This is a genomic window from Streptomyces sp. GDS52, from assembly GCF_052246875.1.
GTDB classification, from domain to species: Bacteria; Actinomycetota; Actinomycetes; order Streptomycetales; family Streptomycetaceae; genus Streptomyces; species Streptomyces cathayae.
In genome coordinates, this window is sequence record NZ_CM125966.1 from 5,236,381 (window position 1) to 5,347,644 (window position 111,264).

Annotated in this window: 100 protein-coding genes, 1 other RNA gene and 5 pseudogenes (2 of these 106 cut by a window edge); 50 read left to right on the top strand and 56 right to left on the bottom strand. The window is 71.5% G+C overall.

Annotated elements, in window-relative coordinates; genetic code table 11:
* Positions 1-452, top strand: a pseudogene (locus tag ACTWJ9_RS23865) (DMT family transporter); its annotated part reaches 328 nt to the left of the window's first position; the annotation flags it as partial.
* 115 nt (positions 453-567) lie between these two features.
* Positions 568-971, top strand: an RNA gene (gene rnpB, locus ACTWJ9_RS23870) — RNase P RNA component class A.
* Positions 972-1,191: 220 nt separating this feature from the next.
* On the opposite strand, the gene ACTWJ9_RS23875 is transcribed toward rnpB, so the two are convergent.
* Positions 1,192-2,043, bottom strand: a complete 852-nt coding sequence (locus ACTWJ9_RS23875; protein WP_387036726.1) for a hypothetical protein — start codon at positions 2,041-2,043, stop codon at positions 1,192-1,194.
* Positions 2,044-2,169: 126 nt separating this feature from the next.
* Entirely contained in the window at positions 2,170-3,318 is a 1,149-nt protein-coding gene (locus ACTWJ9_RS23880) for a site-2 protease family protein (protein WP_387036724.1), read from the bottom strand.
* A 214-nt stretch (positions 3,319-3,532) separates the two neighbouring features.
* Between ACTWJ9_RS23880 and ACTWJ9_RS23885 the strand changes: the two genes are divergently transcribed.
* Entirely contained in the window at positions 3,533-3,829 is a 297-nt protein-coding gene (locus tag ACTWJ9_RS23885) for a hypothetical protein (RefSeq protein WP_279336305.1), read from the top strand.
* 1,406 nt (positions 3,830-5,235) lie between these two features.
* Complete coding sequence (locus ACTWJ9_RS23890) at positions 5,236-5,775, top strand: manganese efflux pump MntP (protein ID WP_279336307.1); 540 nt, start codon at positions 5,236-5,238, stop codon at positions 5,773-5,775.
* On the opposite strand, the gene pqqE is transcribed toward ACTWJ9_RS23890, so the two are convergent.
* The 12 genes and pseudogenes from pqqE to ACTWJ9_RS23950 all read right to left on the bottom strand — a co-directional run bounded on the left by pqqE (position 5,735) and on the right by ACTWJ9_RS23950 (position 17,324).
* On the bottom strand, positions 5,735-6,853 hold the full coding sequence (gene pqqE / locus ACTWJ9_RS23895) for a pyrroloquinoline quinone biosynthesis protein PqqE (protein WP_443294760.1): 1,119 nt from the start codon (positions 6,851-6,853) through the stop codon (positions 5,735-5,737). The genes ACTWJ9_RS23890 and pqqE overlap by 41 nt on opposite strands.
* Positions 6,854-6,857: 4 nt before the next feature.
* Positions 6,858-7,103 carry a pyrroloquinoline quinone biosynthesis peptide chaperone PqqD gene (gene pqqD / locus ACTWJ9_RS23900; protein ID WP_279336309.1) on the bottom strand — a complete coding sequence of 82 codons (246 nt, stop codon included), beginning with the start codon at positions 7,101-7,103 and terminating at the stop codon, positions 6,858-6,860.
* 119 nt (positions 7,104-7,222) lie between these two features.
* Positions 7,223-7,930, bottom strand: a complete 708-nt coding sequence (gene pqqC, locus ACTWJ9_RS23905) for a pyrroloquinoline-quinone synthase PqqC (protein ID WP_279336310.1) — start codon at positions 7,928-7,930, stop codon at positions 7,223-7,225.
* Positions 7,931-7,934: 4 nt separating this feature from the next.
* On the bottom strand, positions 7,935-8,822 hold the full coding sequence (gene pqqB / locus ACTWJ9_RS23910) for a pyrroloquinoline quinone biosynthesis protein PqqB (protein WP_279336311.1): 888 nt from the start codon (positions 8,820-8,822) through the stop codon (positions 7,935-7,937).
* Between the two features lie 105 nt (positions 8,823-8,927).
* Positions 8,928-9,026, bottom strand: coding sequence for a pyrroloquinoline quinone precursor peptide PqqA (gene pqqA, locus ACTWJ9_RS23915; RefSeq protein WP_109382866.1), 99 nt, complete (start codon positions 9,024-9,026; stop codon positions 8,928-8,930).
* Between the two features lie 47 nt (positions 9,027-9,073).
* The gene (locus tag ACTWJ9_RS23920; protein ID WP_279336312.1) at positions 9,074-10,774 is read right to left on the bottom strand and encodes a PQQ-dependent dehydrogenase, methanol/ethanol family; all 1,701 of its coding nucleotides are present in this window, start codon (positions 10,772-10,774) and stop codon (positions 9,074-9,076) included.
* A gap of 13 nt (positions 10,775-10,787) precedes the next feature.
* Positions 10,788-11,249, bottom strand: a complete 462-nt coding sequence (locus tag ACTWJ9_RS23925) for an MSMEG_3727 family PQQ-associated protein (RefSeq protein ID WP_279336313.1) — start codon at positions 11,247-11,249, stop codon at positions 10,788-10,790.
* Between the two features lie 450 nt (positions 11,250-11,699).
* The gene (gene katG, locus ACTWJ9_RS23930; RefSeq protein WP_443295921.1) at positions 11,700-13,853 is read right to left on the bottom strand and encodes a catalase/peroxidase HPI; all 2,154 of its coding nucleotides are present in this window, start codon (positions 13,851-13,853) and stop codon (positions 11,700-11,702) included.
* 134 nt (positions 13,854-13,987) lie between these two features.
* On the bottom strand, positions 13,988-15,199 hold the full coding sequence (locus tag ACTWJ9_RS23935; RefSeq protein WP_388701952.1) for a DNA-binding protein: 1,212 nt from the start codon (positions 15,197-15,199) through the stop codon (positions 13,988-13,990).
* 679 nt (positions 15,200-15,878) lie between these two features.
* Positions 15,879-16,274, bottom strand: coding sequence for a DUF2267 domain-containing protein (locus ACTWJ9_RS23940; protein WP_279338080.1), 396 nt, complete (start codon positions 16,272-16,274; stop codon positions 15,879-15,881).
* A 135-nt stretch (positions 16,275-16,409) separates the two neighbouring features.
* A pseudogene (locus tag ACTWJ9_RS23945) lies at positions 16,410-16,628 on the bottom strand (Hsp20/alpha crystallin family protein); the annotation flags it as partial.
* Positions 16,629-16,658: 30 nt separating this feature from the next.
* On the bottom strand, positions 16,659-17,324 hold the full coding sequence (locus ACTWJ9_RS23950; protein WP_388701951.1) for an NADPH-dependent F420 reductase: 666 nt from the start codon (positions 17,322-17,324) through the stop codon (positions 16,659-16,661).
* Between the two features lie 321 nt (positions 17,325-17,645).
* Here ACTWJ9_RS23950 and ACTWJ9_RS23955 point away from each other — a divergent pair, with 321 nt between their 5' ends.
* The gene (locus ACTWJ9_RS23955; protein ID WP_443294761.1) at positions 17,646-19,010 is read left to right on the top strand and encodes a serine/threonine protein kinase; all 1,365 of its coding nucleotides are present in this window, start codon (positions 17,646-17,648) and stop codon (positions 19,008-19,010) included.
* A gap of 96 nt (positions 19,011-19,106) precedes the next feature.
* On the opposite strand, the gene ACTWJ9_RS23960 is transcribed toward ACTWJ9_RS23955, so the two are convergent.
* Together ACTWJ9_RS23960 and ACTWJ9_RS23965 are read right to left on the bottom strand one after the other, a co-directional pair.
* Entirely contained in the window at positions 19,107-19,322 is a 216-nt protein-coding gene (locus ACTWJ9_RS23960) for a DUF397 domain-containing protein (RefSeq protein ID WP_279336317.1), read from the bottom strand.
* Entirely contained in the window at positions 19,319-20,272 is a 954-nt protein-coding gene (locus tag ACTWJ9_RS23965) for a helix-turn-helix domain-containing protein (RefSeq protein ID WP_388701949.1), read from the bottom strand. The genes ACTWJ9_RS23960 and ACTWJ9_RS23965 overlap by 4 nt, the downstream gene beginning before the upstream one ends.
* A gap of 147 nt (positions 20,273-20,419) precedes the next feature.
* Here ACTWJ9_RS23965 and ACTWJ9_RS23970 point away from each other — a divergent pair, with 147 nt between their 5' ends.
* On the top strand, positions 20,420-21,016 hold the full coding sequence (locus tag ACTWJ9_RS23970; protein ID WP_388701947.1) for an ATP-binding protein: 597 nt from the start codon (positions 20,420-20,422) through the stop codon (positions 21,014-21,016).
* A gap of 71 nt (positions 21,017-21,087) precedes the next feature.
* Here ACTWJ9_RS23970 and ACTWJ9_RS23975 read toward each other — a convergent pair whose 3' ends face one another.
* Positions 21,088-21,567, bottom strand: a complete 480-nt coding sequence (locus tag ACTWJ9_RS23975; protein ID WP_388701946.1) for a winged helix-turn-helix transcriptional regulator — start codon at positions 21,565-21,567, stop codon at positions 21,088-21,090.
* Positions 21,568-21,657: 90 nt separating this feature from the next.
* On the opposite strand from ACTWJ9_RS23975, the gene ACTWJ9_RS23980 reads away from it, so the two are divergent.
* Entirely contained in the window at positions 21,658-22,143 is a 486-nt protein-coding gene (locus ACTWJ9_RS23980) for a PaaI family thioesterase (protein WP_279336321.1), read from the top strand.
* A 73-nt stretch (positions 22,144-22,216) separates the two neighbouring features.
* On the opposite strand, the gene ACTWJ9_RS23985 is transcribed toward ACTWJ9_RS23980, so the two are convergent.
* Positions 22,217-22,621 (bottom strand): CU044_2847 family protein, encoded by a 405-nt coding sequence (locus ACTWJ9_RS23985; RefSeq protein WP_387036705.1) that lies wholly within the window; start codon positions 22,619-22,621, stop codon positions 22,217-22,219.
* Positions 22,622-23,049: 428 nt separating this feature from the next.
* Here ACTWJ9_RS23985 and ACTWJ9_RS23990 point away from each other — a divergent pair, with 428 nt between their 5' ends.
* Positions 23,050-24,918 carry an HEXXH motif domain-containing protein gene (locus ACTWJ9_RS23990; protein WP_279336323.1) on the top strand — a complete coding sequence of 623 codons (1,869 nt, stop codon included), beginning with the start codon at positions 23,050-23,052 and terminating at the stop codon, positions 24,916-24,918.
* A gap of 267 nt (positions 24,919-25,185) precedes the next feature.
* On the opposite strand, the gene fxsT is transcribed toward ACTWJ9_RS23990, so the two are convergent.
* The 5 genes from fxsT to ACTWJ9_RS24015 all read right to left on the bottom strand — a co-directional run bounded on the left by fxsT (position 25,186) and on the right by ACTWJ9_RS24015 (position 34,476).
* Positions 25,186-29,613, bottom strand: a complete 4,428-nt coding sequence (gene fxsT, locus ACTWJ9_RS23995; RefSeq protein ID WP_279336324.1) for an FxSxx-COOH system tetratricopeptide repeat protein — start codon at positions 29,611-29,613, stop codon at positions 25,186-25,188.
* On the bottom strand, positions 29,610-30,764 hold the full coding sequence (locus tag ACTWJ9_RS24000; protein WP_279336325.1) for an AAA family ATPase: 1,155 nt from the start codon (positions 30,762-30,764) through the stop codon (positions 29,610-29,612). The genes fxsT and ACTWJ9_RS24000 overlap by 4 nt, the downstream gene beginning before the upstream one ends.
* Before the next feature lie 120 nt (positions 30,765-30,884).
* Positions 30,885-32,393, bottom strand: coding sequence for a VMAP-C domain-containing protein (locus ACTWJ9_RS24005; protein ID WP_279336326.1), 1,509 nt, complete (start codon positions 32,391-32,393; stop codon positions 30,885-30,887).
* 1 nt (position 32,394) lies between these two features.
* Entirely contained in the window at positions 32,395-33,414 is a 1,020-nt protein-coding gene (locus ACTWJ9_RS24010; protein WP_387036697.1) for an effector-associated domain 2-containing protein, read from the bottom strand.
* Positions 33,415-33,696: 282 nt separating this feature from the next.
* Entirely contained in the window at positions 33,697-34,476 is a 780-nt protein-coding gene (locus ACTWJ9_RS24015; RefSeq protein ID WP_279336328.1) for an IclR family transcriptional regulator domain-containing protein, read from the bottom strand.
* A 276-nt stretch (positions 34,477-34,752) separates the two neighbouring features.
* Between ACTWJ9_RS24015 and ACTWJ9_RS24020 the strand changes: the two genes are divergently transcribed.
* From ACTWJ9_RS24020 to ACTWJ9_RS24065, 10 genes are all read left to right on the top strand, one after another.
* Positions 34,753-35,718 carry an ABC transporter substrate-binding protein gene (locus ACTWJ9_RS24020; protein WP_279336329.1) on the top strand — a complete coding sequence of 322 codons (966 nt, stop codon included), beginning with the start codon at positions 34,753-34,755 and terminating at the stop codon, positions 35,716-35,718.
* Between the two features lie 26 nt (positions 35,719-35,744).
* A complete protein-coding gene (locus ACTWJ9_RS24025) occupies positions 35,745-36,566 on the top strand; it encodes an ABC transporter permease (RefSeq protein ID WP_443294762.1) in 822 nt (273 codons plus the stop codon).
* Positions 36,563-37,354, top strand: coding sequence for an ABC transporter permease (locus ACTWJ9_RS24030; protein WP_279336331.1), 792 nt, complete (start codon positions 36,563-36,565; stop codon positions 37,352-37,354). Before ACTWJ9_RS24025 ends, ACTWJ9_RS24030 begins: the two co-directional genes overlap by 4 nt.
* A gap of 38 nt (positions 37,355-37,392) precedes the next feature.
* Positions 37,393-38,241, top strand: coding sequence for an ABC transporter ATP-binding protein (locus ACTWJ9_RS24035; protein WP_443295922.1), 849 nt, complete (start codon positions 37,393-37,395; stop codon positions 38,239-38,241).
* 406 nt (positions 38,242-38,647) lie between these two features.
* Positions 38,648-39,004 carry a hypothetical protein gene (locus tag ACTWJ9_RS24040; protein ID WP_443294763.1) on the top strand — a complete coding sequence of 119 codons (357 nt, stop codon included), beginning with the start codon at positions 38,648-38,650 and terminating at the stop codon, positions 39,002-39,004.
* A 393-nt stretch (positions 39,005-39,397) separates the two neighbouring features.
* Positions 39,398-40,660: an RNA-guided endonuclease InsQ/TnpB family protein gene (locus tag ACTWJ9_RS24045; protein ID WP_443294764.1), complete on the top strand. Its 1,263-nt coding sequence runs from the start codon at positions 39,398-39,400 to the stop codon at positions 40,658-40,660.
* A gap of 141 nt (positions 40,661-40,801) precedes the next feature.
* Complete coding sequence (locus tag ACTWJ9_RS24050) at positions 40,802-40,993, top strand: hypothetical protein (RefSeq protein ID WP_279336334.1); 192 nt, start codon at positions 40,802-40,804, stop codon at positions 40,991-40,993.
* 207 nt (positions 40,994-41,200) lie between these two features.
* Complete coding sequence (locus ACTWJ9_RS24055; protein WP_361448390.1) at positions 41,201-41,578, top strand: VOC family protein; 378 nt, start codon at positions 41,201-41,203, stop codon at positions 41,576-41,578.
* Positions 41,579-42,303: 725 nt separating this feature from the next.
* Positions 42,304-43,152: a helix-turn-helix domain-containing protein gene (locus ACTWJ9_RS24060; protein WP_443294765.1), complete on the top strand. Its 849-nt coding sequence runs from the start codon at positions 42,304-42,306 to the stop codon at positions 43,150-43,152.
* Positions 43,149-43,349, top strand: a complete 201-nt coding sequence (locus tag ACTWJ9_RS24065; RefSeq protein WP_279336337.1) for a DUF397 domain-containing protein — start codon at positions 43,149-43,151, stop codon at positions 43,347-43,349. The genes ACTWJ9_RS24060 and ACTWJ9_RS24065 overlap by 4 nt, the downstream gene beginning before the upstream one ends.
* Positions 43,350-43,425: 76 nt before the next feature.
* On the opposite strand, the gene ACTWJ9_RS24070 is transcribed toward ACTWJ9_RS24065, so the two are convergent.
* Positions 43,426-43,686 carry a hypothetical protein gene (locus tag ACTWJ9_RS24070; protein WP_279336338.1) on the bottom strand — a complete coding sequence of 87 codons (261 nt, stop codon included), beginning with the start codon at positions 43,684-43,686 and terminating at the stop codon, positions 43,426-43,428.
* Positions 43,687-44,227: 541 nt separating this feature from the next.
* On the opposite strand from ACTWJ9_RS24070, the gene ACTWJ9_RS24075 reads away from it, so the two are divergent.
* The gene (locus tag ACTWJ9_RS24075) at positions 44,228-44,974 is read left to right on the top strand and encodes a lytic polysaccharide monooxygenase (RefSeq protein WP_387040468.1); all 747 of its coding nucleotides are present in this window, start codon (positions 44,228-44,230) and stop codon (positions 44,972-44,974) included.
* Positions 44,975-45,068: 94 nt separating this feature from the next.
* On the opposite strand, the gene ACTWJ9_RS24080 is transcribed toward ACTWJ9_RS24075, so the two are convergent.
* From ACTWJ9_RS24080 to ACTWJ9_RS24105, 6 genes are all read right to left on the bottom strand, one after another.
* Positions 45,069-45,488 (bottom strand): MazG-like family protein, encoded by a 420-nt coding sequence (locus tag ACTWJ9_RS24080; protein WP_443294766.1) that lies wholly within the window; start codon positions 45,486-45,488, stop codon positions 45,069-45,071.
* A 76-nt stretch (positions 45,489-45,564) separates the two neighbouring features.
* The gene (locus tag ACTWJ9_RS24085; protein WP_279336341.1) at positions 45,565-46,686 is read right to left on the bottom strand and encodes a PP2C family protein-serine/threonine phosphatase; all 1,122 of its coding nucleotides are present in this window, start codon (positions 46,684-46,686) and stop codon (positions 45,565-45,567) included.
* 292 nt (positions 46,687-46,978) lie between these two features.
* Positions 46,979-48,013 carry an SPFH domain-containing protein gene (locus tag ACTWJ9_RS24090; RefSeq protein ID WP_279336342.1) on the bottom strand — a complete coding sequence of 345 codons (1,035 nt, stop codon included), beginning with the start codon at positions 48,011-48,013 and terminating at the stop codon, positions 46,979-46,981.
* A 4-nt stretch (positions 48,014-48,017) separates the two neighbouring features.
* Positions 48,018-48,449 (bottom strand): NfeD family protein, encoded by a 432-nt coding sequence (locus tag ACTWJ9_RS24095; protein WP_279336343.1) that lies wholly within the window; start codon positions 48,447-48,449, stop codon positions 48,018-48,020.
* Positions 48,450-48,968: 519 nt separating this feature from the next.
* Complete coding sequence (locus tag ACTWJ9_RS24100) at positions 48,969-49,511, bottom strand: DoxX family protein (protein ID WP_279336344.1); 543 nt, start codon at positions 49,509-49,511, stop codon at positions 48,969-48,971.
* A 422-nt stretch (positions 49,512-49,933) separates the two neighbouring features.
* On the bottom strand, positions 49,934-50,935 hold the full coding sequence (locus ACTWJ9_RS24105) for a Gfo/Idh/MocA family protein (protein WP_279336345.1): 1,002 nt from the start codon (positions 50,933-50,935) through the stop codon (positions 49,934-49,936).
* 140 nt (positions 50,936-51,075) lie between these two features.
* On the opposite strand from ACTWJ9_RS24105, the gene ACTWJ9_RS24110 reads away from it, so the two are divergent.
* From ACTWJ9_RS24110 to ACTWJ9_RS24120, 3 genes are read left to right on the top strand one after another with little or no spacing between them, the layout of a single operon-like run.
* The gene (locus ACTWJ9_RS24110) at positions 51,076-52,440 is read left to right on the top strand and encodes a multidrug effflux MFS transporter (protein WP_279336346.1); all 1,365 of its coding nucleotides are present in this window, start codon (positions 51,076-51,078) and stop codon (positions 52,438-52,440) included.
* Positions 52,437-53,570, top strand: a complete 1,134-nt coding sequence (locus ACTWJ9_RS24115) for a serine hydrolase domain-containing protein (RefSeq protein ID WP_443295923.1) — start codon at positions 52,437-52,439, stop codon at positions 53,568-53,570. Before ACTWJ9_RS24110 ends, ACTWJ9_RS24115 begins: the two co-directional genes overlap by 4 nt.
* A 34-nt stretch (positions 53,571-53,604) precedes the next feature.
* A complete protein-coding gene (locus ACTWJ9_RS24120; protein WP_279336347.1) occupies positions 53,605-54,636 on the top strand; it encodes a small ribosomal subunit Rsm22 family protein in 1,032 nt (343 codons plus the stop codon).
* 44 nt (positions 54,637-54,680) lie between these two features.
* Here ACTWJ9_RS24120 and ACTWJ9_RS24125 read toward each other — a convergent pair whose 3' ends face one another.
* A complete protein-coding gene (locus ACTWJ9_RS24125) occupies positions 54,681-54,971 on the bottom strand; it encodes a DUF6243 family protein (RefSeq protein ID WP_279336348.1) in 291 nt (96 codons plus the stop codon).
* A gap of 120 nt (positions 54,972-55,091) precedes the next feature.
* Here ACTWJ9_RS24125 and ACTWJ9_RS24130 point away from each other — a divergent pair, with 120 nt between their 5' ends.
* Both ACTWJ9_RS24130 and ACTWJ9_RS24135 read left to right on the top strand, forming a co-directional pair.
* Positions 55,092-55,727, top strand: coding sequence for a TetR/AcrR family transcriptional regulator (locus tag ACTWJ9_RS24130; protein ID WP_279336349.1), 636 nt, complete (start codon positions 55,092-55,094; stop codon positions 55,725-55,727).
* A gap of 195 nt (positions 55,728-55,922) precedes the next feature.
* A complete protein-coding gene (locus ACTWJ9_RS24135) occupies positions 55,923-56,660 on the top strand; it encodes a bifunctional DNA primase/polymerase (protein WP_279336350.1) in 738 nt (245 codons plus the stop codon).
* Between the two features lie 42 nt (positions 56,661-56,702).
* Here ACTWJ9_RS24135 and ACTWJ9_RS24140 read toward each other — a convergent pair whose 3' ends face one another.
* Positions 56,703-57,710 carry a hypothetical protein gene (locus tag ACTWJ9_RS24140; protein WP_279336351.1) on the bottom strand — a complete coding sequence of 336 codons (1,008 nt, stop codon included), beginning with the start codon at positions 57,708-57,710 and terminating at the stop codon, positions 56,703-56,705.
* Positions 57,676-57,804: pseudogene (locus ACTWJ9_RS24145) on the bottom strand (iron transporter); the annotation flags it as partial. The pseudogene ACTWJ9_RS24145 and the gene ACTWJ9_RS24140, both read right to left, overlap by 35 nt.
* Before the next feature lie 99 nt (positions 57,805-57,903).
* Here ACTWJ9_RS24145 and ACTWJ9_RS24150 point away from each other — a divergent pair.
* Positions 57,904-58,548, top strand: coding sequence for a PhzF family phenazine biosynthesis protein (locus ACTWJ9_RS24150; protein WP_384204271.1), 645 nt, complete (start codon positions 57,904-57,906; stop codon positions 58,546-58,548).
* Positions 58,549-58,556: 8 nt separating this feature from the next.
* Here ACTWJ9_RS24150 and ACTWJ9_RS24155 read toward each other — a convergent pair whose 3' ends face one another.
* Together ACTWJ9_RS24155 and ACTWJ9_RS24160 are read right to left on the bottom strand one after the other, a co-directional pair.
* Positions 58,557-59,981: a sugar porter family MFS transporter gene (locus tag ACTWJ9_RS24155; protein WP_279336353.1), complete on the bottom strand. Its 1,425-nt coding sequence runs from the start codon at positions 59,979-59,981 to the stop codon at positions 58,557-58,559.
* A 365-nt stretch (positions 59,982-60,346) separates the two neighbouring features.
* On the bottom strand, positions 60,347-61,648 hold the full coding sequence (locus ACTWJ9_RS24160) for a DUF1479 domain-containing protein (protein ID WP_443294767.1): 1,302 nt from the start codon (positions 61,646-61,648) through the stop codon (positions 60,347-60,349).
* Between the two features lie 90 nt (positions 61,649-61,738).
* On the opposite strand from ACTWJ9_RS24160, the gene ACTWJ9_RS24165 reads away from it, so the two are divergent.
* The 4 genes from ACTWJ9_RS24165 (at position 61,739) to ACTWJ9_RS24180 (ending at position 64,986) form a co-directional block, all read left to right on the top strand.
* Entirely contained in the window at positions 61,739-62,881 is a 1,143-nt protein-coding gene (locus ACTWJ9_RS24165) for an ROK family transcriptional regulator (protein ID WP_279336355.1), read from the top strand.
* Between the two features lie 102 nt (positions 62,882-62,983).
* A complete protein-coding gene (locus ACTWJ9_RS24170) occupies positions 62,984-63,412 on the top strand; it encodes a hypothetical protein (RefSeq protein WP_387037596.1) in 429 nt (142 codons plus the stop codon).
* Positions 63,409-64,533: an NAD(P)-dependent alcohol dehydrogenase gene (locus ACTWJ9_RS24175; protein WP_443294768.1), complete on the top strand. Its 1,125-nt coding sequence runs from the start codon at positions 63,409-63,411 to the stop codon at positions 64,531-64,533. Before ACTWJ9_RS24170 ends, ACTWJ9_RS24175 begins: the two co-directional genes overlap by 4 nt.
* 93 nt (positions 64,534-64,626) lie before the next feature.
* Positions 64,627-64,986 carry a hypothetical protein gene (locus ACTWJ9_RS24180; RefSeq protein WP_279336358.1) on the top strand — a complete coding sequence of 120 codons (360 nt, stop codon included), beginning with the start codon at positions 64,627-64,629 and terminating at the stop codon, positions 64,984-64,986.
* 34 nt (positions 64,987-65,020) lie between these two features.
* On the opposite strand, the gene ACTWJ9_RS24185 is transcribed toward ACTWJ9_RS24180, so the two are convergent.
* Positions 65,021-66,184: a serine hydrolase domain-containing protein gene (locus tag ACTWJ9_RS24185; RefSeq protein ID WP_279336359.1), complete on the bottom strand. Its 1,164-nt coding sequence runs from the start codon at positions 66,182-66,184 to the stop codon at positions 65,021-65,023.
* A gap of 375 nt (positions 66,185-66,559) precedes the next feature.
* On the opposite strand from ACTWJ9_RS24185, the gene ACTWJ9_RS24190 reads away from it, so the two are divergent.
* Complete coding sequence (locus ACTWJ9_RS24190; protein ID WP_279336360.1) at positions 66,560-66,778, top strand: hypothetical protein; 219 nt, start codon at positions 66,560-66,562, stop codon at positions 66,776-66,778.
* Between the two features lie 121 nt (positions 66,779-66,899).
* Positions 66,900-67,418, top strand: a complete 519-nt coding sequence (locus ACTWJ9_RS24195; RefSeq protein ID WP_443294769.1) for a GNAT family N-acetyltransferase — start codon at positions 66,900-66,902, stop codon at positions 67,416-67,418.
* 59 nt (positions 67,419-67,477) lie between these two features.
* On the opposite strand, the gene ACTWJ9_RS24200 is transcribed toward ACTWJ9_RS24195, so the two are convergent.
* Both ACTWJ9_RS24200 and ACTWJ9_RS24205 read right to left on the bottom strand, forming a co-directional pair.
* Complete coding sequence (locus tag ACTWJ9_RS24200; RefSeq protein WP_387037587.1) at positions 67,478-68,113, bottom strand: HAD family hydrolase; 636 nt, start codon at positions 68,111-68,113, stop codon at positions 67,478-67,480.
* A 113-nt stretch (positions 68,114-68,226) separates the two neighbouring features.
* Positions 68,227-68,979, bottom strand: a complete 753-nt coding sequence (locus tag ACTWJ9_RS24205; protein ID WP_279336363.1) for an SCO4225 family membrane protein — start codon at positions 68,977-68,979, stop codon at positions 68,227-68,229.
* Between the two features lie 154 nt (positions 68,980-69,133).
* Here ACTWJ9_RS24205 and ACTWJ9_RS24210 point away from each other — a divergent pair, with 154 nt between their 5' ends.
* Both ACTWJ9_RS24210 and ACTWJ9_RS24215 read left to right on the top strand, forming a co-directional pair.
* Positions 69,134-69,409, top strand: a complete 276-nt coding sequence (locus ACTWJ9_RS24210) for a hypothetical protein (protein WP_443294770.1) — start codon at positions 69,134-69,136, stop codon at positions 69,407-69,409.
* Between the two features lie 91 nt (positions 69,410-69,500).
* A complete protein-coding gene (locus ACTWJ9_RS24215; RefSeq protein ID WP_279336365.1) occupies positions 69,501-70,064 on the top strand; it encodes a hypothetical protein in 564 nt (187 codons plus the stop codon).
* 27 nt (positions 70,065-70,091) lie between these two features.
* Here ACTWJ9_RS24215 and ACTWJ9_RS24220 read toward each other — a convergent pair.
* From ACTWJ9_RS24220 to ACTWJ9_RS24235, 4 genes and pseudogenes are all read right to left on the bottom strand, one after another.
* Positions 70,092-70,356, bottom strand: a pseudogene (locus ACTWJ9_RS24220) (IS110 family transposase); the annotation flags it as partial.
* 551 nt (positions 70,357-70,907) lie between these two features.
* Positions 70,908-71,825, bottom strand: a complete 918-nt coding sequence (locus tag ACTWJ9_RS24225; RefSeq protein ID WP_279336366.1) for an aminoglycoside phosphotransferase family protein — start codon at positions 71,823-71,825, stop codon at positions 70,908-70,910.
* Between the two features lie 95 nt (positions 71,826-71,920).
* Entirely contained in the window at positions 71,921-72,124 is a 204-nt protein-coding gene (locus ACTWJ9_RS24230; RefSeq protein WP_443294771.1) for a DUF397 domain-containing protein, read from the bottom strand.
* Positions 72,121-73,005 carry a helix-turn-helix domain-containing protein gene (locus ACTWJ9_RS24235; RefSeq protein ID WP_279336368.1) on the bottom strand — a complete coding sequence of 295 codons (885 nt, stop codon included), beginning with the start codon at positions 73,003-73,005 and terminating at the stop codon, positions 72,121-72,123. The genes ACTWJ9_RS24230 and ACTWJ9_RS24235 overlap by 4 nt, the downstream gene beginning before the upstream one ends.
* 188 nt (positions 73,006-73,193) lie before the next feature.
* On the opposite strand from ACTWJ9_RS24235, the gene ACTWJ9_RS24240 reads away from it, so the two are divergent.
* From ACTWJ9_RS24240 to ACTWJ9_RS24250, 3 genes are read left to right on the top strand one after another with little or no spacing between them, the layout of a single operon-like run.
* Positions 73,194-73,817, top strand: a complete 624-nt coding sequence (locus tag ACTWJ9_RS24240) for an ATP-binding protein (protein ID WP_443294772.1) — start codon at positions 73,194-73,196, stop codon at positions 73,815-73,817.
* A gap of 44 nt (positions 73,818-73,861) precedes the next feature.
* Positions 73,862-75,049 (top strand): AAA family ATPase, encoded by a 1,188-nt coding sequence (locus ACTWJ9_RS24245; protein WP_279336370.1) that lies wholly within the window; start codon positions 73,862-73,864, stop codon positions 75,047-75,049.
* Between the two features lie 52 nt (positions 75,050-75,101).
* Positions 75,102-75,626 (top strand): hypothetical protein, encoded by a 525-nt coding sequence (locus ACTWJ9_RS24250; protein WP_341483701.1) that lies wholly within the window; start codon positions 75,102-75,104, stop codon positions 75,624-75,626.
* A gap of 16 nt (positions 75,627-75,642) precedes the next feature.
* Here the strand turns inward: ACTWJ9_RS24250 and ACTWJ9_RS24255 are convergent, their stop codons facing one another.
* Positions 75,643-76,317, bottom strand: coding sequence for a biliverdin-producing heme oxygenase (locus tag ACTWJ9_RS24255; protein ID WP_279336372.1), 675 nt, complete (start codon positions 76,315-76,317; stop codon positions 75,643-75,645).
* 143 nt (positions 76,318-76,460) lie between these two features.
* On the bottom strand, positions 76,461-77,318 hold the full coding sequence (gene map, locus ACTWJ9_RS24260; protein ID WP_279336373.1) for a type I methionyl aminopeptidase: 858 nt from the start codon (positions 77,316-77,318) through the stop codon (positions 76,461-76,463).
* 60 nt (positions 77,319-77,378) lie between these two features.
* Between map and ACTWJ9_RS24265 the strand changes: the two genes are divergently transcribed.
* Complete coding sequence (locus tag ACTWJ9_RS24265) at positions 77,379-77,630, top strand: hypothetical protein (RefSeq protein WP_279336374.1); 252 nt, start codon at positions 77,379-77,381, stop codon at positions 77,628-77,630.
* Positions 77,631-77,657: 27 nt separating this feature from the next.
* Here ACTWJ9_RS24265 and ACTWJ9_RS24270 read toward each other — a convergent pair whose 3' ends face one another.
* On the bottom strand, positions 77,658-78,257 hold the full coding sequence (locus tag ACTWJ9_RS24270) for a hypothetical protein (protein WP_279336375.1): 600 nt from the start codon (positions 78,255-78,257) through the stop codon (positions 77,658-77,660).
* 140 nt (positions 78,258-78,397) lie between these two features.
* Between ACTWJ9_RS24270 and npdG the strand changes: the two genes are divergently transcribed.
* Together npdG and ACTWJ9_RS24280 are read left to right on the top strand one after the other, a co-directional pair.
* Positions 78,398-79,132 (top strand): NADPH-dependent F420 reductase, encoded by a 735-nt coding sequence (npdG, locus tag ACTWJ9_RS24275; protein ID WP_279336376.1) that lies wholly within the window; start codon positions 78,398-78,400, stop codon positions 79,130-79,132.
* A gap of 56 nt (positions 79,133-79,188) precedes the next feature.
* Positions 79,189-79,407: a hypothetical protein gene (locus ACTWJ9_RS24280; RefSeq protein ID WP_387037573.1), complete on the top strand. Its 219-nt coding sequence runs from the start codon at positions 79,189-79,191 to the stop codon at positions 79,405-79,407.
* A gap of 233 nt (positions 79,408-79,640) precedes the next feature.
* Here ACTWJ9_RS24280 and ACTWJ9_RS24285 read toward each other — a convergent pair.
* Positions 79,641-79,763: pseudogene (locus ACTWJ9_RS24285) on the bottom strand (site-2 protease family protein); the annotation flags it as partial.
* A 713-nt stretch (positions 79,764-80,476) separates the two neighbouring features.
* Between ACTWJ9_RS24285 and ACTWJ9_RS24290 the strand changes: the two are divergent.
* On the top strand, positions 80,477-83,773 hold the full coding sequence (locus ACTWJ9_RS24290) for a BTAD domain-containing putative transcriptional regulator (RefSeq protein WP_443294773.1): 3,297 nt from the start codon (positions 80,477-80,479) through the stop codon (positions 83,771-83,773).
* Positions 83,774-84,019: 246 nt separating this feature from the next.
* Here the strand turns inward: ACTWJ9_RS24290 and ACTWJ9_RS24295 are convergent, their stop codons facing one another.
* From ACTWJ9_RS24295 to panB, 3 genes are all read right to left on the bottom strand, one after another.
* Positions 84,020-84,895 (bottom strand): ABC transporter permease, encoded by an 876-nt coding sequence (locus tag ACTWJ9_RS24295; protein WP_279336380.1) that lies wholly within the window; start codon positions 84,893-84,895, stop codon positions 84,020-84,022.
* Positions 84,892-85,926 (bottom strand): ATP-binding cassette domain-containing protein, encoded by a 1,035-nt coding sequence (locus ACTWJ9_RS24300; RefSeq protein WP_388701902.1) that lies wholly within the window; start codon positions 85,924-85,926, stop codon positions 84,892-84,894. Before ACTWJ9_RS24300 ends, ACTWJ9_RS24295 begins: the two co-directional genes overlap by 4 nt.
* Before the next feature lie 228 nt (positions 85,927-86,154).
* A complete protein-coding gene (panB, locus tag ACTWJ9_RS24305; RefSeq protein WP_279336382.1) occupies positions 86,155-87,030 on the bottom strand; it encodes a 3-methyl-2-oxobutanoate hydroxymethyltransferase in 876 nt (291 codons plus the stop codon).
* Positions 87,031-87,275: 245 nt separating this feature from the next.
* Here panB and ACTWJ9_RS24310 point away from each other — a divergent pair, with 245 nt between their 5' ends.
* From ACTWJ9_RS24310 to ACTWJ9_RS24325, 4 genes are all read left to right on the top strand, one after another.
* The gene (locus tag ACTWJ9_RS24310; protein WP_279336383.1) at positions 87,276-88,865 is read left to right on the top strand and encodes an MFS transporter; all 1,590 of its coding nucleotides are present in this window, start codon (positions 87,276-87,278) and stop codon (positions 88,863-88,865) included.
* Positions 88,866-88,966: 101 nt separating this feature from the next.
* Positions 88,967-89,614, top strand: coding sequence for a TetR/AcrR family transcriptional regulator (locus tag ACTWJ9_RS24315; protein WP_279336384.1), 648 nt, complete (start codon positions 88,967-88,969; stop codon positions 89,612-89,614).
* Positions 89,615-90,109: 495 nt separating this feature from the next.
* On the top strand, positions 90,110-91,162 hold the full coding sequence (locus ACTWJ9_RS24320; protein ID WP_279336385.1) for an endonuclease/exonuclease/phosphatase family protein: 1,053 nt from the start codon (positions 90,110-90,112) through the stop codon (positions 91,160-91,162).
* 163 nt (positions 91,163-91,325) lie between these two features.
* A complete protein-coding gene (locus ACTWJ9_RS24325) occupies positions 91,326-92,624 on the top strand; it encodes an MFS transporter (protein ID WP_443294774.1) in 1,299 nt (432 codons plus the stop codon).
* 226 nt (positions 92,625-92,850) lie between these two features.
* Here the strand turns inward: ACTWJ9_RS24325 and ACTWJ9_RS24330 are convergent, their stop codons facing one another.
* Entirely contained in the window at positions 92,851-94,605 is a 1,755-nt protein-coding gene (locus ACTWJ9_RS24330) for an NAD+ synthase (protein WP_443294775.1), read from the bottom strand.
* Positions 94,606-94,744: 139 nt separating this feature from the next.
* On the opposite strand from ACTWJ9_RS24330, the gene ACTWJ9_RS24335 reads away from it, so the two are divergent.
* Complete coding sequence (locus ACTWJ9_RS24335; RefSeq protein ID WP_388701894.1) at positions 94,745-95,188, top strand: RrF2 family transcriptional regulator; 444 nt, start codon at positions 94,745-94,747, stop codon at positions 95,186-95,188.
* Positions 95,189-95,255: 67 nt separating this feature from the next.
* Here the strand turns inward: ACTWJ9_RS24335 and ACTWJ9_RS24340 are convergent, their stop codons facing one another.
* Positions 95,256-96,446: a globin domain-containing protein gene (locus ACTWJ9_RS24340; protein WP_387041102.1), complete on the bottom strand. Its 1,191-nt coding sequence runs from the start codon at positions 96,444-96,446 to the stop codon at positions 95,256-95,258.
* Between the two features lie 366 nt (positions 96,447-96,812).
* On the opposite strand from ACTWJ9_RS24340, the gene ACTWJ9_RS24345 reads away from it, so the two are divergent.
* The gene (locus tag ACTWJ9_RS24345) at positions 96,813-98,174 is read left to right on the top strand and encodes a glutamine synthetase family protein (protein WP_279336390.1); all 1,362 of its coding nucleotides are present in this window, start codon (positions 96,813-96,815) and stop codon (positions 98,172-98,174) included.
* 75 nt (positions 98,175-98,249) lie between these two features.
* Here the strand turns inward: ACTWJ9_RS24345 and ACTWJ9_RS24350 are convergent, their stop codons facing one another.
* On the bottom strand, positions 98,250-98,471 hold the full coding sequence (locus ACTWJ9_RS24350) for an integrase (protein ID WP_387041096.1): 222 nt from the start codon (positions 98,469-98,471) through the stop codon (positions 98,250-98,252).
* Between the two features lie 464 nt (positions 98,472-98,935).
* Here ACTWJ9_RS24350 and ACTWJ9_RS24355 point away from each other — a divergent pair, with 464 nt between their 5' ends.
* Complete coding sequence (locus ACTWJ9_RS24355; RefSeq protein WP_279336391.1) at positions 98,936-99,181, top strand: hypothetical protein; 246 nt, start codon at positions 98,936-98,938, stop codon at positions 99,179-99,181.
* Between the two features lie 737 nt (positions 99,182-99,918).
* On the opposite strand, the gene ACTWJ9_RS24360 is transcribed toward ACTWJ9_RS24355, so the two are convergent.
* Positions 99,919-100,452, bottom strand: coding sequence for a hypothetical protein (locus ACTWJ9_RS24360; protein WP_279336392.1), 534 nt, complete (start codon positions 100,450-100,452; stop codon positions 99,919-99,921).
* A gap of 205 nt (positions 100,453-100,657) precedes the next feature.
* Here ACTWJ9_RS24360 and ACTWJ9_RS24365 point away from each other — a divergent pair, with 205 nt between their 5' ends.
* Entirely contained in the window at positions 100,658-101,026 is a 369-nt protein-coding gene (locus tag ACTWJ9_RS24365; RefSeq protein WP_443294776.1) for a helix-turn-helix domain-containing protein, read from the top strand.
* Positions 101,027-101,166: 140 nt separating this feature from the next.
* On the opposite strand, the gene ACTWJ9_RS24370 is transcribed toward ACTWJ9_RS24365, so the two are convergent.
* Complete coding sequence (locus ACTWJ9_RS24370) at positions 101,167-102,105, bottom strand: TauD/TfdA dioxygenase family protein (RefSeq protein WP_443294777.1); 939 nt, start codon at positions 102,103-102,105, stop codon at positions 101,167-101,169.
* Between the two features lie 731 nt (positions 102,106-102,836).
* Between ACTWJ9_RS24370 and ACTWJ9_RS24375 the strand changes: the two genes are divergently transcribed.
* Positions 102,837-103,568 carry a helix-turn-helix transcriptional regulator gene (locus tag ACTWJ9_RS24375; protein ID WP_279336395.1) on the top strand — a complete coding sequence of 244 codons (732 nt, stop codon included), beginning with the start codon at positions 102,837-102,839 and terminating at the stop codon, positions 103,566-103,568.
* Between the two features lie 8 nt (positions 103,569-103,576).
* On the opposite strand, the gene ACTWJ9_RS24380 is transcribed toward ACTWJ9_RS24375, so the two are convergent.
* Complete coding sequence (locus tag ACTWJ9_RS24380) at positions 103,577-106,171, bottom strand: LuxR C-terminal-related transcriptional regulator (protein WP_443294778.1); 2,595 nt, start codon at positions 106,169-106,171, stop codon at positions 103,577-103,579.
* The gene (locus tag ACTWJ9_RS24385; RefSeq protein WP_443294779.1) at positions 106,168-108,678 is read right to left on the bottom strand and encodes a helix-turn-helix transcriptional regulator; all 2,511 of its coding nucleotides are present in this window, start codon (positions 108,676-108,678) and stop codon (positions 106,168-106,170) included. Before ACTWJ9_RS24385 ends, ACTWJ9_RS24380 begins: the two co-directional genes overlap by 4 nt.
* 425 nt (positions 108,679-109,103) lie before the next feature.
* Between ACTWJ9_RS24385 and ACTWJ9_RS24390 the strand changes: the two genes are divergently transcribed.
* Positions 109,104-111,264, top strand: the 5' portion of a protein-coding gene (locus ACTWJ9_RS24390; protein ID WP_443294781.1) for a LuxR C-terminal-related transcriptional regulator. The gene runs 599 nt beyond the window's last position; 2,161 of the gene's 2,760 nt are visible here — the first part of the coding sequence; its start codon is at positions 109,104-109,106; the stop codon falls past the right edge of the window.

The following is a 111,264-nucleotide window of genomic DNA, read 5'->3' on the forward strand; positions in this document are numbered from 1 at the left end:
CCAGGTTCTTCGGCGACACGGAGCGCCTGGGCGCACGCCGCCTCACCGGCCTGGGGCTCGGCCTGGTGGGCGTCGGCGTCCTCACCGTCCCGCACCTGACCGGCGGCGACGTCCGTTCGCTCGCCGAGGTGCTGGTGACGGTACTGGGCTACGCCATCGCCCCGCTCATCGCCGCCCGCCATCTGAAGCAGGTCCCGTCCCTCCAGCTCACCGCGGTCTGCCTGACCCTGGCGGCAGTCGTCTACGCCCCGGCCGCCGTGCTCACACGGCCGGCCGAGCTGCCCTCCGCCGGGGCACTGACCGCCCTCGCCGGCCTGGGCGCCGTCTGCACGGCGATCGCCTTCGTCGCCTTCCTGGAGCTGATCAAGGAGGCGGGACCGACCCGGGCGACCGTCATCACGTACGTCAACCCGGCGGTCGCGGTGACGGCCGGGGTGCTCCTCCTGGGCGAGTCCCTGACCGCGACGGTCCTGGCCGCCTTCGCCCTGATCCTCACCGGCTCGGTCCTGGCGACGGCCGCGGCACCGAGGCCCCGTTCACGCCCGGTACCATGGTCGGTACGGCAGACGAGCCGGGCGGGCGGCCGCGTGGAGTCCTTTGCGGGGCTTCCCGAGGAACGTCCGGGCTCCACAGGGCAGGGTGGTGGCTAACGGCCACCCGGGGTGACCCGCGGGACAGTGCCACAGAAAGCAGACCGCCCGGCGCTTCGGTGCCGGGTAAGGGTGAAACGGTGGTGTAAGAGACCACCAGCGCCTGAGGTGACTCAGGCGGCTAGGTAAACCCCACCCGGAGCAAGGTCAAAAGGAGCGCCGTGAAAAGCGCTCTGCGCGGACGTTCGAGGGCTGCCCGCCCGAGTCCGCGGGTAGACCGCACGAGGCCGGCGGCAACGCCGGCCCTAGATGGATGGCCGTCACCGGAGGGCCCGCGAGGACCCACCGGAACAGAACCCGGCGTACAGCCCGACTCGTCTGCCGCCCCAGGTCGCTGACCTGCAAGAGCACCCTCGATCCCGGCGATGAAGTGCACATGCGTCATGGTCGGCTGTGCGTACCGCCGAGTGCTTCGAACGTGCCTGGAAGACGGTTGCGCACCGTGCGGCCCTGGACCGGTCGGGCGGCTCTGGTCCCGCCCTTCGGCCGCTTCACCCCGTGGGCGGTGTCGACGGCTCGCGGGGTGCTTCCCGCTCGGCCGTCAGGAGGCGTCGGGGCGGGACTCGTAGTGCAGGGCGTGGAAACGGCCGGCTTCCTCGCGTCCTGCGGGGTCGCCGCCCAGTGCCCGTACCGCCGCGATCGCGTACCGCTGTTCCTGCTCGTCGGTGAAGAGGCGCTGCGGATAGGTGCGGGAGGTGTCGAGGGTGGTGTTCAGACCGTGGGCGGCCAGGGCCTGGACGATCGGCCGGTACGACACGGTCCGCAGCACGAACGCGCTGACCCACACCGGCCTTCGGACGCCGTCCAGCAGTGCCGTGAACGTCCGGGCGGTGACATAACTGCCGCCGCCGGTCAGCGTGATGAGGCCGACCTCGGCGAGCGCGCGGTTCAGCTCGGGGCCGGGCGGGCCCTGTTCGAGGTCGTCGGCGAAGGCGGCGTCCAGGAGCCCCGCCTCCAGCGCGTAGTGCACGGCGGGCGCCGAGACGTCCAGGCCGAAGACCGGCACCGCGTCCGGCCGGCGCCGCTCGGCGTAGAACTCCCTGTCCCGCGCCGCCAGTTCCGCCGTCGACAGCGTCCGGCAGGCGGGGGAGGTGTAGCGCTCGTACATCTCCGCCAGCGTCACCTCGTGGTTGAGCAGCGCGGCGTTGATCCCGTACGAGCAGCACACGTCCAGCACCGCCGGCCCGTGCGGCCGGCCGTCGTCGAGCGCGGTCCGTTCGGCGGCGACCTGGCGGAAGACCGGCTGGGCGTGGTGCGGGATCTCGTACTCCAGCGGGGCCAGCCGCCCGAAGTACGTGCGCGGATCCGGCCGGTCGTAGATGTCGTCGAACCGCGACTTGCCGCCCTCGGAGCCCCCCGAGCCCTCGGTGCCGCCAGAGCCTGACCCGGCCATGCCGTACTCCTCCTCACGGAACACGTCTGTACTTCCATCATGTCCTGCTTCCGACGGCTCAGGACGTCTGCCGCGCACGCGGCTCGCGAGGGCACCCGATCGCTCCGACACGGCAGCCGAACGTTCTCACGGCGGCCCGGGGGACGGCGGGGGCGCCGACGGAAGCCGCGAGTGTCGGCGGAACCGGTCGATGTCGTGCGCGGTGATGATTCCGCTCAGCCGGCCGTCGTCCATCACGAGGATCGGAAGGAGGGCCCCGGCGGTGCCGAGTCGCTCCAGGACGGAGTTCAGCAGCTCGTCCGGTGCGGCGAGCGTGCATCGGGACAGCGGGGTCGCGACGTCGCGTACCCGCAGCGACGCCCGCTTCTCGGACGGCAGGTCGACCAGTCGGCGCAGTTGTACCACGCCGCTGGGGTGGCCCTCGAAGTCGAGCAGCGGCAGCGCTGAGTGCCCCACCTGCGAGGTCACCTCGGAAAGGAAGCGGTCCACGGCCAGCCAGTCGGGGCCGGTGACCACCGGAGTGGTCATCGCCTGCCTGACCCGTACGCCCCGCAGGGCTGTGACCAGCTCGGCCCACCGGCGTTCGGCCGCCGCGGCGCCCGCCACGAACAGGCCGACCACGATCAGCCACAACCCCGCCGGCAGCCCCCGCGCGAACGCCAGCCAGCCCAGGACGGCAAGCGCCATGCCGACGACCTGGCCACCGCGCCCTGCCGCTCGCTGAGCCCGCTCGCGATCCCCCGTGCGCCACCACAGCAGGGCCTGCGTCAGCCGGCCTCCGTCCAGGGGCGCGGCGGGCAGCAGGTTGAAGAGGCCCAGCAACAGGTTCGTGCCACCGAGCCAGCCCAGTACGGCGACCGGGATCCGCCAGCCCAGCGTGGTCGCGACCGCGGCAGCCGCGCCGATACCGACGGCGCCGAGCAGCAGGCTGGCGAGCGGCCCGCTGACGGCGACCAGGAAGGCCGTCCGTGGTGTCGTCGGCTGGTCCATCCGAGTGACCCCGCCCAGCGCCCACAGGGTCATGTCCTGCACGGAGATCCCCGCCCTGCGAGCCGTCAGCGCGTGCGCGGCCTCGTGCACCACCAGACTCGCCAGCAGCAGCACGGCTCCGGCCACTCCGGCGACCGCGTACACCACCGGCGCCAGCCCCGGCGCGTACCCGGGCAGTGTCCGGGCCGCCAGGCCGTACGCGAGGAGCAGCATGAGCAACGGCACGCTCCAGTGCGCCCGCAACGCCAGGCCCCGAACACTCCCGAGCCGGATCGAACCCTTCATCGCCCTCACCGCCGACGACTTCCGCCCCCGACTGCACCACTTTTTCCATCTTCCATGGTCGGTCGTCGGCCCCCGTAACAGGAAATGGTCCGTGCAACCAGGTCTGCGAGCCGGGATCAGTGGCGGCGGCGTCCCAGGCAGGCGGAGATCGCGCCACGGGCCTACGGTGGTCGAAGGGCTCGGCGAGCCGGCAGGGGTTGCGGAGGAGGCTGCGATGGAAGAGCACTTCGTCTGGGTGACGACGCGGCGTATTCGGCCGGGCGCCCTGGAGGACTTCGAGAAGGCGTGGCAGCCGGAACCCGCCCCGCAGGGGCTCCGCCGCGCCTACGCCTACTGGTCCGAGGACGGACAGGAGATCACCGGGGTGTCGTTCTGGGACTCCCAGGAGACCTGCGACGCGTGGCGGTCCTCCGAGGCGGAGGCGCAACGGCGTGCGGCCATGGCCCCGTACGTCGCCGAGGAACGGGAAGGCTTCTACCGCGGCCGCGAACTCGGCATCCCCCAGCGGTAGTACTGTGCCGAGCCGCTCCGGCGGCATGACGCAGCGGGTTTCCGTGCCCCCGACGCGCAGTGCCGTGCGGACCGGTACCTCTGTCGTCTGCGGCAGGCGTCATGACGCGGCAGTGGATCAGGCGGGCCGTCCGCGGGAGACGACGGCGGCCACGGCCGGTCCCGCCCCTCGTGCCGCCACCCCGGCCTGGAGCGAGGAGGGAAGGGAGGGAGTGAACATGGCACGGATCCTCGTGCAGGGCGACGACCTCGTGATGTGCCTGCCGTGGTGGGAAAAGGCCGCCGCGCGCCGCGGAAGCGTGCGCGTGCCGCTGGCGGCCGTACGCCGGGTGACGGTGGAGCCCGCCTGGTGGCGGGCCCTGCGCGGAGTGGTTCTGCGCGGCGTCTGGATTCCCGGCGTGCTGTGCGTCGGCACGCGGTGTCACCCCGGTGGGCAGGACTTCGTGGCCGTACGGCCCGGGAGGCCCGTGGTGTGCGTCGAACTGAGGCCCACGGCTCCCTTCAGCCTCCTGGCCGTCTCGGTGCGGGACGACGCAGAGGGCATGGCGGAACGGCTGCGGCGTTGCACGCCGGACAACGACGCCTCCACCCCTTGGCGGCAGCCCCTTCCGGCCGCCGAGGAGACGGAGAATTCCTGGAGGGCGCTGGCCAGGGAGCCACGCCGACGACGGAGACGGCCGCGGCCGACGTCGACGGTGAGGCGTAGCCACGCCCCGAAGTCCCTTCAGGTGCGCGCCGCGGACCGCCGACCGGTCCATGGGCGGCGAGGGGGTGCGGCGACAGTCTGTTCGTCGAGTTCGTCGAGGGCGGCGTCCCCGCTGGCCTTGAGGTGATTCCGATGCCGACCATCGAAGAGGCGGTGCGGACGGCGTACTCGGTAAGTGTCGAAGAGCTCAAGGCGAAGGATTTCCTGGAACAGGTTCCTCCCCTTCTGTTGCAGTACAGGTTCGATCCGATTACCGGCCGTCCGTTGATTCGTACGCCGGATGGGCCTTTATCGGCACCAGTGCCTCGGCTGATTAATCGCAAGCTCCCGCCTGGAGGATCGCCTCGGCTCAAGTAAGTGGCACTGGTCCCTCGATTCCATTGTCCGGACCGCCGGCTCGTCCGGAGACGGCTCCTGGCTCCGGCGGATTTCCGTCGAGGCGGGAGTGTTTTCGGGAACAGGCCATCATGAGGTGACGAGCCCCGTGCGCTGCAGCGGAGGGGCCGCCGCGAATGCACCCGTCAGGTGCCCCGGCAAGCCTGCAAACCACCGTCGGGTGCGCAGTGCCGAGAAACTGTCGGAAATCGGTTTGCCGGGTTTATTTCGCGGACCGCCTGAGATATCATTTCTCACATGGCGAATGCTAGCCGAGGCAAAGTCGTTCCTGGCGGCGTCGGGCGTCATCGGGCAGTGACTTCGCCATGATCGGGGAAATACTGGTCCTGGGTTTCGTACTCAGTCTCGACAATTTCCGGGTATCGATCGCGCTCGGTACCGTCCCCTTCGGTCTGAAACGCGCGGTGCAGGTCGCGCTGACCTTCGGGCTGTGGGACGCGATCATGCCCCTGGTCGGACTGTTGGTCGGTCGCCGGATCGGGGAGTTCGTCGGGGGCGTCGCCGACCTGGTGGGCGCGGCCGCGCTCGGCGGGTACGGTCTGTACCTCGTCATCTCGGCCCTTCGGAACCCTGAGCCGGACGAGCTGGACCAACCGTGGGCGCTGTTCGGTATCCCGTTGACGCTGAGCCTGGACAACCTGTTCGCCGGGGCGAGCCTGGGGCTCCTCGGGCTCTCGCCGTGGTTCTCGGCCACTGTCTTCGGCGCCATGACGGCGGTGATGTCGCTGGTCGGGCTGCGGCTCGGGCGGGCCGCGGCGCGCCTCATCCGGATCCGCTCGGACCTGCTGAGCGGGATCACCCTGATCATCGCCGCTGTGGCGCTGCCGTTGGTGTTCGGCGGTTAGCCCGGTGTACGCGGGGGACCAGCGGAGGACCGTCGGCCCGCGAGTCGGCGTTGGCGGCCTCGACCGCCCGGGCGACCAGGGCGTGGTCGGGCGACAGGTGGCAGACCGGGTCGGTGCGGGCCGCGTCGCCGGTGAGCAGGAACGCCTGGCAGCGGCACCCGCCGAAGTCCAGCTCCCGCCGGGGGCAGCTCCGGCAGGGCTCCGGCATCCAGTCCGTCCCCCGGAACGCGTTCATCACCGGGGACTCGGCCCAGATCCGCTCCAGCGAGTCCTCCCGCACGCTGGCCCGCGGCAACGGCAGGGAGTGGGCGGCCGGGCAGGGCAGTACGTCGCCGTTCGGCGTCACGGTCAGCTGCCGGGAGGCCCATCCGCCCATGCAGGGCTTCGGGTAGCGGCTGTAGTAGTCGGGAATGACGTAGATGATGTCCATGCGGTCCCGCAACCGCTCGCGGGCGGCCCGCACGACGACCTCGGCCGCCTCGAGCTGGGCCCGGCTCGGCAGCAGCGCGTCACGGTTCCGCCAGGCCCAGCCGTAGTACTGGGTGTTGGCCAGCTCCACCCGGTCGGCGCCCACCTCCTCGGCCAGCTCGAGCACCTCGGCGACGCGGTCGATGTTGAGCCGGTGCAGCACCACGTTCACGGTGAGCGGCCAGCCCAGCTCCTTGACCACGCCCATCGCCTCGATCTTGCGGTGGAAGGACGGGGTCCCGGCGATCCGGTCGGACACGGCCGGATCGTCGGACTGGATGCTGATCTGCACGTGGTCCAGGCCGGCGGTCCGCAGCTGCTCGGCCCTCGGACGCGAGAGCCCGAGGGCGCTGGTGATGAGGTTGGTGTAGAGGCCCAGGCCGTGGGCGTCCGCCACGATCTCCACCAGGTCGCGCCGCAGCAGCGGTTCCCCGCCGGACAGGTGGCACTGCAGAACCCCCAGGTCGCCGGCCTCGGCCAGCACCCGCCGCCACTCGTCGGTGGCCAGCTCGTCCTGGTAGCCGGCCAGGTTCAGCGGGTTGGAGCAGTACGGGCAGGCCAGCGGGCAGCGGTAGGTGAGCTCGGCGAGCAATCCGAACGGGCTATCCAACGGGCTATCCATCGGCGATCTCCAGGTAGCGCCGGGCGATGAGCCGGGTCAGGAACCGCCGCACCTCGTCGTCGGGGACGGTCCGGTAGCGCGCGCCCAGCTCGGCCACGATCTCGGCCACGGTGTGCCGCCCGTCGCACAGCTCGAGGATGTCCGCGCCGCTGCCGTTCAGAACCACCACCGTCTCGGGGAGCTGCAGGGTCTGACGCTGCCTGGTCCGGCAGAAGGTCAGTCGGACGTGGTGTGCCAACCGGGGCCGGTCCGAGCCGGACACCCCGACGCCGGGTCGGGTGCCGGTTCCGGTCCGGGTTGTTCCGGTCCGGGTTGTTCCGGTCCGGGTCGTTCCGGTCCGGGTCGGGTCCATGGCGGTCACTCCGGGTAGGCCTGGTCGATGGCGTCCATCAGGCTCCACAGGACGTCGCACTTGAACGACAGCGCGTCGACGGCGCGCGCCCGGGACTCGGCGGAGAGGCAGTGCGCGGTGACCACCTCGAGGGCGTGCTCGCAGTCGCGGGGGGCCTGCTCCAGGCGGGCGCGGAAGTAGGCGAGGCCCTCGGGGTCGATCCACGGGTACCACCGCTCGAACGCGGCCAGCCGCGCCGCCATCAGGTCGGGTGCGAACAGTTCGGTGAGCGAGGACGCCACCGCCTCCACCCACGGGCGGGTCCGGGTGAAGTTCACGTAGGCGTCGACGGCGAACCGCACCCCGGGCACCAGGTGCCGGTGGCCTTGGACCTCCTCGCGGGTCAGCCCGGCGGCCTCACCGAGGCGCAGCCACGCCTCGATGCCGCCCTCGCCGGCGGCGGTGCCGTCGTGCTCGACGATCCGTCGGATCCAGCGGCGGCGGACCTCGAGGTCGGGGCAGTTGGAGAGGATCGCGGCGTCCTTGCGGGGGATGTTCTCCTGGTAGTAGAAGCGGTTGGCCACCCAGCCCCGGATCTGCCGGCGGCTCAGCCGTCCGGCGTTCATCCGGACGTGGAACGGGTGCTGGTCGTGGTACCGCCGCGAGTGGGCCCGCAACACCTCGACGAAGGCGTCGGCACCGGTTCCCGTGGTTGTCGTGGTTGTCGTCGTCACGGCTCTACACCTGGACCTCGAGGCCGTCCATGGCCACTTCCATGCCGCTGTCCTCCACGGTACGCCGCTCGGGCGCGTCCTCCAGGAGGACCGGATTGGTGTTGTTCATGTGTACGAAGATTGTCCGCCCCACGCCCAGCGACGGGAGCTGCGCCAGGCTGCCGTCCGGGCCGTCGATGGGCAGGTGACCCATCTCCCGGGACGTTTTGCCGGCCAGGCCGAGCCGTACGAGCTCGTCGTCGCTCCAGCACGTCCCGTCGATCAGCAGGCATGCGCAGCCCTTGATCTCCACGCGCAGCGCCGGCGTCAGCGATTGCACCCCTGGCAGGTACACCAGGGTCCCCCCGCTGCGCTCGTCGGTCAGCCGGTAGCCCACGACGCGGCCGTGGTCCACCCCGGCTCCGAACCGATCGCGCTTGGTGGTGGGCACGTCGAACGCCCGGCAGGACAGCCCGTCCGCCAGGGCGAGGTCGGCACCGGGGCTCACCGCCCGCCACTCGACCGGACAGTAGCGCTCGAGCGTGCGCAGAATCCCCGAGCCGACACACAGGGTCTCGCGCACCGCCGGTGTGGCGTACAGCCGCAGGGCGCGGGCCTCGCGCAGCAGAAGCAGGCCCAGCGTGTGGTCCAGCTCGGCGTCGGTGAGCAGCACCGCCTCCAGCGGCGTCGTCCGGTCGTCGTGCGGGTGCAGGCCGGAGAAGGCGTTGATCTGGGTGCGGACGTCGGGCGAGGCGTTGATGAGGAACCACCGGCGGTGGTCGGTGCTGACCGCGACCGAGGACTGGGTGCGCGCGAGGCCGACCCCGGAGCGGACCGCGGCGCACACCGGACAGCCGCAGTTCCACTGCGGGGAGCCACCCCCCGCCGCCGAGCCCAACACCCTCAGCAACACGCCGGCACTCCGTCCATAGAAGATCCGGGTCCGTCGTCGGCCCGGCCGTCCGTTGCCGTCCCGAGTCCTCGGGCGGCGCCGGACCGGGTCCGGCGCCGCCCCGTGTCACTCGTCCTCCAACCGAGCGACGTACATGGTCACCTCGGCCGCGACTCCGATCTCGTCGAACTCGGGGGTTTCCCACACAGCGAGCTGGGACTCCATGGATTCACCTCCTCACTGCCCGAATTGCGGCAGGCTCCGGTCACGCACTACGACGATTCCGGAAGGGCGAAGGCGATCAGGGCGCTTCCGTGCCCCGCGCCGAGCATGCCGGGGAGGAACCCCTCGGCCCATCCGCCCCAACCGACCGGCACGACGACGTACTGCCTGCCGTCGACCATGTAGGTGGTCGGGTTGCTGTGGTGACCGCTCCCGCACTGGAACTGCCACAGCAGCTCCCCGGTGCGGGCGTCGAGCGCGTTGAACTCCCCGGAGGGTTCACCGGCGAACACCAGGTCACCGCCGGTGGCCAGCACCGAGGCGCACATCGGGAGGTCGTTGCGCCAGCGCCACTTCTCCTCGCCCTCTGCGTCGAACGCGCTGACGGACCCTGCCATGTCCTCGATGTCCACCTGAACGCCCGCGCCCCAGTACGGAATGCTCTCCTTGAACTCCCGGCGCCGCCGGGTGGCCGTGGCGCCGGTGTCCTGGACCGGGACGTAGAAGAGCCCGGTCTTCGGGCTGTAGGCCGCGTGGGTCCATTCCTTGGCGCCGGCCGGACCCGGGTAGAAGTGGACCGGATCTCCCTCCTTGTCCGGGTACACCTTGGCCGTCACCTGGCCCTCCCTCGTGATCGCCCCCCAGGTGATGCGGTCCACGAAGGGGGTGATCCGGACCCTCTCGCCGTTCGTGCGGTCAAGGACGAAGAAGTAGCCGTTCTTGTCGAAGTGCCCGAGCAGTTTGCGCCCGTCCTGCTCGAACAGGATGCACTCGGCGATGCTGTCGTAGTCCCACACGTCGTGCGGGGTGCACTGGTAGTGCCAGCGGATCTGACCGCTGTCCACGTCGACGGCGATGACACTGTCGGTGAAGAGGTTGTCGCCCTCGCGGACGGCTCCGTCGAAGTCGGGCGCCGGGTTGCCGGTGCCGACGTACAGCAGGTTCGTCTCCGGGTCGAAGGTGCCGGTGACCCAGCAGTTCGCCCCGCCCCGTGCCCAGGCCTCGCCGTCGGCGGGCCAGGTCTCCGAGCCGGGCTCCCCGGGCTTCGGCACCGTGTAGCAGCGCCACTGGTGCTCGCCGGTCTCGAGGTCGAACGCGTCGAGGTGGCCGCGTACGCCGAACTCGCCGCCGGAACTCCCGACGATGACCATGTTCTTCACGACCAGCGGGGCGACCGTGGCGCTCTCCGCGGCCCGGACGTCTCCGTAGGTCTTTTCCCAGACCCGCTTGCCGGTGGTGGCGTCGAGCGCGAGCACACGAGCATTCGCCGTGACGAAGAAGACCTTCCCCTGGGCCACGGCGACCCCACGGTTCACGTTCCCGCAGCACAGGGAGACGTCGAAGGGGACCGCGTGCTTGTACCGCCAGATCTCCACACCCGTCTTCGCGTCAACGGCCCAGAGCCAGCCGTCCCAGCCGGAGACGAACATGATCCCGTCGACGACGACCGGGGCGGCCTCGAACGAGTAGGTCGACGCGCCCGCGATCAGGCCGGTCGTGCCGGCCTGGAAGACCCATGCCGGGGCGAGGCGCTTGACGTTCTCCGTGTTGATCTGGTCCAGCGGGCTGTACCGCTGCCCGTCGTAGGCGCCGTAGTAGGTGAGCCAGTTCTGGGGTTCCTCGCGGGCATTGAGGATGCGCTCGTAGGTGACGTCGGCCACCACCGGCGGCGCGACGTCCGCCCCCGGGGTCTTGTAGTTCAGGGTTCCCTGGTCGACGGCCTCACCCGCGTCCACGTATGCGACAGTCATTGCCTCCTCCTTCCTACGGCCGCGGCTGTTCGGGACGGTCGAGGCGAGCCTCCGGCGGAGCGTCCCCCAGGACGACGATGGCCCCGGTCAGCCCCCGGCCCTCGTCATTGCCCGTGGGCGAGCTGAACCAGTAGTAGCCCGGCCCGTCGAGGTTGAGGGTGGCCCGTCCTCGCGAATGGTTCACCAACCAGATGAACTTCCGGTCGCCATTGCTCGGCAGGAGCGCGCAGTGCGTGTTCAGGTCGTCATTGACGAGCTCGAGTTCGATATCGCCTCCATGGGGCATGACCAGAATGGAGGGATCCCAGATCAGTTCATCCGGGTTGATGCGAACGGTGGCCTGCATGCGGCCGTCCGATCCCTCAGTGGCCTGCCCGATGTTTCCGGTTGCCAGCACTTGACCCAGCGCTGCTTTGTTCTGTGCGGCCAACCCGATCTTGTCCAGCAGGTCGGCTCGCTCCTGCGCGGTCGTCATCGGGGCTTCACTCTCCTCGTCCCGAATCTCCAGGTCCACTTCGCATAGGCCGCGCTGACGGCGGCACGCCGCGGCCGGTCGTACACCTCCATCCGGAAAAAAGCTCTCCGAATTGATTTCGGAATTTCTTTTCTGCGTCGCCCCATTCCCGGCTGTAATCGGCGGTCAAGGGGTGTGCCACCCCGGATGAATCACGCCGGAAAGGGTGTGGAATCCTTATTCCATAAGTACGTTACGCCGGGCGAATCACACCGACAAGGGTGAGCGCCGTTTCGGTCCGGCTCACGCCGTTCGTCCGCGAACAGCTACCGTTCGTACCGGATGTGCCACCGTTGGGAGGAGCCGGGCCGCACCGCGTCGGGGCCGGTGGCAGCTCCGGTCGATCGTCGCCGATCACCACCGGCTGACCGGTCACGACGCCTCTCCCGGTGTCCGGGCCCCGAGGGAGGGTCAGGCGAGGTCGTACCGGTCGAGGTTCATGACCTTGTTCCACGCGGCGACGAAGTCCCGCACGAACTTCTCCCGTGCGTCGTCGCTCGCGTAGACCTCCGCGACGGCACGCAGTTCGGAGTTCGAGCCGAAGACGAGGTCGACGCGGCTGCCGGTCCACCTGGCCTCGCCGGTGGCGCGGTCGCGCCCCTCGAAGGTCTCCGCGGCCGCGGAGGTCGGCTTCCATTCCGTGCCCGTGTCGAGCAGATTCACGAAGAAGTCGTTGGTGAGCGACCCGGGCGCCGAGGTGAAGACGCCCAGCGGCGACTGCCGGTGGTTGGCGCCCAGTACTCGCAGGCCACCCACGAGGACGGTCATCTCGGGCGCGCTCAGGTTCAGCAGGTTCGCGCGGTCGACCAGCAGGTGCTCCGACGGCAGCCGGCCGCCCTTGCCGCGGTAGTTGCGGAACCCGTCCGCGGTCGGCTCGAGCGGGGCGAAGGACTCCGCATCGGTCCACTCCTGCGTGGCGTCCGTGCGTCCCGGGGTGAAGGGGACCCGGACGTCGTGGCCGGCGGTCCTGGCGGCCTGCTCGACGGCGGCGGCTCCGCCGAGCACGATGAGGTCGGCCAGCGAGATCTTCTTGTCCCCGGCCCGGGAGGCCTGGGAGTCGTTGAAGGACTCCTGGACCCCCTCCAGGGTGCGCAGCACCTGTGCCAGCGTGTCGGGGGCGTTGACCTCCCAGCCCCGCTGCGGCTCGAGGCGGATGCGCGCGCCGTTCGCCCCGCCCCGCTTGTCGCTGACGCGGAACGTCGAGGCCGACGCCCACGCGGTCGAGACGAGCTGGGAGACCGACAGTCCGGAGGCGAGGATCCGGCTCTTGAGCGCGGCGATGTCCGCCGCCCCGACGAGCTCGTGGTCCACGGCGGGGACCGGGTCCTGCCAGCGCAGCGCCTCCCGGGGGACCAGCGGTCCGAGGTAGCGCTGGATCGGGCCCATGTCGAGGTGCGTCAGCTTGAACCAGACCCGGGCGAACGCCTCCGCGAGCTGGTCCGGGTTCTCCAGGAAGCGCCGCGCGATCGGTTCGTAGACCGGGTCCGACCGCAGCGCGAGGTCCGTCGTCAGAATCGTCGGGACGTGTGTCGTCGACGGGTCGTGGGCGTCCGGCACGGTGCCGGCCCCGCCGCCGTCCCTCGGGATCCACTGCCACAGACCGGCGGGGCTCAGTTCCAGGTCCCACTCGTAGCCGAACAGGGTCTCGAAGAAGCTGTTGTCCCATGTCGTCGGGGTGGGTGTCCACGTACCCTCGAGCCCGCTGGAGATGGTGTCCGCGCCCTTCCCGGTGCCGTAGTCGCTCTTCCAGCCCAGGCCCTGCTCCTCGAGGGGGGCGCCCTCGGGTTCGGGGCCGAGGTGGGTGTCCGGGTCGGCCGCGCCGTGGGTCTTGCCGAACGTGTGGCCGCCCGCGATCAGCGCGACGGTCTCCTCGTCGTTCATCCCCATGCGCCGGAACGTCTCGCGGATGTCCCGGGCCGCGGTGAGCGGGTCCGGAACGGTTTTCGGTCCCTCCGGGTTGACGTAGATGAGGCCCATCTGGGCGGCGGCCAGAGGGTTCTCCAGCTTCCGGACGCCGCCGTGGCGTTCGTCGCCGAGCCAGGCGTGCTCGGGACCCCAGTAGACGTCCTCGTCGGGTTCCCAGACGTCCGCCCGGCCGCCGGCGAAGCCGAAGGTCGTGAAGCCCATCGTCTCCAGGGCGCGGTTGCCCGCGAAGATCATCAGGTCGGCCCAGGAAACCTTGCGGCCGTACTTCTTCTTCACCGGCCAGAGCAGCCGGCGTGCCTTCTCGAGGTTGCGATTGTCCGGCCAGCTGTTCAGCGGCGCGAAACGCTGCATGCCGGCGCCCGCGCCACCGCGGCCGTCGTCGATGCGGTACGTCCCGGCGGAATGCCACACCATCCGGATCACGAGCGGCCCGTAGTGGCCGAAGTCGGCCGGCCACCACTCCTGCGAGGTCGTCAGCACCTCGTCGACGTCCCGCGCCAGGGCGTCGAGGTCGAGCGTCCGGAACTCCGCGGCGTAGTCGAAGTCCTCGCCCATGGGGTCGGCCACGGCGGGGTGTTTCCGGAGGATCCTCAGGTCGAGCTGGTTCGGCCACCAGTCGCGGTTGCTCGCGCCCCCGATCGGGCGACCGGGGTGCCCGGCCGGGGCAGGGAGACCGAGGCCGCCCGCGCTCCCCACGTTCCTCTCGCCGCCGACGGCGTCCGGGCTGTCAGACACGGGATTCTCCTTCCGGGACAGAGGGTGTGCCGGGAAACTCAGAGGTCCAGCGCGCGCCGCACGGACGGCGCGTTTCGCCGGGAGACCGGCACCATCTCGTTCGTCCGGCCGTCCATGACCAGAGACAGCTCTCCCTTGGGTCCGCGCTCGATCTCCCGGATGCGGCTGAGGTTGACCACGTACCGGCGGTGCACCCGCAGGAAGCCCACATCCGCCAGCTCACCGTCGAGCTTGTCCAGGCTCGGAGAAGCGGCTCGCAACCGCCCCTGATCGGTGGAGAGCCACACGTCGTTTCCCTGCGATTGGGCGAAGGAGACTTCCGGCAGCCGCAGCAGCACCATCCGGTTGTCGCGCGTCGCGACCAGTCGGCGCGGCTGCATCCGAGGGTGCGCGGACCCCTCCGTTTGGGGGAACTGTGCCCCGTCGGAGGCACCGAACGAGACCAGGTTCCCGATCAGGTGTCCGGACGAGAAGACGGGTCGGATGCTGATCGGTGTCGGCTCGTCGGCGGGGTGGGCGAGAATCTGCGTCGAGCCGACCCAGTCAGGATCGTGGGCTGCCTGCCTGGTGGCATACCGGGCGGCTGCGATCAATTCCGGCAGACCGGCGTTCCATCTCAGCGTGGGATCGACCGCCGGGGTCGATGCCGGGACGCCCAGGAGCATGCTCGCCATGTCGTCGGCTATCACCACCTGGCCCGCGGTGTCCACTGCGGCGAGCGCCGCACCGGAGCGTGCCCTGGCCCGGGTGTAGGCCGCGACCAACTCGGCGCCGTTGTCCCGGGCGCGCCTCTTCAACGGGTACCGGGTCATGGTGACCGCGTTCGCCAGCCAGCTTTCCGCGGACGCGGGAAGCCGGCTGCGCCAGCAGCAGATGCTCAGGACCGCGATCGGTTCCCTGGTCACCACGTCACGCACCGCGATGCCCGCGCAGACCCAGTCGTGGAACGCCTGGCACCAGTGCTCCGCGCCCCTGATCGGTACCGGGCCGTGCGCCTCGAGCGCCGTGCCCATGCCGTTCGTGCCGACCGCACACTCGGACCAGCAGAACCAGGGCGCGAGATGGGACTCGCCGGCTCTGGCGAGCGTGGCCTGGTCACCCCACTCGGCCAGGATCCGGCCAGTGGCATCGGCGACGGTGACCACGCCACCGAGGTTGCCCACTTCATGTGCCACGGAGGCGGCACGAAAGCCCAGCTCGGCGAGGACGACATCGTGCTCGGGCGTACGGTCGAGCGCCGCGACGGCCACCGGAGCCTCTGTGAGGTGAGGATCGACACGGTATCGCTCTCGGCAGCGATGCCAGGAGATCGCCACCAGGGGCCGGACGCCCGGGACCTGATCCTCGCCCCGCACGAACCGTTCCCACGCCGCGAGCACGGTGCCGCTGCCCAGGTTCGCCGGGATGGGCTCGAGTCGATGTACATCCCTCATGGTTCAGAACCGCCCTTGGTCCGTCCCCGACGCCCGACGGCGTGCGCGCGGTCCGCGCCGGTCGCCGTTCGTCGCGGCCGGCCTGCAGCGGGCCGGGCACTGCGTCGCGCGTCTTCCTGCTTCGTCACTCGTTCCAGGTGGTGTCACAGACCTGCACTCCCGCACCCCCCACCCTAGATACCGTCGTCGGGCTGCGCACGTACCGCTCCTGGCCGCATGTGTGAAATGCCGCTTCCTGGCCGGCCCCGGACAGCGCACCCGCGGGCAAGGTGCGAGGCTCGCAGCAGTCGGTCCACCCGGTGGACCGGTACTCGGAGCAGCGCCTGTGCCCAGCCGGACGCGCGAGGTCGCCGCCGGTACCGGCTTCCGGTGAGCCACGTGAGGTGCCAGGCCGGACCGAGAGCCGAGCCCGGAGCCACGTTGAGCTGCGCGTCCTGAGATCGCTCCCTGTCGCTGAGCCGTGCACGGTCACGTCCACGCGTGGGTGGTGCGGTGGTCAGGTCGGCTGGGGGCGGCCGAAGAGCAGGTCGTAGCCCGGCGGCAGCTGGAGCAGGAGGCGGCGGACCAGCTCCTCGCCCGCGACGTCGGCCACCACGCTGAGGACGGCACTGACGTCCCACGTCGCGGTTTTTTCGGTGGCGCCCTCGATCCAGGCCGCGGTCGCCCGGACGAATCGCTCCGGCGAAAGCGGTTCGTGCGCCTGGAGGGGATTGAGCAGAACCAGCGCCAGCGTTTCCGGCAGCCGGGCAGCCAGCTCGGCGCGCACTTCGCCCACCAGATGAGCGCCCAGCAGGCCGAGAACGACGCGGGAGGATCGTTCCGCCTCTTCCTGGGCAGGGTATTCGCCGCGTTCTTGGACCGCAGAGACGAACGCGTCCCAGTGCATGTGCATGACGTCCTCCGAGGGGTGCCGACCGACGGCAGGCGGGGGATGCGGGCGGGAGTCCCCGGCCCGGGTTCCCGCCCGCCTCGTACCGCGGGTCCAGCCGCTGGTCTGTTTGCGCGCATCGCCGCCGCTGATGGCGATCCTGCGGGGCTCGGCCTGCTCGGCGACCGGGATGCGCAGCCGCGGCACACCGGCCTCGTAGGAGGCGTCGACGCGTTCGGTGTCCAGGGTCTCGCCGAGGAAGAGCCGGCGGCTGAAGGACCCGGCGGGCCGCTCCGCGATCACGACCTCGCTGTCCTGGCCGACGCGCGAACGGCGTTCTGCCCTGGAGCCGCTGAGAACAGCCACCACGCGTTGCATCGGGCGGAGACGAAACCGGTGCGCCGGCTGTCACGGAAGGATCGCGATGGCGCTGGACCAGTTCAGGCCGAGCCGTTCCTGGGACGCCATGTGCAGGAACTGGAAGGCTTCCAACTCGCGGGCCCGGCGCAGCGGTCCCACGTCCAGGGGGCGCAGCCCCGCGGAGGAGACCAGGTCCGCGACGGTCTGTTTCGCCGCCTCGTCGTCTCCGGCGATGAAGACGTCCAGCGGCCGGCCGGCCACCTCCCCCGCGGTGAGCGTCCCGGCGAAGGTGGTGTTGAAGGCCTTGACGACCCGGCTTTCCGGCACGGCGGCGGCGATCTGTTCGGCGGCGGAGGTGCCGGGGGGTACGACGAGTGAGTCGAAGGTGCTGAAATCCACCGGGTTGGAGATGTCCACGACGACCTTCCCCGCCAGGGTGCCGGCCCACGCGACGGCGACGTCGCGTCCGGCCGGATAGGGCAGGGCGAGCACCACGATGTCGGCATCGGCCGCGGCCTCGGCGTCGACCGCCGTGGCGTCCGCTCCCGGAGTGGCCTGGCTCAGGGCCGTGGCCAGCTCCTCCGCCTTGGCTTTCCCGCGGTCGTGCAGCCGGACGGAGTGCCCGCCCGCCAATGCCCGGGTACCGATGCCGCGGGCCATGTTCCCGGCGCCGACGATGGTGACGATCATGCGCTGCTCCTCGACGGACGTCACGTGCCTTCCACCCTCGCACCCCCGGACAGCCCCTGCCACCGATCGGGCTCCTTCCGGCTGATGCCGCATGCCGGGACGGTGGCGAGGCGCGACGGCACCCGCGCGGCGGACGCGCGCAGACGTGCCGAGCATCCGCCGGTCTCTGTCACCGGCTCGGTCCGTGGTGCGGAGCGCCTCTCAACGGCTTCTGGAATACGGCGGCTTCGAGCTTACGGCCGCCCGGTCGAGCCGTCCGCGTTCATCCGGTCACAGTCCGTAGACTGGGTGCGCCGGTGTGGCCGGGGAGGACCGTGACGAGAGTGTGGGGATACGAGAGCGCCGATGAAGCCGCTGGACACCAATACGGACCCGCGTGTGGTGGGACCGTTCGAACTGCTCGCCCGGCTCGGCGCGGGTGGCATGGGCGTCGCCTATCTGGCGCGCGAGATCCCGCTGGAGGGACTCTCCGACGAGATGGTCGCGGCCTACCGGCTGGTCGAGCCCGATCACGATCGCGGCCGTGACGAGGCGGCCGACCCGTCGCGGCTCGTCGTGGTCAAGACGATCCAGCCGCACCTGCTGGACCAGCCGCACGCCCGCGAGCGGTTCGCGCGGGAGATCGACGCCATCCGCGCGGTGGCCGGCGACCGGGTTCCGGCGCTGCGCGCGGCGGACCCGGAGGCCGGTGAGCCGTGGTTCGCCATGGACTACGTCGCCGGGCCGTCGCTGCACACCCTGGTGCGGGAGTCCGGCCCCCTCCCCGTCGGGCCGTGCGCGGCGCTCGGTCTGGCCCTGGTGGACGCGTTGGCCGTCATCCACGGGACGAAGCTGCTGCACCGCGACCTCAAGCCGAGCAACGTGGTGCTCGGCCCGGACGGGCCGGTGGTGCTGGACTTCGGCCTGGCGGTGCTGTCCGAGCGCCAGTCCAGCCAGGCGCTCACCCGGACCGGCGACCGCCTGGGCACGCGCCCCTACATGCCCGTCGAGCAACTGCGCGACAGCAAGCACGTCGAGGCAGCCGCCGATGTGTACGCCCTCGGCGCCACCCTCTTCTTCGCGCTGACGGGGCGGGCACCGTACCCCTACATGCCGTTGATGGTGCCCCCGACGTGGGAAGGCGTCGATCCGGCCTTTCTGCCGCTGCTGGGCCGGGTGATCGACGCCGAACCGCTCCGGCGTCCGGATCTCGACGGTGTGCGGGAGGACCTGTCCACCCTGCTCACCGACGCCGGCCTGACCCTCGGACAGGCGGCGGAGCAGCTCCGGGAACGGGTCGTCGTCGCCGACCTGACGCCGAAGCTGCCCCCCGAGGCGCTCAAGGGGCGTGCCGACCCCGTCGTACGGGAGCTGGCGCAGAAGGCGGTCGACGAGGGCGAGGCGCCGGACGCTCCCTGGGCGGAGGAGGACCCGGGCTTCTACGGTCTGGTGAACACGGAGGACATCGCGTGGGTGGTCGAGGGGACGGACGACCCCGGCGACCACACGCCCACGCTCCTGGACGACGGCCGGGGGCGGACACCCACGGCGCCCACCGTGCCCACGGTCCCGCTGCCCGCGTCCGAGCACCGGCCGGGCGCCGGGCCCGCTGCCGCCGGTCCCACCCTTCCGCTTCCGCGGCCCGGGGAGGCCCCGACGGTTCCGGCGGTTCCGGCGGACCCGGCAGGGCCCGCGGGCGCCGTACCGGAGACCGCGATCCACCCGCGGTGAGACCGGGCCGGGGCCGGAAGCCGACCGGGCACCCCGCGCACAGGAGAGCCCTGCCGCCCCGGAGGGGCCGGCAGGGCTCTCACGGCCGTACGTGCTTCAGACGCTCCGCTCCGACAGGACCGACCCGACGAACCCCGTCCACACGTCACCCGTCACCGTGAGGACGGGCCCGGCGGTGGTCTTGGAGTCCCGGACGTGCACCACTGCCGCAGCAGCCGCGACCTCTACGCAATCGCCGCCCTCGGTTCCGCTGTAGCTGCTCTTGAACCAGGCGAGGCCGGAGGCGACGGTCGAGGACTCAGCGTTGTTCATAGCGATCTCAGCACCCCTTCGATGAACTCCATTGACTCTCGCGGACTGAGAGCCTGGGATCGGATAATCCCATAACGTGCGGCGGCCATAACCCCTCGTTCCGGGTCGGTCTGCAGCGAACCGATCCCCTCCGCCTCGGCGTACACGAACTTCTTGCCGTCCCTGCGCGTGACGACGGTGAAGGGCCCGTTGACCCCCGGGTTGTCCCCGCGGTCGATCGGCATGATCTGGATCTCGACGTTGCGCTTCCGGCCGATCAGCAGCAGGTGTTCCAGCTGTCCGCGCAGCACGGATCTGCCGCCGTACGGACGCCGCAGGATCGACTCGTCCAGCACGAAGCTCAATAAGGGGGTGGGACGGCGGTCGAAGATGTCCTGGCGGGCCAGCCGTGCCACCACCCGCTGCTCGATGGTCTCCTCGTCCAGGGGAGGACACCTCACGTTGAGCACTGCCCGCGTGTAGTCCTCGGTCTGGAGCAGGCCCTTGACCACCATCGTGTCGTAGGCGACCAGCTCGACGGCCTCCTTCTCCAGCACCGCCATCCCCTGGAAGAACACCGGATACTGGGCCCGCTCCACCTCCTCCTTCCACAGGCGCAGCAGCCCGTCCGCGTTCAGGATCTCGTCCGCGCGGTCGATGGTCGACGGGGACGGGATCCTGCGGCCCTGCTCGAAGGAGGCGACCGTGGAGGCCGAGTAGCCGAGGCGGTTGCCGAACTCCTGGCGGTCCAGGCCCTCCCGCAGCCGGAGCGTCTTCAGGGTCTGCCCGAAGGCGGTGACCACGCCCTTCGCCGCTCCGTCCTCCGGACGCCGCGGGCTCCCGCCGTTGCCGTCGCCGTTCTCCCACTCATCTCCGAGACTCACGACCGCTGTCGTGGCCGCGGGCCCGGCGCCGTCACCGGGGGCCGCCCTCGTCCCCGTCGTGCCGTCCACGCCCGTGCGTTCCGTCATGGCCCACCGCCTCCTCTGCGAGCACGCCCCGCCCGGGGCACCGTCACGCCGCACACCCCGTACCGGTGGAGGCACCGCGCGTACAGACGGTTCACGTCGGTGCGTCACCACTGGTCACGCTACGCCACCGAAGGCACCGTGATCGGTATGACTGGAAAACCCGTCGACCCCACCGACACGGTCCGCCCGACTCCCCCCACACCCCTCATCCCCACCCCCACGACCGGGGTGACCACCGCTCAGGACGCAGGTACGCACCAGGACCAGGATCAGGACCAGGAACCGGAGCAGGACCCGGCCCCGCTCGTGGACCGCACCTTCGCGATGCGCTTCACCTCCACGCCGCGCGGAGCCCGCCTCGCCCGCCGCCTGACGGCGGTCCGGCTGGACACCTGGGGCATCCCGTACGGCACCGGCGCCCACGACGAGATCGTGCTGATCGTCGCGGAGTTGACCGCCAACGCGGTGGTGCACGGGCATGTCCCCGGCCGGGACTTCCACCTGCGGGTGCACGCCCCGGCCGACGGCCGCACCATTCGCGTCGAGGTCTCCGACGCCCGCGCCGAACGGGCTCCCCGAAGCCCCGCCGGCGACCCGGAGACCACCGGGACGGGGACCGAAGAGGCGTCGGGCGGCCGGGGGTTGCTGCTCGTCTCCCGTCTGGCGGCCCGCTGGGACTGGTGCCCACGACCCGGCGCCCCGGGCAAGACGGTGTGGGCGGAGTACGCGATGGCGGTGCGGTAGGCAGCGCGTTCCCGGTGGGCGGCGAGGACTTCGGCGGGGAGCGGGCTGCGGCAGGACCCGCCGGACAGGCCTCAGCGGGCAGGTGCGGTCGCGGGGTGGGCGGACGGTCCGGGGCGGGTGAGTGCCTCCGGGGGAGTGAGCGCGCCGTGTCCCGCCGGGCAGACGACCACGGCCTCCACCGGCCGGCCGCACTCGCGGTGAGCGACTTCCAGCGGAGGCCCCTCGGGGTCCGCCGTATAACGGTCGCCCCACTGCTTGAGGGCCATCATCGCGGGCCACAGGTCCCAGCCCTTACGGGTGAGCCGGTACTCGTGGCGGGTGCGGCTGCCGGGCTCGCTGTAGGGGACGGTGCGCATGATCCCGGCCGCGACCAGCTTCCGCAGCCGGTCGGTCAGCACGCTCTCGGACAGCCCGACGTGCCGGCGGAAGTCGTCGAAGCGCCGTACGCCGTTCATGGCGTCCCTGACAAGCAGCAGCGACCACTTCTCCCCGACCAGGTCGAGAGTCCGCTGGACCGTGCAGTTCTCGGTGCTCGTCTCAAGCCACGTCATGCAGGAATGATATGCAGGCTTCGGTATTGACACCCAGATGTCGCGCCATCTAACTTCGAAAAAAGCAGTCAGGCGGGGAAGGGTGTTTCCGTGGAAAGATCACGCACGTTCGGCTGGGAGGACCCGGGCATCCTGAACGCGGCCATGGGGCAGGACAGCGGTCTCGCCGTGATGCGCGACTGGCTGGCCGGCCGCCTTCCCGACCCGCCGGTCGCCGCGGCACTCGGGATGACCCTCGAGGAGGTCGAACAGGGTCGCGTGGTGTTCGCCCTCGTCCCGGGCGAGGAGCACTACAACCCGATCGGCAGCGTGCACGGCGGCATCTACGCCACCCTGCTCGACTCGGCGGCGGGCTGCGCGGTGCTGTCGATCCTGCCGAAGGGCACGCGGTACACCTCGCTCGACCTGAACGTGAAGTTCCTGCGCCCGGTCACCGTCGACACGGGCAAGGTCCGGGCCGTCGGCACGGTCCTCAAGAGCGGTCGCCGCACGGCGTTCGCCCAGGTCGAACTCGTCGACTCGGCCGACCGGTTGCTCGCCCACGCCACCAGCAGCTGCATGCTCTTCCCCGCCTGACCGCCGCCGCGCGAGGCGTCCAGGACGAGACGCCCGATCGCGTCCACCGGGAGGCGGGCGGAGCGGCATGCGGCTACGGCAGGAGCGGCTCAGGGGAAGCAGGGGCGCGTCCTGCCCGGCTCGTCTCCTCTCCCCCCTCCCCGCCGGCCTGCTCCGCGTCGGCCCGGTTCTCGTTGCGCCACGTCAGCTGCACCTGGAGATGACCCTGCGCACCGGTGCGGGCCAGTACCGCGCCGACCTCCGCCTCCAGTCGGATGCCGAACTCCACGGTGACCTCGTCGGGGCGCTGGGGCAGGTCGCGCATGCGGCGGACGGTGAGGGCGGCGGCACTGCGGACCTGCTCCAGTGCCGTGGTGAAGGAGCCGGTGGCGCGGGCGACCAGATCGGAGGGGGTGGCGGCGTCCACGACTCCGCCGCCGACCCGTTCGATGTCCGCGACGACGAAGTCCCCGTCACCCAAGTCGAATTGCACCAGCATTCCGTTCGCCTCCCCCTCGGCCGTCCGACCACCGTAGCGATCAGGGTGACGCAACGGGAACGCGGACGCCACACCGCCGGGCTGATCGAAAGATTCCAGCCGCAGTGGCCGCCACAAGCTCTTTCGGCACGGCTGCGGGCCCGCCACTATGGGAAGAGGTGCGTCCGCGCGCGCCGGATCACCAGCAGGAGCCGACAGGGGGAAGCCTGACGTGAGGACTTCTACGACCGACATCGATAGCGGGCTTGTCGATCTCAGCGGTTGTGGTCTTCGGGAAGCAATGGCCCTGTCCGGCGAACCGATAGCCCAGGCACAGGAGACACTGCTCGCGGAGCTCACCCGGGAAGCGGCAGGACAGAATGCCGGCGGCCCGTATCCCAGCCCGTTCTCCACTGCGCGGTGCGACGGCCCCGAGGACTGAGCGCTCGATGTCCGGGACGACATCAAGACCGGCCAAGGGCACGCCACGGCACCGCATTCCGGTGGCCGACCTCGACGCCGTGGCGGCCGGACGCGTGACGGGGAAGACGGCCGCCCGTCTCTTCCGGATCGAGCGCAGCCGGCGCATGCTGATGCTGCGCGGGGTGACCGCGGCACTGGTTGCCGCCGGTGATCCCGGGCCGCTCCCGCCCGCCACGGAGGCGGTCGGACTACTGCTGCGCGCCGAAGCCGCCGATGGCCGGGTCGTCTCGGAGCTCCTCGCCCATCCCGCGGTCGGTGTGTGGGCGGTCGGCCTGCTGAACCGGCTCCGGTCGAAGGAAGCGGCCGACGCGCCGGGGCGGCCACTGTGGCAGGACGCGGGGTATCTGCACGCGCTGGCGGGCGCCGCGGCCGTCCGGGCCGGGGTGAGCGCGGTCGTCCGGGTCCCGGCCCGCAACGGCACGGTGTGTCTGCCCACCCTGGGGCGGGCCGAGTTCCCCGGTCCGCACGTCGAGTACGCCACCGCCGTACTGGACACGAGCACCCCGGGCGGGGGAGAGACGGCCACACTGACGCTCGGTACGCGCGTACTGCGGCTGTCCGAGGAGCCCGGGCGGCCGGGTGAACGCTGGCATCCCGTGCGCCCCCTGGTCTGGAGTCCGGGAGGCAGGGCGCACTCCCCCGTCCTCGACGACTCCGACCCCTACCGGGACTTCCGGGATCCCCACCCCGCGCGGGAACCCCTGACCGCCGCCGAGGAGGACCGGTGGCGTCGGCTTCTCGCCGAGGCCGGCCGGGTGCTGGCCGCACGCCATCCGGACGCCGGCGAACTGCTGTCCTCCTTCCTGCGCACCCTGACGCCCCTCCCGCGGATGCCCCGCTTCCGCACCGCGAGTGCCTCGTACTCGGAGGCCGTCGGCGGTGTCCTCGCCTCCGAGCCGTACGACGCGACCGAACTCGCGGCCACCCTGGTGCACGAGGCCCGGCACTCCGTCCTCAACAGCCTCGCCCACCAGGTCGGACTCTTCCGACGGCCGGACCCGAAGGACCCCGACGAACCACTGCTGTACGCCCCCTGGCGCAGTGACCCCCGGCCCACCTCCGGACTGGTGCACGGTGCGTTCGCGTTCGCCGGAGTCGCCGACTTCTGGCGAGTCGAGCGGCACGCACTGCACGGGCACCGGGCCGACCTCGCACATTTCGAGTTCGCGGTCTGGCGGGACGCCGTGACGCAGGCACTGCGCTCCCTGAGCGCTCCGGAACCCCAGGCGTGCCTGACCGACTGGGGTCGCCGGTTCGTGGCCCGGCTCGCCTCCTGGACCGCCCCGTGGGCGCGGGAGCAGGTGCCGCCCCGGCCGCTCGCGACGGCCCGGGCGGAGGGCGTCGACCTGCGGGTCACCTGGCGGCTGCACCATCTGCGCGCCGACCCGGGCGCGGTGCGCGAGCTGGCGGAACGATGGCGGGCGGGACAGTCACCGCGCGGCATCGACGTTCCCGTGGAGCTGGGGCGGCCGGGAGCGGCCGGTGGGCGCGAGCCGCGCAGTGAGCTGCGCCGCGTGCTCCTCGCCGACGGCGAACCGGCGGGCGGGATCGACGGTGCGGACCGCCCGGCGGACCTGCTCGCCGCCGACCTGAGCCTGGTCGCCGGAGACACGGCGGACGCACTGCGCGGCTATCGAACCGTCCTCGCCGACGATCCCGGCGCGCACGCCGCCTGGGCCGGGCTCACGCTGGCCCTGGCGGCGGCGGACGCCACCGCCGCGACGCCCTGTCTGCTCGGCCGGCCGGAACTGGTCCGCGCGCTCGCGCTGGAACTCCACGGGGACGGCGCTTGCTCCGTGGATCCGGTGAAGCTGTGCACCTGGCTGAGTGAGTGACACCGCCAGGGCCTGTCCGGAGTTGCCCGTCGTCGCCCGAAGGGCGGCCCCGCGTCGTCCGGTGCGGTGCCTCGGCGTGCGGCCGGATCGTCCTCGTACTGGACGTACTCGGATGATGCGGCCGTGCGGCGAGTGGGGGTCCCCCTGCTCGAAGAGCTTGGGGGAGCGTGCCGGGCGGCGCGGGGCAGGCGGGCAACTCCGGACAGGCCCTGGGGGCCCGGTACCGGGGCCGTCCCTCCGTGCGCGGCCCCGGCACCGGATCCGGTGTCAGATCTGCAACGGGTCGATGTCGCAGTTGGCGGTGCGGCTCTCCTCCGCCGCCCGGCACGCCGGGTGGTCCTCGCCGAGGGACGTCCGGTAGCGGGCGAGGGTGTCGGCGTAGAGCTCCTCCGCCTCCTCGCGCCGCCCCAGTTGGCGCAGGCCCAGTGCGAGGTTGAGGGAGGCGGCCAGCACGACCGGGTGGTCGTGCTCGGTGCCGAAGCGGGCCCGCCCCAGCTCCATGCTGCGCCGCGCGAGGTCGACCGACGCCTGGACCTCGCCCAGTTCGTACAGGTCGACGGCGAGGTTCGAGGAGCAGGCGAGCGCGTTGGGGTGATCCTCGCCGAGCGTCTCCACCAGACGGTCCCGGGCCTGCGTGTTGATCGCGCGCGCCGCCTCGACCTGGCCGGACAGCCGCAGACAGATCGCCTGGTTGACGCGCCCGGCGACGGTGTGCGGATGGTCGTGGCCGAACAGCGCCTCGAAACCCTCGTACCCCTGCTGTCCGAGCAGCAGCGCCCGGTCGAGATCGCCACTCTGGCGTACGTCGATGGCGTGCGCCACCAGGGTGGAGACGGTCAGCGGGTACTTGTCGCCGTACCGGGTCTGGAACAGATGGAGGGCACGGCCGGACAGCTCCAGTGCCCGAGGATGGTGGCCGGCCCGCCGCTCGGTCACCGACAGCAGTCGCAGCGCGGCCATGGTGTGCGGGTGGGCCTCGCCGTAGTTGTACCGGTACCGGTCCGCCACGTCGTGGGCCTGGTCGCGGGCGGCCAGGTAGTGCCCGCCCTCCTGCAGGTCGAGGGCGACGGCGGCCATGGTGGACAGGGTGTTCAGGGAGTTCTCGCCGAACTCCTCCACCCTGCGGCGGTAGGTGTCCCGGTCCAGCGTGAGGGCCTCCTGCAACTCGCCGATGAAACGCAGGTTGAGCGCGTGCCGGTGCGCGGCCACGAGTGTGGTCACGTCGTTCGGGCCGAACAGCCGGGTGCAGGTGTCGAAGACGTGCTTGTCGAGCTCCAGGGCCCGGGAGAAGTTGCCGCGCAGGCGCAGATCCCAGGCGAGCATGCTGGTGACCTCGAGGGTGGACTCGTGCTCGGGACCGAGTACCTCGGTCATGCCGGCCAGGGTCCGCTGGTCCAGTTCGTACGCCTCCGAGTAGCGGCCCAGGATGCGCAGCGCGTCGGCGTACGGCTTGGCGGCGGCGAACACGTGCTCGGCGTTCTCACCGTCCTGGGCCCGCCAGGTGTCGTAGGCCAGCTTGGCCAGATCGGCGCAGCCCTGGTGGTCACCCCACGAGAACATGTACTGCACTTCGTTGACGACGAGTTGACGCACCCACGGGTCGGTCGACTCGACGGCTCTGCTGTGCAGTACGTGCGGCAGCAGGTCGCCGTACTGCTGCCACTGGTGCGGGGCCTCGGGCTCGTCGGGGTCGCCCTTGGCGAGCAGCCGGTGCGCACCCTCGCGCATCTGCCGCTTCAGCTGCTCCGACATCTGGTTGATGAGCACGCGCTGCACCAGGCGGTGCAGTTGGACCGTGTTGGTGTTGTGGTTGATGCGGGCCAGCGCGTAGCGGTTGATCTCGCGGATGGCCCGGCCCAGTTTGATCGGGTCGCTGAGCGCCGCACTCAGCTCCGCCGGCACGGGGGCGTCACGCACACCGGTCAGCAGCCGCCGGGAGATCGGCTCCGGAGCGAAGAACGCGCACACCTGGAGGAGTTGGAGGGCGGCCGGGTGATTGCGCCGCAGCCGCTCCAGCGACACGTTCCAGGCGGCCGCCACGGTCAGCGGGTAGTCGGCCGGCGGGTCGCTGTTCATCAGCTCGTTGGCCTGTTGCTCGAACAGACGGAGGTACTCGTCGGCGGGCATACCGGTCTCGGACAGCCATACGGCCGCCTGTTCGATGCCCAGGGGCAGGTCGCCCAGAGTTTCGGCGAGCCGGTCCGCCGTCTCGTCGTCCAGTGTGGGGGCACGCAGCTGCAGCAGTGCCCTGCTCTCCTCGCGGGTGAAGACATCGACCTCCAGCGGACGTGCGGAGGCGGCCCACTGGGCGTTGCGGGAGGTGACAAGAATACGGCCCGGCCCGTTTGTCGGAAAGAATTCGCGCACGGCCTCGGGATTTTCTGCGTTGTCGAAGACGAGAAGCCAGTTCTTGTAGGGCTCGCCGATACGCAGTGCCTCTATCACCGCGGGAACGGCGCTGTTGGCCTCCCCGCTGCCGACGCTCACACCGAGCCGGCCCGCGAGCATCACCAGGAACTGGCGGATCTGCTGTGGCTGCTCGGAGGGAATCCACCAGACGACCTGATACTCGTGGAGGTGGCGGTAAACGTATTCGACCGCCAGTTGGGATTTGCCGACGCCGCCCATTCCCTGGAGCGCCTCGGGCAGCACTGCCGTGGTGCCCTCCTGCAACCTGCGGTGGAGATCCTCGAGAAGCTGGACACGGCCGGTGAAGGCCCGGTTTCGGGGAGGGACGTTCCCCCAGACGGGTGGCGGCTTCTGCAGCCCGTCACTCCTTCGCCCGACTTCGGCGGACTGCAAGCCGGTCACTTCAGCGTTCCTTTCTTCTTCGGAATCCGGTACATCGGCCGCCATGACCAACGGGGTGTTGCCGTCGGAGGTCGCTTCCTCCGACACCTCGGCGAGTGATGGCGAGGAGGGCTCAGCGGCCACGGCGAGGCGGTTGCTGAGCTCGTTCAAGGCCGTCGCATAGGGGCCGGCCATGGCCGCGAATGCAGGAAATACAGAGGAAATCCATGGTGGTAAAGCTTCCACGGGGAAACGGGAAGCGCGACTCGGATCGCGGACGATTCCCCCGAGTTGACCGAAGGTTTGGCCCAAGGGGCCCTGAACCGCGGAGGCGAGGGAATCGAACATGAGGGTCATCGCCCACGCCGTTTCCCCCTTGGTCCCCTCGGACAGCAGTTCCCGGCGCAGTTCGGTGCCGAGCTCCAGCTCGGACCGCACCAGGGCGGGCGCCTCGGTGTCGCCGGGGACCCGCCGCAGGGTGCCGGAGAGGAGCAGCTCGGCGACATGCCAGGTGCGGGCCTCGGGCAGCAGCCGGGCCTGCACCATCCGCAGGACGGCGAGGTTCAGCAGCGGCAGCGCCGCGCACAGCCGGGCGAGGCGGTAGGCGGTGGGGGAGAGCTGAGCCCGCAGCGCGCGGGCCTGGACGGCGGGCGGCGCCAGGCTCCGGGGCCGGTCCGGGCGTGCGGCCGGCCGCGGGACGGCGGCCGTCGGCGACACCCACAGCGCCCGGGTGGCCCATGCGCCGGTCACCTCGCCCGCGGTGAACCGCGCCCACCGGCCCAGCCCTTCGGGCGTCAGCGTCACCACCGGTACGGCGATGCCCCGGCCGGCCGTGCCGGGCTCCGGAGTGAAACCGTCCGCGAAGTCGTCCAGGAAGTCGTCGGGGCCCAGAGAGATGTCGTCGTGCCTGATCGACCAGGTGGCGTTGGGAGCTGCCGGACCCGGCGCGGTGAGCCGGACCCGGTGGGCCTGGGTGCCGGTGCGGGCCCACACATGGTCGGGCAGGACGTGCACGACCGCGGTGGGTACGGCGCGGGCCCAGCGGACGAGTGCGCGGTTCGCGCTGCCGTCGGCCCAACGAGCGGCCTGCAGATCGGTGAGCACCAGCAGCACCTGGCGTCCGTCGCCCGGAGGCGCCGGATCGGCGGAATGCGGGCCGGCGGGCCAGTGGAGCAGGCGTACGTCGCGGAACGCGCCGGAACCGTGCAGCGTCTCCTGCAGACGCTCGGCGGTCGGTGCCCACAACCGCATCGACTCCCCGGAGTCGACCAGCAGCGTCAAGGTCAGCCAGCGTTCCTCGGCGGGGCGCTGCAACGGCAGCCAGACCCCCTGCTCGGCCGCGGTCTCGGCGGTGCGCTCCTCGTCCAGCACCTGCCGGTGGAGTGAGGCGACCCGCCGTTTGAGGGGCAGCACCGACTTCTCGATGGACCGGGAGTCGTCCAGGGCCAGCTTCCTGCCCAGCTCCACCAGCAGACCCTCCAGCCGTTGCGCCGGCTGTCCGGCCGGTCCGGGCCCGGACCGGCGGGAGGTGCCGTACGGCTCCGCGGTCCCGGCGACGGGTGCGGAAGCAGGTGCGGGCGCGGGTGTCGGCGACGGGCCGTGGTCGTCGGGACGGAGGGTGTCCCGGGGGTCGGAGTCCGGTGCACGGGTCGCCTCCGGCGGGCGGACCTCGCCCGCCGGCGCGCGGTCGAAGGCGCCGGCGGCCACCGTCGGTGAGCCGGGCGGGGGTGCCCCGGCGGCCTGGAGGATCAGTCGCTCCCGGTGCATCGCCAGCCAGACGGCGTCCCCGGCTTCGTCCCAGAGAGGTGTCGTACCGTCCGGACCGGAGCGCAGCCCGGAACGCGAAGCGGCACCCGGCCTGACACCGTCATGCGCCCCGCCGCCTCGGAAGGGCGAATGGATCATCCTCCAGTCCCTGCTCCGTCGAGGCGGCGCCACAGCGCGTGCAGCAGCTCGTTCCAGGAGTTCTGGTCGGGGCCGGCCGGAGTGGTGCGGAGGAACTCCGAACTCAGCAACTGGTCCGCGGCGAGTGTGCCGCCGGTGCGGGACCGGGCCAGGAAGTCCCGGATCATGATGCTCCGGGTCTCGTCGCCGTCGGACAGATGGGCCGACAGCACTGCCGCGAGCTGACCGGCGTCCGGTGGGGGCAGTTCGAGATACAGACAGCGCCGTAGGAAGGCCGGCGGCAGGACACGCTCGCCGTTGCTGGTGATCACGACGACGGGGAAGGCCGCACAGCGCACCAGCCCGTGGTGGACGACCGCCGTACCGTCCGGGTCGTCGGTGTGCACCTCGACGTCCGGCGTCCGGGAGCGCATCCGGGCCAGCTCGGGGACCCGGTACTCACCCTCCTCGAACACGCTCAGGAGGTCGCCGACGAGATCCACGTCGGCCTTGTCGATCTCGTCGATCAGCAGCACCCGGGGGGCGGAACGGGGGAGTAACGCGGTTCCCAGCGGCCCGAGTTGGATGTAGTCACCCACATTGCGCAGTGCGTCGGAGTCGGGTTCGGCGGGCGGTTGCCCCATCGCCTCCGGCTCCCCGGCCGGCTCGGACACCGCCTGCACGGCGGGGCCGCGCAGGGCTCCGCGGGCGGCGGCCTCCTGCACCCGGCCGATGGCGTCGTAGGCGTACAGACCCTCTTTGAGGGTGCTCCGGCTGGTGATGTTCCACCGCAGGACCCGGGAGAGCCCCAGCTCACGGCTGATGCAATGGGCGAGGCTGGACTTGCCGATGCCGGGCGGGCCCGTGACGATCAACGGGCGGCGCAGTAACAGGGCCGCGTTGACCAGGTCCCTCTCCCGTGCCGAGGCGGCCCGCGGCACGGTGCCGTCGACCGGTCCCAGCCGACGGGTGAACTCCGCCTCGTCCTGCGGTGGCGGCTCCTCGATCAGTGGCCCACCGGTGAAGCGCCGCCACGGCGGGGGAGACGGCAGGAGACCGATGCCCGGTGTGTCCTCGCGCGGCCGGCCCGTACCCCGGTAGAGGTGCCAGGCATCGGGATCGACGACGGCGTCGTCGGCCGCTGCCGGATCGTGCAGACCCCTGTCGGCCATCGACCGTCCCCCCAAACCTGAGTCGTGCGCGGAGCGGTGCACGTCTGTACAACCGAGCTACTCTCACCCAACGCCTCACGCTCACCGGTGAGTTCGCGTGCGCCCGGAAGCGCGGGGGGTTCAGCCCGCCGATTCCGGAACCTCGGGGAGGCGGCTCGGATCGTCCCACAGCACAGCTATGCGAGAGCGCATGACGCCCTCGTGCCCATCGTCCCGTGTACCGGGAGAGAAGTGCAAGCGCGTCACATGGTCGAGTAGCGCATCCCAGCCGCCCGCATCGGAGAGAGTGTGCACGGCGGCGTACTCCCGGTCGCTGAGCGCCCCCTGGTGCGCCCACAGCAGTACCGGCAGACCCACTTGCAGCCCCAGCATCAGTTCACGACGGCCCGCCTCGTCGTCGGGCGGTGAGCCGAGCGTCATCAGGGAGATGGACGAATCCTGCTTCAACTTCACGTACAGCCTGTGCTGTTCGGAGCCATCTCCCTGTTCACAGCGGTGTACGTTCGCTCCGCCGCCGTTGGTGAGCACCTGCCAGCGCTCGTTCCAGACGCGATGGAGATGCAGGGCATCCATCCGCTCCAGACTTCTTATGACGACCTTGTACTCCATCCCGAAGGGCGCCGCGAAGGCCGAATCCCCTCCCGTCGCACCGAAGGGGGCAGCGCGCGGCCATTCCTCGACGGGTGTGTTCACCATGTCCACCGGAAGGATGAACTCCAGGACGACACCTCCCCGGTGATGGCGCAGCCGTGCCTCCTCCTGGTCGACCAGGGCGGCCACCCGGGCCGGGACCTGGCTCAGCGGCAGCCGCCGGTCGTCGCGCTGACGCGGCTGCCAGGAGTCACCCGTACTGGTCCAGCAGGTGAGCCACACATGCTCGGAGGACTCCTCGCACGGATGCAGCCGGATCACGAGATAGGCCGTGCCGTCCGCCGCCTGCCGCCAACGGCCCGTGCCGCGCCGTACGTCGCTGAGCAGCCGCATGGCCTCCACGCCCTCGCCCGTCGAGGACCGTACCTCCCGGCTGAGCCACTGGCGCAGGGCGTCGCCGAGCTCGGGGCCGACGACGTACCCCACCTCCTGCGCGAAGCGCACGCACCGGGAGACGCCGTCCGACGGCACATTGCAGTTCTCCAGCAACTCGTACGCCTCCCAGGCCGTGCGCACGCCGGAGGGCAGCGGGCCGAAGCCGTCACCGGCGGCGAACGCGAAGATCCGCTCCAGCTCCGGAACGCTCTGCCGGTCCAATCCGCCCAGAAGGGAAGCGAGTTCACGTCGCTGCCTGGAGTCGCCCAGGTGCGGGGCCGGACCGCCGGCCAGTGCGGCCGCCTGCTCCGAGGGCAGGTCGTAGTGAGCCAGGAACCGCACCGCTCCGGTGAGTTCCCGCCAGCCTTCGGGCACGCTGCCGAACACCTTCACCATTTCGACCAGATGGAGCTTCCTCTCGTCGAACTCCGCGACGGACAGGCGCTGTCCGAGGCGTTCCAGGGCGGTCTCGATGCACAGGCGACGCGAGCGCACCGTGTCCAGCACCGGCACCTTCATGAGCGCGTCGACGAGTTGTGTGGCCCGTTCGCCACGGGAGACCTGGTGGCCCGGGGAGGTGATCCACAAGGGGTGCTCCGACATCTCAGGCATCACCGTCCAACCGGTCCGGCCACAGGGCACGTGCCGTGCGGGCGAAGTCCCGCGCGGGGACGGTGTCGCCTTCCAACTGCCTCACCGCACGCGCCAACTCACCCGGCCCGTCCGGAAAGTCGCCACAGCGGCGCACGAGATGGAACAGCTGCAACCGCGGCACGTCGTCACGCGGCACCGTGCCGGAGATCCCGACGGGCAGTACGGACAGCAGGGCACGGGCGCCGGCGGCGGCCGCTCCCGTCGCCATGAGCGCGTCGACGAGGTCCCAGGCGTCCACGGACCCAGGACCGGCCGCACCGGCCGGAGGCGGTGCGAACGGGGTCCCCGCGAGCAGCCCCAGCGGGATCATCCACGCGACGCGCGTAGGGACGGGCCCGCCCCCGTCCAGTACGGAGGCCACCACACCGATCACCTGCCGCTGGTCCTCGTCCCACACTCCCGCACCGCTGAACCCCCGCTCGATGCACGCCCCTCGGCCGCCGTCGCCGTCGAGCTGCAGCCAGCCCGGGTGCGCCCCGCCGGCTGCCACCGTCCTGGCACGCGCCCACACTCCGTCGAGCACGGTGGCGGGATGCCCGTACACGAGGACACTCGCGCCGTCACCGACCGGTCCGCCGCCGACGGGCGCGGGAGCGGCGCCCGCGGGCAGCGCCCCGTCCAGCGTCAGTACGGCCAGATCCCCGGCGGGCGGGTCGCGGAACCAGCCGCCCGGGGCCACCCGGGCGGTCAGGCGGCTTCTGGGAAATGCCGGGAGGTCCACCGGGAACGCGCCCTTCGGGGCCTCGTCCAGCCGACGGCACCTCAGCGCGGCCTCCACGACATGGGCACAGGTCACGGCCAGCCGGTCGGTCAGGAGCACAGCGGCACCGGCGACGGCGGCCCGTGCGGGCCGGGCAAGTTGCCGGGGAACCGTCCCGGTGTCGGGCGGACCGGAGATGCCGCCGCCGGCCGGCCGCGCCTTCGGTGCCTTCCCGTCCTCCGGGGTGTCCGGGGCGGCGAGGACCCGCATCCGCCATGGCGCTCCGCCCGCCCCACGGGCATCCGAGTCCGGACGCCCCGATCCTTCACCAGTCATGTCCACGTGCCCCCTCACGCGTACGCCGGACAGCGTGTCGTGCCGCTGCACTGTCCGGGCCTGTCAGGTTAAGGCGTTCCCCGATGCGTGGGTACCGTACCCACCGCCCTGTGCATTGCCGAGTTCCAGGGGCCCGGGAGCCGGATCCGGCTCCCGGGCCCCTGGAACGTCCGGCGAGGGTGCCCGGCGGTCCGGGCGTCAGCGGTGGACCGGGCGTCAGCGGCGGACCACGTGCAGGTCGGCCTCGATCCGGGCCACGGTCGCCAGGAGGGCGGGCAGCAGGTCGCGGCGTACCGAGTCGACGGAGTTGCGGCTCGCGTGCACGGGGATGTTGACGGCGGCGACGACGGTGCCGTCCCCGTCGCGGACCGGGGCGGCCACGGTGCGCAGACCCACCTCGAGCTCCTGGTCCATGATGGCGTACCCCTGCTTGCGGACCCGCTGGAGCTCGGCGCGCAGCTGCGGCGGGGAGACGATGGTGCGGGGGGTCAGCGGGCGCAGCTCGCACCGGGCGAGGTGCCGGTCGAGCTGCTCGTCCGGGAGGTGGGCGAGCAACACCCGCCCGACCGAGGTGACATGGGCGGGGAACCGGGTGCCGACGGTGATGGTGGCGGTCATGATGCGGGTGGTGGGCACGCGGCTGACGTAGACGATGTCGTCGCCGTCGAGCACGCAGAGGGAGGAGGACTCGCGGACCTCGGCGACCAGTTTCTCGAGGTGGGGCTCGGCGATGTCGGGCAGTGAGGAGCCGGCGAGATACGCGTAGCCGAGTTCCAGGACGCGCGGGGTGAGGCGGAACAGCCTCCCGTCGGTGGTGACGTAGCCGAGGTCGGCGAGGGTGAGCAGAAAACGCCGGGCGGCCGCGCGGGTCAGGTCGCAGATGCGGGCGACGTCGCTGAGGGTCAGTTCGCGACGCTCGCCGTCGAAGGCGCGGATGACGGTGAGTCCGCGCTCCAGGGACTGTACGAAATGGGCTTCCCGTTCCTGATCACCCATCGGCGGCCTCCCCGTTTGTATGCCGAACATCGGTGCGGTGGCAGAACGGTATGGCCGCGACCGGCGGCCGTCAACTGACGGCGGGCGGCGGTTCCGGCGGGTTGTGCCGGGCGATGATCGCCCATTTCAGGGGTGGGTGACGGTTGTTGAAAGTTGCCCTTGTCAAGGGGTTGACCCGCCCTGGGGCGGACCATAGGTTCCCGGCAAGAACTTTCGTTCGGTCCGCGCACATCTGTCTGCGCACACATCGAGAAGTGCATCTTTTGGGGAGGCCTTGTGCGTCGTCTGTCAGCCGGAGTCGCTGCCGTCGCTCTGCTCACGCTCACCGCGACCGCGTGTGGGTCGTCCGATTCCGGGTCCTCCGGCAAGTCGTCCGACGGCACCACCGCCGTGAAGGTCGGCGTGATCCCCATCGTCGACGTGGCCCCGATCTACCTCGGTGAGAAGCAGGGCTTCTACAAGAAGCACGGTCTCGACCTCACGCTGGAGTCCGGCCAGGGCGGTGCCGCGATCGTGCCGGGCGTGGCCAGCGGCCAGTTCCAGTTCGGATTCAGCAACACCACCTCGCTCCTGATCGCCCAGAGCCAGAACGTGCCGGTGCGGGCGGTCGCCAACGGCGTCACCTCGACCGGGAAGGAGAACGCCGACGTCGGCGGCGTCGTCGTCAAGGGCGACAGCCCGATCAAGTCGGCGAAGGACCTGGCCGGCAAGAAGGTCGCGGTCAACACGCTGAAGAACATCGGCGACACCTCCGTACGGGAATCCGTGCGCAAGGACGGCGGCGACCCCGAGAAGGTCCAGTTCGTGGAGCTCGCCTTCGACCAGATGCCCGCCGCGCTGCAGGCCGGACAGGTCGACGCCGCCTGGGTCGTCGAGCCCTCCCTCGCCGTCGTCAAGGGCCAGGGCGGCCGGGTCGTCGCCTCCAACTTCGTCGACGTCTCGCCCGACCTCACCATCGCCCTCTACTTCACTTCCGACAAGCTGGCCCAGCAGGACCCGGAGCTGGTGAAGAAGTTCGCCGACGCCACCCGCGAATCCCTCGCCTACGCCAACAACCACCCCGACGAGGTCCGCGAGATCCTCTCCACCTACACCAAGATCCCCCAGAAGACGCTGGACGCCATGACGCTCCCCAGCTGGCCCGAGGAGCCGAACCGCGCCTCCATCGAGCGGCTGGGCGAACTCGGCCAGAAGGACGGCCTGTTCGAGAAGGCCCCCGACCTGGACAAGCTGCTGCCGTGACACAGGAAGCCATGACACAGGAAGCCGTGACACGGACAGCCGTGAAGACCGGCACCCCGGGCGGCGCCCGCCGCCCGGGACCGGGCAACGCCCTGCTGGGCCTCGCCGGCCTCGGCGGCTTCCTCGCGCTGGTCGAGGCGCTGCCCCGGCTCGGCCTGGTGTCCCCCGACTACCTGCCGCCCACCAGCACGATCGCCGCCGCCCTGGCCAGGGAGGTCTCCGACGTCGCCTTCTGGACGGCGCTCGGCGACACCCTCACCGGCTGGGCGCTCGGACTGCTCATCGCCACCGTCGCGGGCATCGCCGCCGGCGTGCTGATCACCGTGGTGCCGTATCTGCGCGAGGCGACGGCCAGCACCGTCGAATTCCTGCGGCCGATCCCCTCGGTGGCGCTGATCCCCCTCGCCGTCCTGCTCTTCGGCACCGATCTGCGCTCCACCCTGCTGCTGGTCGTCTACGCCGCCTTCTGGCAGGTCCTCGTCCAGGTCCTCTACGGGGTCCAGGACCTGGACCCCGTCGCGGAGGAGACCGCCCGCTCCTACGGTCTGGGCACCTGGGCCCGCATCCGCCACGTGCTGTGGCCGACCGCCCTGCCGTACGTCATGACCGGCGTCCGGCTCGCCGCGGCCGTCGCCCTCGTGCTCGCGATCACCGCCGAACTCATCGTCGGCACACCCGGTCTGGGCTCCCGCATCGCCGTCGCGCAGACCTCCCACGCCGTCCCCGACATGTACGCGCTGGTCGCCGTCACCGGACTGATCGGCGTCCTGATCAACCTGGGCGCACGTGCCGTCGAGCGCCGCTCGCTGGCCTGGCACCAGTCCGTCCGGGGCGAGGTGACCCCATGAAACGCCTGACCCTGCGCACCGCGGCCCTGCGGCTGCTGCTCGCCGCCGGCCTGCCCGTCCTCCTCGCGACCGTCTGGTGGTTCGCCTCCGCCGGCAGCACCGACGTCTACTGGCCGCCGCTGAGCACCATCCTGGAGACCGGGCGCGAGGTGTGGACCGCCGAGCGCATCGCCGCCGACGTGGTGCCCAGCGTCACCCGGCTGCTCCTCGGCTACACCGGCGCGGCCGTCCTCGGCGTGGCACTCGGCATCGTCATCGGCTCCTTCCCGCGCGTACGGGCCACCACCGAACCGGTGCTGGAGTTCCTGCGCGCCGTGCCGCCGCCCGTCCTGGTGCCCGTCATCATGCTCTTCGCCGGGATCGGCGACACCATGAAGATCGTCGTCATCGTCTCCGGATGCGTCTGGCCGGTGCTGCTCAACACCGTCGAGGGCGTACGGGCCATCGACAGCGTGCTGTCCGACACCGCCCGCTCCTACGGCATCGAGGGCCGCGCACGCCTCGGCCACCTGGTTCTGCGCTCCGCCAGCCCGCAGATCTTCGCGGGCCTGCGGCAGGCACTGTCGATCGGCGTCATCCTGATGGTCATCAGCGAGATGTTCGCCGCCAGCAACGGACTCGGCTTCGCCGTCGTCCAGTTCCAGCGCAGCTTCGCCATCCCGGGCATGTGGAGCGGCATCCTGCTGCTCGGACTGCTCGGCGTGCTGCTCGCCCTGGTCTTCCAGACGGTCGAACGCCGGGCCCTGGCCTGGTACCACGGCCTGCGCCGGTCCAGGAGGGCGTCATGAGCAAGGAAAGCGGCGTGAACGCCGGAAAGGGACAGCACATGCTCGACGTAAGAGGCCTGCGGAAGGTCTACGAGGGACACGGCCGGCACGTCGAGGCGGTGCGCGACCTCACCTTCTCCCTCGACGCCGGCGAACTGGTCTGTCTCGTCGGCCCGTCCGGCTGCGGCAAGACGACGCTCCTGAAGTGCATCGCCGGCCTGCTCGAACCCACCTCCGGGGAAGTCCTGCTGCAGGGCGACCGGATCACCGGCCCGCCGCCCGGCATGGCCGTCGTGTTCCAGGAGTACGGCCGCAGCCTCTTCCCGTGGCTGCGGGTGCGCGACAACGTCGAGCTGCCGCTGCGCCAGAAGAAGCACCTGACGAAGGCCCGCCGCAGTGAGCTGGTCGAGCACGCCCTGCACGCCGTCGGTCTCGACGACGCCGCGGGCGCGTACCCCTGGCAGCTCTCCGGCGGCATGCAGCAGCGCGTCGCCATCGCGCGCGCCGTCGCCCACGAGCCCGAAGTGCTGCTGATGGACGAGCCGTTCGCGGCCGTCGACGCCCAGACCCGCGCCGACCTCGAGGACCTGATCCGGCGGCTGTGGCAGGAGCTCGGGGTGACCGTCCTCTTCGTCACCCACGACATCGACGAGGCCGTCTACCTGGGCGAGCGGGTCGTCATCCTGTCCTCGTCCCCGACGGTGGTCCAGGAACAGCTGACGATCGACCTCCCGGCCGAACGCGACCAGCTGCACACCCGGGCCGACCCGCGCTTCACGGAACTCCGGACGCGGGTCTACGAACAGATCCAGGCGGCGAAACGGGCGACGGGCGCCGTGCCGCCCCAGAAGACGGACGAGGCCGTGGCCCCCGCGCCACCCACCCCGGCACCGGACAAGAAGCCCTGACCACCCCTGCCCCCGGCGGCCGGCCCACCGGGCTCCGGCAACACCCCGGAGCCCGGTCCGACGCCACCTCGTCCAGCGGCTCGCCGGCCGGCCCGCGCCCCAAAGGAATCGGACGCCTGCACCAAGTCGGGCGCCTGGGGAGGGCCGACGTACACCGTCGACAGCAAGGGACACGCCATCGCCAAGGGGATCATCTCCGGTGGCGGAGGCGGCGGAAGTGACCACAGTGGTGGGTTCTCCGACCAGTGCTGCCTCTGTTTCACCGACATCGGGTCGGCCAACAGCGCCCTCCCCGGCACCGTGGCGAGGTCCTGACATACGACGCACCCTGCTCCCCCTCGCCACTGCGGCGGTCCTGACCGGCTGCTCGGTCTTCGGCCAGGACGCCTCCTGCACCCAGGCGGGCATGGACTCGGAGGTCTCCGTGGTGTGGCGGCCCGCCGACTTCGGCGGCACGGACGCGGCGGTGGTCCGCGTGTGCGTGGAGGACAGGTGCGAGGAGCAGAGGTCCGGCGACGCGGACCACCCGATCGCAGGGGTGTCGGTCCGGCTTCCGGACGACATCGGCGCCGTCACCGTCCCGGTGCGGCTGAAGGTGACGGCGGCGCGGGACGACCGGGTCGTCGTGGACGACAGCCGCCGCGCACGGCTGACGGGGCAACACCCCAACGGTGCTTCGTGTTCGCCCGAGGCGTGGACGGCGACCTTCCGCGCCGACCCCGCCAAGGGGCTCACCTCACCCGAGGGCCTGTCCCTGCAGTGAGATGACCGAGCCCTGATCCGGGCGAGCCGGTCGGGCCCTCATGCGCCCAAGGCGGGGGACGGCTCCTCCCGATCACCTCGATGGGCAGCGGCGGCGGCACGGCCACCGTCGGCTTCCACGGCGCGGGCAAGGCCGCGCTGGACTCGGTCAGCGAGGCAGTGGCGATGGAGCTCGAGGGGTTCGGCATCAAGGTCACCATCGTGCAGATGGGCGGCTACCGGGTTTCATTCGCAGTGCTCCGGCCTTCAGACCGGGGTGAAGCGAATCGTGTGGCTGCGGCGCGGAGCGTCGCGGTGGTGTTCCGGCGGAGCCGGACCGTGCGGCCACCGAGGGTGAGGCGGGGAACGGATGTTCCCGGCGACATCCGGTGTGGATCGTTCGTACGCTCCTCGCATGCAGCTTCGGTACGCCTTCAGGCTGTACCCGCAGCCCGGTCAGCGCGCCGCGTTGGCGAAGGCGTTCGGGTGCGCCCGCGTCGTATTCAACGACGCGGTCCGCGCCCGCGAAGACGCCCGCAAGGCCGGGCAGCCGTTCCCGAAGGCGGCCGAGCTGTCCCGGAAGCTGATCACCGAGGCCAAGCGGACAGCCGGGCGGTCCTGGCTGGGCGAGGTCTCCGCGGTGGTGCTCCAGCAGTCCCTGCGGGACGCCGAGAGCGCGTACCGCAACTTCTTCGCCTCCCTCAACGGCACCCGCAAGGGCCCCAGGATCGGCCCGCCCCGCTTCAAGTCCCGCAGGGATGTCCGGCAGTCGATCCGGTTCACCGCCAACGCCCGCTGGAAGATCACCGATGGCGGCCGGCTGAACCTGCCGAAGATCGGCGCGGTGAAGGTGAAGTGGTCCCGCACGCTGCCCACCACCCCCACCTCCGTCACCGTCATCAAGGACGCGGCCGGAAGGTACTTCGCCTCCTTCGTCATCGACACCGACCCCGCCGCCGACACGGCCCGGATGCCCGACACCGACCGCACCATCGGCATCGATCTCGGCCTGACCCACTTCGCCGTCCTGTCCGACGGCACAAAGATCGACTCCCCGCGCTTCCTGCGCCGCGCGGAGAAGAAGCTGAAGAAGACCCAGCGGGAACTGTCCCGCAAACAGAAGGGAAGCAAGAACCGCGCCAAGGCCTGCCTGAAGGTCGCCCGCGCCCACGCCGAGGTCACCGACGCGCGCCGCGAGTTCCTCCCCCAAGCTCTCGGCTTCGCTCGAGCAGGGGGGACCCCCATCCAGCTCTCCACCCAGCTGATCGCCGAGAACCAAGGGATCGCCGTGGAGGACCTGTCGGTGGCGGGACTGGCCCGCACCAGGCTGGCCAAGTCGGTGCACGACAGCGGATGGTCCTCGTTCGTGCACATGCTGGAATACAAAGCGCAACGGTACGGCCGGACCCTGGTGAAGATCGGCCGGTTCGAGCCGACCTCCCAGACCTGCTCCACCTGCGGCGTCAAGGACGGACCCAAACCCCTTGATGTCCGGGAGTGGACCTGTACCGCCTGCGGCACGCTCCACGACCGGGACCACAACGCCGCGATCAACGTGAAGACGGCCGCCGGACTGGCGGCATCGGCCTGCGGAGCGCCGGTAAGACCAGAACCCGTTCTGGCACGGCGCGAAGAAACAGGAAGCCATGGAAGCCCGCCCGACGCCCGTGCCGCGTAGCGGCACGGCACCGGGCGAGCAGGCCAGAATCTCCCTCCTTCGGGAGGGAGAGCAAGTCAAGACACCGGCCTGTTCACCACCGGCACCACGATCATTGAATCCCTAGGGCAGTATCAGTCCCTGCGCACCGAGACGGAGGCGATGTGGGGCGACGCCGTCGCCCCGGAGCCGGGCACCGTCGATCCCGTCATCATGGAGCTGGCCGCACTGCCGGACCCGCCCCGACGGCTGATCGTCGGCAGCCGGTCCTTCGACCACGTCCTGGAGATGGACCGGGCCCAAACGGATCTGTACCGGTTCTGGGAGCACCTCAGCCGCATCGCCCCGGGCTGACCGGGGCCGCCGCCACGACATTCTCCCGCCCGTACCCACTGCGTAGTCGCGGGTACGGGCGTGTGCCGAGGCCGCTGTTCGGCCGCGTGGAATTCGAACCCCCATGCAAACAGGTCCTGTTGGCCTGGCCGAGCGTCGCCGGCCAAGTCCCGGGTTGCGCCGACTAATGCGTCGCGGGCGTCCGGTGCCGCGATCTATGGTGCTCGGATGCTGACGTTCACCGATGTCATCCTCGACTGCCCCGACCCCTGGAAGCTGGCCGAGTTCTACGCCGAGCTGCTGAGCTGGGAGATCAACACCGACATCAGCACCGAGGACTGGGTCAACCTGCGCAACGACGGCGTCGAGCTGTCGTTCCAGCGGGTGGAGGACTACCAGCGGCCCAGCTGGCCGGGCCAGGAGCATCCGCAGCAGTTCCACCTCGACTTCGAGGTGGACGAGTTCGAGCCCGAGCACCGCCGGGTGATCGAGCTGGGCGCCACCTTCCAGAAGAGCTTCGTCGGCGAGTCCGGGTACGGCTGGCAGGTCTACACCGACCCGGCCGGACATCCGTTCTGCCTCTGCCGCAACCGTCCCAGGTCCTGACCGCACGCGACGAGGAACCACCCGGCTCCGAACGGAGCCGAGTGGTGAGCAGCAGGTTCGGCGCCCCCGCACCCGGGTCGGTGCTCAGGTACAGCACCGCTACACCTGCGACGTCGCAGGTGTGGTGGTTGGCCGGAGCGTTGTGGACCGGGGCGTGGGACGCGGCTCCGGAGCCGCCCGAGCCGCCGGGGTGTCGTGAGGGGCTCGGTGCGGCAGAGGCAGAACTGATGGCCGGATCGGCGCAGGTGAGGCCTGATGCGGATGGCGTTCCGTCGGACGGTGTGGGAGGCCCTCATGGTCCCGGGACTGCGGGGGCGGAGGCGGGTGCCTTGTGGGAAGCCGTGAGCAGTCGGCGGGTATGTGTCACTCAAGCGCTCGAATGAGCGGCATCGGGACAATAGTGGCCGAAGTGCTCACGGCTTCGGGACGGTGTGCCCCCCCGGGACGTGGGCGCATGCCCGGCATCACACACGTCGAGGCCACCGTCCTGCCGGGCGGTCAACGGATCGACGAGCAGCCGGCCTCCAGGGCCTTCGGTACTCGTTCTGGTGAACCGTGATCGTTCACCGATTCCCTCGCGTTCCGCGTTCCACGGTGGTGCTGGGTGAGGCCGACTGGGGGCGTTGTAGGCGTTCCGGTGGCGTTTGTGGGCGGGGCGGGCCGTGTCCCTCGGTGAGACGGGGGAGTTGGGCGAACCGGCCGGTAGGCGACGGAGGTGAACGGCGATGGGCGAACTGGTGCGGGAGCCGGGGGAGTCGGCGGCCGAGCAGGGGGAGCCGGGGACGGGGATCCTGCGGGTGTTCGGGCGGCAGATGAAGTTGTGCCGGTTGCGGGCGGGGCTGGAACGACCGGAGGTCGGTGCGCGGACGGGATACTCGCCGTCCACCATCGCGGCCTACGAGCAGGGACGGCGGATTCCTCCTCCGAAGTTCATCGACGTGGTGGATGAACTACTGGATGCGGGCGGTCTGTTGAAGGCGATGAAGGAGGAGGTTGCGCGGGCGCAGTATCCAGCGTTCTTCCGGGATGCGGCTAGGTTGGAGGCGGAGGCGGTTGAGCTGTGGGTCTACGGAACCCACGCGGTGCCTGGACTGCTGCAGACCGAGGAATACATGCGGGCTGTGTTCGAGATGTGGCGCCCTCTGCTGGATGAGGAGACCGTCCAGCAGCGCGTTGCTGGACGGCTGGCCCGGCAGGACATCTTCGCCCGCAAGCGTGCTCCGCTCGTGAGCTTCGTCATCGACGAGTCGGTCCTGCGGCGGCCGTTGGGCGGTCGTGCTGTCATGCGCGGGCAGATGGAACAACTGCTGCTCGTCGGTGCCTACCGCAACGTGGAGATCCAGGTCATGCCGTTGGACCGAGAGGACAACGCCGGAGTGGATGGCCCGTTCACCGTGCTGCACCGAGACGGTGATGATCAGGTGGCCTATCTGGAGGCGCAGGGACGGAGCACAATCGTGTCGGAGCGAACGGAGGTCCGTGGCATCGTGTCGCGTTATGGGATCCTCCGAGCGCAAGCTCTCACTCCGCGTGAGTCCTTGGCCTACATCGAGAAGTCGCTGGGGGAACTATGAGTGTCGAAGAGACCGTCCAGCTCGACTGGTTCAAGAGCAGTCACAGCGGCGGAGCCGGTGGTGAGTGCGTGGAGGTGGCCACCTGCCCGCACACCGTGCACGTGCGGGACTCGAAGGACACGCACCGTGCGGGTCTGGCGGTCGGTTCGGTGGCGTGGGCCGTGTTCGTCGGGTTCGCCGCCGACCGGATCGGCTGAGTCGCTGCCTTACCGCTGTGCCCTGTGGCTCCGAGGGGAGTCACAGGGCACAGGCATGTCCGGGGCGGTTCGACGGTCAGGTGCTCAGGGCGGCGACGAGGAAGATCGGGTAGAGCACGCTCAGGGATCCGGTGGCCAGGCCGAGGGCGCACTGGCCCCGGTTGAGCCCGCGGCCCAGGCCGAGGAGCGCGAAGGTGACGGCGAGGCTGCCGAACAGGAGCGGAATCGCGATGCCGACGAAGCCGGCGAACACCGCGGCGAGCAGAGCCGCGCTGCCGAGGACGACCGAGACGGGTCCGTAGAGCGTCGCGGGGCTGTCCGCGGATCCGGTGGACATGTCGGACTCCTCGCCATGGAGTGTCGGCCTGTTCGGCCCACAGGTGGGCGATCCCTGAACTCTCATCATGGCTCTCCCGGGTCTGTTCCCGGGCCCGTACCTCAGGGAGGGGCGCCCCGTGAGAGCAAGTTCACGCGCGGGCGCGATGCCGCCGAGGTGGGGGCCACGGTCGACGGCTCGGGTGGTGGTCGGCGGCCTGCGGTGGCCTCACCTGCCCGTATGTCGTCTCCGCCGTGACTGGGGCGGTGCTCCGAGGCCTGTCGGTCACTTTCTGTCAACTCCCTTTCGGGTAAGTGGACTTGACGGTTCCAGGTTCCTCGCTATGGTCTAGACCTACGAACGCCGGTCTGGACCGGTGTTCGTCCCCGCCCCGGTTCCTTCGTGGGCCGGGGCGAAAGGTGGTGTCCGCCACGGCGGCGCGACCGCGCGCTGCGCCCTCGTCGGCGCAGGTGCGCGTGACATGCGCGGTGCACCTCGGGTGCGGTCGGCGATGTCGTGCTCCGTGGCCGGTTCTCATGTACGCCGAAGAAAGAGTCATTTCATGGACATGAAAAGGCGAGCGTCCCTGGCTGTCGGAGCCCTGGTCGCCCCCCTCCTCGCCGTCAGTCTTCCGGCGGGTACGGCCAGTGCCCACGGATGGGTGACCGACCCCGGCAGCCGCCAGGACCAGTGCGCCAAGGGCGTCGTCGACTGCGGTCAGATCAAGTACGAGCCGCAGAGCGTCGAGGGCCCCAAGGGCCTGCGCAGCTGCAGCGGCGGCAACGCCCAGTTCTCCGACCTCGACGACGACAGCAAGCCCTGGCGCGTCACGTCGGTCGGCGGGTCGCACACCTTCAACTGGCGCATCACGGCACGCCACGCCACCGAGACCTGGCAGTACTTCATCGGTGACCGGAAGATCGCCGAGTTCAACGACCGGGGCGCGCAGCCTCCCGCCGAGGTCAACCACCGCGTCGACTTCGGTGACCTGACGGGCCGCCAGAAGGTCCTGGCCGTCTGGAACGTGGCCGACACCTCCAACGCCTTCTACGCCTGCATCGACGTCAACATCACCGGCGGCGGTAATGGCGGTGGCAACGGTGGCGGCAATGGCGGTGGCAACGGCGGCGGAGGCGGCAACGAGCCCGGCTCCTGCACCGCGCCGACCTGGAACGCCGGTGCCGTCTACAACAACGGCGACACCGTGGTCCACAACGGCCGCACCTACCGCGCCAAGTGGTGGACGACGAACGAGCAGCCCGGCGCGGCCGGTGACTGGGGCGTCTGGGAAGACCTGGGCGCCTGCTAGATCCGCTGAGTGAGACCGGTGCGGCACGCCAGCCCCACGCGGCGCCCGCCGCACCGGTTCTGCGGGTCGTAGGGACCTCGGCCCCGTCGGCTCCCTACGACCCGCCGCGAGATCGATCCTCGGACGGACCCTGGCGGGGAGTTCCGAGGGAGCGTCGCGTGAGCCGGTCCAGGTGGCGGGTGAAGACCTCGCGGGCGTCGGGGGTGAGACCGCGCAGCGCCACCAGGGCCGTGAGCGCCACATCGCACAGCTCCGCCTGGACGTCGTCCCATCCGTGCGTGACGCCCTTGCGCGGGTTCTGGCCGGTGGCGCCGATCACCGCCTCGGCGACCTCGCCGACCTCCTCGGACAGTTTCAGGATCCGCAGCAGCAGACCCTCCCGGCCGTCGACCGCGCGGTCGGCGTCCAGCCAGGCGTGCAAGGCGTCGACGGAGTCCCAGAGACCGGCCGACGGCACGGCGGGGGAGAGGGCGGGGGCGGGGGACGCGGAGAGGTTCGTGCTCGGATTGCTCATGCCGCAGACCCTGGCACAGGCCACGGACAGCGCCCGGCGGTCCTTCGCGCAGGGCAGGCGGGGCAGCGGGGTTTCCTCAGACGCGCCGGCTGTCGTCCGCGCGGCGGGGCAGGCCGATGGCGAGGAGCGCGACGTCGTCGTCGAGGTGCTCGGCGGTGTACCGGTACAGGTCGGTGAGCAGGGCGTCCAGCACGTGGTCAGGGTCCGGCGGGAGCGGGCGGGACAGCCGCGGGACGGGATCGTAGAAGACCCCGCGGTGGTCGCGGGCCTCGACGACGCCGTCGGTGAACAGGACGAGAACCGCCCCGTCGGGCAGGGTGTACTGGTCGACGGGGACGTCCGGGAGGACGTTCGGGGCGTCGAGGCCGGCCAGGCCCAGCGGCAGTGAAGGCGTGCCCGGCTCCAGTGGGCGGGCCCGGCCGCGGTGGACCAGCAACGGCGGCGGGTGCCCCCGGTTGACCATGCGCAGGGTGGAGCCGTCGGCGGACAACTCGGCGATGACGGCGGTGACGAACATCTCGAGTCCTGCCCCGCCCTCGGCGGGGTTGGCCTCCTGCATGCGCTCCTCCAGCCAGCGGACCACGCCGGGCAGGTCCGGAGCGCGCCGGGTGGCCTCGTGGAAGGTGCCCAGCAGCGCGTTGACGGTCCGGATCGCGCCCAGGCCCTTGCCCCGGACGTCGGCGATCATCAGCCGGATGCCGTGGGGAGTGGGGTGGATCGCGTACAGGTCGCCCCCGATGGCGGCTTCCCGCGCGGCGGCCTCGTACCGGACGGCCACGGCCAGCGGCCCGATCCGTCCGGGCGGGGAGGGGAGCACGGCGCGCTGGACGGTCTCGGCGACCTCGCGGGTGTTCTTCAACTGCCGCCGCTCGCGGACCAGCAGCCGGTTCACGACCGCTGCCAGGAAGGTCAGGATGACGAAGGTGGAGAACGGGACGATGTCGTCGACGCCGAACGGCAGCCGGCCTCTCACCAGGGGCAGGAGGACCGCGGCGAGGAGCGCCGCCCCGCCGGTGGCGATCGTCCCGGTCAGGGTGAGCCAGGGCGCGACCAGTACGGGGGCGGCCGCCAGCAGGGGGAAGATCCGCATGCCGCGCGGGGTGAGGAGGTCGAGGGCGAACACGCCGAGGATCAGCGCGGCGGGCAGCCATCGGAACCACCGCCTCTCGCGGGGCGATAACGCGCGGCTGGGGCCCATTCTCCTGCGCTCCGGGGTGTTCCTGGACGGAATCCGGGTTCCAGTCTCTGCCGCATCCCCGGCCACGGCGACCGGAGCACCACGTGCGAGGTACCGGGTCCGTGCCAGTGGAGTGGCCGGCCGCCGCCGGCGGCTGCTTCCCTGCGGGGCGGGAGAGGAAGGAGGAGCACCGACCGGTCCCGCCCTCTGCCGGACCCAGGTGGGGCCGACGTACAGCCGGATGCCGCCGCCCTTGTCGGCACCGAGAGGACGGGTCCGGTGCAGGGGCGAGACGCCGGTAAGGGGAGGAGACTCAGGGAGCCGGGCGGGGTGGGAGGTGGTCGGCGGAGGCGACGCCATCGGCTTGTGCGGCGTCGGCCAGGGCCTCGGCAGCGGCTTCCTCCGCCCGGGCCTTGTCGCTGGCGGCCAGGTCGTCGAGAGGCGGCTTCTCACGGGTGGCCGACGACGGGGGCAGTACCTCGGTGAAGGCACGGGAGACGCCCTGCAGCGCAGAGGTGATCTCGCTGGGGATCACCCAGAAGTTGTTGCCCTGGCCCTGTGCGAGTTGGGGCAGTGCCTGGAGGTACTGGTAGGCGAGGAGCTTGGGGTCGGGGTCGTTGCGGTGAACGGCCTGGAACACCTCGTCGATCGCCCGGGACTGGCCCTCGGCCTGGAGGATCGCGGCGGTACGGTTGCCCTCCGCACGCAGGACGGCGGCCTGCTTGTCCCCCTCGGCGGTGAGGATCTGCGACTGGCGCTGCCCCTCGGCGCCCAGGATCGCGGCCCGTTTGTCCCGCTCGGCTCGCATCTGCTTCTGCATCGCGTCCTTGATGGACTGCGGGGGGTCGATGGCCTTGATCTCCACTCGGTTGACCCGGAGCCCCCATTTGCCGGTGGCCTCGTCCAGCACGCCGCGGAGTTGGCTGTTGATGGTGTCCCGTGAGGTGAGCGTCTTCTCCAGGTCCATGGAGCCCACGACGTTGCGCAAGGTGGTGACGGTGAGCTGCTCGACGGCCTGGAGGAAGTTGGCGATCTCGTAGAAAGCCGCTCGTGGGTCGGTGACCTGGAAGTACAGGACGGTGTCGATCTCGACGACCAGATTGTCCTCGGTGATGACCGGCTGCGGTTTGAAGGAGACGACTTGCTCCCTCAGGTCGATCAACGGGTGCACGCGGTCGATGTAAGGGATGACGAGGCTGAGTCCGGGACTGAGTGTCCGGTGGTAGCGACCGAGTCTTTCGACGTTGCGCGCGCGTGCCTGGGGAACGATACGGACGGCCCGCACCACAGTGAAGATCGCGATGGCTGCGACGATCAGTCCGACGACGAGAGGTGCTGAAAAGTCCATGGCTTCATTCCCTGGGGTAGACGAATGCGGTGGCGCCACTGATCTCTATGACGTCGACGGTCGCTCCGGACGGGATCACCAGCGTTTCGTCGTAGGCGCGGGCCGTCCACTCCTCGCCGTCGATGCGGACTCTGCCACCGGATCCCGTCACTTCCGAGACGACATAGGCGGCCTTGCCGACCAGTGCGTCGATACCGAAACGTGCCGTCGGTGGCTTCAGCACGTGACGCACCGCGAGGGGGCGCACGAACAGCACGGTGATGCTGGCGACGACGGCGTACACCACCAGTTGGAGGGCCGGCGGCAACCCGATCGCGGCGGAGCCCGCAGTGACCAGGGCCGCCGCGCTCAGCATTCCGAGTGCGGCGGTGAGCGTGAAGATCTCTGCTACGGCCAGAACAGCTGCAACGATCAACCAGATCAACCATGGGTCCATGACGCGCTTCTTCTCGCAGATGAGGGCGTTGACTGCCGGTGTTCTTCTCCATTCTGCCCAGATCGCGGATTACGACTCCTTTGCCCGGAGTTTCCCGGCTCGGTGAGTGCTCCGATTCCGTCGCGCGTCCTCGTGCCGGACCCCTGTTGGCCCGTGCGCAGTCATGGGTGGGCAAGGAACGCCGCGGGGTCGTCAACGCGTACGGGGAAGTTCCACGACCGCGGTGACCGGCCCTCCCGGGGGCTCGTCACCACGGCCGTGCCGTCCAGTGCGGTCACCCGGCGGCGGACGCCGAGCAGTCCGGTACCGCCGGCCTCGTCCGTGCCGACCCGGCCCTGGTCCCGACGGTTCGCGTCCGGCCCCGCGCACAGGCCGTCGACGGAGTCCGCGGGCCGACCGGACCGACGGTTCGCGTCCGGAACCAGGACCGGATCCGAAGCCGTGACCCGATGAGGGGACGGGCGGTCGCCCATGGGGCAGAGCCCGGCCCGGGGCGGCCGGTAGCCCCGATGCTCGGTACTACTCGAACAACGCCTCCTGTTCGCCCTCCCGCGCCTTCCGCAGTCGCCGGCTGCGCGCCCCCACCGTCACCGCCGTGGCCGCCGCGGTCGCCGCGAAGGCCACCGGGACCATCCAGCCCCGGTCGGCCGTGTGGCCGAGGGCGTGGTCCACCGAGAGGCGGCCGGGCCCCGCGACGGCGATGCCGGCCGCCGTCAGGCCCAGGAGCGCGGCGTGCTCGTAGCCGCCCTCCTGGTTGAAGAAGCCGTTGGGTGCGTGCACGGCGGCCGCGCCCGCCATCGCACCGGCCGCCGCCGCGCCCGCCGCCGGGGTGGCCAGGCCGAGCGCGAGCAGCACGCCGCCGCCCGTCTCCGCGAGGCCCGCCGCCGTCGCGCTGGCCTTGCCGGGCGCGTAGCCGATGGTCTCCATGAACTGGCCGGTGCCCTCGATCCCGCCACCGCCGAACCAGCCGAACAGCTTCTGCGCGCCGTGCGCCGCCAGTGCCCCGCCGGTCCCCAGCCGGAGCAGCAGCAGGCCCAGATCGCGTCGGTCGTAACAGGTCACGTCGTCTCCCGGGGCAGTCGATTCGCGTGACCACCGTCGCATCCCGGCGTCCGGTCCGACCCGCCGCCGCCCGCCGTTCGGGTGACGAGGGGCGGCCGGTGGGTGACGACGACCGACGGCCGGCAGGGCGACGGCGAGATGAGCCGCCGCGGGACCGGCGAGGCCTGATCGCGGCAGCCGTTCCACCCACCGGCACGTGACCCGCGGTCCCACGCGGGGCCACCCCCCTGCCGGTGCGGTGGAACGGCCGCCCTCCCCCTGGAAGTGGCCTGCGGAAGCCTGCTGCCTCAAGTGTGAAGCTTTGGTGCAGGAGAGTTGAGCATATGTCCGCTGTGGGCCGCAATGCTGCGGATGTTCGCATTCCGCTTGTGTGGATCAGAGAGGGCCGGGCGACGCCTGACGGGCCGTCGGCGGGGCGGGGCTCACACGGTGTCCCCCGGGTAGCGGACGCCGATGCGGTCGCGGATCGCGTCGAGCGTCCGCATCACGGCGAGCGTGCCGTCCAGCGGGACGAGCGGGGACTCCGTCTCACCGGCCCGCAGGGCGCGCATCACCTCGGCGGCCTCGTGGGCGAGCGTGTCGCGGCGCCCGTCCGCCGGGTCGGCCGTGAACTTCTCGGCCTCCCGGCCCTCCCGATGCAGCACGAACCCGTCGGGGAAGAAGAAGCCGTACGGGATGTCGATGCGGCCCTCGGACCCGGTGATCGACGCCGAGGTCTCCGTGCCGCCGACGACGGAGCAGTGCACCGACGCGAGGGCGCCGTCGTCCCAGGAGAGCAGCGCGCCCGTCTGGAGGTCGACCTTCTCCTCGGAGAGCGTCGCCCTCGCCACGACGTCCGACGGCTCCCCGAGCAGCAGCTGCGCGAACGACACCGGGTACACGCCGAGGTCCAGCAGCGCGCCCCCGCCCAGCGCGGGGTCCCGCAGCCGGTGCGTGGCCGGGAAGTTCCCCGCCAGGCCGAAGTCGGCCCGCACGGTGCGGACTTCGCCGATCGCGCCGTCGTCGACCAGCGCCTTCAGTCGCCGTACCATGGGATGGCAGTACATCCACATGGCCTCCATCAGGAAACGCCCCCGGTCGCGCGCCAGGGCGACCAACTCCCCGGCCTCGCGCGCGTTGAGCGTGAACGGCTTCTCGCACAGCACGTTCCGCCCGGCCTCCAGGCACAGCCCGGCCGCCGCCCGGTGCGCCGAGTGCGGAGTGGCGACGTAGACCACGTCGACCTCCTCGTCCCGCGCGAGCGACTCCCAGTCGCCGTACGCCCGCTCGGCCCCGAACCGGTCGGCGAACGCCCGCGCCGACTCCGCCGACCGGGAGGCCACCGCCACGATCTCCGCGTCCGGCAGCTCCGCCAGATCCGCCGCGAACCTCGCGGCGATCCCGCCGGTCGCCAGGATTCCCCAGCGCACGTTCCGCCCTGTCATCCGCCCCACCCCTGCTCGTGTCGTCGGCACATCGGCCGCGGAAACCCGTGGAAGCGCTCCCATGGCATCGTCGTCGACGCCGAGCACTCCGTACGAGCTGAGAGCATAGGGAGCCGATGACGCGGAAAGGGAGGGGCCACATGCCCGAGGGCGGGGCGTCCATATCGAATCCGACGGCGAACTCGACGGCGAAAACGGACTCAGCGGAAGAATCGACGACGAACCCGGCGGCGAACCCGGCGGCACGTCCGACCGCGAGCGCGGCGCCGCCGCTCCGCGCGACCGCCGGCCGCACCGGCCTGCTGCTGACCTTCCTCCTGGGCGGTCTGACCGCCGTACCCCCGCTGGCGATGGACATGTACCTCCCCGCCCTTCCGGAGGTCACCCGGTCCCTGCACGCGCCCGCCGCCACCGTCCAGCTCACGCTCACCACCTGTCTGGCCGGAATGGCGCTCGGGCAGCTGGTGGTCGGCCCGATGAGCGACCGGTGGGGACGCCGCCGCCCACTGCTCATCGGCCTCGCGGTCTACGTCGTCGCCACCGTGCTGTGCGCGTTCGCGCCGAGCGTCGGACTCCTCGTCGCCTTCCGGCTGCTGCAGGGCCTCGCGGGCGCGGCCGCCATCGTCATCGCGCGGGCGGTGGTCCGCGACCTGTACGACGGCGTGGCCATGGCCCGCTTCTTCTCGAACCTCATGCTGATCTCCGGCCTGGCGCCGATCATGGCACCGCTCATCGGAGGGCAGATCCTGCGGGTGACGGACTGGCGGGGCGTGTTCGTCGTCCTCGCCGTCCTCGGGGTGCTGCTGGCGGCCCTGGTCTGGGTGAAGCTGCCGGAGACGCTGGCCCCCGCCGACCGCCACGGCGGCGGCTTCGGCGCGGCCCTCGGCTCGATGCGCCGGCTGCTCGCCGACCGGGTCTTCACCGGCTACATGCTCACCGGGGGATTCGCCTTCGCCTCCCTCTTCGCCTATGTCGCGGCCTCCCCGTTCGTCGTCCAGGAGATCTACGGGGCGTCCCCGCAGACGTTCAGCCTGCTGTTCGGGCTCAACTCGATCGGCCTGATGATCATGGGGCAGATCAACGGCAAGGTGCTGGTCGGCCGGGTCCGGCTGGACCGGGTGCTCGGTTTCGGGCTCTGCGTCGTGGTCGTCGCCGCGGTCGCGCTGCTGCTGATGTCGCTGGGCGTGTTCGGCGAGGTCGGGCTGGTACCCGTGGCCGCCGCGCTGTTCGTGCTGATGTCCGCGATGGGCATCACCATGCCCAACACCCAGACCCTCGCCCTGGTGCGCACCCGGCAGGCCGCCGGTGCCGCCTCGGCCCTGCTCGGCACGGCGTCCTTCCTCGTCGGCGCGATCGCCTCCCCGCTGGTCGGGATCGCCGGGGAGGACACCGCCGTCCCGATGGCCGTCGTCCAGCTGACCGCCGCCCTGGTGGCGCTGGCCTGCTTCACGGGCCTGTGCCGCCCCTGGCAGGCGCGGGCGAGTGCGGAGGGTGAAGGCTTCTGAGCACCCCGAGGCTGCGCCACGGCACCCCCGAACGGGCCGGGCTCGACCCCCGCGAACTCCGGGCCCTCGTCGGCGAGGTGCACGCCGGCACCGCCGGGGAACGCCCCTGGGCGGCCGGCGCCGTCGTGGCCGTAGGCCGCGGCCCGGTGCTCGCCGTGCAGGAGGCGGCGGGCTGGGCCGTGCGCTACGCGGCGTACGACGAACGCACGGATACCGCGGTGGAACTGCCACCGGACGACCGGGTCCCGATGGCCGTGGACACCCCCTTCGACCTGGCGTCCCTGACCAAACTGTTCACCTCGGTGGCCGCCGTGCAGCAGATCGAGCGGGGCACCCTGGGCATCGACGCCCGCGTGGGCGCGTATCTGCCGGACTTCCCCGCGGCCGTCCGGCACGGCATCACCGTCCGGCAGCTGCTCACCCACACCTCCGGGCTGCGCCCCGAACTCCCCCTGTACGACTGCGCCGACGACGCGGAACGGCTCGCCCTGCTGCGCGCCGAACGGCCGGTCGCGGCGCCCGGCGCGTACCGCTACTCCGACCTGAACGTGCTGCTGCTCCAGCACGTCCTGGAACGTCTCACCGGCCGCACCCTCGACACGCTCGTCCACGACGGCATCACCCGGCCGCTCGGCATGACCGCCACGGACTTCGGCCCGTGTCCGGGCGCGGCGGCCACCGAGGACCAGCGGCGGCCGTGGGCCAAGGCGGACCGCGGGATGCTGCGCGGCGAGGTGCACGACGAGAACGCCTGGGCGCTCGGCGGGGTCGCGGGCCACGCCGGTCTCTTCTCCACCGGCCGCGACCTGGCGGTCTTCTGCCGCGCCCTGCTGGCGGGCGGCGCCCACGGCCCCGCCCGCATCCTCGGCCCCGACTTCGTGGACCTGCTCCTCGCCCCGCCGGGCCTGGGCTTCGCCGTGGACCAGCCGTGGTTCATGGGGGAGCTCGCGGGCCGCGGAGCGGCGGGCCACACCGGCTTCACGGGCACGTCCCTGGTCCTCGACCGGGCCACGGACACCTACCTCGTCCTCCTCGCCAACACGGTCCACCCCCGCCGACCCACGGCCCCGGCCAACGGCCCCCGCGCACGTGCGGCCACGCGGGTGGCCCGCGCGGTCCGGGGGAGGTGAGTCCGGCCGCCGGCCCGCGCCATAGAATTTCCAGGTGAACGACCCCGCTCCCGCCCCCGCCTCCGCTGCTTCTCCCGCCTCTCCCGCCGACGTCCTGCGCGGCGCGCTCGCCGGACTGCTCGACGGACTCCCGCCGCGGCGGGCCGCGCAGGCCGTCGAGCGGCTGATCGCCACCTACCGGGGCGCCACCCCGACCGGGGCGCCCATCCTGCGGGACCGGGCGGACGTCGCCGCCTACGCCGCGTACCGCATGCCGGCCACCTTCGAGGCCGTACGCTCGGCGCTGGCGGCGGTCGCGGACGCCGTGCCCGGGTGGACGCCCGGCGACCACGTCGACGTCGGCGGCGGCACCGGCGCCGCCGCCTGGGCGGTGAGCGCCACCTGGGACGGGGAGCGGCCGGTGACCGTCCTCGACTGGGCCGAACCCGCACTCGCCCTCGGCCGGGAACTCGCCATCGCGAACCCCGCCCTCAAGGACGCCCGCTGGGACCGCGCCCGGATCGGCACGGAGCTCACCCTCGAGCGCACCGACCTCGTCACCGTCTCCTACGTCCTCAACGAACTGACCGCCGCCGACCGCGCCGCCCTCGTCGACACCGCCGCCGGCGCCGCGCAGACCGTCGTGATCGTCGAACCCGGCACCCCCGACGGCTACACCCGCGTCATCGAGGCCCGCGACCGGCTGGTGTCGGCCGGCTTCCGGGTCGCCGCCCCCTGCCCGCACAGCCTCGCCTGCCCCATCATCCCCGGCACGGACTGGTGCCACTTCGCGGCCCGGGTCAGCCGTTCCTCACTGCACCGCCAGGTCAAGGGCGGCTCCCTGCCCTACGAGGACGAGAAGTTCAGCTACGTCGCCGCCACCCGCCTGCCCGCCGTCCCGGCCGCCGCCCGCGTCGTCCGCAAGCCGCAGATCCGCAAGGGCCAGGTCCTCCTCGACCTCTGCGAGAGGGACCCGGCCCTGAGCCGCACCACCGTGACCAAGCGTCACGGCGACCTGTACCGGGCGGCGAGGGACACCTCCTGGGGCGCCCCCTGGCCACCGGCGGCCGACGACAGCGGGGACTGACGAGAGGGCCGGCGACAGGTCTGACGAGAGGTCTGACGAGCGGACTAGGGCCGGCTTTCCTGCCCGGAGTCCTCTCCCTCCCGGCCCTCCCCTCCCTCCCCTCCCTCCCGGCCCTGCCGTCCCTCCCGGCCCTCCCGGCTCTCCTGCTGTTCTTGCTGCTTCTGCTGTTCCTTGCGCTGCTCCTGGAGCTTGCGCAGGAGTTCGCGTTTCTGGGCCTGGGGGTCGAGGCCGCCCCCGACGCGGCCGTCGCGTCCCCCGCCGCGCAGGGCCTTGCGGCCGAGGTGCTTCCGGGTGCCGCCGACGCCCAGCATGTTTCCGGTTCCGCCTCGGGACATGGTGATCTCCTTCCGGTGAGCGCCCTCCGCGGACGCACTTGACGAGACGTATCGTCTCGATCCGACCCCCCTCACTGTCAGGCGAGACGCGTCGTCTTGTCAACCTGATAAATTCGACCCATGGCCACGAACAACCCCGCACCCCCCGACTCCACCCGCCGCAGTGAGCGCTCCCGTCGCGCCATCTACGACGCGGCCATCGCCCTGGTCGTGGAGGTCGGCTACCCGAAGACCACCATCGAGGGCATCGCCGCCCGCGCCGGCGTCGGCAAGCAGACGATCTACCGGTGGTGGCCGTCGAAGGCGGACGTCCTTCTGGAGGCGTTCCTCGACCTGAGCGAGCAGGCCGCCCGCGCCGCCGGACAGGAACCGGAAAGCGGCGGGGCGTACGGGATCCCGGACACCGGGGACCTCGCCGCCGACCTCAAGCTCGTCCTGCGGGCCACGGTCGACGAACTGCGCGACCCGGCGTTCGAGGCGCCGTCCCGCGCGCTGGCCGCCGAGGGCGTCGTCAACGAGGAGCTCGGCCGGAGGTTCGTCGCCCAACTGCTGGAACCGTCGCTCCAGCTGTACGTCGACCGGCTGCGCTCCGCGCAGGAGGCCGGAGGGGTCCGCCCCGACGTCGACCCGCGCATCGCCCTGGAGCTCTTCGTCTCCCCGCTCGCCCAGCGCTGGCTGCAGTACACGGGGCCGATCAGCTACGAGTACACCGACACCCTCGTCGACTACGCCCTGAACGGCCTCGCCCCCCGCTGACCGGGAGCGCCCGCGCTGCCTCCTCGGTCACGCCGGCGTACCCCGGGGTGCACCTTTCGCCCCCTGGGGCACCCCTCGTCCGGTCCGTGCACCGCTTGTCCCAGGTGCGCCTATTGTGGGCTCCGGCCCCCCGATGCACACGAGGGGGGGACCATAGGGCATGCTGAAAGGCACGAGGGCGAGGCGAGGAGTTAGATGAGCGCGGAGTTCGGCGGCAGGACCGGCAGGCAGGGCAAACTCTCCCGGTGGCTGCGTGGCCGCCGCCCGGAACCGGTCGCCGACGAAGGCGGCCGTGAGGAACTGCTGCTCGCCGCCGCCGACGCGGGACTGCCGCTCGCGCCCGCCGCCCACCCCGCCGCCGGATACCGATGTTCGTGCGACCGCGTCGGCTGTCCCACCCCCGCCCGGCATCCGGTCTCGTTCGCCTGGCAGACGCAGTCCACCACCGACCGCGCCCAGATCGAGCGCTGGGCCCGCCATCAGCCGCAGGCCAACTTCATCACCGCGACCGGCATGGTGCACGACGTACTCGACGTGCCCCTGAACGCCGGTCGCGAGGCGTTGGAACGCCTGCTGGCGGCAGGGGTCGAGGTCGGGCCCGTCGCGGAGAGCGACGACGGCCGCATACTGTTCTTCACCCTCACCCGGGGCACCCCCGAGGAGGAGGACGAGTGGTGGCCGTGCGAGCTGGACTGCCACCCCGAGACCATGGACGAGCACCCCGGCCTGCGCTGGCACTGCCGCGGCTCCTACGTCCTGGTACCCCCCGCGCGGCTGCCCGGTGACGACGGCCGCTCGGTGCACTGGGCACGCGGTCCGGAGCATCCGCTGCCCGACCCGCTGAGCCTGCTGGAGTACCTCACCGACGCCTGCGCCCGCCACGCGGTCGAGCACCCCGACCAGGCGACCACGGCCTGGCCCCTGCGCCGATAAGGTCCGGCAAGGACCCGCTGTCCGGACCGCGCGGTCCCGGCCCTACTCGCCCTTCGCCGAGGTCAGCCCCTGGATCCGGCCCAGGATCTCCACCTGGCCGTCGCCCGGGTCCAGCGCCACCTCGTTGGAGACGAACTCCATCGTCAGGGTCTGCCGGATCTCCCCCGTGGTCAGCGCCAGCACATCCTTGTTCGGGGCCGGCACGGACGCCCCGTCCGCGGCGGTCTGCTTCTCGAAGTGGCGCGTGGTGAAGAACACCAGCGCCCCGCCGTCCTCGGTGCGCAGCGCCAGGGGCGCGTAGTCGCCGTTCGTCATCGGCTCGTCGATGTACTGCGTGGCCAGCCCCGGCCGCGCCGACTGCTTCGTGCGCAGCGCCCGCCACGCGCTGGTGTGCGGGCCCTCGGCGAAGGTGGCGCCGCCGCCCTTCCCGTCCTCGCCGTTTTTCAGGTACGTCGCGTAGGTCGCGCTCAACTCGCCGGGCGGCACGGTGAGATCGGTGGCGTTCGCGGGGACGGCCTCGGCCCAGCCGTCCTTGTCCAGCGGGAACCCGGGTATGTCGTCCGGGGCCACCAGCGTCAGATACGCCGCCTCCCAGGTCTCCTCGAGACCGCTGCGGGTGAACACCAGCAGCCAGCGCACGTCGCCGCCCTTGTTGCCCGCCGCGTCCGCGAGGAACCAGCGGGGCCAGCCGGCCTTCTTGGGAATGGTGAACTTCGCGTCCGTCAGCTTCAGCGGCGAGTGCCCGGAGTTGCCGTCCGGGTTGTTGGCCTTCCCGGCCGTCAGCCGCGCCTTGTCGATGTCGCCGAGCGCGCCGGTGGTGTACTCGGCGTCCAGGGAACTGTCGTACGCCTCATCGGCCTTGTTGTAGGCGGCCGTGAACTCCTGGAGTGCCTGCGCGGCTTCGGCGCGGGTGGTGGCCGGAAGCACCTCGCGCTCGCCGTGCACCACCACGCAGCCGCTCGCCGTCAACGACAGAGCGGTCACCGAAGCCGCGAGCAGCACGCCCCGGTCGAACCCGCGGAGCCTTCGCAAGCCGAGATCCCTGCTCATCCGCTTCCTTCACCTTCCCCTTCCCGGAGGCGAACCCTACCGGGACGGGGGACAGCGCGAACATGCGGACGGGACACAGCGGCCACACCGTGACCGAGCCGGAGCGGGGAGCAGCCGGGCCGGGGCCCGCCGGCGTCAGCCGTCCCTGGTGGGGATGACCGGTACCGCGGACGCGCGGTGCTTGAATGCTCTCGTGTCTGATTACGACGTGGTGCGCGTCTTCTGCGGCCCCCGGGGCGGGTACGGCAACGAGCTCGGCGTCGTCCGCGACGGTTCCGTGATGCCCGAGCGGAGCGACCGGCAGGAGTTCGCCGCGAAACTCGGCTTCAGCGAGACCGTGTTCGTCGACGACCCCGAGCGCGGGGTGATCGACATCTACACCCCGACCCTGCGCCTGCCCTTCGCCGGCCACCCGTGCGTCGGCGCGGCCTGGCTGCTCGACGTACCCGAACTCGTCACCCCGGCAGGGGTGGTGGGCGCACGGCAGGACGGGGAGTTCTGCTGGATCGAGGCGCGCGCGGAGTGGGTGCCGCCGCGCACCCTGCGCCGGTATGCCACCGCCGCCGAGGTCGACGACCTGGCGGTGCCCCCGAAGGGGGAGTGGGTCTACGCCTGGGCCTGGGAGGACGAGGCGGCGGGCCGCATCCGCGCCCGCGCCTTCCCCGGCCGGGACGACTGCGTCGACGAGGACGAGGCGACCGGCGCCGCCGCCCTCCTGCTCACCGACCGGCTGGGCCGCGCCCTGAACATCACTCAGGGCGCGGGCTCCCAGATCCTGACCGCACCGCAGCCGCACGGCTGGACCGAGATCGGCGGCCGGGTGCTCCTGGAGCGCTGAGCCTGCGCTCAGCCCATCTCCTCCAGCGTCCTGCCCTTGGTCTCCGGCACCCACGTGAGGATGAACGGGACCGCCAGCGTGGCGAAGATCGCGTAGATCACGTACGACCCGGACAGGTTCCACTCCGACATGCTCGGGAACGTCGCGGTGACCAGCCAGTTGGCGATCCACTGCGCGCAGGCGGCGACGCCGAGCGCGGCCGCGCGGATGCGGCTGGGGAACATCTCGCCGAGCAGCACCCAGACCGCCACGCCCAGCGACATGGCGAAGAAGAGGACGAAGGTGTGGGCGGCGACCAGCGCGACGGCGGCCTGCGTGTCGGGCAGCGAGATGCTGTCGCCCGTTCCGGTCTTGTGGGAGAACGCCCAGGCGACGGCCGCGAGGGAGACCGCCATACCGGCGGAACCGATCGAGGCCAGCGGCTTGCGGCCGATCCGGTCGATGAGCACCATCGCGATCACCGTGCCCACGATGTTGATGACCGAGGTGGTGAACGAGTAGAAGAACGAGCTCGACGGGTCGATGCCCACCGACTGCCACAGCGAGGAGCTGTAGTAGAAGATCACGTTGATGCCGACGAACTGCTGGAAGACCGACAGCCCGACGCCGACCCAGACGATCGGCAGCAGGCCGAAGCGGCCGCGGAGGTCCTTGAACCGCGGTGCCTTGTCGCTGCGCACGGCCAGTTCGATCTCGGCCACCCGGGCGTCGAGGTCGATCTGCGCGCCTTCGAGGGCGCGCAGCACGTCCTTGGCCTCGCCGGTCCTGCCGACCGAGATCAGGTAGCGCGGCGACTCCGGGATGCGCAGCGCCAGCACGCCGTAGACCACGGCGGGAACGGCCGCGATGCCGAGCATGACCTGCCACGCCTCCAGGCCCAGCAGGCTGCCGCGCTGGTCCCCGTCGGCGAGGGTGAGCACCATCCAGTTGACCAGCTGGGAGACGGCGATGCCCAGCACGACGGCGGCCTGCTGGAAGGAGACGAGCCGGCCGCGGTACGCGGTGGGCGCGACCTCGGCGATGTACGTCGGGCCGATCACGGAGGCCATGCCGATGGCCACGCCGCCCACGATGCGCCAGAAGGACAGGTCCCACGCCGTGAACGGCAGCATCGAGCCGATACTGCTGGCCAGGAAGAGCAGGGCGGCCAGCCGCATCACCCGGAGGCGGCCGACGCGGTCGGCGAGCCGTCCCGCGAGCATGGCGCCGGCGGCCGCGCCGAGCAGGGCGATGGCGATGACGGCGCCGAGCGTGGCGGCGCCGACGTCGAACCGTCCCCGGATGCCCTCGACGGCGCCGTTGATCACGGCGCTGTCGTAGCCGAAGAGGAAGCCGCCCATGGCGGCGGACGCCGCGACGAAGACGACGTGACGCAGCCGGTCCGGCCGGGCCGCGAGACCCCCGGCGGCAGGGTGTTGTGCTGTGCTCGTCACCTACGGACTCCTGTGGTGATGTGTGTCGTTGCCGTCCGCCTCGGGCGAGGAGCGAGAAGCAAGGACAGGGAGCGCCGCGGCAGGTGCACACACTGCGGAGGGCGGCGCTCGGTTCGGAAGAGGAAGAAAGAGGAAGAAGGGGAAGAAGGGGAAGAGAAGGAGGCCCGGCTTCCGGACGCGGGAAGCCGGGGGAGTGCTTGATCGGCTGCTCGGGGCGCATGAGTACGCCTGGGGCGTTTTCCCACGCCCGAGTCCGGGCGGCGCCCGGCCCGTCCGCCGCCCGGGAAGGACCGTGCTGCGGAGGACCGGGTGCCGTGCCGGCCGAGAGGCTTCGGCGCCGACCCGGTGCACGGGGGGCGGGCCTGTCAGTCGTCGAGGCCCAGGCCGCGGCGGCCCGTCTCGTTGAGCCGGTCGACGTCGAAACGGTCGGGCCAGGCGCGCTCGTAGTGCTCCTCGGGGAAGTCACTGGGGCTGGAGCCGGTCAGGAACGCCTCGCGGACCTTCGCCGAGTACTCCTCGTTGCGGGGGCACCAGGGGGCGGCGGGGATGTACATGACGTTGCCCCAGCCCTTCTGGTCGGTGACCGGCGCGACGCTGTGGATCATGTCGCAGTGCCACCAGACGGAGTCGCCCGCCTTGACGTCGGGGATGCCGGCGAGGGCTTCCATGAGGAGCGGGTGCCACTTCTCGTCGGCCGGGAAGACCTGGTTGGTGGTCACGCCGCACATGTCGTCGTCCGGGACGTCCGCGAGCAGCGGCCGCAGCATGAGGTACGCCATGGCCTCGGGGATCGGGACGGTGTGCAGGACGCCCTGGTCGTGGTCCATGTCCGACAGGGCGGTCCAGCCCTGGAAGGTGCGGAACGCCGAGCACATGGTGGAGCCGGGGTACTGGGGTCCGGCCGTGCGGTGGGCGGCGTCCCAGGGGTCGTACTCCTCGACGCTGCCGTCGAACAGGTGGCGGAACGCCTGCTGGTAGGCCCGCGTCATCCACAGGTCGAGGGTGCCGGGGTCGAGGTGGGTGCCGAGCCCGCCCGAGTCGGCGCCCGGGGGACGGCGGCGGATGCGGTCGGGGTAGAGCGCGTCACGGTCCGGGTCGAACCACTGCACGCCCTCGGACTCGTGCTTCCACAGGGAGTTGAGGAAGGACTGGACGTTGGCCATCCGGTCGCTCTGGCGGGCCTCCATCTGGGCCTGCGACCAGTAGATGGGGTAGATCTCCGGCTTGGAGCCGACGCTGCCGAAGAAGTCGTCGCCGGGGCCCCGGTAGTTCTCGAAGAACTCGTTGCGCTCCACGTAGTCCACGATCGAGGCGTCCCAGGCGAGGGCCTGGTCGCGCTCGAAGTGGCCGCGGACGATGAGGCAGCCGCGGCGGCGGAGCTTGTCGAGCTGCTCCGGGGTGACGGTGCCGTTCGCGATGTCCGCGTAGTCGATGACCGGCCACACACTCTCGCCGCGTTCCTCGTCGGCCCGGATCTCCGCCAGACGGGCGCGGACGCGCTCCTCGACGACGGCGAAGACCTCCTCGACGGTGCGTCCGGAGGCCTCGATGCGGGCGCGCAGCGCGGGCTTGATCTCGCGGATGGCGGCGGCCAGGTCCTCGGGGGTGTTCTCCCAGTGCGGCAGGGCGGGGAGGCCGGCCTGCCGCGTCTCGGTTGCCAGCGTCATTGCTCGGCTCCTTTGGTCAGGACTCCTTACTAGACGGCAACCTAGCCGCCCGCCCACATTTGGGCAAGAGTCCTGACTAAAATCCTCGGCATGTCACTGGCCAAGCCGTCACTCGAAATGCTGCGCGCGCTGACCGACGAGAACGTGCTGCGCGCGCTGATGGAGGAAGGGCGCCTGACCCGCGCGGAGATCGCCGCCCGCACCGGGATCTCCAAGCCGACGGTCTCCGACAGCGTGCGGCGGCTGAGCGAGGCCGGTCTGCTCGCCGACACGGGCGAGCGCACCACCGGCCGCGGCCGGGTCGGCACCTACTACTCACTGGCCGCGGACACCGGGGCGGCCCTGGTGGCGAGCATCAGCCCCGAAGGCGTCGTCGCGGAGACCGTCGACGCCTTCGGCACGGTCACCGCCCGCGCCGAGGTCGGCCTGGGCCGCGCCCCGGGCCCGCACGCGACCGCACGGGCCCTGACCGAGGCGGTCGCGCTGGTCCGGCCCCGGGTGCACGGCCCCCTGCGTACGGCCGTGGTCAGCGCGGCCGATCCGGTCGACCGCGTCACCGGACGCCTGGTGCACCTGCCGGACGCCCCGTTCCTGGTCGGTGACCTGGACCCGGCGGCGGTACTGGCCGACACGGTGGACGGGACGGTCCTGGTCGACAACGACATCAACTGGGCCGCCCGCGCCGAACGCGCCACCGGATGCGCCCTCGGCGTCGACGACTTCGTCTACGTCCACCTCGGCGAAGGACTGGGCTGCGCGGTGGTCACCGACACGGAAGTCCGCCGCGGACACCACGGGTTGGCCGGCGAGATCGCCCACCTCTACACCGCCGGGCCCCGGGGCACGGCGCTGCCCCTCATCGAGGTCTTCGCCGAACTCGGCCTGCGCCGCGCCGAGTCCACCGCCATCGACGTCGACGCCCTGCGCACCGCCACCCTCGGCGACTCCGCGACCGCGCGGTGGATCCGCGGCGCGCTGGCCCGCGCGGTGGGCGGCGTGCTGGCGGCGGCGGTCGCCCTGGCCGACCCCCGGCTGATCGTCCTGGGAGGCACCTGGGGCGCCGAACCGCACATCGCCGAGGCGATCCGCGAACGCTTCGCCGAACTGCCCCGCAGCGTCCCGGTCACCACGGCCCGGGTCCCCGAACCCGAACTCGCCGGCGCCCGCACCCGCGCCGTGGAGGCCCTGCGCACCGCCATCATCGCCACCCCCCGCCCGCAACCGTCCACCTGACCCGAAGCATCGGTGACGTGCCGGGGCGGGGGAGACGGCGACTTGACCCGCCTCCTCAGCCGGGTTCCACTGGAAGGAGAACTGTCACGACAGGAGTCCGCCATGGCCGAGTCGAGTTCACCTCCTTCCCCCGTGGACGCGGCCTACGTCGAACCGTCCGCAGAGGAGGTACTGCGACCCGGACTGAAGATCGGCGACCTGTTCCGGCGCAACATGACTCAGCCGTACGTCCTGCAGCGGCTCTCGGAGCGGGCAGGGCGGGTGCAGTACTTCCACTACGACACCGTCTTCCACGTCGGGGACCAGGGTGTGCCGGTCATGGACGCCCTGGAGGGCATCCACCACGACATCACCCGGGCGAGCGCGCACACCGGCTTCCTGGCGAACTTCTTCGGGACCGTCTCCCGCGAGGCCACGGACGCGCTGCGGCCCAAGTACGGTCGCCTGTACGGCTTCGAGGAAGCGACCGTGCCCAACGCCGAGATGGTGGCGTGGGCGATGTACGAGTACCGGGGAGGAAGGTTGCCATGACCGAATCAGCGACTGCCCGGGAGATCACCGCCGCCGTGGTGCGGAAGAAGGGTTCCTTCGAACTCGAGCCCGTCCTGCTGGACGCCCCGCGCGACGACGAGGTGCTGGTGCGGATCGTGGCCACCGGTCTGTGCCACACCGACCTGGTGGTGCGCGACCAGGTGTACCCGGTGCCGTTCCCCGTCGTCCTCGGCCACGAGGGCGCCGGCGTCGTCGAATCGGTGGGCGCGGCCGTGGAGAAGGTGGCGCCCGGGGACCACGTCGCCGTCAGCTTCCTGCCCTGCGGCCGGTGCCGGCCCTGCTTCGACGGCTCACCCGCGAGCTGCGCGAACTTCAACGCCATCAACTTCTCCGGCCGACGCCCCGACGGCTCCCACGCGCTCCGGCCCGCCCAAGGGGGCGGCACCCTCCACGACCGGTTCTTCGGGCAGTCGTCCTTCGCCACCCACGCGATCACCAACGAACGCAACACCGTCAAGGTCCGCGCCGACGCGCCGCTGGAACTGCTCGGCCCCCTCGGCTGCGGCATCCAGACCGGCGCCGGCACGGTCCTGCGCGCGCTGAAGGTGGGGGCCGGCGCGACCTTCGCGGTGATGGGCGCGGGAGCGGTCGGCCTGAGCGCGGTGATGGCCGCCCGGGTGGCCGGCGCGACCACGGTCATCGCGGTCGACGTGCTGCCCGCCCGGCTGGAACTCGCCATGGAACTCGGCGCCACGCACGTGGTCAACGGACGGGAGAAGGACGCCGTCGACGAGATCCGGCGGATCACCGGCGGCGGCGTCGACTTCGCCCTCGACACCACCGGACTGCCCGCGCTCATCGGACAGATGGTGGAAGCACTGCGGCAGCGCGGAACCGCGGCGATCCTCGGAGCCTCCGGCGCCGACGCGGTGATCGGGCTGCCGGCCAACGCGTTCATGCAGGGCTGCAAGACCCTGATGGGCGTCGTGGAGGGCGACAGCGTCCCGGACGTCTTCGTCCCCCAACTCCTCGACCTGCACATGCAGGGCCGCTTCCCCTTCGACCGGCTGGTCCGCTTCTACGACTTCGACCAGATCAACGAGGCCGCGGCGGACGCCGCGTCCGGCGCCGCGGTCAAGCCGATCCTCCGCATCGGCTGAGACGACCGCGACGCCGCCGGTGCTCCGACCGGCCGAGACGCCTGGAACTCGCGGTGTTCGGCATGGACAGGCCATATCACCCCCCGTAGTCTGATGATCATCTACGAAGGGGGCGGAGTGAACGGCAACCCGCTGTACCACTGGATAGCCTTGGCGGTGTTCACGGCGCTCATACTGCCATTGTCGGTAGCGATACTGGCCGGGTGGACGCCGCCGTGGATACGGAAGCGACAGGCCGGGATACGGCTTCGCGCCTACGGGTTTCTGTGCGTCTACGGCCTCGCGCTCGTCAATGGCATCCCCCGGATCGCAGACGCCTCCTACGAGGTGGTCATGGCCTGCACGACCGGGGGTTTCGGCTTCATCGCCGCCACCGCAGTCCTGTTGCTGCTCGCGGCCCGCAAGGATGCAGCCGCCCGGAGAGCCCTCCCGGCCGAACCCCGGGAAGGCTGAGAGACACCTCGCCGCGCTTGCGCCGGGCGACCCCCTAGCGGTTGAAGGCGGGCAGGGCGAACCGTGCGATGAGCGGGAAGCCGTCCTCCCGGGCGCTCTTGGCGTTCACCGAGTACACCACCGTCCGGGACAGGTCGCGGGTGGCGGCCAGCACCGTGTGGTAACCGGGCCGGGAGCCCGTCTTGCCCCAGATCTCCGTCCCGTTGTAGACGTAGCGCTCCAACGCCATGCCGTAGGCCGCGCCGTTGTCGTCCTCGGCGACCTTGGGGACGGTGAGCATCTGGTCCAGCAGCGGCTGCGGCACCACCCGACCCCGGAACAGGGCCACCAGGAACCGCTCCAGATCGGCGGTGGTGGAGATCATGTTCCCGACCGCCCAGCGGTCGGACATGTTCCACTCCGTCACGTCGGTGGTCCGGCCCCCGATGTCCGTGTAGGCCCGGTGGTGCGGGCCGTGGATCCGCGGGTCCGGCCCGACCGGGAAGCTCGTGTGCCGCATGCCCAGCGGACGGAAGATCCTCGCTTCTGCCCGGTGCTCGTAACGGCCGCCCGTCACCTTCTCGATCAGCAGACCGAGCACCGTGTAGTCGATGTTCTGGTACACCTGCCGCTTCCCGGGGGCGAACGCCGGCCCCTTCGCGACCGCGGTGGCCACCACCCGCTCGGGGCTGAGGGTGCGGAACCGGTGGGGGTACATCTCCTCGGTGGTCGAGCCGAGGTTCGCGCCGGGCTGCAGGCCGCTGGTGTACGTGAGCAGGTGCCGTACGGTCGGCGGTTCGGTGAAGGAGTCCGGCAGCAGACCGGGCAGATACCGGGTGAGGGGCGCGTCGAGCTCCACCCGCCCCTCCGCGACGAGTTGCAGCACGAGCGCCGCGGTGACCACCTTGGTCGTCGACCCGGCTCGGAACCGCGCGTTCTCCAGAGTCGGCGCCCCGGTCCGCAGGTCCCGCACCCCGGCGGTCCCCTTCCAACTGCCCTTGCCGCCCACGCGGACAAGGGCGGCGGAGACGTCCCCGTCGGGGATCCCGGTGAGGGCCTTCTCCAGAGCGGCGACGTCGGGCCCTTCGGAGTCCGGCACCGCCACCGCGGGAGCCGTTCCGGCGGGCTGGGCGGCGGCCGCTCCGGCAGCGGGACCGAGAGCCAGACCGGCTAACAACACGGAGGCGACGGCGATACGGACGTGGCCATGAGCATTCATGAAGGGGTTCTCCTGCTTCCCAGGGGGCGTGCTGCCGACGAACCCCATCCTCGTGATCACGTACGCCGCCGAGATCCTGCACGGAGAGGAGACCAGCCCCTCATCTTCCGGGCCCGGTTCTCGGGGTCATCCCTGAGGTCGGGAGCCTCGTCCCCACCAGGGGGCGGTACGGAGGGAAGGGGGCGGCGCCCCGAAGAGGCCGTCGGTCCGGCGGGCGGTGCAGTGGCCTTTGGCCAGCTCAGGAGCGTATTTCGGCCTTTCCCGGCGAGGCTGCCCGAAGCGTGCTCCCTGCCTGCCGAGACGACTTTATGCTTCTACGCGTTTGTAGAAACAGGCCCGGGTGAGATCCGGGCCGCGCACCCCTGGAGACGACACATGGCTTCGATCGATCTGGACAAGGTGCTGGACAAGGCGTGGGCGGACAAGGACCTGACGGAGATACTCGCCGCCCCGGTGGCGGTGCTGAAGGGGGTGTCCGACCGCGACGGCGAGCTGCTCCAGGAGGCGTTCGGAGTCAAGACCGTCGCGGATCTGGCCGAACTGAAGTACGTCCGCTGGGCGCAGGCACTCGCCGCCCTCGAGGCGGCCAAGTAGCCGGTCGGCGGAGAACCGTGGTGCCGTTCGCCCGCTTGCCGGCCGGATGGCACCACCCTCGCGGAACGCACGCACACACATACGTACGTGCCAGGAGTGGACGACGTGAGATGGTCGAGGCATGAGCGCTCTCCAGGCCCAGGCCATCGGCACCGGGCGGCTGGACCTGCTGCCGCTGGACGTCGAGCACGCTGAGGAGATGGCCGCCGTACTGTCCGACCCGGCCCTGCACACCTTCATCGGCGGCGCTCCGGACACCCCGCACGCCCTGCGCTCGCGCTACCGGCGCCTGGCCGCAGGCTCCCCCGATCCGGCTGTGTCCTGGCTGAACTGGGTGATCCGGCTCCGTGACGCGTCCTGCCTGACGGGCACCGTCCAGGCGACGGTCAGTCCTTCCGGCCACGGCCCCGTCGCCGAGATCGCCTGGGTGGTGGGCACCCCGTGGCAGGGAAGAGGCATCGCCGGCGAAGCAGCCCGAGGACTCGTCGCCTGGCTCACCCGGCAGCCGGTGCACACCGTCATCGCCCACATCCACCCCGACCACCGGGCATCCGCCGCCGTCGCCACCGCCGCCGGGCTCACCCCCACCGGCGAACGGCACGAGGGTGAGATCCGATGGCGCCGAAGCCTCGGACGATGACTTCGACGATCGACACATCTCACTACAACTCAGCTCCGTCTGCGGGGAGGGTTCTTGCTTCAGGACCCGGCCAAAAGCCCTTCTGCGAGCAGTAGTTCCTGCACCTCGGCCAAAGAAGCGGCGCACAGATGCGCCTGCCGAAGGGACGCTTCCGCATGCGTGGTGGTCAAGCCGATCACCGTGCAGCCCGCCGCCACTGCCGCGCTCACTCCGGCCGGCGCGTCCTCGACGACCAGGCACGCGGCGGGCGCCATGCCGAGCCGAGCGGCAGCAAGGGAGAAACAGTCCGGTGCGGGTTTCGCGTGTTCCACGTCGCTGCCGTAGACCTGCACCGCGGGGAGGGGGAGACCGGCCGCCGCGAAACGCTCCGTGACGGAGTCCCGATCGCCGGAAGTCACGATCGCCCAAGGGCTGTCGGACAACGCCTCCAACAGATCGGCAGCTCCGTCGACCGGCGGGAAACCGCCCCTTTCCCGGGCCAACAGCTCATCGAGCGCCTTTCGCTCGGTGGCCGGGTCCAGATGCGGAGCCGCGTCCCTGACGGTGTCCTCGGGGCGCCGTCCGAAGGTGAGCGTCCAGACCTTCTCAGGATCCAGTCCCCGTGCTTGCGACCAGGAGGTCCAGACTCTCCGGTGAGCGGCTGCGGAGTCCAACAGGACTCCGTCCACGTCGAAGAGCACGGCGGCGATCGTCATATCGGCATGATCCCAGGCGAGACCAGGCACGGGACCCGGAACTACAGGTACGAGAGGTCGCCCCTCCACATGGCCGGACTTCGGGCTCTGCGGTGCGCGCTCCGAGGGTTCGATCAGGCGGCCGGAGGCGTCTCCCGTGCCCGCAGCATGCGTGCGAGCCGGCCGAGCAGTACGGCGTTGAACAGCCCGGACAGGGCCGCCTCGGCAGAGAAGACCAACGGGCTCAGCCAGGCGAGGGAGGAGGTCCACTCGACGGGGGAGGGCACCAGAAGGGCGACGACGCCGAGCGGCGCCGTGGTCATGGTCGGCCAGATCGCGGCGAACCCCGGGTCCGGCAGCAGGTAGACGGCCACCAGGAAGAACCCCAGTGACGCCGCGACCACGGCGAGATACCCCCGCGCGAGCCAGTTGTCCACCGCGGGTGCCAGCAGGGCCCGCGTCCTGCGCAGACGAGGGGACGCGGGGTGCGCCGTGCCCGTTTCCTCCCGTTCCGGGAGGTCCGAGACAGGAGGGGAGGGCTTGCGGAAGCCGGTTGATGCGGAGGTCGCGGATCTCTGGAGGAGGGCGCCGAGCACGGCGGCGTTCACGAAGGCGCACAGAAGGAGCCATGCGGCCCAGAAGCCGATGGCCAGTACCTCGACCGCCCCGCCGCCCTCGGTGCCCGGGCCGAAGGGCAGGACCATGGTCAGGAGGGAGAGGGGTGCCGTGAGCAGCAGAAAGCTCATGGCGAAGCCGCTCTCCGGCAGGAGGAACATGACCAGGAGGGAGAGGGCGAAGACAGCCAGATAGCCCCGGGCGAGCCAGTTGCCCGTGGCGAGCACAAGGAGCCGGTGCGGAAGGCTGCGGGGACGGGAGTCATTCGGCATCGCGGGTTCCTTCAGGTCGGTCCAGGCTCGGTGTTCTCCACGGTGGGCCAGGGGGCCAATGCAGGGATGAGTACAAGTACTCATCCCTGCAGGGGATTTCGGGGAGCCGCCCCTCCCCTCGTCGACGGTGGTTTCCGGGTGGCATTCTGGGGCCATGCGACCCTGGACCCTCTCCACCGAGAGCGACCTTCGGCATCTGCTCAACGAGTGGGATCCGATCGGCGTCGCCGAGCTCGTGCAGGACGAGTACGACTGCATGCTGGTCCCTTTGCTCCAGCGGCTCCGTGGTGGTGCGAGCCAGACGGAGGTCGGTGAGTTCCTGCGGCGTGAACTGGAGGACCACTTCGGGCTCGACCCTCTGGTGCTGCGGCCCGAAGCGATGGCCGCCCGAGTGACCGCCTGGTGGACAGTCACCGGCCAAGCGCTTTGACCGCATGGACACCCCAGGGCTTTAACTTGTCGAGCTTCGGTGCTCAGGCCGCTATGTAGCCTGTCGATCTGTTCGAACGGGAGGGCGGGACGTGGAGAAGCTGGTAGAGGGGGCCGTCGCGGAGGCGCTTCGTGACGGGGACGACGAGGCGATCTACCTGTACGTCGCCGCCTGCACCGAACGCATGGCGCCACTGTTCATTGGCCTGCGAGCGAACGTGTCAGGGCGGGAATCCGACCTGGACTTCTATGCGGAGTCCGTGCGCGACCTCTGGCATGCCGACCGGCCGCTCGCCGACGCCGCCGAGCGCGTACGCCTGCTGGAGCGGTTCCCGGAGCTCCAGCCGGACGAGGAGGGGATCACCGATGTCGCCGACACCTACGCCTTCTTCGCTGTCCTCAGCCTGCGGTATGCCCTGCTGGCCCACGGCTCGGGAAACGCTGATGACGCGGTCTCCTGCGGCCATGCGGCGCTCACCGCGATGGGGATGCTGGACCAGAACGTGGCGGGTGCCGGTCTTCTTGCTGAAGAACAACGGCTCCAGTCCCTCTCCCTGAGCAGTGACGCCGCAGGTCTGTGGGACGCGAGCGTCACGGCAGGACGGGAGAGGTTCCGTGCCGTACTGGGCCGCCTGCCGCGCTGGGCATGCTCCTGATCGCCGCCCGTGAGATACGCCCTCTGGTCATGCAGCCGCTGCGCCCACCTCATCGGGCGGAGCTGGGAAGGCCAGTGCCTCGTCATATCGATGACTCTGCTGGAGGCAGTGGTAGAGCTGGCCGAGCATGCGGTTGAAGAAGGTTCCTCTGGGCGGCTGCGTGCCAGTCTCCGTGGCCGTCGCGGCGCTTGCGGTAGTGGGCCTTGGAGCCTGGTGAGGCGGTGATGGCGGAGAAGGCCCAGAGGCAGCCGGCGTGGTTGAGGCGGTCGTTCTTCACCCACCGGCGGGTGATGGTTGCGTCCTGGGAAGTGGTGTAGGGGATCAAGGTGCTAATTCGCAGGTCACCGTTGACGTCAGGGCTCTTTGGGCGCGAGGCGGAGTGACGGTGTGTCAGTTCACCGTCGGGGACGCTTGTCCGTGACCGCGCGGGCCGGATGCGGTCTCGTACGGGTGCGACGCCGGGACAGGCGCCCGCGCCCCGGGGGGTGACACACCGTTCCAAAACCGTGAGCACTTCGGCCTTCACTGTCCTGATGCCGCTCATCTGAGCACTTATGTGACACTTTCCCGCCGGCTGCTCACGGTTTTCGGCACGGCACCCGCCCCCGGCCCGGCGGAGTCGGCACCGGGGAGGTCCCCTGCACCACCCGGCGGGACACCATCCCCGTCCTGCCCCGGTCAACAGGGCTTCGTCTCGCCTTGGAGTCCCCTTCGACGCCTGGAGGTAGGAACCCCCGCCCACAGCACGTCCTCGACATCCCACGGCTTCGGCAGAACCACTTCGTACCGCCCCAGATCCTCAACCCCCGAACTCGAGTCCTACCCTCCTGCCGGGGTGCTTGATCACTGGTGGGCCGTCGCGGTGAGGCGTCGCAGTGCGGCCTGGGCGGGTGGGCCCCAGGTGGGCTTGCCTCCGGGGCGGCCGTGGACACCGGCGTCCCCGATGTGGATGCCGGCGAGGGCGCGCAGCACCGCCCAGCCGCGGGCGCGGCGCAGGGTCGCGGCGTCCGGGCTTGGCCGATAGGTCGCGTGGAAGAGGTCGGCGGCGCCGTCCGGCAGCAGGATCCAGGCAGCGGCGAGGTCGCAGGCCGGGTCGCCGGCGAAGAGGTCGCCGAAGTCGATCACGCCGCAGAAGGTGCCGTTCATGGTCAGGATGTTGGCCGGGTGCAGGTCGCCGTGGAGCCAGAGAGGCGGGCCTGCCCACTCGGGCGCGGCGGCGGCGTCTTCCCAGACCGCGCGGACGGCGCCCGGGTCGGGGATCAGCCCCAGCTCGGTGGCCGAGGCGAGCCCTTGGGTGAAGTGTTCGGCGGTGTCGGCCAGCGGGCCACCGCGGTCCCGGCCTGCGGGTGCCCCGGCGGGGGCGGGGCGGTGGAGGGCGGTCAGGAAGGAGGCCAGGGCGACGGCCGCCTCCGCGGGGCGCGCGGCGGGGGCGCGGTCGGCGGGCTCGCCCGGCACCCAGGTGGTGACGAGCCAGGGCCGCGGGAACCGTTCGGAGGGCTCACCGAGGCGCTGCGGGACGGGGATCTGCAGCGGAAGGTGCGGGGCGAGGAGGGGCAGCCAGGTGTGTTCCTTGCGCAGCAGTGCGTCCGCGGACCGCGTCGCCCAGGGCAACCGGACGGCGAGGTCGTCGCCGAGCCGCCACACCTGGTTGTCCCAGCCGAGCGCGCCGAGCTTCAGGGGGCGGTCCGCCAGGTCGGGGTGCTGCTCGCGCAGCAGATCCCGGATCAGGTCCTCGGTGATGTCCGTCGCGGTGGCCGTCATGTGGGGCAACGGTAGTCGGGGAGCGGCCTGCCCGGGTTCCGGTTCCGGTGTGAAGGCGGCCTCGCCGTGATCCTGTGTTCCTTGCCCGGCCGACGTCAGCCCAGATGCGCGACGAAAGCGCCCCAGGCGGCACGACCGAAGGGGATGACCGGTCCGCTGGGGTTCTTGCTGTCGCGTATGGGGGCGAAGGCGGTGACTTCGTGAGCGAGTTCAAGACATTCGTTGTTGCCGCCGCTGTGGCTGCTGCTACGCCACTTCGCGCCTGACAGATCCGGCGTGCCGTGGCGTGCGGTGTTCATGCCCTGTGCTCCTTGGCTCTGCGTCGGATGACCATGCGAGATTCCACGGGGGAGAGCGCAGAAGTACGGGCTGCGTCGAACAACTCCTGATAGCGGCCGACTTCGGCCTCTCGCTCCAGCCACATCGAGCCGGTGGGATTGTCCGCCAGCACCACGTCCAGCGCAGCTTCCTCGGGGAAGCCCAGTACTACGTACGGCCCGAACATACTCGCATGCGCTCCGCGGGAGAACGGCAGGATCTGGACGGTCACGTTGGGCTGCTCGGATGCGATCAGGAGCTGATTCAACTGCGCGGACATCACCTTCGGTCCCCCGACCTGCTGAAGGAGTACGGCTTCGGACAGTACCGCCCAGAGCTGGAGTGGTGAGTCGCTGACGAGGCGCTCCTGACGGGCGAGGCGCACTTGGACGAACTGTTCGATCTCGTCCGCCGTCTGCCACTGATGCGAGGCGACGGTCACGGCTCGGATGTATTCAGGGGTCTGCAGCAGGCCCGGTACCAGTTGCGCCTGGAAGGTGCGGATGGTTCCGGCCATGGTTTCCAGCGCGATGTAGTCGCGGTAGGTGTCGGCCAGCACCGGTCCGTACTGATTCCACCACCCCTGCCTGCGGCGGCGATTGGCCTTGCGGGCGAGCAAGCTGAGTCTGTCGCGCAGTTCGGTGCTCGTGGCCCCGTACGCGAGCAGCATTGCGGTCAGGTCGGGGAGGCGAACCGTCACGCGGCCGTTCTCGATACGGCTGATCTTCCCCTTGGTGCAGTCGAGTGCCTCGGCCGCTTGCGCGGTGGTGAGTGCGGCGGCCTCACGCAGTCGACGTAGTTCATCGCCGAGTTGGCGTCCGAGGACGGTTGACGGGCTGGAGGCAGTGGCGTTTGCGGACATGGCAACAGCTCTAGCAGCGGGGTGGCTGGGATGTGCGGGACTTAACTCGAAAGACGGAAAATTAGGCACATCCCTACTGGAAACGTTGCTAGTTCACATGGTGCGCCTTCAGGCTGTCGATGTGCGCAATCCCAGCGGAACTTGCGCCGTGTGGATTTCGCCGCTGAAGCCGAGTCCTGAGGAGCCTCATGACCTCATCGAACGACATCACCTTTCGCCTCTCCCGCAGCCGCGGCAGCGTGCCCCGGGCGCGGGCGCTGCTTCATGCGGCACTCGGTGGCTGGGGGATCGCCCAAGAGGTGCTGGAAGATGCCGAGTTGGTTCTCTCCGAACTGGTGACCAACGCGCTGCGCGTGCCGGTGCCGAGTGATCGGCAGATCGGGGTGCGCATCGCACGCTCCACGGCGGACGGGCTGCTGCGGCTGGAGGTCAGTGACGCCGGCGGTGGCCGGCCCGAGGTCCGGGAGCCCGGTGAGGACGAGACCGGTGGGCGGGGGCTGCTGCTCGTGGCGGCGCTCGCCCATCGCTGGGGGTGTGAGGAGCGCGCGGCCGGGATCGGGAAGACGGTGTTCGCGGAGTTGAAGGCCCCGGACTTCGTGGCCGATCCCGCGATGCGAGAGGTGGCAGCGGTCATGGTCCGGACCGGGCAGGCGGTGCGGGTCAGAGGGGAGTGGCGGACCGTCCTCGGTGTGCGGGGTGATCAGTACGCGGCGGGTGGACCCGCTGTGATTCTGGAGTTCGCTGCGGGCCCGTCCTTGCGGGTCCATGCCGCCGAATCGTTGACCGTACGGATGGGCGAGTGCTCCGGATAATGTGGCGCCATGCGTATGCGGCCGTGCCGAGAGGAGGTGGCAGGGTGATCACGCGGATCGAGATCGACGGGTACAAGTCGTTCGACGACTTCGCCCTCGACCTGCCGCCGTTCACCGTCCTGGTGGGAGCCAACGCCTCGGGCAAGTCCAATCTGCTGGAGGCGGTGGACCTGCTGGGCCAGTTGATCCGGGAGCCGACGAGTCAGACGCTCGTCGACCACGCTCGTCGGGGAGGCCCGAAGGAACTGTTCCGGCGCGGTCCGGACGGTGTACCGGTCGGGGTCATGCGGATCGCGGCGCATGTTCTGGTGTACGGCTACGCCGGGTACTGCCACATCAGGGTCGAGGCGCGGGTGACATACGCGGATCCGCCGGACCCTCTGCGCGTCGACACCGAGATTCTCAACGTCCACGACCACTGTGGGGGGGATCCGGACTGGGTCCCGCCCGCGCTTCCGTACCTCAACAACGACGAAACCGGTCAGTTGCACTGCACGGAAGTCCCCGTGCAGGACGCCGCGTACCGCAGGGAGCTGGCTCGAGCCACCGGGAGTTGGCGGATCCTCGACCCCTCACCCAGGGCGATGCGCGTCGTCTCCTCCACCTACGACACCGCGCCTCTCTCGGAGGACGGAAAGAACCTCGGAGCCGTCCTGGGGCGGATCGCCCAGGACCCTGAGACCTGGTACGACTTCCGTGCCGACGCCGTGGCGCTGCTCCCCGACCTCGTGGACATCACGGTGGCGGCCAATGCAGAGTGGGGCCAGTGGGACGTCTGGCTACAGCACAGGCACGAGCACCGCGTGCCTCCCGGCGCGGCGTCCGCAGGCACCCTGCGCATCCTGGCCCTGCTGGCCGCAGCTCACGACCCCGCTCACGAAGGGCTCCTCCTGATCGAGGAGCCCGAGAACGGCCTCCACCCCACTCGGGTTCCGCAACTACTGGCCCGGCTGAAGGCCAGGACCAGTGATCCCGCGACGCTCACCTCCGGTGACGGAAGGCAGATCCTGATCACCACGCACTCACCGGTCGCCCTCGCCGCCGCACTGGAGGACGCCCCGGATTCGGTGGTGTTCCTGGACACGGTGACCCGGTTCGGCGACGGACTCCCGCCGCGTCGGCTGACCCGGGCGCGGAAGGTGGCCGACAGTGGCGAGCGCGGAACGTTCGTCACCCCGCTTGAGGTGCGGAAGTACCTCGATCCCACAGGGCGGTACGCGCGTGGGGCGTAGGTATCTCAGTCTTGCTCTCCTGACCGAGGGGGCCAGCGACCAGTGGTTCCTCGTGCCGCTCATCGACCGGCAGATCACTGAGCTTGCCCATGGGGCACCGGTCGGCTTCGACTACTCGGGGGTGGTCCCCGGAGAGTGCTTCACCGTGGCGCACAGGGACCTTGTGGTACGTGAAGTGGCCGATTTGCTCAGCTACTTCGACCTCGTGATGATCCACCACGACCACAACGAGCGGAGCAAGGTCGACGCGATCCGCGAACGCTTCCCCGGCGACGCCCACCGGATCGTGGCACTGGTCCCTGTACGGGAGACCGAGGCGTGGATGCTGGCGGACCCCGCAGCACTGAAAGAAGCGGCACCCGCGCGTGATGCCGCATGGGAGGTGCCGCACGATGTGGAGAAGGTCGCCGACCCCAAGGTCGTGCTGAAGGTGGCACTCGGTGGGCGGCGTGACGCGGAACGGGACTTTGGCCGGCTTGGGCAGACGGTCGCGCTCGATGCCCTGCGCAAGGTCCCCGCGTACCGGGTTTGGACCGACGAGTTGCGCAGGGCGATGGAGCGGCTGCGGTTTCTGTGACCCCCGGAGGGGAGAGTCACGCCGAGAGGGGGAACTCCTCGCCCAGGGCGTGGAAGACGGCGGTGTTCAGGGCGAAGGCGCGCTTGCATTCGGTGATGACGCGCTGCTTCTCCAGGTCGTCCGCGCGGACTCCGTCCAGCAGTTCGCGGTACTCGCGCTTGAAGGCGGCGGGGTTCGGGATGCCCTCGAAGACGTAGAAGCGGACGCCGTCACCCTTTTTCGGGAAGCCCCAGGTGCGCTCCGCCTTGGCGCGGATGATCTGGCCGCCGGAGAGGTCGCCGAGGTAGCGGGTGTAGTGGTGGGCGATGTAACCGGCCGGCCAGTCCCGGGCGCACTCGGCGACCCGGTCGGCGTAGGCCCGGGTGGTGGGCAGGGCGGTCAGGGTCGAGCGCCAGTCCGGGCCGCGCAGGTGGGCCAGGTCCTGCTCCAGGGAGGGCAGGCGCAGCAGTTCGGGGCGGATGAAGGGGCCCGCCACCGGGTCCGACGCCAGGTGCCGCGCGCCCGACTCCAGGGCCTCGTACACGAACCACAGCTGTTCGGTGTAGCGGGCGTACGCGTCCACGCCCAGCCGGCCGCCGAGCAGGTCGCCCATGAAGGTCGAGGTCTCGGCCTCCATGTGCTGCTCGTGGGAAGCGGTGCGGATGAGGGTCGAGAAGGCGGAGGAGGCCGAGGGGGCCGAGGAGGGGTCCATGGGTCCAGATCTTCTATGGTTAGGGTTACCTAAGTCAATAGCTTGCCGACAGTTTGTCGGTATCTCTCTACCCCGTTGTGGAACGACGGAAGCCCGCCCTCGGGGGAGGGCGGGCTTCGAGGTGGAGGGGCTGGTGGGCGAGGTCAGGGCAGGGTCAGGATGTCCGCGCCCGTGTCCGTGACCACCAGGGTGTGCTCGAACTGGGCCGTTCGCCTGCGGTCCTTCGTCACGACCGTCCAGCCGTCGTCCCACATGTCGTACTCGTGGGTCCCCAGGGTCAGCATCGGCTCGATCGTGAAGGTCATCCCGGGCTGGATGACCGTCGTCGCGTGCGGGCTGTCGTAGTGCGGGACGATCAGACCGGAGTGGAACGAGGTGTTGATGCCGTGGCCGGTGAAGTCCCGCACCACGCCGTAGCCGAAACGCTTGGCGTACGACTCGATGACCCGGCCGATGATGTTGATCTGCCGGCCCGGCTTGACCGCCTTGATCGCCCGGTTCAGCGCCTCACGGGTGCGCTCCACCAGCAGCCGGCTCTCCTCGTCCACGTCGCCGACCAGGTACGTCGCGTTGTTGTCGCCGTGCACCCCGCCGATGTACGCCGTCACGTCCAGGTTGACGATGTCGCCGTCGCGCAGCACCGTCGAGTCCGGGATGCCGTGGCAGATCACCTCGTTGACCGAGGAGCACAGCGACTTGGGGAAACCCCGGTAACCGAGCGTCGACGGGTAGGCGCCGTGGTCGCACATGTACTCGTGCGCCACCCGGTCCAGCTCGTCGGTGGTCACACCGGGCGCGATGTGCTTGGCGGCCTCGGCCATCGCCCGCGCCGCGATGCGCCCGGCGGTCCGCATCGCCTCGACGGTCTCGGGGGTCTGCACCTCCGGACCGGCGTACGGCGTGGGAGCGGGCTTTCCGACGTACTCGGGGCGACGGATGTTTCCGGGTACGGAACGGGTGGGAGACAGCTCCCCTGGGATGAGCAGCGACTGGCCAGACATGCCGGCGAGTCTAATTGAGTGGCTGCGGGGGACCATCCTCCGTGACGAGAGGAGCCGGTCATGCCCCTGTTCAAGAAGCGGACGGTCGGGAAGCCGGGCGAGTGGTTCTACTGCCTGGAACACCAGAAGGTCGAGGAGGGCCCGGAGTGTCCCGCCAAGGACCGCTTCGGCCCCTACACGAGCCGCACCGAGGCCGAGCACGCCATGGCGACGGCACGTGAGCGCAACCTCCAGTGGGAGAACGACCCCAAGTGGCACGACGCCCCCGAGGGTGGATCCGAGGACGGCCCCGAGGGCGGTCGCGAGGGCTGAGCACGGGCGGGGCGGGCCCGCACCGGCTCACCAGCGGGCCGGGGGCGGGGCCGTCAGGAGGTCCGCCAGCCGGGACAGCCGGTCCCGGAAGCCGCGGCGGCCCCGGGGCGGCAGCGCGTTCTCCCCGGCCGCCGCGCTGACCAGGTGCTGCACGGTGTCCAGGTCCAGCTCGGCGCCCTCGGGGACGGCCAGCGTCTCGTGGGCCAGCGACGGAAGCTCACCGTCGCCGGCGCCGAGGGACAGCAGCGTCGCACCGGCCCGGCGGGCGTCGGACACCCGCTCCAGCAGCGGGGCCGTGGGCTCCCCGGGCGCCACCACCAGCAGCGTCTCGCCCCGCCGCGCCGCCTCCAGCCGCCCCAGGCCCACCGCGAGATGCGCGGGATCCGAGGCGCGCGCGCCGTGCCGTACCAGCGTCGGCGCCAGCTCCGGCGTGCCCGACCAGGCGGCCTCGTCCACCAGATGCGCCGCCAGGTGCCACGGCTCGTACTCCGGTGTGCCCACGATCAGCAGCCCGCCCCCGTGCGACACCACCGATCCCCGCAGCGTCCCCGCGAACCGCCGGGTGGCCCCCAGCCACTCGGTCCCGGCGAGCACTTCGCGCAGCAGCGCGACCCGTACGGCGTCCATGGCGCCGCATCCTGCCCCCGGCCGGGCCGCCGCGTCCCGGGGTTCGCCGCGGATTCACCGGCCCGGGGGACACGGAGAACGGTGGGGTGACGGAGCTCACTCCACCGGAAACGGCGCCGCCGCGCACATAGAGTCAGGCCATGACTTCCAGTATCCCCAGCGACAGCGCACAGCAGCCCGGAACCGCCCCCGCGAAGGCCCCCGCCAAGGACCCCTGGGACCTGCCCGACGTCTCCGGGCTCGTGGTCGGTGTGCTCGGCGGCACCGGACCGCAGGGCAAGGGCCTCGCGTACCGGCTCGCCCAGGCCGGCCAGAAGGTGATCATCGGCTCGCGCGCCGCCGAACGCGCGCGGGCCGCCGCCGAGGAACTCGGGTACGGCGTCGAGGGCGCCGACAACGCCGAGACCGCCCGCCGCAGCGACATCGTGATCGTCGCCGTGCCGTGGGACGGCCACGGCACGACCCTGGAGTCCCTGCGCGGGGAACTGGCCGGCAAGCTCGTCGTGGACTGCGTCAACCCGCTCGGCTTCGACAAGCAGGGCGCCTACGCGCTCAAGCCCGAGGAGGGCAGCGCCGCCGAGCAGGCCGCGGCCCTGCTGCCGGACTCCCGGGTCACCGCGGCCTTCCACCACCTGTCCGCGGTACTGCTCCAGGACCCGGAGATCGACCGGATCGACACCGATGTGATGGTGCTCGGCGAGGTCCGCGCCGATGTGGAGATCGTGCAGGCGCTGGCCGGGCGGATCCCGGGCATGCGGGGCGTCTTCGCCGGGCGGCTGCGAGGCGCCCACCAGGTGGAGGCGCTGGTCGCCAACCTGATCTCCGTCAACCGCCGCTACAAGGCACACGCCGGGCTCCGCGTCACGGACGTATGACCCTATGGGGGACACTGGTCGACGAAGCAGTGTCCCCCGACAGGAGCCCAGCCGCCATGCCCCGTCTCGCTCTCTACGCCTTCATCGTCTGCCTGCTCACCGTCGCCGCGGCCGTCGTGTCCTTCGCCCGGGGCAGCTGGGGACTGGGCATCGTCTGGATCCTGCTCGTGGGTCTGTCGTCCAACATGACCTGGTACTACGTGCGGCGCGCCCGGGCGCAGAAGGAGCTGCGGGCGGCACTGGCCGCCCAGGCGGACCACTCCACCACGGGCTGACGGCCGACTCCGGAACCGGCTGCTGACGGCCGGTTCCGTCACGCGACGACCGAGCAGAGTCCGCTCGTGTCCTGCCAGAAGCGGAACAGTTCCAGACCGCAGTATGTCTCGATCTTGTGGATGCCCAGGGCCGACAGGATCGAGTCGACCACGCCGAAGAACACGCCGTTCACCGCGGGCAGCCACAGCAGCGCGAACACGAGCAGCAGACCGAACGGCGCGATCGGCTCCACCTGCCGCCGGAACCCGTGTGACAGCCAGGGCTCGAGCACACCGTAGCCGTCCAGCCCCGGCACCGGCAGGAAGTTCAGAATCGCGGCCGTCACCTGGAGCAGCGCGAGGAACGCCAGCGCGAACCGGAAGGGGACCGGTACGCCGTCCAGCGCGCCCAGCCAGAACGGCGCCGTGCACACCGCCGCGAACAGGACGTTCGTCAGCGGGCCCGCCGCCGAGATCAGACTGTGCCGCCAGCGCCCCCGGATCCGGCCCCGCTCGATGAACACCGCCCCGCCCGGCAGACCGATGCCCCCCATGATCACGAACAGCACGGGGAGGACGATGCTCAGCAGGGGGTGGGTGTACTTCAGCGGGTCCAGCGTGAGGTAGCCCTTCGCGCCGATCGAGATGTCGCCGCTGTGCAGCGCGGTGCGCGCGTGCGCGTACTCGTGCAGGCACAGCGAGACGATCCAGGCGGCGGTCACGAACAGGAACACGGCGAAGCCGGTCCGGTCCGCGAACCCGGTCCAGGTGGCCCATCCCGCCACCGCCGTGACGGCCAGGATGCCCAGGAAGACGGGGCTGATCCTCCGGTCGCTGCGGCGGCTGGCGGCGGTGGTCATGGGGCTCCCTGGACTGCTCGTCGGGCGCACGGCGGCACGCGGGGCGGACTGCCCGACGGTACCGGGTGCACCCGGAAAACGTCTCGCGTCGGCCACCGGTTCCGGAGAGGGTGGGACGAGGGCGCCCGGCCCGCTCCCCGGCCCGACCCGCCACCGCCCGACCCGCTACCACCCGGCCCCGATCGGGCCACCGGGCCCGACCTGTGATCGCCCCCGCACCACCGGAGACAATGGACCCCGTGCGCTATCGCATCCTCGGCACCACCCAGGCACTCCGCCCCGACGGCACCGCCGTCCCGGTCGGCGGGGCGCGGCTGCGCGCGCTGCTGACCGTGCTCGCGCTGCGGGCCGGCCGTACGGTGCCGGTGCGGCTGCTCGTCGACGAGGTGTGGGACGGCGATCCGCCGGCCGACGCGACGGGGGCGCTGCAGGCGCTGGTGGGGCGGCTGCGCCGGGCGCTCGGCGCGGACGCGGTGGCCTCCGAGGACGGCGGCTACCGGCTCACGGCCGTGCCCGACGACATCGACCTGCACCGGTTCGAGCGGCTGGCCACAGATGGCCTGCGCGCGCTGTCCGACGGGGACCCGGCCAAGGCGGGCGCCGTGCTCGACGACGCCCTCGCCCTGTGGCACGGGCCCGCCCTCGCCGACCTGCCCGACCGCACCGCGGAGGCGGCCCGGCTCGACACCCGGCGCCTGGACGCCCTGCGTGCCCGGCACGGCGCGGCCCTCGCCCTCGGCCGGGCCGGGCAGGCGCTGCCCGAGCTGACCGCCCTGTGCGACAGCCATCCGCTCGACGAACCCCTACAGGCGCTGCGGCTGCGCGCCCTGCGCGACGCGGGCCGCGGCGCGGAGGCGCTGGCCGCGTACGAGGAGGTACGACGGCTGCTCGCGGACCGCCTCGGCTCCGACCCCGGCAGCGAACTGCGCGCCCTGCACACCGAGTTGCTGAGCCCGGGCGCACCCGCACCGGACGCATCCGCACCGGAGCCGCCGTCCAGGGCCCCCCGCCCGCCCGGCAACCTGCGGGCCCGGCTGACCTCCTTCGTCGGCCGGGAGGCCGACATCGAGGCGATCCGCCGTGATCTCGCCGCCGCCCGGCTGGTCACCCTGCTCGGGCCGGGCGGGGCCGGCAAGACCAGGCTGTCGCAGGAGGCCGCCGAGGCCGTCCGGCAGCACAGCCCGGACGGCGTGTGGCTGGCCGAACTCGCCCCGGTCGACGACCCCGCCGACGTCCCCGAGGCGGTGGTCACCGCCGTCGGCGCCCGTGAGACCGTGCTGTACGGCGCCGGCGCCGAGAGCATGCGGGCGGCAGGGGCCGACCGCGGTGACGACCCCCTGGACCGGCTTGCCGAACACTGCGGCAGGCGCCGCATGCTGCTCGTCCTGGACAACTGCGAGCACGTCGTGGACGCCGCCGCCCGGCTGGCCCAGGCCCTGCTGGAGCGCTGCCCCGGCCTCACCGTGCTCGCCACCAGCCGCGAACCCCTGGGCATACCGGGGGAGTTGCTGCGCCCGGTGGAGCCGCTGCCGGAACCGGTCGCGCTGCGGCTGCTCGCCGACCGCGGGGCCGCCGCCCGCCCCGGCTTCCGCGTCGACGACGATCCGGAAGCCTGCGCGGAGATCTGCCGCCGGCTCGACGGGCTGCCCCTCGCCATCGAACTCGCCGCCGCCCGGCTGCGGATGCTGACCCCGCGCCAGATCGCCGACCGCCTCGACGACCGCTTCCGGCTGCTCACCTCCGGCAGCCGCACCGCGCGGCACCGCCAGCAGACCCTCCGGGCCGTCGTCGACTGGTCCTGGGACCTGCTCGACGCGGACGAACGGGACGTGCTGCGGCGGCTGTCGGTCTTCGCCGGCGGCTGCGACCTCGCCGCCGCCGAGGCCGTCTGCGGACCGGTGGCGCTGGACGCGCTCGGTTCGCTCGTGGACAAGTCCCTGGTGGTGGCGGCCCCTTCGGGGGACGCCGGGATGCGCTACCGGCTGCTGGAGACGGTCGCCGAGTACGCGGCCGAACGTCTCGACGAGTCCGGACGGCGGACCGACGCCGAACGCGCACATCTGACGTACTACCGCGAACTCGCCCGGACCACCGACCCGTTGCTGCGCGGACCGGAGCAACTCGGGGCCATTCAGCGGCTGGAGCGCGAGTACGAGAACCTGCGCACCGCGCTGCGGCACGCCGTCGCCGCGCGCGACGAGCACGAGGCGCTGTGCCTGACGCTGTCGCTGGTCTGGTACTGGCAGATGCGCGACCAGCGGATCGAGGCCCGCAACTGGTGCCGTGAGGTCATGACGCTCGGACCGGACCCGTTCACCGAACCGGTGCGCCCCGCCGCCGCGCTGTGGCAGCGCTGCACCGACACCCCGCCGCCGCTGGCCGACGAGGTGCTCGCCGAGGCCCGGCGTGGCGTGCACCTGGCCCACATGGCGTGCATGGACACGGAGCTGGACGACTGGCAGACCCCGCGGTCACAGCACAGACTGCGCCTGATCGCCGCGGCCTACGAGCCCGGCCTGCCGCAGACCTGCCGTCCGCCCGGCACGTTCTGGGCGTTCTCCCTGATGCTGACCGGCAACATGAGCACACTGCGCACCGTCCTCGACGACAACGTCCGCACCTGCCGGCGGACGCCCGGCTTCGAGTGGGAGCTGGCCTCCACCCTGCAGATGCGGGCCAACCTCCTCGCCAACCGCAGCGACCGGGCGGGTGACGCGCGGCGCGACGCCGACGAGGCCCTGGAGATCTACCGGCGCCTCGGGGACGCCTGGGGCACCGCCGAGGCGCTCTCCGCGCGCGGAGAGGCACGCGAACGCGGCGGCGAGTACCGGCTCGCCGCCGCGGACTACGAGGCGGCGATCGAGTACGCCGAACACCTCGGGGCCCGCACCCAGGTGGCGGTGCTCACCGCCCGGCTGGGCAGCGCGCTGCTGGAGGCAGGTGACGAAGAGGAGGTGGAGCGCGGCGAGCGGCTGTTGCGCGAGGTCATCGACCTGCCGGGCGACGGGCACAACGAGGCGCTGCCCGCCGCCCGGCTCTTCCTGACCGGCTGGCTCGGCATGACCGGCCGGACCGCCGAGGCGCGGATCCAGCTGCGGGCGCTGCGCGAGGAGTTCCGTCTCGCGCACTACGTCGTCTTCGACGCGTTCATCCTCGGGGCGGAGGGCTGGCTGGACATCGTGGAGGGGCACGACGAACAGGCGCTGGTCACCATCCGCGCGGCGCTCGCGCGTTCCGGCGATCCGCTGACCGTGGCCATCGCCTCCCACATGCGCGCGGCGTATCTGACCATGGGCGCCACGGCACTGGCCGTGGTGGACGGCGGACGGCGCGCCCGGGACGCGGCCCGCTGCCTCGGCGCCGCCGACGCCCTGCTGCCGCCCGGCCATGTCACCGCCCGCATGGAGCGCGAGGTGCGCGCCCTGGCCGAACGGCGGACCCGGGCCGCCCTCGGCGACCCGGCCTACGAGGCCGCGTACGCCGAGGGCACCGCCCTCTCCCCGGAGAAGGCCGCCACCCTGGTCTGAGCCGGTGAGGTTCCCGGTACGGCGGGGTGCACGGCCCGGTACGGCGGGTCGCGCGGTCCCGGGCGGGTACGGCACCCGGTCCGCCGGGTCGCCCGGCGGACCGGTGCGTTTCCCGGCACGGCACATCACCCGGCACGGTGGGTCACCCGACCCGGTGGGCCGCTCGGCACGGTGAGCGGTCCGGCCCGGTGGAGCGCCCGCAGGGCCGGACGGCCGGACGGTGCGGGCCCGGGCGGTCAGCTCTTGTCAGCTCTTGGTGCGGAACTTGTGGATCGCGATGGGTGCCATCACCGCGGTGATCCCCACCGACCAGGCCAGCGTCATCCACAGGTCGTGCGCGACCGGGCCGCCCACCATCAGCCCGCGGGCGGCGTCCGCCAGCGAGGACAGCGGGTTGTACTCGGTGAAGCTCTGCAGCCAGCCCGGCATCGACTGGGTCGGCGCGAAGATCGACGAACCGAACTGCAGCGGCATCAGCACCAGGAAGCCCATCGCCTGTACCGACTGCGCGTTCTTCATCGCCACGCCCAGCGTGATGAAGATCCACATGAGGGCGGAGCCGAACACCACGGACAGCCCCACGGCGGCGAACAGCCCCGGCCAGTCGGTGATGTCGAAGCCGACCAGGACACCGACGACCAGGAGGATCGTGGTGGCGATCAGCATCCGCAGGATCTCGACCGCGATCTTGGCGAAGAGCACCGAGCCGCGGCCGATGGGCAGCGACCGGAAACGGTCCATGACCCCCGTGTTGAAGTCCTGGTTGAAGCCGGTACCCACCCCCATGGCCATGTTCATGCCCATCATGGCCATCAGGCCGGGCACGATGTACTGGACGTACGCCTCCTGCCCACCGCCCAGCGCCTGCCCGATCGAGCCGCCGAAGACGTACACGAACAGCAGCGTGAAGACGATCGGGAACAGCACGGCGTCGAACATGGACTCCGGGTCCTGCCGGATCCACAGCAGGTTGCGGCGGACCAGCGCGCCGGTGTGGCGCAGATGGGAACGGAGCGGGATACGGCCGTCCGCGCCGGTCACGGGGGCCGGGCCGGCCACATCGGCCGATCCGGGCGCGGCGGGCGCGTCGCCGGAAGGGGTCACGGTCGTCGCGGAACTCATGCGGCGGCCTCCTCGTGGGTCTCGGCGGTCTCGGCGGACAGGGCGTCCTGCGGGGCACCGGCACGGTGGCCGGTGAGGGACAGGAACACCTCGTCCAGGCTGGGCAGTTCGGTGGTGATGGAGGCGAGGGTGAGACCGCGCGCGGTGACGGCTCCGACCACCGCGGTCAGCTGCTCGTCACTGAGGATCGGGACCAGCACGGCACCCCGCTCGGTGTCCACGGCCGCGCTCGCGAGCCCGGTGATGCCCAGGCCGTCGAGAGCGTCGGCGAGCGGGCGCAACTGGAGCGGATCGGCCGGACGGACACGCAGGGTACGGCCGCCGACCCTGGCCTTCAGCTCCTCGATGCCGCCGCTCGCGATGACCTTGCCGCGGTCCACGACGGTCAGCTCGGAGGCGAGCTGCTCGGCCTCCTCCATGTACTGGGTGGTCAGCAGCACCGTCACCCCGTCCCCGACCAGCCGCCTGACCTCGACCCACACCTCGTTGCGGGTGCGCGGGTCCAGTCCGGTGGTCGGCTCGTCCAGGAACAGCACGGTCGGCCGGCCGATCATCGAGGCGGCCAGGTCCAGCCGGCGCCGCATACCGCCGGAGTAGGTGGCCGCCGGGCGCCGGGCCGCCTCGGTGAGCGAGAACCGCTCCAGCATCCCGTCGGCGCGGGTGCGGGCCTCCTTGCGGGGCAGGTCGAGCAGCCGGCCGATCATGTAGAGGTTCTCCCAGCCGGAGAGCTTCTCGTCCACGGAGGCGTACTGCCCGGTCAGCCCGATCACCCGGCGCAGCTGCCGGGGCTGGCGGAGCACGTCGTAACCGGCGACGGTGGCCCGGCCGGCGGTCGGGGCGAGCAGGGTGGACAGGATCCGTACGAGGGTCGTCTTGCCGGCCCCGTTCGGTCCGAGCACCCCCATCACGGTGCCCTCGCGGACCTCCAGGTCGACACCGTCCAGCGCCTTGGTCTCGCCGTAGTGCTTGACCAGCCCCCGCACGCTGACGGCACTGCCCGCGCCCCCGGAGTCGTTGTCGTTTCGCGTCATGCCCCCGAGACTGTCATCCCCCACTGACAAACCCCCGACAGACCTCCGACAGGAACGGAAAACCTTGTCGGCGAGGGGCCGGCTTTCAGCCCGTCCGGCGTTTGAGGACGAGGCCGTCCAGGCCGAAGGGGGTCCGGGGGCGCAGCCCCCAGAAGGGGGGGCGACGGCCCGCCGATTGGGGGAAGACCGGCGGGCCGTCGTGGTGCGGCGTTGGCTCAGCGGCAGCACTCAGTGGACGGAGTGCTCCTCCTGCGGGAACGTTCCGCCGACGACGTCCTCGGCGAAGGCCTTCGCCGCGCCGCCCATGACCTCCCGCAGGTTCGCGTACTGCTTGACGAACTTCGGCACCCGGCCGCCGGTCAGCCCGAGCATGTCGGTCCACACCAGTACCTGCGCGTCGGTCCCGGCCCCCGCGCCGATCCCGACGGTGGGGATGTGCAGGGTCCGGGTCACCTCGGCGGCCAGCTCGGCCGGCACCAGTTCCAGTACGACGGCGAAGGCGCCCGCGTCCTGCACGGACTTGGCGTCCCGCAGCAGCTGCTGCGCGGCCTCCTCGCCACGCCCCTGGACGCGGTAGCCCATGGCGTTCACGGACTGCGGGGTCAGGCCGATGTGCGCCATCACCGGGATGCCGGACTCGACCAGCAGCTCGATCTGCCGGTGCGAGCGCTCACCGCCCTCCAGCTTGACGGCGCCGACACCGGCCTCCTTCACCAGCCGGGTCGCCGAGCGCAGTGCCTGCACCGGCCCCTCCTGGTACGAGCCGAAGGGCAGGTCGGCGACGATCAGGGCGCGCTGGGTGCCGCGGACCACGGCGGCGGACAGCATGGTCATCTCGTCGAGGGTGACGGGCACGGTGGTCTCGTACCCGAGGTGGCAGTTTCCCGCGGAGTCGCCGACGAGCATGACCGGGATGCCGGCCTCGTCGAAGACGGACGCGGTCGCCGCGTCGTAGGCGGTGAGCATGGGCCACTTCTCGCCGCGTTCCTTGGCGAGGGCGATGTCGCGGACGGTGATACGGCGGGTGCCCTTGCCTCCGTACAGCGCCTTGCTGCCGTCGGAGGGGACTGCCTTGCCAGTCTGGGCAGCCGAAAGCTGCGTCATTGCAACGGCTCCTAACACGTCATCTCGAGGCGCCCTGACGGCGTCCCCGGATCCCCTCCATGGTGGCATTCCGAGCGGGCCGGTGCCTAGAGCAGGGTCGGGGCCCGGGACGGGCGCCGTCGGTTCCGCGTGACCGGCGGGGTGGGCAAAGCCCCGCGAAAGGCGGCGCAATGCCCCGGCAAGGTCTCGGCAAAAGGGTTCCGATACGAGACGGTCTCGTATCGGAACGGTCCTACGGTGGCCGTATGACTTCTCCCGCCGCCCCGGCCCGCCGGATACCGGAACACGTGCACCGGCGCCGCTGGGTGATCCTCGGCGTGCTCATCCTGAGCCTGCTGATCGTCGTCCTGGACAACTCGATCCTGAACGTCGCCATCAAGACGATCTCCACGCCCGCTCCCACCGGCCTGGGCGCCACGCAGAGCGAGCTGGAGTGGGCGATCAACGCCTACACGCTCGTCTTCGCGGGCCTGCTGTTCACGGCGGGCCTGCTCGGCGACCGGATCGGCCGCAAGAAAGTGCTGCTCGGGGGCCTCGCGGTGTTCGGCCTCGGCTCGGCGCTCGCCGCGTTCTCCGGCACCCCGGCGGAGCTGATCGGCTTCCGCGCGGTGATGGGACTGGGCGCCGCGTTCGTGATGCCGGCGACACTGGCCGTGCTGATGAACGTCTTCGAACGCGAGGAACAGCCGAAGGCCATCGGCATCTGGGCGGGCGGGGTGGGCCTCGCCATCGCGATCGGCCCGGTCACCGGCGGACTGCTCCTGGAGCACTTCTGGTGGGGCTCGGTCTTCCTCGTCAACGTGCCGATCGTGCTGACCGCCCTCGCCCTGATGCTGTGGCTGGTGCCGGACTCCCGCGACCCGGACCCCGGCCGGATCGACCCCGTCGGCGTCTCCCTGTCCGTGGTCGGTCTGGTCCTGCTGGTCTACGGCATCATCAAGGGCGGCCAGCTCGCCGACTTCACGGACGCCACCGTGCTGGCGACCATCGGCGCCGGCTTCGCCGTGCTCACCGCGTTCGTGGTGTTCGAGAAGCGCAGCACGCACCCGTCCATCGACATGGCGTACTTCAGGAACAAGGTCTTCTCGGCCTCGATCGTCGCGATCGCGCTGGTCTTCTTCGCGCTGCTGGGCGTGATGTTCTTCGCGGTGTTCTACACGCAGAGCGTGCGCGGGTACACGCCGCTGGAGACCGGTCTGCTGATGCTGCCGCTGGCCGCCGCGCAGATGATCTTCGCGCCGCGGGCCCGGCTGCTGGTGGACCGCTTCGGCAACCGGGCGACCACCACCGGCGGCATGCTGCTCCTCGCGGCGATGCTCGCCGGGTTCGGCCTGTTGGACGGGGACACGCCGATCTGGATCCTCGAGGTGATCTTCTTCCTGATGGGTGCCGCCATGGCGAACATCATGACGCCGGTCAGCGTCGTGATCATGCAGACACTGCCGCGGGAGAAGGCGGGTTCGGCCTCCGCGCTCAGCAACACCTTCCGCCAGCTCGGCGGCGCCCTGGGCATCGCCGTCCTCGGTTCGGTGCTGTCCACCGCGTACCGCTCGCACATCGAGGACAAACTGGTCCTGCTGCCGCCGGGCCTGCGCGAGTCCGCCGGTGAGTCCATCGAGGCCACCCTGGGCGTCGCCGCCCGGCTCGGCCCGCGCGGTGACGCCCTGGTCGGACCGGCGAACGACGCGTTCCTGCACGCCATGCACGTCACGGCACTGGGGGGAGCGGGCGTCGCGCTGATCGGCGCGATCGTCGTCGGGCTGTTCCTGCCGGGCCGGACACCGGTGCCCGAAGGGGACGAGAAGAAGGAGGAGTTGGTGTCGACGCGGGAGTGACGGCCGAAGGGGTGGTGGGCCGGCCGCCGGACACCGGGGAGAATCGTCCCGGCCGGTCGTTCCGGCCGATCGTCCCCGGCCCACGGAAAGGACGCAGCGACGTGAGCCTCGCCGACACCGACACCGGTACCGGTGCAGACGCCGATCCCCGGCCGTGCGGGCCCGCACGGGGCCGCCCCCGCAGTGAGGCGGTGGAACGCGCCATCATCGAGGGCGCGATGAAGCTCCTGGAGGACGGGGTGCCCCTGGCGGAGCTGTCCATCGAGCGGATCGCCCGCACCGCCGGCGTCGGCAAGGCCACCATCTACCGCCGCTGGAGCGGCAAGGAGGAACTCTTCGTCGACGTCCTGCGGGCCGCCGAACCGGTCGACCCCGAACTCCCCGGCACCTCCATGCGCGACGACCTCGTCGTCCTGCTGGAGTCCCTGCGCCGGCGCGGCCTCGCCAGCAGGGCCTCGGTGATCCTGCACAACGTGCACACCCAGATGAAGAGCAGCCCGAAGATCTGGGCCGCCTACCACAACACCGTCATCCTGCCGCGCCGCCGGCTCGGCCTGGAGGTGCTGCGCCGCGGCCGGGAGAACGGCGAACTCCGCGCCGACGTCGACCTCGAACTGCTGAACGACATCGTCGTCGGCCCCCTGCTGGTCCGCACCCTCCTGCGCCCCGACGCCGGACTGCCGGACGGCCTCGCCGAACAGGTCGTCGACACCCTGCTCCAGGGCCTGCGCCCCGTCGGCACGGCCTGACCGCCCGCCCGACCCGCTCCCGGCCTGGCACGGTCGCCACGCCCTGCCACGACCGTTTCGATGTGCGCGTTCCGTCACCTGATCTCCTTCGAGGATGTCCCGGCCTTCAGGCCGAGGCGGGGGGTACGTGATCGGGTAAAGTGCCTGCCGTGCGTTGCGAGAACCAAGCGCGCACACCGTGCCGATCGAGAGCCAAGACGGCACGTCAGGGCTTTGCTTGACAAACCGGGCAGGTTCCGTCCCGGCTGGTGCTGAGGGAGTAGGACCTCTCCGGTCGTTGACCTGTGGGGCGTCCTGAGCCAGGAATCCCCTGCTTCAGATGGGGGAGGGTTCAAAGAAGGCGCTTTCCGTGATCCCGCCCGGAACTCCCGGAGCGGTCCCGCTCGTCCTCGCCTCTGTACGGCCGTCGGCGGACGGCGGGAAAGGCGCCGAACATCCCCTAGGGTCTTGCACGCGGGGGGCGACGGTGTGCACGGCAAGGTGTGAGGCGACGGTATGGCGCAGCAGGCGTACGCGACGGAGACGGACAACGGCGGCTCGGGGCCCGAGCGTCGGACCCCCGGGCTCCGGCGCCTGTGGGACCGTCTGACCCGGGGCTGGCGCGGGGACCGCCGCATCTGGCGCCGGGGCGTGGTGCTGGCCGTGTTCGCGCTCCTGCTCGCGCTGGTCATGATGGCCCGCTCCCACATCCCCAACGTGGTCGGCAACCTGGGCAGTCTGATCGAGACGTTCCTGCCCTGGCTGGGGCTGGCCGTCCCGGTCCTGCTGCTGCTGGCCCTGGTCCGCAGGTCCGCCACCGCCCTGGTCGCGGTGCTGCTGCCCGCGGTCGTCTGGCTGAACCTCTTCGGCGGTCTGCTCTTCGACCGGACCGGCCCCGGCGGCGATCTCACGGTGGCCACGCACAACGTCAACGCCGGGAACCCGGACCCGTCCGGCACCGCCCGCGACGTCGCGGCCTCGGGGGCGGACGTGCTGGCCCTGGAGGAGCTGAAGGCGTCCGCGGTCCCGACGTACGAGAGGGCGCTGGCGCCGACGTACAAGTACCACGCGGTGGTCGGCACGGTCGGGCTGTGGAGCAAGTACCCGCTGAGCGACGTGGCGGCCGTCGACATCCGCCTGGGCTGGGAGCGCGCGATGCGGGCCACGGTGACGGCGCCCGGGGCGCAGGTCGCGGTGTACGTCGCCCATCTCCCCTCGGTGCGCGTGAAGCTGGAGGCCGGCTTCACCGCACGTCAGCGTGACAGGAGCGCCGACGCCCTGGGTTCCGCCATCGCCCGGGAGCCGCTGGAGAACGTCGTCCTGCTCGGCGACCTGAACGGCACGATGAACGACCGGGCCCTGAACGCCGTCACCTCCCAGATGCGTTCCACCCAGGGGGCCGCGGGCAGCGGGTTCGGCTTCAGCTGGCCGGCGGCGTTCCCGATGGCGCGGATCGACCAGATCATGGTCAAGGGCGCGGAGCCGGAGAGCTCGTGGTCGCTCCCGAGGACGGCGAGCGACCACCTGCCGATCGCGGCCCGCGTGAAGCTCGCCACACCGGGCGACTGAAACCCCAGGTCAACCCCGTCTGTACGATCGTCGGCAACCTGTGCGTCGATCACCGGAACACCGGACCTGAGAGGCTTTGTTCCGCACTTGAACATATGGACGTGCGGAACGGCGCGAAACAGCGCGGAACAGCGCGGAACCCCAGCCTCGAAAGGTCCCCCTCATGCCCCTGGCCCTGCTCGCCCTCGCCGTGGGCGCCTTCGGCATCGGTACCACCGAGTTCGTGATCATGGGGTTGCTCCCGGACGTCGCGGACGACCTGGGCATCTCCATCCCGAGCGCCGGCCACCTGGTCTCCGCCTATGCCCTCGGTGTGGTCGTCGGCGCCCCGCTGCTCGCCGCCGCGACGGCGAGGATCTCCCGGCGCACGGTGCTGATCGCCCTGATGGTCCTCTTCGTCGTGGGCAACGCGCTCTCGGCGTTCGCCCCCGACCACACCTGGCTGCTGGCCGCGCGTTTCCTCAGCGGTCTCCCGCACGGAGCCTTCTTCGGCGTGGGGGCGGTGGTCGCCGCCGACCTGGTGACCCCCGACCGCAAGGCCCGCTCGGTCTCCCTGATGTTCCTGGGCCTGACGACGGCCAACGTGGTCGGTGTCCCCGCGGCCACCTTCATGGGCCAGCACCTCGGCTGGCGGGTGACCTTCCTCGGCGTCAGCGCGATCGGCCTGGCCGCCATAGCCGCCCTGGCCCTGCTGATCCCGGCGGACCACACCCCGGCCGCCCCCACGGCCGGGCTCCGCGGCGAACTGGCCACCCTGCGCTCCCTGCCCGTCTGGCTGGCCCTCGGCACCACGGTGGCGGGCTTCGGCGGGCTCTTCGCGGCGTACAGCTACATCACGCCGATGCTGACGGACTCCGCCGGCTACGCCGAAACGAGCGTGACGCTGCTGCTCGCCCTGTTCGGCGTCGGAGCCACGGCCGGCAACCTGCTGGGCGGCCGGCTGGCCGACCACTCCCTGCGCGCCACCCTCTTCGGCGGCCTGGCCGCACTGACGGCGGTCCTGGCGCTCTTTCCCCTCCTGATGCGCACCGAGGCCGGCGCGGCCGTGGCCGTGACCCTCCTCGGCACGGCCGCCTTCGCCACCGGCTCCCCGCTCCAGCTGATGGTCATGGAGAAGGCGGCGGCGGCCCCCTCCCTGGCCTCGTCCGCCAACCAGGCGGCCTTCAACCTGGGCAACGCCGGAGGCGCCTGGGTGGGCGGCCTGACGCTCGCGGCCGGCTTCGGGACCACGTCCCCGGCCCTCGCGGGCGCCCTGCTGGCCGCCCTCGGCATCGGCGTGGCCGCGGTGGCCCACACGGTGGACCGCAGGACGCCGCCCACCGCGGCCCCGTCCCCGAACCGGGACCGCGTCGTCACCGGCCACGTGCCCCGGCAGGCGCAGTCCCCGGTCCCCCAGCAGACTCAGGCCCCGGCCGCTACCGAACACTTGCCCGGTGCTCCACCCTTCAGGGTGGAGGTGTAGGGCATCCTGCCGGTAGTGGCCCGAAGGGGCGGGGCGGCATGGCTAAGATCGCCTTGTCCGACGACGGAGTTGTCGGACCTACCGCCGGACGGGCGGGAAGTCAGGCCTGCGGAGGCCGTGTAAGACCGACCCTCACCGGTCGGCAGTGGCCTGTGAAACAGGAACCCGAGGTGGTACCGCGAAGCGGTACCGACCGGAATCTCCTGCCCTCGGGCAGGAGAGGACGTCAATCCCGCCAGCCGCTCGTGATCGGCAGCCGGCGGTCCTTGCCGAAGCCCTTCGGGGAGATCTTCGTCCCCGGCGGGTACTGCCGCCGCTTGTACTCGGCCCGGTCGACCATCCGCAGCGTCTTGTGCACCAGCTCCGCGTCGAACCCGCCCGCGACGATCTCGTCCGCCCCGCGGTCCCGGTCGACGTACAGCTCGAGGATCGCGTCGAGCACCGGGTAGTCCGGCAGCGAGTCCGTGTCGACCTGGTCCGGCCGCAGCTCGGCACTGGGCGGCTTCGTGATCGAGTTCTCCGGGATCGGAGGCGTCTGCCCCCGCTCCCGCGCCGCCCGGTTCCGCCACTCGGCGAGCCGGAACACCGACGTCTTGTACACGTCCTTGATGGGCCCGTACGCCCCCACCGAGTCCCCGTACAGCGTCGAGTAACCGACGGCCAGCTCCGACTTGTTGCCCGGCGCCAGCACGATCTGGCCCTCCTGGTTGGAGATCGCCATGAGCGTCGTCCCGCGCAGCCTGGACTGCAGGTTCTCCTCCGCCAGCCCGGACAGCCCCAGCGCCCCCATGTACGCGTCGAACATCGGCTCGATGGCGACCGTCCGGTAGTGCAGCCCGGTCCGCCGCGCCAGCTCCGCCGCGTCGTCCCTGGAGTGGTCCGAGGAGTACCTGGACGGCATCGAGACGCCGTACACGTGCTCCGCGCCCACCGCGTCGCAGGCGATCGCGGCGACGAGCGCCGAGTCGATGCCCCCGGACAGCCCGATCAGCACGGACTCGAACCCGTTCTTCCCGACGTACGCGCGAAGACCCGTGACCAGCGCGGAGTACACCTCCTCGTCGTCGTCGAGCGGCTCGGCCCGCGTCCCCTTCCGCTCCGCCGGGTAGGCGGGCAGCGGCGCCTCGGACAGGACGACGCGGTCGATCCGCAGCCCGTCGTCGACGACCTCGCCGGACGCGGGCGCGTCGGCGGCGGCCGCCGGCAGGTCGAGGTCCAGCACCACGCACTCCTCGGCGAACTGCGGTGCGCGCGCCACGACCTCACCGCCCTGGTCGACGACGATCGAGTCCCCGTCGAAGACGAGGTCGTCCTGCCCGCCGGTCATCGCGAGGTAGGCCGTCGTGCACCCCGCCTCCTGGGCCCGCTTGCGCACGAGCTCGAGCCGGGTGTCGTCCTTGTTCCGCTCGTACGGCGAGGCGTTGACCGACAGGAGCAGCCCGGCCCGCGCCGACCGGGCGGCCGGCACCCGCCCGCCGTCCTGCCACAGGTCCTCACAGATGGCGAAGGTGACGTCCACGCCGTGCAGCCGCAGCACGGGCAGGGTCTCGCCGGGCACGAAGTACCGGAACTCGTCGAAGACGCCGTAGTTGGGCAGGTGGTGCTTGGCGAAGCCCAGCACCACGTCACCGCCGTACAGCACGGCCGCCGCGTTGCGCGGCGCACCGGCGGGCCGGCCGTACTTCGGCCGGTCGGTGTCGCTGCGGTCGAGGTAGCCGACGAGGACGGGCAGTTCCCCGAACCCCTCGTCGGCGAGCCGCGCGGCCAGGGAGCGCAGGGCCGCGCGGGAGGCCGCCACGAAGGACGACCTCAGGGCGAGGTCCTCGACGGGATACCCGGTCAGCGCCATCTCCGGGAACGCCACGAGGTGGGCTCCCTGTTCGGCGGAGTGCCGGGTCCAGCGGACGATCGCCTCGGCGTTGCCGGTGAGGTCGCCGACGCGCGAGTCGATCTGATTCAGGGCGAGACGTAGTTGAGGCACGCGGCCCAGTGTAATCGTCAAACCGACGCGATGGGGTGGGAGGTCACGCCGGGGCGGCCACGGACCCCGCCCGAAAACTCCACAAGAAATCCCGTCGGATAATTTGAATGCCGAATGTGCATTACCTACCCTGCCCGGTATGAGGCTGCTGCGCTCCACCGACCTCGCCCTGCGGGTCCTGATGCGCCTCGTGGTGGCAGGCGACTCCAACCCGACGACGCGCGATGTCGCGGCGGCCGTCGACGTGCCCTACACCCATGCCGCCAAGGTCGTCGCCGAGCTCCAGCACATGGGACTGCTCACGGCCCGGCGCGGCCGGGGCGGCGGCCTGGCCCTCACGGAGCGGGGCCGCACCGCCTCGGTGGGCACCGTGGTCCGCGCCTTCGAGGGGGAGGACGACGTGGTCGACTGCGAGGGCACCTCGGCCCTCGCGGCCTGCCCGCTCCGTTCCGACTGCCGCCTGCGGGGCGCGCTGCGGCGGGCCCAGGAGGCGTTCTTCGCCTCACTGGACCCGCTCACGGTGGCGGACCTCGCCGCGAGCCCGACGGGCCCGCTCCTGCTGCAGATCTCCCGGGCGCCTTGAGCCTGCCTGTCCGGTGGACGCCCCCCGTCCACCCGGTGGCACGCCCGTCAGCTCCCCTCGGGCGTGCTCAGCCCTGCTTGGCCAGCCACAGGTCCGGTCCGAACACCTCGTAGTGGATGTCGGCCGGGGCGACGCCCTTGCCGATCAGCTGCTCCCGCACCGTCCGCATGAAGGGCAGCGGACCGCACAGGTACGCGCGCGTGCCCGGCGCCACCGGTACGTCCGTGAGGTCGACGTAGCCGGTGGCGGCGCCGGCCGGGGCGTCCTGCTCGTACCAGAAGCGCACGGTGGAGTCCGCCAGCTTGGCCGCGTACCCCTCGTGGTCGGCGCGCAGGGCGTGGTCGGCGGGGGAGCGGTCGCCGTGCACGACGGTGACCGGAGCCGCGTGCCCGCCGTCGGCGAGGTGCGCCAGCATCGCGGTCATCGGGGTGACCCCGATCCCCGCCGAGGCCAGCAGGAGGGGGGTGCCCGGCTCGGCGTCGAGGACGAGATCGCCGTACGCCTCCGACAGTTCCAGGACGTCACCGACCCGCACCCGCGCGTGGAGGTGGCCGGAGACCTCACCCTCGGGCGTACCGTCCTCGTCGTGCACGCGCTTGACGCTGAACTGCCGCTCGTCCGGACCGGGCGCCCCCGACAGGCTGTACTGGCGGATCTGCCGGGCGCCGTCCTCGAGGGCGACGCGGACGGAGACGTACTGGCCCGGGCGGAAGTCCCGCACCGGGCCCCCGTCGACCGGGCGCAGCCGGAAGGAGGCGACGTCGGCGGTCTCGGTGACCCGCTCGACGACCTCCCAGGCACGCCAGCTCGGGCCGCCCTGCTCCTCGTAGAGCCGCTTCTCGACGGCGACGAGGGCGTTCGCCATCAGCCAGTAGACCTCCTCCCAGGCGGCCGCGACCTCGGGGGTGACGGCCTCGCCCAGAACCTCCGCGATGGCGGCGAACAGGTGCTCGTGGACGATGGCGTACTGGTCCGGGGTGACGCCGAGGGAGGCGTGCTTGTGCGCGATGCGCTGCAGCATCGCGTCGGGCCGGTCATCGGGGTGGTCCAGCAGATGCGTGGCGAAGGCCGCGATGGAACCGGCGAGGGCCTCGCGCTGGGTGCCCGCGGCCTGGTTGCCGCGGTTGAACAGGTCGCGCAGCAGTTCGGGGCGGGCGGCGAACATCCCGGCGTAGAAGCGCTCGGTTATCTCGCCGAGGGCCCCTCCGACGGCGGGGAGCGTGGCACGGACGGTGACGGCGGACTGCTCGGACAGCATCAGGTCTCCTCGTTCTCGACTGCCTGCGCCACCCATTAAAACTTGCATCTGAAATACCAATTAAGGGGGGTGGGGTTGAGCCGCCCGTGGGGACCCTGCTAAAAGGCGACGCGCCGACTGTGGTGCGTCGCCGGGTACCGGGGCGGTGCCCGCCGTTACGCGGACCGGCCCGAACGGGCAAGATGGACAGCGGGCGCGAGGAACCATGGGCGCGAGGAACCACGGAGCCGTCGGACGATCATGGTCGGCAACATGGGTGAAACCCGGATGTGGTGGGATGGCCCGACTGCCCGACCGCAGCCCGAGGAGGCCATCCGTCGAGGCACAGAAAAGGCGGTCCGACCGGCGATGATGGGGAAGCGGAAGATGGACAAGCAGCAGGAGTTCGTGCTCCGGACGTTGGAGGAGCGCGACATCCGGTTCGTACGGCTGTGGTTCACGGACGTGCTGGGCTTCCTGAAGTCCGTGGCCGTGGCCCCGGCCGAGCTGGAGCAGGCCTTCGACGAGGGCATCGGCTTCGACGGCTCGGCGATCGAGGGCTTCGCCCGGGTGTACGAGTCCGACATGATCGCCAAGCCGGACCCGTCGACGTTCCAGATCCTGCCCTGGCGTGCCGAGGCGCCCGGCACGGCCCGCATGTTCTGCGACATCCTCATGCCGGACGGCTCCCCGTCCTTCGCCGACCCGCGCTACGTCCTCAAGCGCGCCCTGGCCCGCACCTCCGACATGGGCTTCACCTTCTACACCCACCCCGAGATCGAGTTCTTCCTGCTGAAGGACAAGCCGCTCGACGGCAGCCGCCCGACCCCCGCCGACAACTCCGGCTACTTCGACCACACGCCGCAGAACGTCGGCCAGGACTTCCGCCGCCAGGCCATCACGATGCTGGAGTCGATGGGCATCTCGGTGGAGTTCTCCCACCACGAGGGCGCCCCCGGCCAGCAGGAGATCGACCTGCGCTACGCGGACGCGCTCTCCACGGCCGACAACATCATGACGTTCCGCCTGGTCATGAAGCAGGTGGCGCTGGAACAGGGCGTGCAGGCCACGTTCATGCCGAAGCCGTTCTCGGAGCACCCGGGCAGCGGCATGCACACCCACCTCTCCCTCTTCGAGGGCGACCGCAACGCCTTCTACGAGTCGGGCGCGGAGTACCAGCTCTCCAAGATCGGCCGCTCCTTCATCGCGGGCCTGCTGAAGCACGCGGCGGAGGTCTCCGCGGTCACCAACCAGTGGGTCAACTCCTACAAGCGCATCTGGGGCGGTTCCGAGCGCACCGCGGGCGCCGGCGGCGAGGCCCCCTCGTACATCTGCTGGGGCCACAACAACCGTTCGGCCCTGGTGCGCGTCCCCATGTACAAGCCCGGCAAGACCGGCTCGGCCCGCGTCGAGGTCCGCTCGATCGACTCCGGCGCCAACCCGTACCTGACCTACGCGCTCCTCCTGGCCGCAGGCTTGAAGGGCGTGGAGGAGAGCTACGAACTCCCGCCCGGCGCCGAGGACGACGTCTGGGCCCTCTCCGACGCCGAACGCCGCGCCCTCGGCATCGAACCCCTCCCGCAGAACCTCGGCGAGTCCCTCACCCTGATGGAACGCAGCGACCTGGTCGCCGAGACCCTCGGCGAACACGTCTTCGACTTCTTCCTGCGCAACAAGAAGCAGGAGTGGGAGGAGTACCGCTCCGAGGTCACCGCGTTCGAACTGCGCAAGAACCTGCCGGTGTTGTAAGCGCAGTTCAGAGCGGGCTTCCCGCTGATTCGGCGGATGGGGCCGACGGTCGCGGACCGTCGGCCCCATCGCGTCTCACTGGCCCAGGGCCGCCTCTGGGCCGTCCAGCGCAGGAGCGGCGCCCTCGTAGAGGCCGTCCACGGCTTTCCGGGCCCGAGCGTCGCTACTCGGCATGAGGTGCGGGCAGACCCGGAGCGTGAACCCCGGATCGTTGTGTCCGAGACAGTGACTCAGTGCTTTGACGTTCTCGCCGACGTCCGGCAGGACCGAGGCGTAGAAGTGCCTGAGGGCGTGCATGCCGTGTTCGCGGGCGGCCCGGTGACGGGCTCTCACCCGACTGCGGCGCGGGGATCACCCCAGCCGTGACGAGAGCGGGCTTCCCCGTGCGGTCGTTGAAGTCGGTGCGCCGAACCGCACCCGCTCCATCGAGACGGGTGAACAGCAGCCGCTCGGTCACGAGCGGGCCGTCTGCGCTGCGCCGACGCGTGCCCCCATGTGGGCAGGGCCGGAGGCCATGAGGCGAGCACCGCAGAGAGCGACCCGCAGTCAAAGACGATGCCTCCGGCGGAGGATCGGCCGACACCGGGATGGGAGGGGGCGCCGTCGCCGAGTGCGGGCTCGTAGCGGCGTGCGCGGGATGGGAGCCGGGGTGAGTGGTGGGCGGAGGCGGGTGGGGAGATTCCGAAGGTTTCGCGCGGGGGTACGAACGCGAACGTTAGGCTCCGGTCTCCGGCAAGAGACGGACCGCCCCCGGAGGAGACGTGAAGCGCGAGCTCACCAAGGTCGGTATCGGCTATCTGGGCGTCACGGCGTGGGTGGGCCTTCGCGACACGACATCGGTATCTTCGTTGGTGATCGGCGGCGTGTGCCTCGCCATACTGGTCGCAATACTCACTCGCTACTTCGCTCTCCGTGTCCGGCAAGAGATCCAGGCCATCAAGGAAGACAACAGACAGGCCCGGGAACGCCGGGAGGCACGCAAGCGTGAGCGACGGGTGGGTGACTAGCCGACCGGCTCGTCGTCCAGAGGGGCCCTGACGCCTGACATCAGCGGCTGACCCTTCCTCAGGGGAAGACGGATCGGACTCCTGCGGCGCTCGATGCTGCGAAGCGTCCTGGCCGCTTTCTACGGTCGGGGCCCTGGGCGCTGCTCATCACCACGTGACGAAGCCCGGTAAATCAGGTAGAGGGTGGAGCCGACGAGGACGAAGAGGCCCAGGCCCGCCAGGGGAATCAGGGGTGCGAGCGCGCTCCTGTCCACCCCTAGTGTCGGCAACACCCACACAACGAGCATCCCGCAGCCGACAGGGAGAAGCACCGTTCCCACCCTGCGGGCGATGTAAAGGTCACTGACCGTGACACGTGGGCCACCCAGGCGTTTTGTGATACGTGGACCACTCAGGGGTTTTGTGAACTTGATGTACTTCTCCGCCAAACTCAGGGGGTTGAAGGTGAATATCAGGCCACCGAGGAGAAACCAGGCACCCCCGATGGCCAGCACTGAGTCTTGCTGCACGTGTGCTCCCTTCTCTCCGTCGTCCGATTCGGCTCAAGGTGCCGTCGGCAGCACGAGCGTTGTGCAGCAGCGAAGTGCCGTAAGGGACGCGACCGGCGTCGGCGTTCAGCCAGCAGTTGCATCCTGTCTCTGTGTCCGGCACAGGCGCTGTTCCAACCCATGGGCGGCGCCCCGCGGCTCGACCCAGTCATTGTCCGCCACCCGGAGGGTGCGGGGATCGGCTGCCGACTACGCGGGAGGTGCGTAAGGGTTCCTGTCGGACGCCGGTGGGCCACCCCACTGTGCCCCTGGCGGCGGAACAGGAGCCCAGTACGGGCCGCGGTGGTGCATCCACCATCTACCGATGGTGTGGAACTTCTCCTCGAACCTGCGATCCCAGCTGAGGAACCCGGTGTTCGGCGCCCGCAGCCGGGTACGGCGGCCGCCCGCTTCGTAGATCACGACGGTCCGGGTTCCGAAGAATGACTCCATCCGGATGGCTTGGACGTTCGACCACGGGATGGTCCGGTGGCGGAGGTTGTGCACGATGGCCGCCGACTGAGTGAGAGTGACCCCGAAGGGCCGCAAGATGATCAGCATCCCGAGCGGCAGGGTGAGTACTGAGACCAGTACAGGATCAAACGGGTCCCCGTCCAACCAGAACAGGACCTGGAGGACCATGGGGCTGACGATGCCGGGCAGCGCAGGCAGCACACGTTGGAGGCGCGTCAACCGGTAGCGGATGCGCTCGGGCGGTACAGCCCCGGCCTGCGATTGCTCCATCAGTTCCCACCCCTCACCCGATGCAGCCGGCACTGGCGCATCATCGCCCGGGCAGCATGGCGGACCAGGGGCGCGCTGTCCATCTGCCTACTCCTGGGAGCCGAGCAAGCGTTCTGGAGAGCTCATCTCGCCACTTGCCGTGGCCGTAGATCTTGAGACCGAAGAAATCGAGGCTTGCGCCAAGCCGGACGGAGGAAGAGAAGCCATGAACCACTCCGAGTGGAAGACCCGCCGGACCAGGAAGCTTCTGGGGGAGACGGTCGAGGAATCCGCCGCCTATGTCGAAGCCGGGTGTGCCTTCGCCCTCGGCCAGGCTGTTGATGACCGGCGTACCGCGCTCGGCCTGTCGCAGGCCGAGCCGGCGCGGCGGGCGGAGATGACTCAGCCGCAGATCTCCGACATCGAGGGCGGAGACTCCGTACCGACTCTGCCGCTGCTCACCCGTCTGGCCAAGGCTCTGGACGCGGCACTGACCATCGGCCTGGATCGTGACACGTCGGCTTTCACCTTCACCCCGCACGGAGGTCATCAGCCGGAGGAAGCGTCGGCGGATGGACGCGGCTCGGCGGCTTGAGCCACGTCCGCAGGGCGAGATCGGTTTTGGTGATGAACTCACTGGGACCGCCGACCTGTTCCACGCCCTCGCGGTGACGGCTGCCCGGCCCCCCGTCGGCCGTGCGGGGTCAGGTCCCTGCACGGCCGTGTGCCGGGGTGTCAGAAGGGGCGGTCACCTGCGATGGCGACGCGTTCGGCGACTCGGTGGTGGGTGCCGTAGTCGTTGACGGCGTAGTGCTGGGTGGCGCGGTTGTCCCAGAACGCCACGTCGCCGGGCTGCCAGCGGAAGCGGACCTGGTACTCGGGGATGTGCGCCTGCTGGAAGAGGTAGCGCAGCAGTCGGTCGCTCCCCTCGAGGGGCATGCCGGTGATCCGGGTGGTGAAGGAGACGTTCACGAACAGCATGCGCCGCCCGGTATCGGGGTGGGTGCGCACGACGGGGTGCTCCACGGGCGGGAAGTGCTCCTGGTGCGGCGCGAGCCGTTCGGGCCCGTAGAAGCGTGCGAAACCGGGGATGAAGTCGTGCACGGCGCGGGCGCCGTCGATGCGGTCCTTCACGTCCTGGGGGAGGTTGTCGTAGGCGGCGGCCATGTCGGCCCACAGGGTGTCGCCGCCGGCCGGCGGCACCTCGCGCAACTGGAGGACGGCACCGAGCGCCGGCCGCTCGCGGAAGGTGACGTCGGCGTGCCAGACGTTCTCGAACGTCGGAGTGGAGCCGCTGCCCTTGTCGAAGCGGACGACGTCCTCGCTGGAACCGGCGGCGAGCAGCGGGTTGGTCTCCAGCTCGCCCCAGTGGCGTGCGAAGGCACGCTGCCGGTCGGAGGCGAGGTGCTGGCCGCGGAAGAACAGCACCTTCCACTCCAGCAGGGCCCGGTGGAGTTCGGCGCGCAGCTCGGGGCCGAGCGGGCGGGACAGGTCGACCCCTCTGATCTCGGCGCCGATCGTGCGCGCCTGGGGCTCGAGTTCGAACAGTTCGTAGGGCCGCTCCTCCCACCCCTCGGGCACCCGGCGCAGGACGCGCTGGCCCTCGTAGAGGCCGTCTCCGGGGATGCGTGCCTCACGGAGGGTGGCGGGCGGTGCGGTGTTCGTGACGGTCATGGGATGTCCTTCCTCTGTACACGGGGTACGGGGTACGGGGTTCGAACGGGTCGGGTCATGTCGGGTCGTGGGGAGGGGACGGGTCGGCCGTGTCGGGGCGCGGAGCACGGGCCGTCCCGGCGTCGCGTACGCCGAGGGGCACACCCGCCGTGCGCGGGTGTGCGGGATGGATTGCCGGGGTGACCCGGGAAAGGGGTGGTGCGGGGCCGTCGGCCGGGAAGACGGGGAGCGGCCCGGGCGGTGAGGGGCCGGGCCTGAAGTCAGAGGGTGCGGTCGGCTATCGGCCGGAGCGCTCGCAGCCGGTTCGGTCCGGGACGCGCAGCGCCACCGACATCCTGACGAACCAGTACGTGGTCATGGTGACGATTGTGTGATCTTGCCCGTGTTCTGTCAACGGGCCCCGTCCGGTGGTCATGCTCGCGATGCTGGTCCGGATCAGTCGATCCGGCTTCTTCTGCCCGTAAAGCGGGTTACCGGTGATCTTCGGCTTTTCGGCTCGGGTGTGTTCCCGGGGCGTGGTGGGCGAGCAGGGGCGCGTATGGCCGAGATCTTGTGGGTGGGGTGCGGGGAAGGGGGCGGAATGACCGTATGTCGCGGAGTGGTGACTGGATCGTCTGACTACTGCAACCCTCGCGGTGGCGCAAAACCGCACCCCGCCGGGACATAATCGCTGGGATTGTGCGACGGAGGCTCGGTGGGGGAGCCGGTCGACGGAGGGACAGGGGCGCTGGATGAACCAGGGATCGGTCAGGGTCGCGGTCGTGGCGCGGGGTGCCGTCGCGCGCAGTGGGCTCGCAGCCGTGCTGGAGGAAGCGGCCCACGTGAAGCAGACCACCGTCTTCCGCCCCGAGGAGTTCACGACGGCCTCGCCCGAGGACGCCGTCCAACTACTCATCCTCTCCTGCGACGTGCTGGTGCTCTGGTGTGTGAACGGCGCCGGGGAGGGCGAGGACGCGTGGGCCGCCGGACTGGCGGAGGTCGTCCGCCGCAACGGGGTCCGGGTCCTGCTGGTGCTGCCCGGTGCCGAGGTGCGGCGCGCCGCGTCCGGCGCGGTCGTGCCCTGTGACGGGATCCTCGACCAGGACGCCCTGACCGGCGAGGGGCTCGACGAGGCCCTGCGGAAGGCGGCCGAGGGGATCCGGCCGGCGGTGCCGGCCGGGCGGACGGTGGCGGCCCCCCGGCCCTCCCGGCCCGTCCCGCCCGCCCGGGGTGCCGCCGGGCCGCGGAACCGGTTTCCGCGGCGGCAGCTCACCGAGCGGGAGAGCCGGGTGCTGGAACTGCTGGTCGAGGGGCTCAGCAACCGGCAGATCGGGCAGGCCCTCGAGGTGTCCGAGCATGTCGCCAAGCGCACCGTCGCGCTCGTGCTGGCCAAGCTCGACTGCCCCAACCGCACCCAGGCCGCCGCGGTCGCCCTGCGCGAGGGGCTCGTGGGGACGGGCCCGGGGGAGGCCCTGGGCGCGTAGGGCCTTGCTCACGGGTGGCCCAGCGCCACCGTGAGGTCGGGGCGGCCGTTGATGCCCAGGGCGCGGTAGGTGTGCGTCAGGTGGAGTTCGACGGTGCGGACGCCGACCGACAGTTCCTTGGCGATCGCCGTGTTCGACCGGCCCTCCGCCGCCAGCAGGGCGACCCGCAGCTGGGCCGGACTCAGCCGGGCCCGGTTCGAGCCGGGCTGGGCGGCGAGCCGGGCGGCGACCTCCTCGGTGAGCGGGAACGGCCGGCCCCGTCTGACCGCCTCGTCGAGCAGGCTCCGTGCCTCCGCCGACCGGCCGGTGTCGAGCAGGGCGGAGGCCAGCGCGACCATCGCCCGCGCGTACAGTCTCCGGGTCGGCATGCCGGCGAGCAGACGTACCGCGGTCCGTAGGTGCCCGAGCGCCGTACGGTCGGGGAGGGCCGGCCCCGCCCAGAGGTGGACGGCGCCGACCGCGCCCGGCGCGCCCCAGGCCCGGGCCGCCGTGAGGCTCTCGACCACCAGGCGCTCCGCCGCCTGCGGGGCCGCGCAGGCCGCCTCCGCCATGGCGAGATGCGAACGCCAGGGAATGACGGCGGGGTTCACACAGCCGAGGGGCCGCAGCATCCGGCCGCACTCGCGCAACTGCGCCCTCGCCTCGGAGGTCCGGCCGGTGCGCAGGCAGAGGACGCCCCGGGCGAACAGCAGGCGGGCAGGGCCCAGACCGTACCCGGTGCGGTCCGGCGGGACCTCCGTCCGGGCCGACCGCGCCAGGACCGACTCCGCCAGGTCCGTCCGGCCGGACTCCAGGGCGACGAGTGCCTCCACCGCGGTCAGTCCCGGCAGCGCCCGCGGATGCCAGTGGTGCCTGGGCACCTCGGCGACCGCCTCTGCCAGCCGCTCCCTTGCCTGCTCCAACTCGCCCGTACGCAAGGCGAGTTCCGCAAGCCCTAGCAGTGCCTGACCGGTCACGGGGCTCACCCTGTGCCGTCGCGCCTCGGCCGTGATCCGCTGCAGCCCGGACCGGGCCAGCGCCACGTCCTCGGCGACGGCGAGCACGCGCGCGGCGAACAGCCGGGGAGTGAACAGCCCGTTTCCCGCCCGGATCAGCACGCTCCCGGCCAGTCGGCGGGCCTCGTCGATCTTCTGCCCGGCCAGACAGTGCCGCCAGGCCCCGGCCGCGGCCCGGGTCGCGTCGAACTCCGGCGTCCCCCGGCCGTCCCGCGGGCCGGGGGACAGGGCGTCCGGCGCCGGTCCGGGTGGACGGGTCTCCGCGGCCAGCGCGTGCAGGCCGCGCAGCGTACGCCGCTCGGCCTCCGACGTCGCCCGCGCCGCCGCCGCGCCGAGCGCCGCCGCCGCGTCGTCCCCGGCGCGCAGCGCCAGCACGTCGGCGGCGAACAGCAGGGCCCCGGACCGGTCCGGGACGTCGGTCTCCCGCAGGATCCGCCGGAATCCGCGCTCGGCCGCCACCGGCCGCCGCGAGGACTGGGCCTTCGCCAGTTCCAGCAGGACGTCCGTGCGCAGCCCGCCGTCCGCTCCGTGGTCCAACGACCGTTCGAAGAACACCACCGCCGCGTCGTCGTCGCCGGACCGGCGCGCGGCCACCCCCGCTGCGTGGAGCGCGCCGGGGACCCAGGGTTCGTCCAGCGAGGTCCGTGCGGCCAGCCGGCCGAGCACGTCCTGCGGGAAACCCTCGCGGTGCGCCAACCGCGCGGCACGCTCGTGGAGTTCACGGCGCCGGTCACCGTCCAGGAGGCCGAGGGCCCGCTCGGCCACCAGCGGGTCGTACAGCCGGGGCCCTGCGGCGGCGGAGTCGAGCAGACCGGTGACGGCCGGCTCCGTACGCGCCTGCTCGCCGTCCGGCACGGAGATCCCGGCCAGCCCGCAGACCTGGCGGAACGAGAAGTGCCCCGCCGCCACCGCGCTCGCCGTGACGAGTGCGGACGCCCGCGCGGACGCTCGCGCCAGTACGGTCCGCAGATGGTGCCGGCCCGTCCGGTCGGCGAGCGCGGCGAATTCGGCGGCGTCGGGGGGCGGGCCGGGCCGTCGCCGGAGCGCGGCGCACAGGACCGCCGGGTTGCCGCCGGTCGAGGCGGTCGCGGCCGGCAGGAGCGAGTCGGCCGCCTCCTCGCCGTACGCCCGTGCGAGCAGCGTCCGTACGGCGTGCTCGGTCAGCGGGCGCAGCAACAACTCGTATGCGGGATCGGCCTGTGCGCCGAGCGGCGCCGGGCCGGAGCCCGCAGAGTGCTCGGAGCCCTCGGAGCCCTCGACGAGCACCCACAACGCGGGTCGCGGTTCCGGGCGGCCGGTGGGGGAAGCGGGCCCCTTCGATGTGCTCCGGGTGTCGTCGGTGAACAGGGCCGACGGGCCGCTGACCGAGGCGGGTCCGTCCTGTCCGGGGGCCGTGAGGACGTGCAGGCCGGCCTGCCGGGCGAGGGCCGCGCCCTCGGCGAGCAGGGCGCTGCGTCCGGTGCCCGGGCGGCCACGCACGAGGACGGTCGCCGTCCCGCCGTCCGCGACCTGGCGTACGGCCCGCTCCAACGTGGCCCGCTCCCCGGCCCGTTCCAGGAGCCCGTCGGGTGCGCGGGGTGAACGCGGTGGCCGGAGCGGCCGGTTCACCGTGTCCCGCCGGGCGCTCGCGCCTCGGCAGGCTGCGGTCCGTGCGCCGGGAACCACCTCGCGAGGCCGGCCCGCCCGGGGATGCCGAGCTTCCGGTACACGTTCGTCAGGTGGTACTCGACCGTGCGTACCGTCAGGTGCAGGGCGTCCGCGATCGCCCGGTTCGACTTTCCGGCCGCCGCCAGTTCCGCCACGGGACGTTCGGCGTGGCTGAGCGCCGCCAGGGTGTGCCGGCCCTCCGCCGAGCGAAGCGCGTACCGCGCCTGTTCGGCGACGGAGGCCAGGCCGTACCGCGCGGCGGTCGCCAGCGCCGCGCGCAGGCGGGCGGGCGCACCCCGGTCCGACCGGTGCAACAGGGCTTTGCCGAGACGGAGTTCGGCGAGGGCGTGGGACTGCCGGTCGGAGCTCTGGGCCAGGATCCGGGCGCTCTCGGTGAGCAGTTCGACGCAGCCGGCCGGGTCGGCCGACACGCCCCGGGCCAGCAGACTCAGCCCCGTGCTGCGGGCCGTCGGCCATCGTTCGGCCAACTGACGTCCGAAATCGGCCCGTTGGGCGGCGGCGCCCGGCTGTCCCAGCCGCATGAGCAACTCGGTGCTGTGCACCCACCAGAGGCTGAACACCGGGTTGCCCACACCGGCGGCGGCGAGACCGGCCCCGCACTGCTCGAACAGACGCAGGGCCTGCTCGGGCCGGCCGCGGCCACGCTCGACCAGGGCCAGGGCCGTCAGGCGGTGGTGGTGCTCCCAGACGCAGTCGTCGAGCCGACGGCCGTCGAGCCGGAGCAGTACCTCCTGCGCCCGGTCGAGGTCGCCCCGGGCGACCAGGGCGTGGGCGAGGGTGATCGACGCCAGCCGGCTCCGCCCCGAGGTGCCCTCCGCCTCGGAGAGACGGGACGCGGCCGACGCCGCCTCGGCGGCCTCGGCCGCCCGGCCCGACTCGAGCAGCACCAGGGCCCGCGCCGAAGCGGCGTGGCACTCGGCCCACGTCTCCTCACGTTCGGCGCTGTCGGCGACGGTCCGCTGCAACTGGTCGAGTGCGGTCGCGGTGTCGTCGGCCAGTGCGAGGACCCGCGCCGCGGCGACCCTGGCCCAGGCGGTGTGCGGCCGTCCGGACCAGAGGACCTGACGGGCGTCGGCGACCGCCGTCTCCCGCGCATCCGGCCCGGAGGCGGTCAGCGCGGTGCGCAGCGCGCGGACGGCGAGCACCATGCGCTCGGTCGGGTGGTCGGTGAGGACCGGGACGGTGGAGGGGGTGGGCGGAGTGAGGGCGACGGGGATCGAGGAGACCGGAGAAACCTCAGGGACCGCAGAGGTGTCAGGAATCGCAGCGGCATCAGAGACCGCAGAGACCGTGGGGGCGGCGGCCAGGGCCCGTCGTGCCCGCCCGGTCGGCGGGCCGTCCTGACGGCCGGGGTCCGGTTCACGCAGCAGCGCGTCGAGCGCGGCGGGGGTGTCGGGGGAGTCGTGCACCATGAGGGAGGTGAGCCGGAGCAGGTCGGCGGCGTGGGCCCGGAGCAGTGGATCACCCGTGCCGGGGGGCGTCCCGGCGAGGTGGGCGAGGTGCTTACGGGCAGCCAGGGGATCGATGTCGATCAGTGCGGTGGCGAGGTCCATGCGGACGGCGGCATCGTCGGCGTCGGCGGCGTGGAGCCGCGTCAGGTAGGACACCGCGGCAGCCGGGCGGTCGTGCCGGGCGGCTGCCGCCGCCTCCCTGAGGACGGCACGCATCCAGGAGCGGTCCAGCGTGCTCTGCTCGAGCAGCAGGTCGGCCACCTGTTCGGCGGGTCTGGCCGCGTCGTTGAGGATCTCGGCGGCCTGGGCGCGCAGGCGCTCCCGCTCGGCCTCGGGCAGGGTGTCCAGCAGCGAGGGGGTGCCGTGGGCCGGCAGGGGGCCGGGGAGCAGACCGCGGGCCCCGGCCTCCTCCAGGAGCCGGCCCGTCGTCTTGGACGGGAGCCCGGCCAGGGCACCGACGAGGTCCGGGTCGGTGCTGCCGAGGGCCGCCGCCGCCAGGGCGACCTCAAGCAACCGGGGTTCGCGCAGGGCGAGTTCGGCCAGGTCGTCGGAGGCCGGCCGGGCGGTGTCGGCGGGCCGGAGGCCCGCGGCGTCGATGACCGTGCAGTAGTCCCGCGTCGCCAGTTCGTGGAACGTCGCCGCGGCGGGCCCCGGCAGTCCGGGGGGCAGGTGCAGCAGAACGGTCAGCGGCTGCCGGTAGGTGGCGCGCATCAGCTGGTCGATGAAGCGGAGCGTGCCCTCGTCGCACCACTGCGCATCGCCGATGGCGAGGACGAGTGGCCCGCGCGCCAGCAGCCCGCAGACCAACGAGTGCGTCGCGTAACGGACTTCGTGACCCGACGGCGAGGCACCGAGCAGGCGTCGCAGCACGGCGTGCTCCGTGCCGGCCGCCTCACGCCGGCAGCCCACACGCCGTACGTTCGCCTCCCGTCCGTACGTGACACTGACATGGCGGGCGATGGCGTCCACCGAGCCACGGCCGGGGGAGCCCAGCATCACCACGCAGCGTGCGCCGCGGTGCTCGCCACGGACCGGGCAGGTGGAGGGCCCGCGCGGCGCGGCGGCCGACACGGCGGCGGTGCCCGTTCCGAGCGGGTGGGAACGGGAGGCGGAGACCGAGGGGACCGAGGGGGCCGAGGGAACCGAGGGAATCGGATGCGCCGACTCTGATCGTCTCGAACTCATAATCATTACGATATGACAGTGCTGTGACTTTTTGTTGAGGGCGCCGGGCCTTTGTGTCCAGGCGGCTCGCTGGGGTCAACCGGCCTGGAGTGGACCGTACTTGACCGGTTCCGCTGATGAATGGAGGCTCCGTGCGGCTTCTGGAGCGGATAGAGCATCTCGACACGGTCCAACGGATGATGAACAGTGCGCAAACCGGCGGCAGCATGCTCATTGCGGTCACCGGAACTCCGGGCATGGGGCGTTCCGCCTTCCTCGACGCGGTCGCGGTCCACGCGGAACAGCACGACTTCGTCGTACGGCGAGCGCGGGGCAGCCGACTGGAACAGGGCCTGCCCCTCGGCCGCCCCGGTCCGGCCCGTCCGGAAACCGCCGGCCGTCCGGTCGTGCTGCTCGTCGACGACCTGCAGCGGGCGGGGGAGCCGGCCCTGACCCGGCTGACCGCGTTGCTCGCCGACCCGGGGCCGGGCCCGCTGCTCATGGCGGTCGCCGTGTGCGAGGGGGAGTTCGCCACCGAGACGCCGGGTGTGCAGGAGATCCTGTCGGCCGCCGACCAGGTGATCCGGATGGGACCGCTCGGCACGGAGGGGATACGCGCCCTGCTCGGGGAACACGGCATCGTGCTCGCCGACGACCAGGCCCATGCCTGGAGCCACGCCACCGGCGGCAACCCGACGCTGATCATCTCCCTGTTGCAGCGGCTGGAGCGGCTGGAGCGTGCGGGGCGCGGTGCCTCCGCACGCCTGCTCGACACCGCCCGTGCCCAGCCCGCGCCCTGGAGCCTGCGGTCCCGTGTCGCCGCGGCCCTGACCGGTCACCCGGAGTCCGTCGGCCGGCTCGCCGCCTGCGCGGCGCTCCTCGGCGGGGAGGCCGAGACGCACATCCTCGCCCGGCTGGCGGATCTGGACCCGGCCGAAGGGGACGCGGCGGCCAGAGCGCTGATCGGACTCGGCTGGGCCGCCGACCGCTGGACACCTCCCGTCCTGTGGGACTGCGTACGGGAAGCCGCCGAGGAGGGGATCTCGCTCGCCGAACGCGACCGGCTGCACCGCCGGGCTGCCGAACTGCTCCATGACTCGGGTGCACCGGCCGAGCGGCTCGTCCCCCATTTCATGGAGGTCGGCCCCGGCGACTGGCCCGAGGCCGCACGGGTGATGCGGGAGACCGCCCACGAAGTGTGGCGCGGTGGCGACGACGCGCTCGCGATCCGCTGTCTGCGCCGGGCCCTGCGGGAGTTCCCGTCCGACAGTGCCCAGCGCGGCGACCTGCTGGCCGCCCTCGCCGACGTGGAACAGAACGCCGACACCTCCGCGATGCTGCGCCACGTCGGCCAGGCGCTTCCCCTGCTGGAGGCGGTCCCCGAACGCGCCGCGGTCGTGGCCCGGGTGCCGCTCACGCTGTTCCTCTCCGCCCCGCACGCGGCGTCGGAGATGCTGGAACAGGCCGGGGCGGGGCGCACCGAGCCGATGGTGCCGACGGCCGACCCGGTGACCCGGGCCGCCCCGAAAGCGCCGGAGCCATCAGCGATGACAGTTATGTCAGCGACATCCGCGACATCCGCGACATCCGCGATGTCGGAGAGGCCGGAGACGTCGGAGGCGGCGGAGCTCGGGCTGCGGCTGGAAGCCCGCGTGCGGCTGTCGCGGCTGGGCGACCCGGCGGCCCGGGCCGCCGCCGTCCAGCGGCTGCGAACCCTCGCCCCCGGGCCGGTTCCCGGTCCCGGTACCGCGGCCCGGCGGGAACTCATGACGGTCCTCGTCTTCGCGGGCGTCCTCGGCGGCCGGCTGCCCGCCACCGAGGTCGCCGACCGCACGCGGTGGCTGCTGGAGCACGAACCGGCGTCGGCCGCCTCGGAGTACGGCGCGTCCGCGCTGACGATCGCCTGCGCGGCCGTCGCGGAGGCGAGTGAACCGGCGCGCTGCTGGCTGGACACGGCGCTCGAGACGGCGCGGCAGCGCGACGACCGGCGGCTGCGCACGGCCGTGCTGAGCCGGCGCGCGCTCACCGCCGTGCACGCCGGCCGGCCCGCCGACGCCCGGGCGGACGCGCGGGAGGCCTGCGCGACAGTTCCCGGCCCGGCGCGGGACCCGGCAGGGGACTCGCTGGGGGACCACGACTGGCTGACGGTGCTCAGCCTGACGTCCGTGGCGGTCGAGACGGGTGACACCTGGCTGGCGGAGCGGCTGCGCGACCGGCTGGCCCAGGGGCAGGGCGCCGGGCAGCCGGTGTGCGGGCTCGCCCTGCGGGTGCTGCAGATCCCGCTGACCGCGGAGCGTGAACTGCCCGCCCTCGCGGCCGATCTGCAGGACGCCGCCCGCCGCGCCGAGGCGGCGGGCTGGGGCAACCGGACCCTGTTCCCGGTCGACGTGTGGTGCGCGCCCCTGCTGCTCCGCCTCG

Excerpts from the sequence above, each read along its gene's own strand:
- ACTWJ9_RS23875 (WP_387036726.1), bottom strand. The coding sequence starts at position 2,043 with ATGGCCGGGTCAGGCTCTGGCGGCACCGAGGGCTCGGGGGGCTCCGAG.
- ACTWJ9_RS23880 (WP_387036724.1), bottom strand. The coding sequence starts at position 3,318 with ATGAAGGGTTCGATCCGGCTCGGGAGTGTTCGGGGCCTGGCGTTGCGG.
- ACTWJ9_RS23885 (WP_279336305.1), top strand. The coding sequence starts at position 3,533 with ATGGAAGAGCACTTCGTCTGGGTGACGACGCGGCGTATTCGGCCGGGC.
- ACTWJ9_RS23890 (WP_279336307.1), top strand. The coding sequence starts at position 5,236 with ATGATCGGGGAAATACTGGTCCTGGGTTTCGTACTCAGTCTCGACAAT.
- pqqA (WP_109382866.1), bottom strand. The coding sequence starts at position 9,026 with ATGGAGTCCCAGCTCGCTGTGTGGGAAACCCCCGAGTTCGACGAGATC.
- ACTWJ9_RS23920 (WP_279336312.1), bottom strand. The coding sequence starts at position 10,774 with ATGACTGTCGCATACGTGGACGCGGGTGAGGCCGTCGACCAGGGAACC.
- ACTWJ9_RS23925 (WP_279336313.1), bottom strand. The coding sequence starts at position 11,249 with ATGACGACCGCGCAGGAGCGAGCCGACCTGCTGGACAAGATCGGGTTG.
- ACTWJ9_RS23940 (WP_279338080.1), bottom strand. The coding sequence starts at position 16,274 with ATGCACATGCACTGGGACGCGTTCGTCTCTGCGGTCCAAGAACGCGGC.
- ACTWJ9_RS23955 (WP_443294761.1), top strand. The coding sequence starts at position 17,646 with ATGAAGCCGCTGGACACCAATACGGACCCGCGTGTGGTGGGACCGTTC.
- ACTWJ9_RS23960 (WP_279336317.1), bottom strand. The coding sequence starts at position 19,322 with ATGAACAACGCTGAGTCCTCGACCGTCGCCTCCGGCCTCGCCTGGTTC.
- ACTWJ9_RS23965 (WP_388701949.1), bottom strand. The coding sequence starts at position 20,272 with ATGACGGAACGCACGGGCGTGGACGGCACGACGGGGACGAGGGCGGCC.
- ACTWJ9_RS23970 (WP_388701947.1), top strand. The coding sequence starts at position 20,420 with ATGACTGGAAAACCCGTCGACCCCACCGACACGGTCCGCCCGACTCCC.
- ACTWJ9_RS23975 (WP_388701946.1), bottom strand. The coding sequence starts at position 21,567 with ATGACGTGGCTTGAGACGAGCACCGAGAACTGCACGGTCCAGCGGACT.
- ACTWJ9_RS23985 (WP_387036705.1), bottom strand. The coding sequence starts at position 22,621 with ATGCTGGTGCAATTCGACTTGGGTGACGGGGACTTCGTCGTCGCGGAC.
- ACTWJ9_RS23990 (WP_279336323.1), top strand. The coding sequence starts at position 23,050 with ATGTCCGGGACGACATCAAGACCGGCCAAGGGCACGCCACGGCACCGC.
- fxsT (WP_279336324.1), bottom strand. The coding sequence starts at position 29,613 with ATGATCCATTCGCCCTTCCGAGGCGGCGGGGCGCATGACGGTGTCAGG.
- ACTWJ9_RS24000 (WP_279336325.1), bottom strand. The coding sequence starts at position 30,764 with ATGGCCGACAGGGGTCTGCACGATCCGGCAGCGGCCGACGACGCCGTC.
- ACTWJ9_RS24005 (WP_279336326.1), bottom strand. The coding sequence starts at position 32,393 with ATGTCGGAGCACCCCTTGTGGATCACCTCCCCGGGCCACCAGGTCTCC.
- ACTWJ9_RS24010 (WP_387036697.1), bottom strand. The coding sequence starts at position 33,414 with ATGCGGGTCCTCGCCGCCCCGGACACCCCGGAGGACGGGAAGGCACCG.
- ACTWJ9_RS24015 (WP_279336328.1), bottom strand. The coding sequence starts at position 34,476 with ATGGGTGATCAGGAACGGGAAGCCCATTTCGTACAGTCCCTGGAGCGC.
- ACTWJ9_RS24030 (WP_279336331.1), top strand. The coding sequence starts at position 36,563 with ATGAAACGCCTGACCCTGCGCACCGCGGCCCTGCGGCTGCTGCTCGCC.
- ACTWJ9_RS24035 (WP_443295922.1), top strand. The coding sequence starts at position 37,393 with ATGCTCGACGTAAGAGGCCTGCGGAAGGTCTACGAGGGACACGGCCGG.
- ACTWJ9_RS24040 (WP_443294763.1), top strand. The coding sequence starts at position 38,648 with ATGGACTCGGAGGTCTCCGTGGTGTGGCGGCCCGCCGACTTCGGCGGC.
- ACTWJ9_RS24045 (WP_443294764.1), top strand. The coding sequence starts at position 39,398 with ATGCAGCTTCGGTACGCCTTCAGGCTGTACCCGCAGCCCGGTCAGCGC.
- ACTWJ9_RS24050 (WP_279336334.1), top strand. The coding sequence starts at position 40,802 with ATGTGGGGCGACGCCGTCGCCCCGGAGCCGGGCACCGTCGATCCCGTC.
- ACTWJ9_RS24055 (WP_361448390.1), top strand. The coding sequence starts at position 41,201 with ATGCTGACGTTCACCGATGTCATCCTCGACTGCCCCGACCCCTGGAAG.
- ACTWJ9_RS24060 (WP_443294765.1), top strand. The coding sequence starts at position 42,304 with ATGGGCGAACTGGTGCGGGAGCCGGGGGAGTCGGCGGCCGAGCAGGGG.
- ACTWJ9_RS24065 (WP_279336337.1), top strand. The coding sequence starts at position 43,149 with ATGAGTGTCGAAGAGACCGTCCAGCTCGACTGGTTCAAGAGCAGTCAC.
- ACTWJ9_RS24070 (WP_279336338.1), bottom strand. The coding sequence starts at position 43,686 with ATGTCCACCGGATCCGCGGACAGCCCCGCGACGCTCTACGGACCCGTC.
- ACTWJ9_RS24075 (WP_387040468.1), top strand. The coding sequence starts at position 44,228 with ATGGACATGAAAAGGCGAGCGTCCCTGGCTGTCGGAGCCCTGGTCGCC.
- ACTWJ9_RS24080 (WP_443294766.1), bottom strand. The coding sequence starts at position 45,488 with ATGAGCAATCCGAGCACGAACCTCTCCGCGTCCCCCGCCCCCGCCCTC.
- ACTWJ9_RS24085 (WP_279336341.1), bottom strand. The coding sequence starts at position 46,686 with ATGGGCCCCAGCCGCGCGTTATCGCCCCGCGAGAGGCGGTGGTTCCGA.
- ACTWJ9_RS24090 (WP_279336342.1), bottom strand. The coding sequence starts at position 48,013 with ATGGACTTTTCAGCACCTCTCGTCGTCGGACTGATCGTCGCAGCCATC.
- ACTWJ9_RS24095 (WP_279336343.1), bottom strand. The coding sequence starts at position 48,449 with ATGGACCCATGGTTGATCTGGTTGATCGTTGCAGCTGTTCTGGCCGTA.
- ACTWJ9_RS24105 (WP_279336345.1), bottom strand. The coding sequence starts at position 50,935 with ATGACAGGGCGGAACGTGCGCTGGGGAATCCTGGCGACCGGCGGGATC.
- ACTWJ9_RS24110 (WP_279336346.1), top strand. The coding sequence starts at position 51,076 with ATGCCCGAGGGCGGGGCGTCCATATCGAATCCGACGGCGAACTCGACG.
- ACTWJ9_RS24125 (WP_279336348.1), bottom strand. The coding sequence starts at position 54,971 with ATGTCCCGAGGCGGAACCGGAAACATGCTGGGCGTCGGCGGCACCCGG.
- ACTWJ9_RS24130 (WP_279336349.1), top strand. The coding sequence starts at position 55,092 with ATGGCCACGAACAACCCCGCACCCCCCGACTCCACCCGCCGCAGTGAG.
- ACTWJ9_RS24135 (WP_279336350.1), top strand. The coding sequence starts at position 55,923 with ATGAGCGCGGAGTTCGGCGGCAGGACCGGCAGGCAGGGCAAACTCTCC.
- ACTWJ9_RS24140 (WP_279336351.1), bottom strand. The coding sequence starts at position 57,710 with ATGAGCAGGGATCTCGGCTTGCGAAGGCTCCGCGGGTTCGACCGGGGC.
- ACTWJ9_RS24160 (WP_443294767.1), bottom strand. The coding sequence starts at position 61,648 with ATGACGCTGGCAACCGAGACGCGGCAGGCCGGCCTCCCCGCCCTGCCG.
- ACTWJ9_RS24165 (WP_279336355.1), top strand. The coding sequence starts at position 61,739 with ATGTCACTGGCCAAGCCGTCACTCGAAATGCTGCGCGCGCTGACCGAC.
- ACTWJ9_RS24170 (WP_387037596.1), top strand. The coding sequence starts at position 62,984 with ATGGCCGAGTCGAGTTCACCTCCTTCCCCCGTGGACGCGGCCTACGTC.
- ACTWJ9_RS24175 (WP_443294768.1), top strand. The coding sequence starts at position 63,409 with ATGACCGAATCAGCGACTGCCCGGGAGATCACCGCCGCCGTGGTGCGG.
- ACTWJ9_RS24180 (WP_279336358.1), top strand. The coding sequence starts at position 64,627 with ATGATCATCTACGAAGGGGGCGGAGTGAACGGCAACCCGCTGTACCAC.
- ACTWJ9_RS24185 (WP_279336359.1), bottom strand. The coding sequence starts at position 66,184 with ATGAATGCTCATGGCCACGTCCGTATCGCCGTCGCCTCCGTGTTGTTA.
- ACTWJ9_RS24190 (WP_279336360.1), top strand. The coding sequence starts at position 66,560 with ATGGCTTCGATCGATCTGGACAAGGTGCTGGACAAGGCGTGGGCGGAC.
- ACTWJ9_RS24195 (WP_443294769.1), top strand. The coding sequence starts at position 66,900 with ATGAGCGCTCTCCAGGCCCAGGCCATCGGCACCGGGCGGCTGGACCTG.
- ACTWJ9_RS24200 (WP_387037587.1), bottom strand. The coding sequence starts at position 68,113 with ATGACGATCGCCGCCGTGCTCTTCGACGTGGACGGAGTCCTGTTGGAC.
- ACTWJ9_RS24205 (WP_279336363.1), bottom strand. The coding sequence starts at position 68,979 with ATGCCGAATGACTCCCGTCCCCGCAGCCTTCCGCACCGGCTCCTTGTG.
- ACTWJ9_RS24210 (WP_443294770.1), top strand. The coding sequence starts at position 69,134 with ATGCGACCCTGGACCCTCTCCACCGAGAGCGACCTTCGGCATCTGCTC.
- ACTWJ9_RS24225 (WP_279336366.1), bottom strand. The coding sequence starts at position 71,825 with ATGACGGCCACCGCGACGGACATCACCGAGGACCTGATCCGGGATCTG.
- ACTWJ9_RS24230 (WP_443294771.1), bottom strand. The coding sequence starts at position 72,124 with ATGAACACCGCACGCCACGGCACGCCGGATCTGTCAGGCGCGAAGTGG.
- ACTWJ9_RS24235 (WP_279336368.1), bottom strand. The coding sequence starts at position 73,005 with ATGTCCGCAAACGCCACTGCCTCCAGCCCGTCAACCGTCCTCGGACGC.
- ACTWJ9_RS24240 (WP_443294772.1), top strand. The coding sequence starts at position 73,194 with ATGACCTCATCGAACGACATCACCTTTCGCCTCTCCCGCAGCCGCGGC.
- ACTWJ9_RS24255 (WP_279336372.1), bottom strand. The coding sequence starts at position 76,317 with ATGGACCCCTCCTCGGCCCCCTCGGCCTCCTCCGCCTTCTCGACCCTC.
- map (WP_279336373.1), bottom strand. The coding sequence starts at position 77,318 with ATGTCTGGCCAGTCGCTGCTCATCCCAGGGGAGCTGTCTCCCACCCGT.
- ACTWJ9_RS24265 (WP_279336374.1), top strand. The coding sequence starts at position 77,379 with ATGCCCCTGTTCAAGAAGCGGACGGTCGGGAAGCCGGGCGAGTGGTTC.
- ACTWJ9_RS24270 (WP_279336375.1), bottom strand. The coding sequence starts at position 78,257 with ATGGACGCCGTACGGGTCGCGCTGCTGCGCGAAGTGCTCGCCGGGACC.
- npdG (WP_279336376.1), top strand. The coding sequence starts at position 78,398 with ATGACTTCCAGTATCCCCAGCGACAGCGCACAGCAGCCCGGAACCGCC.
- ACTWJ9_RS24280 (WP_387037573.1), top strand. The coding sequence starts at position 79,189 with ATGCCCCGTCTCGCTCTCTACGCCTTCATCGTCTGCCTGCTCACCGTC.
- ACTWJ9_RS24290 (WP_443294773.1), top strand. The coding sequence starts at position 80,477 with ATGGACCCCGTGCGCTATCGCATCCTCGGCACCACCCAGGCACTCCGC.
- ACTWJ9_RS24295 (WP_279336380.1), bottom strand. The coding sequence starts at position 84,895 with ATGAGTTCCGCGACGACCGTGACCCCTTCCGGCGACGCGCCCGCCGCG.
- ACTWJ9_RS24300 (WP_388701902.1), bottom strand. The coding sequence starts at position 85,926 with ATGACGCGAAACGACAACGACTCCGGGGGCGCGGGCAGTGCCGTCAGC.
- panB (WP_279336382.1), bottom strand. The coding sequence starts at position 87,030 with ATGACGCAGCTTTCGGCTGCCCAGACTGGCAAGGCAGTCCCCTCCGAC.
- ACTWJ9_RS24310 (WP_279336383.1), top strand. The coding sequence starts at position 87,276 with ATGACTTCTCCCGCCGCCCCGGCCCGCCGGATACCGGAACACGTGCAC.
- ACTWJ9_RS24320 (WP_279336385.1), top strand. The coding sequence starts at position 90,110 with ATGGCGCAGCAGGCGTACGCGACGGAGACGGACAACGGCGGCTCGGGG.
- ACTWJ9_RS24325 (WP_443294774.1), top strand. The coding sequence starts at position 91,326 with ATGCCCCTGGCCCTGCTCGCCCTCGCCGTGGGCGCCTTCGGCATCGGT.
- ACTWJ9_RS24335 (WP_388701894.1), top strand. The coding sequence starts at position 94,745 with ATGAGGCTGCTGCGCTCCACCGACCTCGCCCTGCGGGTCCTGATGCGC.
- ACTWJ9_RS24340 (WP_387041102.1), bottom strand. The coding sequence starts at position 96,446 with ATGCTGTCCGAGCAGTCCGCCGTCACCGTCCGTGCCACGCTCCCCGCC.
- ACTWJ9_RS24345 (WP_279336390.1), top strand. The coding sequence starts at position 96,813 with ATGGACAAGCAGCAGGAGTTCGTGCTCCGGACGTTGGAGGAGCGCGAC.
- ACTWJ9_RS24350 (WP_387041096.1), bottom strand. The coding sequence starts at position 98,471 with ATGCACGCCCTCAGGCACTTCTACGCCTCGGTCCTGCCGGACGTCGGC.
- ACTWJ9_RS24360 (WP_279336392.1), bottom strand. The coding sequence starts at position 100,452 with ATGGAGCAATCGCAGGCCGGGGCTGTACCGCCCGAGCGCATCCGCTAC.
- ACTWJ9_RS24365 (WP_443294776.1), top strand. The coding sequence starts at position 100,658 with ATGAACCACTCCGAGTGGAAGACCCGCCGGACCAGGAAGCTTCTGGGG.
- ACTWJ9_RS24370 (WP_443294777.1), bottom strand. The coding sequence starts at position 102,105 with ATGACCGTCACGAACACCGCACCGCCCGCCACCCTCCGTGAGGCACGC.
- ACTWJ9_RS24375 (WP_279336395.1), top strand. The coding sequence starts at position 102,837 with ATGAACCAGGGATCGGTCAGGGTCGCGGTCGTGGCGCGGGGTGCCGTC.
- ACTWJ9_RS24385 (WP_443294779.1), bottom strand. The coding sequence starts at position 108,678 with ATGCTGGGCTCCCCCGGCCGTGGCTCGGTGGACGCCATCGCCCGCCAT.